Origin of the sequence: Veillonella sp. ICM51a, from assembly GCF_000524355.1 — a bacterium.
GTDB lineage: Bacteria > Bacillota > Negativicutes > Veillonellales > Veillonellaceae > Veillonella > Veillonella atypica.
In genome coordinates this window covers 115,343-207,911 of record NZ_JAPX01000023.1, presented here as the reverse complement: position 1 = coordinate 207,911, position 92,569 = coordinate 115,343, and the positions used below count along the sequence as shown (strand labels likewise).

Annotated in this window: 92 protein-coding genes, 5 tRNA genes, 1 pseudogene and 1 riboswitch (1 of these 99 only partly in view); of the genes and pseudogenes, 95 read left to right on the top strand and 3 right to left on the bottom strand. The window is 37.0% G+C overall.

The window, feature by feature from the left end:
• Window positions 1–255: 255 nt before the first annotated feature.
• The 16 genes from polA (at window position 256) to HMPREF1504_RS04055 (ending at window position 16,489) form a co-directional block, all read left to right on the top strand.
• Complete coding sequence (gene polA, locus HMPREF1504_RS04130; RefSeq protein WP_038123631.1) at window positions 256–2,880, top strand: DNA polymerase I; 2,625 nt, start codon at window positions 256–258, stop codon at window positions 2,878–2,880.
• A gap of 47 nt (window positions 2,881–2,927) precedes the next feature.
• Window positions 2,928–3,536 carry a dephospho-CoA kinase gene (coaE, locus tag HMPREF1504_RS04125; protein WP_005378851.1) on the top strand — a complete coding sequence of 203 codons (609 nt, stop codon included), beginning with the start codon at window positions 2,928–2,930 and terminating at the stop codon, window positions 3,534–3,536.
• A gap of 66 nt (window positions 3,537–3,602) precedes the next feature.
• The gene (locus HMPREF1504_RS04120) at window positions 3,603–4,157 is read left to right on the top strand and encodes a lytic transglycosylase domain-containing protein (RefSeq protein WP_005379024.1); all 555 of its coding nucleotides are present in this window, start codon (window positions 3,603–3,605) and stop codon (window positions 4,155–4,157) included.
• Window positions 4,141–4,833: a hypothetical protein gene (locus HMPREF1504_RS04115; RefSeq protein ID WP_005378862.1), complete on the top strand. Its 693-nt coding sequence runs from the start codon at window positions 4,141–4,143 to the stop codon at window positions 4,831–4,833. The genes HMPREF1504_RS04120 and HMPREF1504_RS04115 overlap by 17 nt, the downstream gene beginning before the upstream one ends.
• A gap of 188 nt (window positions 4,834–5,021) precedes the next feature.
• Window positions 5,022–5,480: a ribosome maturation factor RimP gene (rimP, locus tag HMPREF1504_RS04110; RefSeq protein ID WP_038123629.1), complete on the top strand. Its 459-nt coding sequence runs from the start codon at window positions 5,022–5,024 to the stop codon at window positions 5,478–5,480.
• A gap of 17 nt (window positions 5,481–5,497) precedes the next feature.
• Window positions 5,498–6,583 (top strand): transcription termination factor NusA, encoded by a 1,086-nt coding sequence (gene nusA, locus HMPREF1504_RS04105; RefSeq protein WP_005379049.1) that lies wholly within the window; start codon window positions 5,498–5,500, stop codon window positions 6,581–6,583.
• Window positions 6,583–6,852, top strand: coding sequence for an RNase P modulator RnpM (gene rnpM / locus HMPREF1504_RS04100; protein WP_005378858.1), 270 nt, complete (start codon window positions 6,583–6,585; stop codon window positions 6,850–6,852). The genes nusA and rnpM overlap by 1 nt, the downstream gene beginning before the upstream one ends.
• A 9-nt stretch (window positions 6,853–6,861) precedes the next feature.
• Complete coding sequence (locus HMPREF1504_RS04095) at window positions 6,862–7,167, top strand: ribosomal L7Ae/L30e/S12e/Gadd45 family protein (RefSeq protein WP_005378872.1); 306 nt, start codon at window positions 6,862–6,864, stop codon at window positions 7,165–7,167.
• 15 nt (window positions 7,168–7,182) lie between these two features.
• Window positions 7,183–9,642, top strand: a complete 2,460-nt coding sequence (gene infB, locus HMPREF1504_RS04090) for a translation initiation factor IF-2 (protein ID WP_038123626.1) — start codon at window positions 7,183–7,185, stop codon at window positions 9,640–9,642.
• A 9-nt stretch (window positions 9,643–9,651) separates the two neighbouring features.
• Window positions 9,652–10,008 (top strand): 30S ribosome-binding factor RbfA, encoded by a 357-nt coding sequence (gene rbfA / locus HMPREF1504_RS04085; RefSeq protein ID WP_005380901.1) that lies wholly within the window; start codon window positions 9,652–9,654, stop codon window positions 10,006–10,008.
• Window positions 10,009–10,025: 17 nt separating this feature from the next.
• Window positions 10,026–10,970 (top strand): bifunctional oligoribonuclease/PAP phosphatase NrnA, encoded by a 945-nt coding sequence (locus tag HMPREF1504_RS04080; protein WP_038123623.1) that lies wholly within the window; start codon window positions 10,026–10,028, stop codon window positions 10,968–10,970.
• Complete coding sequence (locus HMPREF1504_RS04075) at window positions 10,970–11,905, top strand: tRNA pseudouridine(55) synthase TruB (RefSeq protein WP_038123621.1); 936 nt, start codon at window positions 10,970–10,972, stop codon at window positions 11,903–11,905. Before HMPREF1504_RS04080 ends, HMPREF1504_RS04075 begins: the two co-directional genes overlap by 1 nt.
• A gap of 2 nt (window positions 11,906–11,907) precedes the next feature.
• On the top strand, window positions 11,908–12,837 hold the full coding sequence (locus tag HMPREF1504_RS04070) for a bifunctional riboflavin kinase/FAD synthetase (protein ID WP_038123619.1): 930 nt from the start codon (window positions 11,908–11,910) through the stop codon (window positions 12,835–12,837).
• 9 nt (window positions 12,838–12,846) lie between these two features.
• A complete protein-coding gene (locus HMPREF1504_RS04065) occupies window positions 12,847–13,611 on the top strand; it encodes a shikimate kinase (RefSeq protein WP_005380867.1) in 765 nt (254 codons plus the stop codon).
• Entirely contained in the window at window positions 13,611–15,764 is a 2,154-nt protein-coding gene (locus tag HMPREF1504_RS04060) for an ATP-dependent RecD-like DNA helicase (protein WP_038123617.1), read from the top strand. Before HMPREF1504_RS04065 ends, HMPREF1504_RS04060 begins: the two co-directional genes overlap by 1 nt.
• The gene (locus tag HMPREF1504_RS04055; protein ID WP_038123615.1) at window positions 15,764–16,489 is read left to right on the top strand and encodes a ComF family protein; all 726 of its coding nucleotides are present in this window, start codon (window positions 15,764–15,766) and stop codon (window positions 16,487–16,489) included. Before HMPREF1504_RS04060 ends, HMPREF1504_RS04055 begins: the two co-directional genes overlap by 1 nt.
• Before the next feature lie 51 nt (window positions 16,490–16,540).
• On the opposite strand, the gene HMPREF1504_RS04050 is transcribed toward HMPREF1504_RS04055, so the two are convergent.
• Window positions 16,541–17,143 (bottom strand): HD-GYP domain-containing protein, encoded by a 603-nt coding sequence (locus tag HMPREF1504_RS04050; RefSeq protein WP_005378919.1) that lies wholly within the window; start codon window positions 17,141–17,143, stop codon window positions 16,541–16,543.
• Window positions 17,144–18,002: 859 nt separating this feature from the next.
• On the opposite strand from HMPREF1504_RS04050, the gene HMPREF1504_RS04045 reads away from it, so the two are divergent.
• From HMPREF1504_RS04045 to HMPREF1504_RS03880, 34 genes are all read left to right on the top strand, one after another.
• Window positions 18,003–18,812 carry a basic amino acid ABC transporter substrate-binding protein gene (locus tag HMPREF1504_RS04045; RefSeq protein ID WP_005378814.1) on the top strand — a complete coding sequence of 270 codons (810 nt, stop codon included), beginning with the start codon at window positions 18,003–18,005 and terminating at the stop codon, window positions 18,810–18,812.
• A gap of 14 nt (window positions 18,813–18,826) precedes the next feature.
• Window positions 18,827–19,477, top strand: a complete 651-nt coding sequence (locus HMPREF1504_RS04040; protein WP_038123612.1) for an amino acid ABC transporter permease — start codon at window positions 18,827–18,829, stop codon at window positions 19,475–19,477.
• The gene (locus tag HMPREF1504_RS04035; protein ID WP_038123610.1) at window positions 19,474–20,193 is read left to right on the top strand and encodes an amino acid ABC transporter ATP-binding protein; all 720 of its coding nucleotides are present in this window, start codon (window positions 19,474–19,476) and stop codon (window positions 20,191–20,193) included. Before HMPREF1504_RS04040 ends, HMPREF1504_RS04035 begins: the two co-directional genes overlap by 4 nt.
• A 465-nt stretch (window positions 20,194–20,658) precedes the next feature.
• Window positions 20,659–20,856: a cold shock domain-containing protein gene (locus tag HMPREF1504_RS04030; protein ID WP_005379075.1), complete on the top strand. Its 198-nt coding sequence runs from the start codon at window positions 20,659–20,661 to the stop codon at window positions 20,854–20,856.
• 235 nt (window positions 20,857–21,091) lie between these two features.
• Entirely contained in the window at window positions 21,092–21,625 is a 534-nt protein-coding gene (gene hpf, locus HMPREF1504_RS04025) for a ribosome hibernation-promoting factor, HPF/YfiA family (RefSeq protein WP_005378989.1), read from the top strand.
• Between the two features lie 201 nt (window positions 21,626–21,826).
• Window positions 21,827–24,262 carry a preprotein translocase subunit SecA gene (secA, locus tag HMPREF1504_RS04020; RefSeq protein ID WP_005378795.1) on the top strand — a complete coding sequence of 812 codons (2,436 nt, stop codon included), beginning with the start codon at window positions 21,827–21,829 and terminating at the stop codon, window positions 24,260–24,262.
• Between the two features lie 125 nt (window positions 24,263–24,387).
• Window positions 24,388–25,495 (top strand): peptide chain release factor 2 gene (gene prfB / locus HMPREF1504_RS04015; RefSeq protein ID WP_227041155.1). Its coding sequence is split into 2 segments (ribosomal slippage): window positions 24,388–24,444 and window positions 24,446–25,495, totalling 1,107 coding nucleotides; the frame shifts between segments, so codons are not numbered across the junction.
• An 8-nt stretch (window positions 25,496–25,503) separates the two neighbouring features.
• A complete protein-coding gene (locus tag HMPREF1504_RS04010; protein WP_038123607.1) occupies window positions 25,504–26,196 on the top strand; it encodes an LmeA family phospholipid-binding protein in 693 nt (230 codons plus the stop codon).
• A gap of 12 nt (window positions 26,197–26,208) precedes the next feature.
• Entirely contained in the window at window positions 26,209–28,245 is a 2,037-nt protein-coding gene (locus HMPREF1504_RS04005; protein ID WP_038123605.1) for a DUF5693 family protein, read from the top strand.
• Window positions 28,238–29,332: a polysaccharide pyruvyl transferase CsaB gene (csaB, locus tag HMPREF1504_RS04000; RefSeq protein WP_038123604.1), complete on the top strand. Its 1,095-nt coding sequence runs from the start codon at window positions 28,238–28,240 to the stop codon at window positions 29,330–29,332. Before HMPREF1504_RS04005 ends, csaB begins: the two co-directional genes overlap by 8 nt.
• 36 nt (window positions 29,333–29,368) lie before the next feature.
• The gene (locus tag HMPREF1504_RS03995; protein WP_038123601.1) at window positions 29,369–30,205 is read left to right on the top strand and encodes a transketolase; all 837 of its coding nucleotides are present in this window, start codon (window positions 29,369–29,371) and stop codon (window positions 30,203–30,205) included.
• Window positions 30,205–31,137, top strand: coding sequence for a transketolase family protein (locus tag HMPREF1504_RS03990; RefSeq protein WP_038123597.1), 933 nt, complete (start codon window positions 30,205–30,207; stop codon window positions 31,135–31,137). The genes HMPREF1504_RS03995 and HMPREF1504_RS03990 overlap by 1 nt, the downstream gene beginning before the upstream one ends.
• Before the next feature lie 11 nt (window positions 31,138–31,148).
• On the top strand, window positions 31,149–31,835 hold the full coding sequence (gene ftsE, locus HMPREF1504_RS03985; protein WP_009661118.1) for a cell division ATP-binding protein FtsE: 687 nt from the start codon (window positions 31,149–31,151) through the stop codon (window positions 31,833–31,835).
• Complete coding sequence (ftsX, locus tag HMPREF1504_RS03980; protein WP_016475509.1) at window positions 31,825–32,712, top strand: permease-like cell division protein FtsX; 888 nt, start codon at window positions 31,825–31,827, stop codon at window positions 32,710–32,712. The genes ftsE and ftsX overlap by 11 nt, the downstream gene beginning before the upstream one ends.
• Window positions 32,713–32,722: 10 nt before the next feature.
• Entirely contained in the window at window positions 32,723–33,922 is a 1,200-nt protein-coding gene (locus tag HMPREF1504_RS03975) for a murein hydrolase activator EnvC (protein WP_038123595.1), read from the top strand.
• A 1-nt stretch (window position 33,923) separates the two neighbouring features.
• Complete coding sequence (locus HMPREF1504_RS03970; RefSeq protein WP_009661282.1) at window positions 33,924–35,060, top strand: S41 family peptidase; 1,137 nt, start codon at window positions 33,924–33,926, stop codon at window positions 35,058–35,060.
• 22 nt (window positions 35,061–35,082) lie between these two features.
• Entirely contained in the window at window positions 35,083–36,354 is a 1,272-nt protein-coding gene (obgE, locus tag HMPREF1504_RS03965) for a GTPase ObgE (protein WP_005381352.1), read from the top strand.
• 8 nt (window positions 36,355–36,362) lie between these two features.
• Window positions 36,363–36,647 (top strand): ribosome assembly RNA-binding protein YhbY, encoded by a 285-nt coding sequence (yhbY, locus tag HMPREF1504_RS03960; RefSeq protein ID WP_005381303.1) that lies wholly within the window; start codon window positions 36,363–36,365, stop codon window positions 36,645–36,647.
• Window positions 36,648–36,683: 36 nt separating this feature from the next.
• Complete coding sequence (proB, locus tag HMPREF1504_RS03955) at window positions 36,684–37,805, top strand: glutamate 5-kinase (RefSeq protein WP_038123592.1); 1,122 nt, start codon at window positions 36,684–36,686, stop codon at window positions 37,803–37,805.
• An 11-nt stretch (window positions 37,806–37,816) separates the two neighbouring features.
• Window positions 37,817–39,070, top strand: a complete 1,254-nt coding sequence (locus tag HMPREF1504_RS03950; RefSeq protein ID WP_038123590.1) for a glutamate-5-semialdehyde dehydrogenase — start codon at window positions 37,817–37,819, stop codon at window positions 39,068–39,070.
• A 139-nt stretch (window positions 39,071–39,209) separates the two neighbouring features.
• A complete protein-coding gene (gene nadD / locus HMPREF1504_RS03945) occupies window positions 39,210–39,824 on the top strand; it encodes a nicotinate-nucleotide adenylyltransferase (RefSeq protein WP_038123637.1) in 615 nt (204 codons plus the stop codon).
• Window positions 39,825–39,830: 6 nt separating this feature from the next.
• Complete coding sequence (yqeK, locus tag HMPREF1504_RS03940) at window positions 39,831–40,403, top strand: bis(5'-nucleosyl)-tetraphosphatase (symmetrical) YqeK (protein WP_038123587.1); 573 nt, start codon at window positions 39,831–39,833, stop codon at window positions 40,401–40,403.
• 1 nt (window position 40,404) lies between these two features.
• Complete coding sequence (locus HMPREF1504_RS03935) at window positions 40,405–41,529, top strand: LCP family protein (RefSeq protein ID WP_038123585.1); 1,125 nt, start codon at window positions 40,405–40,407, stop codon at window positions 41,527–41,529.
• Between the two features lie 11 nt (window positions 41,530–41,540).
• On the top strand, window positions 41,541–41,903 hold the full coding sequence (gene rsfS, locus HMPREF1504_RS03930) for a ribosome silencing factor (protein WP_005378863.1): 363 nt from the start codon (window positions 41,541–41,543) through the stop codon (window positions 41,901–41,903).
• A gap of 3 nt (window positions 41,904–41,906) precedes the next feature.
• Window positions 41,907–42,800, top strand: a complete 894-nt coding sequence (locus tag HMPREF1504_RS03925; RefSeq protein WP_038123583.1) for a S1 RNA-binding domain-containing protein — start codon at window positions 41,907–41,909, stop codon at window positions 42,798–42,800.
• Between the two features lie 3 nt (window positions 42,801–42,803).
• The gene (trkA, locus tag HMPREF1504_RS03920; RefSeq protein ID WP_005378830.1) at window positions 42,804–44,144 is read left to right on the top strand and encodes a Trk system potassium transporter TrkA; all 1,341 of its coding nucleotides are present in this window, start codon (window positions 42,804–42,806) and stop codon (window positions 44,142–44,144) included.
• A 7-nt stretch (window positions 44,145–44,151) separates the two neighbouring features.
• The gene (locus HMPREF1504_RS03915; protein ID WP_038123580.1) at window positions 44,152–45,639 is read left to right on the top strand and encodes a TrkH family potassium uptake protein; all 1,488 of its coding nucleotides are present in this window, start codon (window positions 44,152–44,154) and stop codon (window positions 45,637–45,639) included.
• Between the two features lie 46 nt (window positions 45,640–45,685).
• Window positions 45,686–46,282, top strand: coding sequence for an MBL fold metallo-hydrolase (locus tag HMPREF1504_RS03910; RefSeq protein ID WP_038123578.1), 597 nt, complete (start codon window positions 45,686–45,688; stop codon window positions 46,280–46,282).
• A gap of 50 nt (window positions 46,283–46,332) precedes the next feature.
• Window positions 46,333–46,408, top strand: a tRNA-Asp gene (locus HMPREF1504_RS03905).
• 5 nt (window positions 46,409–46,413) lie between these two features.
• Window positions 46,414–46,489: transfer RNA gene (locus HMPREF1504_RS03900), tRNA-Phe, on the top strand.
• Between the two features lie 7 nt (window positions 46,490–46,496).
• Window positions 46,497–46,571 (top strand) — tRNA-Gly (locus HMPREF1504_RS03895).
• A gap of 12 nt (window positions 46,572–46,583) precedes the next feature.
• Window positions 46,584–46,658 (top strand) — tRNA-Cys (locus HMPREF1504_RS03890).
• A gap of 16 nt (window positions 46,659–46,674) precedes the next feature.
• Window positions 46,675–46,763: transfer RNA gene (locus tag HMPREF1504_RS03885), tRNA-Leu, on the top strand.
• A 67-nt stretch (window positions 46,764–46,830) separates the two neighbouring features.
• Window positions 46,831–47,286, top strand: a complete 456-nt coding sequence (locus HMPREF1504_RS03880; RefSeq protein ID WP_038123575.1) for a DUF523 domain-containing protein — start codon at window positions 46,831–46,833, stop codon at window positions 47,284–47,286.
• Window positions 47,287–47,323: 37 nt separating this feature from the next.
• On the opposite strand, the gene HMPREF1504_RS03875 is transcribed toward HMPREF1504_RS03880, so the two are convergent.
• A complete protein-coding gene (locus HMPREF1504_RS03875) occupies window positions 47,324–49,156 on the bottom strand; it encodes a phosphoethanolamine transferase (protein ID WP_038123574.1) in 1,833 nt (610 codons plus the stop codon).
• Window positions 49,157–49,324: 168 nt separating this feature from the next.
• Here HMPREF1504_RS03875 and HMPREF1504_RS03870 point away from each other — a divergent pair, with 168 nt between their 5' ends.
• The 13 genes from HMPREF1504_RS03870 to HMPREF1504_RS03810 all read left to right on the top strand — a co-directional run bounded on the left by HMPREF1504_RS03870 (window position 49,325) and on the right by HMPREF1504_RS03810 (window position 60,576).
• Complete coding sequence (locus tag HMPREF1504_RS03870) at window positions 49,325–50,071, top strand: ScpA family protein (protein WP_005383193.1); 747 nt, start codon at window positions 49,325–49,327, stop codon at window positions 50,069–50,071.
• A 1-nt stretch (window position 50,072) separates the two neighbouring features.
• Entirely contained in the window at window positions 50,073–50,657 is a 585-nt protein-coding gene (gene scpB, locus HMPREF1504_RS03865) for an SMC-Scp complex subunit ScpB (protein ID WP_038123572.1), read from the top strand.
• Between the two features lie 13 nt (window positions 50,658–50,670).
• Window positions 50,671–51,396 (top strand): pseudouridine synthase, encoded by a 726-nt coding sequence (locus HMPREF1504_RS03860; RefSeq protein ID WP_005378808.1) that lies wholly within the window; start codon window positions 50,671–50,673, stop codon window positions 51,394–51,396.
• Window positions 51,393–52,643: an NAD(P)/FAD-dependent oxidoreductase gene (locus HMPREF1504_RS03855; protein ID WP_038123568.1), complete on the top strand. Its 1,251-nt coding sequence runs from the start codon at window positions 51,393–51,395 to the stop codon at window positions 52,641–52,643. Before HMPREF1504_RS03860 ends, HMPREF1504_RS03855 begins: the two co-directional genes overlap by 4 nt.
• 69 nt (window positions 52,644–52,712) lie before the next feature.
• Window positions 52,713–53,387 (top strand): (d)CMP kinase, encoded by a 675-nt coding sequence (gene cmk / locus HMPREF1504_RS03850; RefSeq protein ID WP_005378996.1) that lies wholly within the window; start codon window positions 52,713–52,715, stop codon window positions 53,385–53,387.
• Window positions 53,388–54,008 (top strand): 1-acyl-sn-glycerol-3-phosphate acyltransferase, encoded by a 621-nt coding sequence (locus HMPREF1504_RS03845; protein WP_038123566.1) that lies wholly within the window; start codon window positions 53,388–53,390, stop codon window positions 54,006–54,008.
• Window positions 53,999–55,897, top strand: a complete 1,899-nt coding sequence (locus tag HMPREF1504_RS03840) for a bifunctional 4-hydroxy-3-methylbut-2-enyl diphosphate reductase/30S ribosomal protein S1 (protein ID WP_005378840.1) — start codon at window positions 53,999–54,001, stop codon at window positions 55,895–55,897. Before HMPREF1504_RS03845 ends, HMPREF1504_RS03840 begins: the two co-directional genes overlap by 10 nt.
• 115 nt (window positions 55,898–56,012) lie before the next feature.
• On the top strand, window positions 56,013–57,347 hold the full coding sequence (der, locus tag HMPREF1504_RS03835; protein ID WP_005381310.1) for a ribosome biogenesis GTPase Der: 1,335 nt from the start codon (window positions 56,013–56,015) through the stop codon (window positions 57,345–57,347).
• 39 nt (window positions 57,348–57,386) lie between these two features.
• Complete coding sequence (gene plsY, locus HMPREF1504_RS03830; protein WP_005383216.1) at window positions 57,387–57,980, top strand: glycerol-3-phosphate 1-O-acyltransferase PlsY; 594 nt, start codon at window positions 57,387–57,389, stop codon at window positions 57,978–57,980.
• A gap of 1 nt (window position 57,981) precedes the next feature.
• A complete protein-coding gene (locus tag HMPREF1504_RS03825; protein WP_005378850.1) occupies window positions 57,982–58,980 on the top strand; it encodes an NAD(P)H-dependent glycerol-3-phosphate dehydrogenase in 999 nt (332 codons plus the stop codon).
• Window positions 58,981–59,049: 69 nt separating this feature from the next.
• Window positions 59,050–59,601, top strand: coding sequence for a 16S rRNA (guanine(966)-N(2))-methyltransferase RsmD (rsmD, locus tag HMPREF1504_RS03820; protein WP_038123563.1), 552 nt, complete (start codon window positions 59,050–59,052; stop codon window positions 59,599–59,601).
• Between the two features lie 4 nt (window positions 59,602–59,605).
• Window positions 59,606–60,097 (top strand): pantetheine-phosphate adenylyltransferase, encoded by a 492-nt coding sequence (gene coaD / locus HMPREF1504_RS03815; RefSeq protein ID WP_005378904.1) that lies wholly within the window; start codon window positions 59,606–59,608, stop codon window positions 60,095–60,097.
• 14 nt (window positions 60,098–60,111) lie between these two features.
• Entirely contained in the window at window positions 60,112–60,576 is a 465-nt protein-coding gene (locus HMPREF1504_RS03810; protein ID WP_005381306.1) for a hypothetical protein, read from the top strand.
• 73 nt (window positions 60,577–60,649) lie between these two features.
• On the opposite strand, the gene HMPREF1504_RS03805 is transcribed toward HMPREF1504_RS03810, so the two are convergent.
• Window positions 60,650–62,368, bottom strand: coding sequence for an NFACT family protein (locus HMPREF1504_RS03805; RefSeq protein ID WP_038123560.1), 1,719 nt, complete (start codon window positions 62,366–62,368; stop codon window positions 60,650–60,652).
• A gap of 107 nt (window positions 62,369–62,475) precedes the next feature.
• Between HMPREF1504_RS03805 and HMPREF1504_RS03800 the strand changes: the two genes are divergently transcribed.
• The 32 genes and pseudogenes from HMPREF1504_RS03800 to mutS all read left to right on the top strand — a co-directional run.
• On the top strand, window positions 62,476–63,357 hold the full coding sequence (locus HMPREF1504_RS03800; RefSeq protein ID WP_038123559.1) for a YicC/YloC family endoribonuclease: 882 nt from the start codon (window positions 62,476–62,478) through the stop codon (window positions 63,355–63,357).
• Between the two features lie 12 nt (window positions 63,358–63,369).
• On the top strand, window positions 63,370–63,639 hold the full coding sequence (remA, locus tag HMPREF1504_RS10360) for an extracellular matrix/biofilm regulator RemA (RefSeq protein WP_005379012.1): 270 nt from the start codon (window positions 63,370–63,372) through the stop codon (window positions 63,637–63,639).
• A gap of 8 nt (window positions 63,640–63,647) precedes the next feature.
• On the top strand, window positions 63,648–64,277 hold the full coding sequence (gene gmk / locus HMPREF1504_RS03790; protein ID WP_005378959.1) for a guanylate kinase: 630 nt from the start codon (window positions 63,648–63,650) through the stop codon (window positions 64,275–64,277).
• Window positions 64,278–64,281: 4 nt separating this feature from the next.
• Window positions 64,282–64,497: a DNA-directed RNA polymerase subunit omega gene (gene rpoZ, locus HMPREF1504_RS03785; protein WP_005378818.1), complete on the top strand. Its 216-nt coding sequence runs from the start codon at window positions 64,282–64,284 to the stop codon at window positions 64,495–64,497.
• 54 nt (window positions 64,498–64,551) lie between these two features.
• The gene (coaBC, locus tag HMPREF1504_RS03780; protein ID WP_038123555.1) at window positions 64,552–65,754 is read left to right on the top strand and encodes a bifunctional phosphopantothenoylcysteine decarboxylase/phosphopantothenate--cysteine ligase CoaBC; all 1,203 of its coding nucleotides are present in this window, start codon (window positions 64,552–64,554) and stop codon (window positions 65,752–65,754) included.
• A gap of 16 nt (window positions 65,755–65,770) precedes the next feature.
• Window positions 65,771–65,875 (top strand): annotated as a pseudogene (locus HMPREF1504_RS10605) (SulP family inorganic anion transporter); the annotation flags it as partial.
• Between the two features lie 98 nt (window positions 65,876–65,973).
• A riboswitch (SAM riboswitch) is annotated at window positions 65,974–66,073 on the top strand.
• A gap of 47 nt (window positions 66,074–66,120) precedes the next feature.
• A complete protein-coding gene (metK, locus tag HMPREF1504_RS03775; protein WP_005379087.1) occupies window positions 66,121–67,311 on the top strand; it encodes a methionine adenosyltransferase in 1,191 nt (396 codons plus the stop codon).
• A gap of 88 nt (window positions 67,312–67,399) precedes the next feature.
• The gene (priA, locus tag HMPREF1504_RS03770) at window positions 67,400–69,583 is read left to right on the top strand and encodes a primosomal protein N' (RefSeq protein ID WP_038123553.1); all 2,184 of its coding nucleotides are present in this window, start codon (window positions 67,400–67,402) and stop codon (window positions 69,581–69,583) included.
• A gap of 12 nt (window positions 69,584–69,595) precedes the next feature.
• Entirely contained in the window at window positions 69,596–70,084 is a 489-nt protein-coding gene (gene def / locus HMPREF1504_RS03765; RefSeq protein ID WP_005378942.1) for a peptide deformylase, read from the top strand.
• On the top strand, window positions 70,077–71,084 hold the full coding sequence (gene fmt / locus HMPREF1504_RS03760) for a methionyl-tRNA formyltransferase (protein WP_051411670.1): 1,008 nt from the start codon (window positions 70,077–70,079) through the stop codon (window positions 71,082–71,084). Before def ends, fmt begins: the two co-directional genes overlap by 8 nt.
• Window positions 71,041–71,865: a DUF116 domain-containing protein gene (locus tag HMPREF1504_RS10600; RefSeq protein WP_005378869.1), complete on the top strand. Its 825-nt coding sequence runs from the start codon at window positions 71,041–71,043 to the stop codon at window positions 71,863–71,865. The genes fmt and HMPREF1504_RS10600 overlap by 44 nt, the downstream gene beginning before the upstream one ends.
• Window positions 71,849–73,207: a 16S rRNA (cytosine(967)-C(5))-methyltransferase RsmB gene (gene rsmB / locus HMPREF1504_RS03750; RefSeq protein ID WP_038123549.1), complete on the top strand. Its 1,359-nt coding sequence runs from the start codon at window positions 71,849–71,851 to the stop codon at window positions 73,205–73,207. The genes HMPREF1504_RS10600 and rsmB overlap by 17 nt, the downstream gene beginning before the upstream one ends.
• 30 nt (window positions 73,208–73,237) lie before the next feature.
• Complete coding sequence (rlmN, locus tag HMPREF1504_RS03745; protein WP_038123546.1) at window positions 73,238–74,284, top strand: 23S rRNA (adenine(2503)-C(2))-methyltransferase RlmN; 1,047 nt, start codon at window positions 73,238–73,240, stop codon at window positions 74,282–74,284.
• Window positions 74,277–74,978, top strand: coding sequence for a Stp1/IreP family PP2C-type Ser/Thr phosphatase (locus HMPREF1504_RS03740; RefSeq protein WP_005378761.1), 702 nt, complete (start codon window positions 74,277–74,279; stop codon window positions 74,976–74,978). The genes rlmN and HMPREF1504_RS03740 overlap by 8 nt, the downstream gene beginning before the upstream one ends.
• A 26-nt stretch (window positions 74,979–75,004) precedes the next feature.
• Window positions 75,005–76,930 (top strand): Stk1 family PASTA domain-containing Ser/Thr kinase, encoded by a 1,926-nt coding sequence (gene pknB / locus HMPREF1504_RS03735; RefSeq protein ID WP_038123543.1) that lies wholly within the window; start codon window positions 75,005–75,007, stop codon window positions 76,928–76,930.
• 7 nt (window positions 76,931–76,937) lie between these two features.
• Window positions 76,938–77,801 (top strand): ribosome small subunit-dependent GTPase A, encoded by an 864-nt coding sequence (gene rsgA / locus HMPREF1504_RS03730; RefSeq protein ID WP_038123542.1) that lies wholly within the window; start codon window positions 76,938–76,940, stop codon window positions 77,799–77,801.
• A gap of 1 nt (window position 77,802) precedes the next feature.
• Window positions 77,803–78,453, top strand: a complete 651-nt coding sequence (gene rpe / locus HMPREF1504_RS03725) for a ribulose-phosphate 3-epimerase (RefSeq protein ID WP_038123541.1) — start codon at window positions 77,803–77,805, stop codon at window positions 78,451–78,453.
• Between the two features lie 238 nt (window positions 78,454–78,691).
• Window positions 78,692–79,411 (top strand): 30S ribosomal protein S2, encoded by a 720-nt coding sequence (gene rpsB, locus HMPREF1504_RS03720; protein WP_005379396.1) that lies wholly within the window; start codon window positions 78,692–78,694, stop codon window positions 79,409–79,411.
• Window positions 79,412–79,523: 112 nt separating this feature from the next.
• A complete protein-coding gene (tsf, locus tag HMPREF1504_RS03715) occupies window positions 79,524–80,204 on the top strand; it encodes a translation elongation factor Ts (protein WP_005379419.1) in 681 nt (226 codons plus the stop codon).
• 62 nt (window positions 80,205–80,266) lie between these two features.
• A complete protein-coding gene (pyrH, locus tag HMPREF1504_RS03710) occupies window positions 80,267–80,992 on the top strand; it encodes a UMP kinase (RefSeq protein ID WP_005378934.1) in 726 nt (241 codons plus the stop codon).
• A gap of 6 nt (window positions 80,993–80,998) precedes the next feature.
• A complete protein-coding gene (gene frr, locus HMPREF1504_RS03705; RefSeq protein ID WP_005378949.1) occupies window positions 80,999–81,559 on the top strand; it encodes a ribosome recycling factor in 561 nt (186 codons plus the stop codon).
• Entirely contained in the window at window positions 81,559–81,810 is a 252-nt protein-coding gene (locus HMPREF1504_RS03700) for a hypothetical protein (RefSeq protein ID WP_038123539.1), read from the top strand. Before frr ends, HMPREF1504_RS03700 begins: the two co-directional genes overlap by 1 nt.
• Window positions 81,791–82,552 (top strand): isoprenyl transferase, encoded by a 762-nt coding sequence (locus HMPREF1504_RS03695; RefSeq protein ID WP_038123535.1) that lies wholly within the window; start codon window positions 81,791–81,793, stop codon window positions 82,550–82,552. Before HMPREF1504_RS03700 ends, HMPREF1504_RS03695 begins: the two co-directional genes overlap by 20 nt.
• A gap of 3 nt (window positions 82,553–82,555) precedes the next feature.
• A complete protein-coding gene (locus HMPREF1504_RS03690) occupies window positions 82,556–83,377 on the top strand; it encodes a phosphatidate cytidylyltransferase (protein ID WP_005378915.1) in 822 nt (273 codons plus the stop codon).
• Between the two features lie 27 nt (window positions 83,378–83,404).
• Window positions 83,405–84,556 carry a 1-deoxy-D-xylulose-5-phosphate reductoisomerase gene (locus HMPREF1504_RS03685; protein ID WP_038123533.1) on the top strand — a complete coding sequence of 384 codons (1,152 nt, stop codon included), beginning with the start codon at window positions 83,405–83,407 and terminating at the stop codon, window positions 84,554–84,556.
• 1 nt (window position 84,557) lies between these two features.
• Window positions 84,558–85,574 (top strand): RIP metalloprotease RseP, encoded by a 1,017-nt coding sequence (gene rseP / locus HMPREF1504_RS03680; RefSeq protein ID WP_005379402.1) that lies wholly within the window; start codon window positions 84,558–84,560, stop codon window positions 85,572–85,574.
• 24 nt (window positions 85,575–85,598) lie between these two features.
• Window positions 85,599–86,675, top strand: a complete 1,077-nt coding sequence (gene ispG, locus HMPREF1504_RS03675) for a flavodoxin-dependent (E)-4-hydroxy-3-methylbut-2-enyl-diphosphate synthase (protein WP_005379002.1) — start codon at window positions 85,599–85,601, stop codon at window positions 86,673–86,675.
• A gap of 4 nt (window positions 86,676–86,679) precedes the next feature.
• Entirely contained in the window at window positions 86,680–88,398 is a 1,719-nt protein-coding gene (locus HMPREF1504_RS03670) for a proline--tRNA ligase (RefSeq protein ID WP_038123529.1), read from the top strand.
• A 176-nt stretch (window positions 88,399–88,574) separates the two neighbouring features.
• Entirely contained in the window at window positions 88,575–89,399 is an 825-nt protein-coding gene (locus HMPREF1504_RS03665; RefSeq protein WP_038123527.1) for a PHP domain-containing protein, read from the top strand.
• A gap of 20 nt (window positions 89,400–89,419) precedes the next feature.
• Entirely contained in the window at window positions 89,420–90,298 is an 879-nt protein-coding gene (locus HMPREF1504_RS03660; RefSeq protein WP_038123526.1) for an Asp23/Gls24 family envelope stress response protein, read from the top strand.
• Window positions 90,299–90,306: 8 nt separating this feature from the next.
• Window positions 90,307–91,623 (top strand): tRNA (N6-isopentenyl adenosine(37)-C2)-methylthiotransferase MiaB, encoded by a 1,317-nt coding sequence (miaB, locus tag HMPREF1504_RS03655; RefSeq protein WP_038123522.1) that lies wholly within the window; start codon window positions 90,307–90,309, stop codon window positions 91,621–91,623.
• A gap of 2 nt (window positions 91,624–91,625) precedes the next feature.
• Window positions 91,626–92,569, top strand: partial view of a DNA mismatch repair protein MutS gene (gene mutS / locus HMPREF1504_RS03650; protein WP_038123519.1) — the start only. It continues 1,678 nt past the right edge of the window; 944 of the gene's 2,622 nt are visible here — the first part of the coding sequence; its start codon is at window positions 91,626–91,628; the stop codon falls past the right edge of the window.

The following is a 92,569-nucleotide window of genomic DNA, read 5'->3' as shown; positions in this document are numbered from 1 at the left end:
AAGCAGAATGTAAAAATATATGTATATATGTTTTAAATGCTTGATATGGGGGAACATAAAGCGACTTTGGCCCTGCGAAGGCCGTAGGCCGTAGTCAGACCCGGCCGGTGGAAGCTTTAGGCCACCCGTGTTCCCATTCTTCTTAAGCAAGAATGCTTATTACATATATTTTTACATGGCTCTAAACGATGAAAAATCAATTTTATTACGTCTCAATATGCTATAATGAAACATATGATTAAGCGAGGTGTACTTATGAAAAAATTAATGATTATAGATGGCAGCAGCCTGTTATTTCGTGCCTTTTTTGCGCTTCCTCCGTTGAAGTCTGCTCTTGGCACACCAACCAATGCAGTATATGGTTTTTTGACAATGCTCATTAAATTATATGAAGAGATTAAACCTGATTATATTGCTGTAGCCTTTGATAAAGGTCGTCAAACGTTCCGTACGGAAATGTATAGTGAATATAAAGGTAATCGCCCTGATGCACCAGAGGATTTACGTCCTCAGTTTAGCTTGATTCAAGATGTGTTGAAGGCTCTTGGCATTTGTGTTATTGAAGAGGAAGGTTATGAGGGGGACGATATTCTTGGTTCCTTGTCTAAGAAATTTGGATCTTCTGATTTAGCAGTGCAAATTATTACTGGTGACCGCGATAATTTACAGCTTGTTACCGATTACAGTCATGTATTCTTAACGAAAAAAGGTATCTCAGATATGCTGGAGGTTACCTTGGATAATATGACTGAATTATATGGTTATGGCCCAGATAAAGTTATCGAAATGAAGGCGCTTATGGGTGATTCTTCCGATAATATTCCAGGCGTTCCAGGGGTTGGTGAAAAAACAGCTCTTAAATTGATTAATGAATACGGTGATTTAGAGTCTGTATATGAGAATATCGATAACATTTCTGGCAAGAAATTAAAAGAACGTCTTGTTGAAAATAAAGAGTTAGCCTTCTTATCTCGTCAATTGGCTACCATTAAGACTGACATGGACTTGTCTTATACGCTCGATCAATTTGTACAGAATTTCCATCTTGGCGAAGTGAAACCGATGTTTGAAACATTAGGTTTTACAAAATTGACACCTCGCTTGGCTAGTGTGATGGGTTCAGAAGGTGGCGACGCAGAGGATTTTGGTGGCCTATTTAGTATGGCCGAAGAGATTAAAATCGAAGATCTCTTAGATGCATCTGCTCTTACTGAGGACTTTTACAAAAATAAAACCATTGGTGTTCATATTATTACGGATGGCAAAGCGCCGTTCCGTACGATTACATCTGCTTTCATTAACAATGGTGAAAGCATTATCAAGCTAGATGGTTCTCATAATGACAAATTATTGAATGCATTGAATGGTGCAAAGACGGTTGTAACGACGCAAAGCAAGGAATTGATGGAGGCTCTTTGCCACGATGAACCGGCTCAAATCCGTTTGTATGAAAATGGTGTGGCCCGTATTCACGATGTATCATTGATGGCCTATTTGTTGGACCCAACGCGTACCAATTATGGTTATCTCTATTTAACAGAGCGTTTTAGTGTGCCATCCATTGCTACAGGTAGTGTAGATGTAGAGTGCGTCTCTATGGTGAAAGCATTGCTTGATATGGACGATGCCGCTGTTAAGGCATTGCAAGACGAATCCTTATGGGATTTATACAACAATATTGAATTGCCATTGATTCATACATTATTAGTTATGGAGAAAAATGGTATTTATATTGACCCTGTAAAATTAGAAGAAACAACTATTAAATTCAAGGCGGAACTCGAAGCTGTTCAGCAAGAAATTTATGAATTGGCAGGGGAAACGTTTAATATTAATTCTCCCAAACAATTGGGAATCATCTTGTTTGAAAAGATGAATTTACCTGTTATTAAAAAGACGAAAACAGGTTACTCTACAGATGCAGAAGTATTGGATATGCTTCGTCATGAAAGCCCTATTGTAGAGAAGATTTTAGCCTATCGTTCCGTAGCTAAATTAGTTTCTACCTATTGTGAAGGCTTAGCGGTCCTCATCAACCCTGAAACGCATCGCATTCATACCACATTTAACCAAATGGTAACAGCTACTGGACGCTTGAGCTCTTCAGATCCGAACTTACAAAATATTCCTGTTCGTACAGAAAAGGGTCGTGAAATTAGAGCGTTATTCTATCCTGGAGAAGGCTTTGATACATTGGTGAGTGCCGATTATTCACAAATCGAGCTCCGCATCTTGGCGCATTTGTCTGGTGATGAAGCATTAATTAAGGCTTTCAACGATGGTAAAGATATTCATAGATTTACCGCTGCCGAAGTGCTTGGTAAGTCTCAAGATGAGGTAACCAGCGAAGAACGGTCTCACGCAAAGGCTGTCAATTTTGGCATTATCTATGGTATTTCAGATTTTGGTTTGTCTCGTGATTTAGGCATTACACGTCAAGAAGCAAAAAACTATATTGAGCTTTATTTTAGCCGCTATCCAAAGGTTAAAGAATATATGGATAACATGGTAACAGAAGCCCATGAAACGGGTAAGGTGCGTACGATGTTTGGTCGCATGCGCGAGTTACCAGATATTAATAGTCGTAATTTTAACCGTCGTTCCTTTGCAGAGCGTACGGCTATGAATACACCGATACAAGGTACTGCAGCGGATATTATTAAGCTCGCTATGAACAAGGTAGAATCCATTTTAGAAGAGAAGACATTTAAATCTCGTTTATTATTACAGGTGCATGATGAACTTGTATTAGAAGTGGTAAATGAAGAATTGGATGCTATTCAAACGTTGCTTAAGGAAACCATGGAATCCATTGTAGAATTACATGTTCCACTTATCGTTGATGTACATAATGCGGAAAACTGGGCACTTGTAAAATAAATTTTACATATAACGTTCGAGTAGAAGGATAGCTGCAGGAGGCACATATGTTAAAAATAGGTTTAACAGGTGGAATTGCATCTGGCAAGAGTACAGTACTAGATTTTTTTAAAAAGAAGAATGTACCTTATATTGATGCCGATGTAGTAGCACGTGAAGTGGTTGATCTTGGCACGCCTGGACTCGCTGCTATTCGTGAATTATTTGGTGATACAGTGATTCTCGATGATGGTAGATTAAATCGTGAAGCACTTGGTAGTATTGTCTTTCACAATGAAGAAAAACGCCTACAGTTAAATAGCTGCTTACATGGTTTCATTCGTCAGCGTATTAATGAATTGAGTACTATGTATGAAGAGGAAGAGGAACCAGCCGTAATTTATGATATTCCTCTTCTCATTGAGGGTAAGTGGTATGAGCGACTCGATACGGTTTGGCTTGTCTATGTATCGCCAGAGGTGCAGGTTCGCCGATTAATGGAGCGCAATGGATATTCAAGAGAAGACGCATTAGCGCGTATTCAAAGTCAAATGTTATTAGATGATAAACGCGCCTTTGCAGATGTCATCATTAATAATGATGGTACACCTGAGGAATTATATATTCAGTTGGAAAAATTGTGGCATGAGAAACTACTACCGTTGTATAATAAATAATTATTAATATATATATAAGCTTGAATCGATTCAAAATATATACGGTTAGGATTAAGGGGAGGATGTATGAAACGAAATACAGCAACGGCATTGGCTGTTGTCGTGTTGGGATGGTTTTATTTTAACCATATGCAAGATCCTGTAGCACGCTATACGGCATACCCCTTTGATTATAGAGATGTAGTTGTATCGGCTGCGGAAAAAGAAGAGGTGTCACCATCGTTGGTGGCTAGTGTTATTTTAGCTGAAAGTAAATATAAGAATACAGCGGAATCTGAGACGGGGGCGCTTGGGCTAATGCAACTCATGCCTGATACAGCTCGTTGGGTGGCCCAGCAAATGGGGCATGGAAATTATACTGATCGTCAACTAAAAGAGCCAGAAACAAATATTCAGCTAGGCACGTGGTATTTAGGGTATTTATTAAAAGAATTTAACGGTGATGAAGTGCAAGCGTTAGCTGCTTATAATGCAGGTCGTGGACATGTAGAATCATGGATTAAGGAAAAAAATTGGAATGGCATGGTTGATACGATTCCATTTCCAGAAACGCGTATGTATGTTAAAACCGTTTTAACCTATCAAGAAAGGTATGAGTCATTATATGGAGAACATCATTGAAACCTGTAAGTCTTTAGACTATTCTTGGTTGCCACCGGAGATTGGTAATTTTAAACTCAAGGTGACAGGGCCCGATGAAATTGTGAAAGCGCAAGAAACATTAGCTGCAGGTGAAGCTGTGTTGACATTACCTTTATTTCACTATGAAAATGATTTAGGTTGGAAGTGGTGTGCTCTCTATGATAAAGAGGTAGAGGATTATACCGTGCACGTAGTGATGCCTTTGTTCACATTTGTAGATATATCTTTTGTGCGCCAAGAGTTCGAACCGTATTGGCAGGGCCTACAAGAACGTTGTGTTCAGGGGCTTTCAAAATTACTAATCAATAGTGCAGAAAATTTTACCTATACCTATATGCGTAAGGGGCTACAAAATTGGGATTATGAATCTGTTATGCCCGCTGAGTTAGAAGGATTTGTACGAGATATAACACCTAAAAATGCGGTGCGCATGATTAATGGTTCCTATATCATAGGTGAATATCGAAAGATGGATGAATGTACAGGATTACTGTTGTACTATAATGAATATCGCGATGAATTCTTTGCAGAATTACGGTATCAAAATTATCCAGAAATTGACCATCATCTTGATGCTAAGTCATTAGATGATTTGGAACATGTACTATCTGAACATTTAAAAAATATACTGTGTGAACTAAATTCACGCGGTTAAATTGTACATTTTAGCGGAATTATGCTATACTATACATGACTTTTATATAAACTTTTTTAAGAGTGGGCTATTTTTTGCTCACTCTTTCGTTTATGATTGGGTGAAATTAGTCATATAATTGTATCAAATTGTATGATGAAAACAGCGTATATAATCGATATGTAGTATGTTATAAGGAGGCGATGGCTATGAAAAGAGAGGCCGTAGAGGAATTTGTATCCTCTGTAGTTGAAGGCGTTATAGCTGGCACGAATCTGGAATTAGTCGATGTCGACTATGTTCGAGAACGGGATTGGTATTTGCGCGTGTACCTAGATAAAACAGGTGGTGTCGATTTGGATGACTGTCAAATGGTCAGTGAAAAATTGAGCGCAGCTCTCGATGAGAAAGACCCTATTGCGGAAAATTATTTGCTTGAAGTGTCTTCTCCTGGTCTTGATCGAGTTCTAAAAAAGGATAAAGATTTCATTCGCTATAATGGCCGTGATGTAGATATCCAATTGTTTAAACCCATTAATGGCAGTAAACAATATACGGGTGTACTACAAGGCTTTACAGATACAACGATAGAATTTTCAATCAATGGTGAAAGCGTAACATTTGAACGTTCTGCCATTGCACAAATTCGATTACATCTTGATTTTTAATATATGGAGGCATACGAGTGAGTCAAGAATTAATTCAAGCAGTTATGGTGCTGACAAAACAAAAAGGTTTTGCACCTGAGGTTATTTTTGAATCCCTAGAAGCTGCATTATTACAAGCATATCGTAAGGAACCACATTCTAATCCAGATGCGTATGTGGAATTGAATCGTGAAACTGGTGCTTATAAGGTAATGGCGAAGAAACAAGTTGTAGAAACTGTAGAATTCCCAGAAACTGAAATCAGCCTATTAGATGCTCGTAAAATCGATAAACGCTATGAAATTGGCGATATTGTTGAAGCAGATGTAACACCTGCTAACTTTGGTCGCAGTGCAGCTCATACAGCTAAACAAATGTTGATTCAACGTTTGAAAGAAGCTGAACGCAGTGTTGTATACGAAGAATATTATAGCCGTGAAGGCGATATCATTACGGGTGTTATAACACGCGTTGAAGGTAAAAATGTATATATCAATCTTGGTAAAACAGAAGCTATCTTACCTCCAACTGAGCAAATCGGTACAGAAACATATCATGAAGGGGACCGTATTAAATGCTATATCGTAGAGGTTAAGAAAACTACGAAAGGCCCTCAAATTATGATTTCCCGTACTCATCCAGGCCTATTAAAACGCTTGTTTGAATTAGAAGTGCCAGAAATCTATGAAGGCGTAGTAGAGCTTAAATCTGTAGCTCGTGAACCTGGTATGCGTTCTAAAATCGCCGTATATAGCCGCGATGAATCCATCGATCCAGTTGGTGCTTGCGTAGGTCCTAAAGGTCAACGCGTTCAACACATTGTAGATGAATTGCACGATGAAAAAATCGACATTGTAAAATGGGATGAAGATCCTGCCATTTATATTGCGAACTCTTTAAGTCCTGCAAAGGTAATCTCTGTAGATGTTAGTGAAGAAGAAAAATCTTCTTATGTTGTAGTACCTGATTACCAATTGTCCTTGGCTATCGGTAAAGCTGGTCAAAATGCTCGCTTAGCAGCTAAATTGACAAACTGGAAAATCGACATTAAGAGTGAAACACAAGCTGCAGAAAATCCTTTCACAGGTTTTACAAGTACTGAAGCAGCGGAAAGCGAAGACTAATGAAAACCAAATCTCAACCTATGCGCACCTGTGTAGGCTGTGGTGAACCAAAGAGTAAGCGCGAGTTAATGCGTGTTGCTCTAAGCCCAGAAGGGACAATCAGTATCGACAGAACTGGTAAAGCCCCTGGTCGTGGTGCTTATATCTGTGCATCCATGGACTGTTTTGAGGCTGCGTATAAGGGTAAAAAACTAGAACGCTCTTTGAAGCATGCTGTATCAAAAGAGGTATATGAAGCATTGAAGCACGATTTGGAAGGTCATGAATAATTTCAGCATATGAATGAAGATAAAGTTTTAAATCTCTTAGGCTTGGCACAACGGGCCGGAAAATTGAGTTCCGGAGATTTCATCGTAGAGAAAGCGATGAAAAAGAAAACCCCTAAGCTTGTTCTATTAGCAGGTGATTGTGCGGCCAATAATGAAAAGAAATACATACAATTAGCAGAATTACATCATATCCCATTGCGTAAAGTCGGCAGTAAAGAAACATTAGGTACGGCTATAGGCAAAGAAGTACGTGTAGTGGTAGCCGTAGAGGATGATGGATTTGCAAAAGCATTACTAAAAGAGATTGATCAGTAAGAAGGGGGTATGTAGATGTCCAAAAAGCGCGTACATGAAATCGCTAAGGAATTTGGCGTTGAAAGTAAACAGGTTATTTCTATTTTGCAACAACATAATTTTAATGTTACAAAAGCCGTTAATACAGTAGATGATGCAGGTTATACTGTGGTGAAAAACCAATTAGGTGGTAAATCTAATGGGGCCGATACAAAGGCAGCAGCTGCTCCTGCTAATCCAAGCAAACATGAAAAAGCTGCAACACCTAATAAAGCTGTAAAAACAGATAAACCAGCAAAAGAACAGAGCCATAAAAAAGTGGCTAAACATGATGATAAGAAACATGACGATAAGAAATCTAATGTTCGTCATGTACAAATTAATGAGCCTACTAAAAAACAAAATAATGGCCAAAAACAAGATGGTCGTAACCATCAAAAACAAGATCGTCCAAATGGTAATCAACAAGGCCAAAAAAATGATGGTCAACAAGGTCAAAAAAATGACAACCGTCACAATGGTAATGCAGATAACCGCAACCGCAATGGCCGTGTAGATAATCGCAACAATAATGGCGGTAACCAACAAAATGGCAATGATCGTCGCAATAAGAAAAATAAAAAAGGTAACAATCGCCCACAATCCTTATTGTCCACTTCCATGCAAAAGAAGAAAAATAAGGTAAAACATCGTAACGAGCAATACTTGCAACATAAAGCGGAAGAAGAACGTAAAGCACAAGAAGCAATCGCTACGGAAATCGAATTAAGCGGTCCTTTAACAGTAAAAGAATTGGCTGAAAAAATGGGCCGTGAAGTATCTGAAATCATCAAAAAATTGATGCTTTTAGGTGTTATGGCTAGCATTAACCAAGAGGTAGATGTTGATACAGCTACTATCGTAGCAGAAGATTTTGGTGTAACCGTAACAGAAGTAGAACCAGAAGAAGATCCTACAGATATCATCGAAATTGAAGATGCACCAGAAACATTGAAACCTCGTCCTCCTGTTGTAACTATCATGGGTCACGTTGACCATGGTAAAACATCCTTGTTGGACGTAATTCGTCAAACCAATGTAACAGCTGGCGAAGCGGGCGGTATTACACAACATATCGGTGCGTACCAAGTTCGTTATAATGACAATAAGATTACATTCCTTGATACACCAGGCCATGAAGCTTTCACAGCGATGCGTTTACGTGGTGCAAAATCTACAGATATCGCAGTTCTTGTAGTAGCTGCCGATGATGGTGTAATGCCTCAAACAATTGAAGCTATTAACCATGCTAAATCTGCCGATGTGCCTATCATCGTAGCCATCAACAAAATGGATAAACCAGGCGCTAACCCAGATCATGTTAAACAACAACTATCTGAACATGGTTTATTGCCAGAAGAGTGGGGCGGCGATGTTATCATGGTTCCTGTATCTGCTAAACAAAAACAAGGTATCGATGATTTGCTCGAAAATATCTTGCTCGTAGCAGAGGTTATGGAATTAAAAGCGAACCCTAATCGTAAAGCATATGGCGTAGTTATCGAAGCTCAACTTGATAAGGGCCGTGGTGCTGTATGTACAGTGCTCGTTCAAAAAGGTTCTCTTCGCGTAGGCGATACAGTTCTTGCTGGTACCGCATATGGTAAAGTCCGTGCCATGTCAAATGAACGTGGAGAAAAGGTTAAGGTTGCTCGTCCATCTATGCCAGTCGAAATCTTGGGCTTCTCCGAGGTTCCACAAGCTGGTGAAATCATTTATGGTATGGATGATAATGAAGCACGTACAATCGCTGAAAAACGTATTGCTAAACAACGTGTACAAGAATTACAAGCTACTCACAAGGTTACATTGGATGATATCTTCAACCAAATTCAACAAGGTGAGTTGAAAGACCTTAACATTATCATCAAAGCGGACGTTCAAGGTTCCGTAGAAGCATTGCGTCAATCCTTGGAAGGTATTAAAAACCCTGAAGTTCGTATCGTTATCGTTCATGCTGCCGTAGGTGCTATTAACGAATCTGATATCATGTTGGCATCTGCATCTAATGCAATCGTAATGGGCTTTAATGTACGTCCAGATGCAAATGTTCGCCGTGCTGCGGAACAAGAAAAGGTAGATTTACGTACATATCGTGTCATCTATGATGCTATTAATGACGTTGAGTCTGCTATGCGCGGTATGTTGGCACCTCAATTTAAAGAGGTTGTCGTTGGTCGTGCAGAGGTGCGTCAAGTTATTTCCACACCTAAGGCCATCGTTGCTGGTTCCTATGTAACGGAAGGTCGTATTACGAATGATTCCGAAGTACGTTTGATCCGTGATGGTATTGTCGTATTTGAAGGTAAGGTTGATTCCTTACGTCGTTTCAAAGACGAAGTGAAAGAAGTTAAAACATCCTTCGAATGCGGTATCTCCTTGGAAGGTTACCGCGACATCAAGGAAGGCGACGTAATCGAAGCGTACTTGATGGAAGAAGTTGCACCTCAAATTTAGGAGGTTACTATGAGTGATGTTCGTGTAAGAAAATTACAAGAATTCATCAAACAAGAAGTAAGTCAAATGTTGATGCGTGGGTTGAAAGACCCTCGCATCGGCTTTACTACAGTTACCGATGTCCACGTGACAGGTGATTTGCGTGAAGCTACGATTTATGTTTCCTTGTTTGGTTCTGATAAAGAGAAAGAAGATACTCTTATCGCTTTAAAACATGCATCTGGCCATGTGCGTACCGAACTTGGCAAGGTATTAAAATTGCGCCATATTCCAACGATTACCTTTGATAAGGATACATCTTTGGATTACAGCATGCATATTGAATCCCTTTTGAATGAAATCAAAAAGGATGAAGAAACAAATTAACACAAAGGATACAGAACATGAGTAAGATCACAATTAATCAATTACACATGGCTCTGTGTGAAGCTAATTCTATAATGCTCACTGTCCACGTACGACCAGATGGCGATGCTATTGGTTCTATGGTTGCCTTTTATGAGGCTCTCGTAGCGCAAGGCAAGACTGTGTATATGGTCGTGGATGATGTAATACCTGAAAAATATTCCTTTTTATCGTATATTGATCAAATTAAGGATGTTGCCTATTTTGAAACACATCCTGTACAGGTTGATATGCTAATGGTATTAGATGCTAGCACGTATGAACGGATTGGCCGCGTAGGTGCACTCTTTAGTGCACCTATTTTTAATATAGATCATCATATTTCTAATTCAGAATTTGCAGATCATCTATATTTAAAACCTGATTTTGCGGCTACTGGTGAAATTATTACGGACTTGTGCGAACAATGGAATTGGCCTATTACAGAGTCTATGGGCAATGCTCTTTATATGGCGATTGCCACCGACTGTGGATTCTTTAAATTTAGTAATACTACAGCTAATACACTTAAAATGGCTAGCCGTTGTGTCGCTGCTGGGGCTCGCCCTAATGTTATTTCCGAAACGATTGAGGCCGTAAGTGCAGCACGTCTTGAATTAACGAAACAGGTAATGCAAACTATTGCTTTTTATAAGGATAATCGCGTTGCTACTATCGAGCTATCTCCAGAGGTTATGTCTATATTAGGCGACGACACAGATGGATTCGTCGACATTATTCGTAATGTAGATACTGTTGATGTGGCCATTTTATTGAAAGGTGAAAGCACAAATCGCACGCGTATCAGCCTTCGATCTAAGGGGACAGATGTGAATGCTATTGCTAATCATTTTGGCGGTGGTGGTCATATACGTGCTGCTGGTTGTACTATAGAAGGTTCTATCGATGAGGCTAAGTCTCGTCTGTTGGAGGTTATCAAATAATGGATGGAGTGCTGCCATTTTTGAAACCTCCTGGTATTACCAGTCATGATGCTGTAGGTATATGTCGTCGCATTTTAAAAGAAAAACGAATTGGTCATAGTGGCACATTGGACCCTATGGCCTATGGTGTATTGCCTATCTTTTTGGGTAAGGCCACACGTCTCATTGAATACACAGATGGATTTAATAAGACCTATGTAGCAGAATGTAAATTTGGTACCTTTACTGACACTGAAGATAGTACGGGACAGCCGGTATTACCTGACGATGATATGAATCTCACTAGTGGCGTTACATTACTGGCGGATCACTCTGCAATTAATGAACGATTGATACCGCCAACGTGGGATGAATTATCATCAGTGCTATCTAGATTTGTTGGCACACAAGAGCAACGCCCATCCAAGTACTCGGCTATAAAAATTAATGGTATACGGGCTTATGAATATGCACGTAAGGGGATACCTGTAGAGTTACCAATGCGAACCATTACGATTTCTAATATTGAGTTGGTAGCTTATGGTTTTCCTTATTTTACAATTCGTGTCACCTGTTCTGGTGGTACCTATATTCGTTCGTTGTTACGTGATATATGTATTCAATTAGGCATTCCTGGAACTATGACTTCCTTGGCAAGAACTTGTGTGGGGCCTTTTGATATTCAATCTGCCTATATAGCGGAGGAATTAACGATTCACGGTGAAAAATTGTTGTTGCCTACGGATATTGCGGTATCTCATCTTTCAAAAGTGGACGTAGATAGTGTACAATTAAAGATGATGGTACAAGGTAAGGAATTACCAATCGTAGAGGCCTTTTCTCATACGATTCCATCTAACAAGTATAGAGCTTATGGACCTCATGGGTTTGTAGGCATTCTAAAACGAACGAAACATTCACTTAAAGTGGACAAAAATATTTTTATTGAAGGATAAGTATGAAACAGTTACACTCGTTTGATGAATTACGTCAAATTAATCGTAAAATCGTATACGCATTAGGCACATTTGATGGTGTACACCGTGGTCATCAACGGGTCATTGGTAATGCAATAGCAGAGGCTAAGGCGCATGATGCCGTTACGGTTCTCGTCACATTTAGTGCGCATCCTATGACTATATTGCAACCTGGAGATGTTCCTAAACGGGTATTATCTGCCGATATTATGGATGAAATCTTAGAATCTCTAAAGGTAGATTATATCTTACGATTGCCTATGAATTTGGACATATTCAATATGTCACCTGATAAATTCTTAGACGCCCTTTGTGGTGATATAGATGTTGTAGGTATCGCAATTGGTACTAACTTTACATTTGGTGCCAAAGGGGCTGGCAATCCTCAGTTAATGCGGGAACGTTTGTCTGCAAAAGGGATTCATATCATTGTTGAACCTTTGCTATCTACAGAAGAAGGTCCTATTTGTAGCACGAATATACGTAAGGCTATAGAAGAAGGGCATATGGAACAAGCGGCGGCTTGGCTCGGACGTCCATACCAGTTTAGAGGTATCGTCATAAAAGGTGATCAACGAGGCCGTACATTAGGATTTCCAACAATTAACTTTTTATTGCCAAATGAGATGGCAATCCCACCTGATGGGGTATATGCTAATCGGGTTTGTATAGATGGCATTTGGTATGATGGTGTTGGAAATATAGGGGATAATCCAACTTTCAAAAATCAATATCATCGATGTGAAGTACATGTATTTGATTTTGACCAAGACGTATATGGTAAAGAAGTAACTGTTCAATTTATATCATATATACGCGGTGAGGTTAAATTTAATAATTTGCAAGAATTGATCGACCAAATGAAGGTCGATGAGGAAACAGCAATTCGGATTTTACGTAATAACCCATAAGGGGGAACTATGGATATTAAAGACGCACGCAAACAAATAGATACTATTGATGCACAGTTAGTAAACTTATTTGAACAACGTTTATCTATCATTAAATCAATTGGTAAATATAAGGATGAACATCATTTACCACTGATTGATGAAGAACGGGATCATGAGATCATTTCTAGTCTTAAAACTGAATGTGACGATTCACGTATGTTGACATATATTGAATCTTATATGAAGGATGTTATTTCGATTAGCAATGAGTTCTTAAAAGAACACATGCATAAGCATATTTTCCTAATTGGTATGCCTGGTGCCGGTAAAACTACGGTCGGTAAAATGTTAGCTAAAGAATTAGGACGAGATTTCTATGATTTGGATCAAACGATTCAAGATAAAGTGGGGAAAACCGTACAAAATATCTTTATCTATGATGGAAAAGATGCATTTAGTAAGTATGAATACGAAACAATTAAAGAATTGATTCATAATAAACCATCTGTTATTGCTACTGGTGGTGGCACAGTGACATCTGAAAAAATTGTAAATCTCATGAGAAATAATGGTTTAGTTGTCTTTGTTAATCGCGACGTTAACCATATTCTCGATGACTTAGATTTAGAAATTCGTCCACTTGTGAAAGAAAGTATTGAATATATTTTCAATGTTTACGAGGAACGTTATCCTTTATATGAAAGTGTAGCTCATATTAAGATTGGCAATGAAGGCAGCATTACTGACGCTGTTCAAGAAATTATCGAAGCATTACCTAATACGGAGAAATAATGGAAGTATTACGAGGATTTGTATACCGAATTATATATCAGAACACACAGAACACGTATTGTGTATTTCTTGTGAAAGATTATAATGAGGAATACATTACTTGTACTGGTCGCTTTGAAGCCCCAAAAGAAGGGGAAGATATTGAGATTAAAGGCCGTTATGTAGAACATCAAAAATATGGCATTCAGTTTGATGCATCTAGTATAGAAAAATTAAAACCCGATAATATGGGTGCTGCTAGAATGTATTTGATGAACTTAGGCATAAAGGGATTAGGCGAAAAATCTGTAGAGAAAATCTGTGATTATTTCGGCCTCCGGTTATTAGATGTACTGCGTGAAGAGCGGCCAGAAGAAATTAAAGATGTGCCAGGTTTACGCAAAGGCGTTAAAGAGGAATTATATAATACATTACTCGGTGAAGGTATATTATCCGATTTAAACCATTTCTTTGAGTCTCATCAAATTTCTTCTAAATGGTCTCGCACTGTGTACACATATTATGGTGCATCCTCTATAGATGTCATACAGGATAATCCCTATAATTTATTGCGTATCGCCCCAGATATGTTGTTCAATACGGCTGATACATTAGCTATGAATTTAGGGCTTGATGCTGATGACGAGCGACGATTAGAGGCTGGTGTAAACTGGATTTTAGGGAATTTAGATAATCAAGGTCATACGTGTTTACCTGTCGATGAATTGATAGGGCGTACCTACGATTTATTGCAAGTAGATGCAGATTTAATAGCTAACCATATTGACTCATTAATTTCTCAAGCCATCATGTATAGTACCTATTATGATGATATACTCTATGTATATCCACCTGAAATGTATGTATCTGAAGTAGAAGGTGTACACTATACGCGTGATTTCTTAATTGAAGCTGATCCTATATCTCTAGATATTCCAGATTTTATTGAGCGATTTGAAGCAGATAATCATATTACCTTTGGCCCTGAACAGAAGGAAGCTATAGAATTATCATTTTTTGAAAAATTTTCGCTTATTACCGGTGGACCTGGCACTGGTAAAACTACGATTATTAAAGCCTTAGTTAAGGGTTTTCAATTAGGTGGATTAGGACGTATTATTCTTTGTGCCCCAACGGGACGTGCAGCAAAGCGTTTAACAGAGGCCACTGAGTTTGAAGCCACAACTATACATCGCTTGCTCATGCCTGTAGCTGGCAGTGATTCCTATGATTTTACAAAAAATGAAGATGATCCTCTTGATATAGATGTTATTATCATCGATGAAGCATCCATGCTCAATGTGCGATTGTTTTATTCTCTAATGTCAGCGATTCCTCGTGAGGCCCATGTTATTATCGTAGGCGATGTGGATCAGCTGCCTCCTATAGGTGCTGGATTCGTATTGAAAGATTTACTTGATAGTGATATGGTTCCGTATACGCGTTTACAACATATTTATCGTCAAAGTTCTGGTAATAGTATCGTCGATAGTGCGTATGCTATTAACCGTGGTGAAATGCCAAATCTTGATACGACTAGTGATGAATTCACTTTCATTTCCGTTAACTCTCTTGGTGATATGATGAAAGCCATCGTTGATGTGTATAAACGGGAAAAAGAATTTGTCGATGATGAACTTGATATTCAAATCATTTCGCCTATGCGTAGAGGTAAGGCTGGCAGTACAAGTATATCTCAATATGTGCAGCAATCCGTAAATCCTCCAGATAGTTATAAAGGAGAGGTGCGTGTTAATGGAATTACATTCCGCGTTGGTGATAAGGTAATTCAAGTTCTTAACAATTATGAATTAGAAGTTTTTAATGGTGAAATTGGCATTATTTATGCCATTACTAAATCTGATATCTGCATTCGCTTTATTCATAAAGAGGTTCGCCTATCTATTGATGAAGCGCATATGATTATGCCTGCTTATGCTATAACAGTTCATAAAAGTCAAGGCAGTGAATATGGTGTTGTTATCATTCCATTTGTTCCTATGTACGGTGGTATGTTACAACGGAACTTACTCTATACTGCCGTGACAAGAGCCAAGCGAAAGGTTATCATGATCGGTACAAAGAGTTCTGTAGAGCGTGCTGTTAAAACGGTTAATGGTGAAGAACGATATACATTATTTAAAGAACGTTTACAAGGAAGATGTGATGGATAATGAATCTATTTGATTTTTTATTTCCTCCTGTTTGTCCTCATTGTGGTACCCATGTACAACAACAAGGGGATTGGTGTGATGCTTGTATTGAAGAAGTTCTACATGTAAGACAAGTGCCATCTAAATTACTGTCCTCGCTAAATTCTGCTTGGATTCTAGCTGACTATCGAGGTGGTATTAAATCCATGATATATGACGTTAAATTTAACGAAAAAAAGGAGCAGTCCAAAGGGGCTGCTCCTTTTTTAGCATCGTACAACTTGAGGATGCACGATTATAGGCCTCATTATGTGATTCCTATACCATCAAGTGCAGAAAAAAAGAAGGTTAGAGGATATAATCAGGTAGATCTATTTTTTTATGATTGGGTGTTCTCATTTTCAAATTCTAACCGTATTGATGGTAGAAGCAGCGATGACAGTGTAAATGGAGTTATGGAATATAATACTGAAAAAGAGGTCTGTTATAAATGGTTTGATTGTTTATATAAAATGGATACCCATAAAGAAATGTGGAGCTTATCTGGTAGTGAACGTCATAGCACAATCGATAAGGCATTTATGTGGAAGGAAACTTGCGATTCCTCGTTGTTATATGATAAGCGGATTTTATTAGTTGATGATATATTTACGACAGGAGCTACCTTAGAGTCAGCTGCACGAATACTAAGAGCATATCATCCTCAATATATTGAAGCATTGACATTAGCTAGTGGTAGTTTTTAAAAATAAAAGGCTGTAATAGATTTTGTTCTATTACAGCCTTAATTATGTTGTTTAACCTAGTACATCGATAAATGCTTTTACAACATCTGGATCAAAGAGGGAACCTGATGCGCTAAACAATTCTTCTTTTGCTTTAGCTTTTGTTTTTGCCCAAAATTCAGTGGATGGATTCACAGTGGAATCATAGTAATCCGCAACAGCAATGATACGTGCCCCAAGTGGAATGTTGGCGCCACGTAAATGTTTTGGATATCCGGAACCGTCCCATTTTTCATGATGGTAACGAATATATGATAGGATTTGTTGACAACATGGATAGTTTTCAATCATATTAGCACCACTAGCAGCATGTTGTTTATATTTTGACATTTCTTGCTTGTTCAAGTATGGTGCTTTTTGAATCATCGCATTAGGAATCATCAAAAGACCTACATCATGTAATAGTGCAGCATGACGGATTTGTTCAATTTCATTTAATGGTAATCCCATTTTTGCAGCAATACTAACTGCATAATTGGAGACTTGTACAGAGTGCGTATACAAGTGATAGCTTTTCATTTGTATCATTTGTAATAGTTGAGCACTAATGGCCTCTAAACTATCTTTCTCCAGTTCATACAGCCCGGACGGCTGCATCAATGATAACATAAACATAATAAACCCCTCTACTATACAAATATGTAAAGTCCCAACCCCAAGGACTTTACATCGTACAACTTATAGTCCGTTCTTCTTTAACAGTATTCGTATTATACAACAATTTTTATGCTTTGTGTATCGGTATAATGTTTGGTTTTTGAATAGGTATTCATATTTAGCATAATAGAAAGTGTTGACAAAAAAGGAATGCATTAAGAATGGGATGTAAAAATCGTGTTTTAAGAATTATAATAGAAAAATGAAGAATTATTTTATATTCCTATTCCTATTTTCTATACATTGAAATTAAGACTTGCATTTTTTATTCTCACAACAGTGATATTGATAAATACATATGTTTGCGTTAACTGCAAATAATAAAGATATAGACATAGATATAATTTATAATCTATAATATTAAAATACGGGTCTGTGGTTGTAAGTCGAGGCCAGTCGCAGGCAAAACGATCCACATAAGCAGTCCAAAGGGCTGTGAGCATGGTGCGGCTTAGATGTAAGTCCTGCCGGGAAACCGAGAGGAGTAGTAGTGGGGGGCCATGGGCTTATGAGCGAACCTTCCAGCAGGCGAGTGTGGGGGCAAAGACCAGGTCAGCCGTATAACGGGCACATGAGGCTTTTCTCATGTGCTTTTTTCATTTATACAGATGTATAAATGAAAATTGTAGATATTGCGTTTGTTAAGCTATATTTTGTATACAAAGAGCGTATATTAATACATATTATGTATAAAAATTAATAGAGAAATCATTAAAATATGGAATTTTTAAAATATTATATACATTATTATTGACATAATTATTCCGTGTATATATACTATATAAATAAACTTAGTTATATATGAGGTTATAAGAAGATGTTTAATAAAAAAGTAAAAAAATTAGTTCTCGGTAGTTTGATGGTTGTTATGGCTGCATCTTTAGTTGGTGGTTGTGGATCTTCTTCTACAACAACGTCTAATAAAAAGTTAATTGTTGGCACAAATGCTACATTTGTACCATTCGAATTTAAGGACGATAAGACTCAAGATTATGCAGGTTTCGATATCGATTTGATTCGTGCAATTGGCAAACGTATTAACAAAGATGTAGAACTTAAAAACGTTGCCTTTGATGCGTTGATTCCAGCATTAAATACACATGATATTGATGTGGCAGCTTCTGGTATGACAATCACCAAAGCACGTAGTGAAAAGGTATTATTCTCATCTCCATACTATGAAAATGCATTAGCTATTGTATATAAAGATTCTAATAGCATTCATTCCTTAGACGATTTGAAGAATAAAAAAATTGCTGCTCAAATGGGGACAACTGGTTCCGATTTAGCGCATAAGATCGAAGGTACTTCTGTAAAAGAATTCGATCATAGTAATGAAGCGTTGTTAGAGTTGCAAAATGGTGGTGTTGATGCTACTGTTATTGATTTACCAGTTGCTCAATATTACAGCACAAAACATCCTGATGAACATATCCAAATCTTGCCATATCCAAATACAAAAGAGTACTTAGGTTTGGCTTTGAATAAAGATAATAAAGCTTTACAAGAGGAAATTAATAAGGCTATTGCTGATATGAAAGCAGATGGTGAATTTAATACATTATATAAAAAATGGTTTAATGTAGATGCACCTGCAGATATGCCTGTTGTGTTGGATTTTAAATAATTAGGGAGTTGTAAATGGACTGGAATGTCATAACGAATAATTTACCATTATTATTATATGGGGCTTTAATGACCATAAAAATTACAGCTGTTGCTGTAAGTTTTGGTTTCATTATCGGTTTAATTGTTTCCTTAGCTAGAATGTCGAATTTCGTAATTGTTCGATTGATTGCTAAATGCTATGTAGATGTGATTCGTGGTACTCCTATGTTGGTACAAATCTTTATGATCTATTTTGCATTACCTCAAATCATTGGCACTCGAATCGATCCTTATATAGCAGCCTGTGCAGCATGTAGTATCAACTCTGGTGCTTATGTATCCGAAATATTCCGTGCGGGTATTCAATCTGTAAATAAAGGGCAAATGGAAGCCGGTCGTTCACTAGGTTTGTCTTGGTGGCAAACTATGCGCTTTATTATTATTCCGCAAGCGTTTAAAGCATCAATCCCTCCTTTGGGTAATGAATTTATTGCCATGCTAAAAGATTCTTCTTTAGTTTCTGTTATTGGTTTTGAAGAATTGATGCGTCGTGGTCAATTAATTATCGCTAAAACCTATGCGGCTACTGAAATTTTGGGAACGGTTGCCATTATCTATCTATGTATGACAATACCGATTTCTCGATTGGTTGCTTACCTTGAAAGGAAATATAACGTAAAATGATAGAATTAAAAGATGTGCGAAAATCATTTGGTAAAAATGAAGTATTAAAGGGCATCAATCTACAAATTGATAAAGGTGAAGTTGTTGTAATCATCGGTCCTTCAGGATCTGGTAAAAGTACAGTTTTGCGGACGATGAATTATCTAGAGGAACCTACCAGTGGTCATGTAATTGTGGATGGCATGGATTTATCTGATAAGAATAAATTGAATGCTGTACGCACAGAAGTGGGCATGGTATTCCAAAACTTTAATCTATTCCCACATATGACCGTATTGGATAATTTGATATTGGCTCCCGTAAATGTAAGAAAAACGGATAAGAAAGAAGCACAAAACATTGCTATGAAACTATTAGAACGTGTTGGATTATCTGATAAAGCTCAAATGTATCCGGATTCACTATCCGGTGGTCAAAAGCAACGTGTTGCTATTGCACGTGCATTAGCTATGAAACCGAAGGTAATGTTATTTGATGAACCTACATCGGCACTTGATCCAGAAATGGTACGCGAAGTATTGGATGTAATGAAATCTTTGGCTGATGAAGGTATGACGATGGTTATCGTTACACATGAAATGGGCTTCGCTAAAGAGGTTGCGGATAGAGTGTTATTTGTCGATGGTGGTCAAATCCTAGAAGATGGCACACCAACACAAGTATTTGATGCACCTTCTAGTGATAGAACAAAATTGTTCTTGTCTAAAATTTTATAGATTCTTAGGAACAGCACTCATAATTACGTAGTTTATAATTATGAGTGTTTTTTGTTACCCGTTATCTTATAATAAATTTTGATAAATTATATATATTTACTTTAGAAACTACTGTAATTAAGTGATTTTTTAAATCTGTTAATTCATATAAATAGATATTAGATATAAATATTTGTGATAAATATACAGTTTATGCATTTGTTAAGAGCAAAAAATATTTATAATACTTATATATTTTAGTTATAATGAAATAAATATGAGTCTTTATACTATAGAATATATAGAGTAAAACCAATAATTAAAAGGAATTAAGAATAAAATTTATTTATTTCTTAGAATTGAATCTGCATAATAATTTAAATGAAATACGAGCGTTCTAATTTGATATTTTATACACGCTATGTTATTATACAGATATAGAGCAAGACAGTAAGACAATATATATTTTATAGGAGGATATTACCCATGTTAGGTAAAGTAAAATGGTTTAGTGCAGAAAAAGGTTATGGATTTATTGAAAGAGAAGATGGTAGCGATGTATTCGTTCATTTCTCTGCTATTCAAGACGAAGGTTTTAAATCCTTATCTGAAGGTCAAAATGTAACATTTGACATTGTTGATGGCAATCGTGGTCCACAAGCAGCAAATGTTGTAAAAGCGTAAACATATACCAAATATTACATAAAAACTAAATTAAAAAAATCCCAACATCTTATTTGTTGGGATTTTTTGCACATTTAATAGTGTGCAATACATATTTCTACAAAAAATATAAAAATTTTTATCAAAAAAGAGGAGTTTTATATGTAGATGTAGAAATACTAATTAAGACACCAGAAATAGAGTAATAAGAACATTCTAACAACTGGTCGTTGATTTTTAGAAAGGGTGTTGACATATGAAAGTAGCAATCAGAGGTAAAAACATTGAAGTAACTGCGGCTCTTCGTGAGTATGTAGAAAAAAGATTGGGTAAGTTAACCCGTTACTTTGATGATGAGTTAGATGCACAAGCAGTATTATCTGTAGTGCGTGATAAAGCAACCATTGAAATTACATGTTTCGTTGATAAAATTGTACTTCGTGGCGTAGAAACAAATGATGATATGTATGCAGCAATCGATTTAGTAGTAGATAAAATCGTTCGCCAAATTCATAAACATAAAACTCGTTTGGCAAAACGTTTTAAACGTCAAGAAGCTTTCCATCCAGATGTAGCACCTCTTGATACACCTGTAGAAGAAGAAAAAATTGAAGTAGTAAAACGTAAACATTTTGCTGTTCGTCCTATGGATGTAGAAGAAGCTATCTTGCAAATGAACTTGATTGGACATGATTTCTTCATGTTCTTCAATGCGGAAACAGAAACAATGAATGTAGTATATCGCAGACATGATGGTTTCTATGGTTTGATTGAACCAGAATTAAAATAATATGATCGATTATTCAATTAATTATCTTTCTACGTTGATTTAATCGAGTGAAATATAGAATGGATACCAGAAATGGTATCCATTTTATATTTCTAGTTGTATATCTATAGAAAAGCCTTGAATTCTTTGACTATTCAAGGCTTTTTCGTTATAATGAATTAGATATAATAATGTAAGATATCCCGAAGAGGAGTGATTTGTTTGTTCGGCTTTTTACAAAGTCTTATAGGAAATAATAGCGCAAAAGAAGTTAAAAAAATGCGCAAAATTGTAGATCATATTAATGAACTAGAACCTAATTATGTAAAATTAAGTGATGCTAATCTCGTTGCTAAAACTGATGAGTTTAAACGTCGCTTACAAAAGGGAGAAACGTTAGACGATATTTTACCAGAAGCTTTTGCCGTATGTCGTGAAGCATCTAAACGTGTACTTGGTATGCGTCATTTTGATGTGCAAATGCTAGGTGGTATTTGCTTGCATAGAGGTAATATTGCAGAAATGCGTACTGGTGAAGGTAAGACCTTAGTTGCTACCTTAGCTGTATATCTTAATGCTTTATCCGGTAAAGGCGTTCATGTTGTTACTGTCAACGATTACTTGGCTACACGTGATAGTGAGCAAATGGGTCGTTTGTATAATTTTTTAGGCCTTTCTACTGGTTTAATCGTTGCAAATCTCGATTATAATCAACGTAAAGAAGCATATGCTGCAGATGTAACATATGGTACTAATAATGAATTTGGTTTCGATTATCTTCGTGATAACATGGTGTCCGATGTATCTCAAATGGTACAACGTCCGTTGAACTATGCCATCGTCGATGAAGTTGACTCCATTTTGATCGATGAAGCGAGAACTCCGCTCATCATTTCTGGCCCTGGTAGTCGCTCTACTGACAACTATTATAAATTGGCGCAAGTTGTACCACATCTTGTAAAAGATGAAGACTATACAATCGATGAAAAACAAAAGACGATTGCACCGACAGATTCTGGTATTACAAAAGTTGAAAAAATGTTAGGCATCGAAAATTTATATGATGCTGATAATATTGAACTCAACCATTTACTAGGTGCCTCTTTACGCGCTTATGCTATGATGCATCGCGATACAGACTATGTAGTAAAAGATGGTGAAGTTGTTATTGTCGATGAGTTTACAGGTCGTTTGATGTTTGGCCGTCGTTATTCTGATGGTTTGCACCAAGCTATTGAAGCAAAAGAAGGTCTTAAAGTTGAACGTGAAAGCCAAACATTAGCATCTATTACGTTCCAAAACTATTTCCGTATGTATGAAAAATTGTCTGGTATGACTGGTACTGCTAAGACGGAAGAAAAGGAATTTAATGATATTTATGGCTTGGAAGTAATTCCTATTCCTCCAAATCGTCCTTTGATTCGTGTGGATTTACCTGACCTTATCTTTAAATCTAAAGCAGCAAAATATCGTGCTGTTGTACGAAATGCTGTAGAACGTCACCAAACGGGTCAACCTATTTTGATTGGTACTACATCTATCACTCAATCCGAAGAACTTTCAGATATGTTATTGCGCGCTGGTGTACCACATAAGGTATTGAACGCTAAACATCATGAACAAGAAGCGGAAATTGTTGCCAATGCTGGTCAAATGGGTATGGTTACAATCGCCACAAACATGGCTGGTCGTGGTACTGATATTACATTAGGTGAAGGTGTGCCTGAACTTGGTGGTTTAGCTATCTTAGGTACTGAACGTCATGAAAGCCGTCGTATTGATAACCAATTACGCGGTCGTGCCGGCCGTCAAGGTGATCCAGGTTCTTCACAATTCTTCCTATCTTTGGAAGACGACTTGATGCGTATCTTTGGTGCTGATAATATTTCTGGCATCATGGATAAACTAGGAATGGAAGAAGATGAACCAATTGAACATTCCTTAATCACAAAATCTATCGAACGTGCTCAAAAGAAAGTTGAAGATCATAACTACAATATTCGTAAATATATCTTGGAATATGACGATGTTATGAATCAACAACGTGAAGTGTTATATGAGCAACGCCGTCGTATATTAGGAAATGAATCTTTAAGAGATACCATTAATGAAATGATTGACAAGCTTGTAACTGAAGCTGTTGATACATATGCTGATGAAAAATTGTATCCTGAAGAGTGGGATTACGAAGGTTTACATAAACACTTGAGTCAATACTTCTTGACTTCTGAACTTATGTCTACAGAAGAAATGGAAGAATATACACGTCAAGAATTGGATGAACGTTTACACGAAATCGCACATAGCGAATATCAAGATCGTGTTGATCTTTTAGGTGAAGCGATGTTTGGCCAACTTGAAAAAGCGATTATGCTACGTGTTGTCGATAGTAAATGGATGGAACATTTGGATAATATGGATATGCTTCGTGAAGGTATTGGCCTTCGTGCATATGGTCAAAAAAATCCTTTGGTTGAATATAAATTTGAGGCCTATGATATGTTCCAGCACATGATTGAATCTATTCAAGATGAAACAATCATGGCATTGTACAAAATTCGTGCACAATTGATTCAAGAAATTGAAGAACCAGTTGATCACTTAGAAGGTGCACAACCCCATCATGAAGATGTGTTGGAGCCACAAAACATAGATTAACATTTGTGAATGGCACGTTGCTCAATGGGAAAACACCTTCTGGGCAACGGCCATTTTTCATTTTAAAAATACAGTAAATCGTTACTATGTACATGTAGTAATTCTATAAAGGTGGTGAACATAAATTGTTAGAGGATTTAAAACCAATTATCTCTGGTTTAGAAGAGCGAATTTATGGAATGAGGGATTCACTTTAACATAGCTCAGAAAGAAGAACGAATCTTCACACTTGATGTACAGATGAGTGATCCTACATTTTGGGATAATCCTGATAAGGCTCGTGAGATTTCTCAAGAGGCAACACAATTAAAAAACTCTGTAGAGGGGTATAAGCAGTTAGTGTCTGATATCGAAGATGCTAGTGTCATGTTGGATATGGCAATTGAAGAAGAAGATACCTCTATGGAGGGGGAAATCAAACAATTTGTAAATGGCATTCAAGAGGCTGTTGAAAAACAAGAGGTATTGCTTTTGCTCGGCGGAGAATATGATCAGAATAATGCTATTCTTACATTCCATGCTGGTGCAGGTGGTACAGAAGCACAAGATTGGTGTTCTATGCTGATTCGAATGTATTTGCGTTGGGCAGAAAAGACAGGGTTTTCCGTGGAACTTATGGATGAACAACCTGGCGATGAAGCGGGAATCAAAAGTGCAACATTTCTTATTAAAGGCGAAAATGCCTTTGGCTATTTAAAATCTGAAAAAGGTGTTCACCGTCTCGTTCGTATATCGCCATTTGATGCTGCAGCACGTCGTCATACTTCATTTGCAGCTGTTGACGTAATGCCAGAAATTGATGATACTGTGGAAATCAATATCGATATGAAAGATGTCCAAGTTGATACATATCGTGCAAGTGGTGCCGGTGGGCAGCATATTAATAAAACGGATTCTGCTGTTCGTATGACGCATAAACCAACAGGCATTGTAGTTCAATGTCAATCTCAGCGTTCTCAAATGCAAAATAGAGAACAAGCTCTTCGTTTATTACGTGCAAAATTATTTGAATTAGAACTTGAAAAGCAGGCTGAATTAAAAGAACAAATTGGTGGGACATACCAAGCTATTGAATGGGGAAGCCAAATTAGATCCTATGTATTCCATCCTTATAATATGGTAAAGGATCATCGTACATCGGTTGAAACTGGTAATGTACAGGCTGTTATGGATGGCAATATCGACCAATTCATAGAAGGCTATTTAAAGAAAGAAGCTAATTTAACAGTATAGGTGCTATAATGAAAAAATTTTTAATATTCATCGTCTTGCTTATCATTGTATGTGTGGTGGGTGCTCAATTTGTAGTTCCAAAATATATGGAATCTATTGTAGAAGATGAGTTAAATCAATCACTTAAACCTTCCAGCCAAACTGTAGTTATTGAATCTACACCCGCCTTTAAACTGGTTTACGGACAAGCAGATCACGCGGCAGGAACATTGGAAAATGTTCAATTAGGAAAGTTGAATTTTTCTAGTCTTCATTATGAGGCAAATAATATTGTTATTAATCCTATTTCTCTCATTGCATCTCATGAGGTTGAGGTCCTAAGTCTTGGTCCATCCTATGTAGAAGGTATTGTATTAGAGGATGATTTAAAGAAATTCCTGATTCAGAATACAGAAGGTCTACAGGATGCTAATGTAGTAATTAATAATGACCGTATAGCATTAACTGGGACTGTTAACATTATGGGATCTTTGAAAGGAACAGCTAGTTTGGAAGGCGCCTTGCAGTTGAAAGATAATGTTTTATCATTTGCTCCTAGTCGATTTACAGTTAGTGGATTGACTATTGCAGGTATTACATCACAACAATTGCATCCTATTGCTATCTATGATTTTAATAATTTCCCAGTTCCGGTTAAAGCTGAGTCTGTTAACGTTGAACATGGAGAAATTCATATTAAGATTAAACCTGTACTCAATTAGAAAGGAAATATCGTGCATACTGTTAAGAAAACTAAGCACTCATTAGTTCTTATACTATGTATCATAGTAGGACTTATTTCAGCACTCTATTTAGTAATGGAGCGCAATACAATTGAAAAGGCACAAAATCATATTGAGAATATAGTAGATTATGATGCTGTACTTCGAGCTAATGCTTTTGAAAAACGTAGTCAAAAAGATGCTTTTGATGCACTGAAAGAGGCGGGAATAACGGCATTTGCCATTTATGATAGAACATTAGAAAAGGCAAATGACGCTGGTGAAATTAAATTACTTTCATCACAAGATATGTCCGATGTTCGAATTAATGGTGGTTCTATTAAACCAGGCGCTACTTATGTTGCACTTATTCCTGGTAAAGAAGGCTATTATAAGGAAATTCGCGAAGACCTATATCATCGTATTAGTAAAGAAAAGGTTAAAGAACTTAATACTAGTATAGGACCCGTTTTAGAATTACAAGGTGCTACTTCAGATAGCTATGCGAAGATGAACTTAGGCATCTCTAAGATTCAAGCCATGGAAGTGGCCAATCGCGGATTTAATGTAATTGTTCGACCTACTAATTATCGCAATGTTACATCTGATGATATTAAATATGTATTTAATCGTCTAGATGGGGTTCCTCATGTAACAGGTATTATATTTGCTGGTAAAGAGGCATTAGGTGCACCAGATCATATTGATGAAACCTTAGAGGCTATGAATAATCTTCATATTCCATTGGTTGGTATTGAAGCTGTTAATCAGTTGCAATATGAGCCTCAGTTAGGATTCTTAGATATGGCGGCTAAGAAGAATTACAGTGTAGGTCGTGTTTACACAATTTCTAAAGATGAGTTAAAGAAGATTACTCCGGAAGAAGCGGCTCAACGATTCTATATTAGCGATATTGAACGCAATATTCGATTTAATTTATTCCCTATGTATGAAGTAGGGCAAAATAATGAAACTGTGTTACAAACAACGATTAACTATGTACATAGTGCAACAGATAAATTGAGTGCTAAGGGCTATGAATTTGGGCCAGCAGATATTTATCCTGCCTATACACCTAATCCTTTATTAGTTGTTCTAACAATGATTGGTAGTATTGCCTTATTTGTGTATGTAGGACAAATGTTTATAGCTATGTCACAACACAAACAATTAGTTCTATTTTTTGCACTATCACTACTATCCATTGTTGGATTTATTGTAACTAGCGGTACATTATTAGTTCAAATTTGGGCTTTATCTGCAGCTATTATGGCACCTGTTGGAGCCTTGGTGATTCTTATGGAAGAATGGCGCAGATCAGATGGTACACGTCCTATAGGTGCGTGGAAATCTACGCTACTCGCATTACTCTATCTCGTAATAGCAACATTATTTGCTGCTATTGGTGGCATGTATATTGCGGTATTATTAGGTAATACAAAATTCTTTATGGAATTTGAAATCTTTAGAGGTGTAAAACTTACCTTCGTATTACCAATCATCCTTGTTATGATTGCATATCTACAACGCTTTCCATTATGGAAAGGTCGCATGATCAACTCTGGAACAGAAGCTAAGCAATTCATTAAAGAATTTCTAACTACAGATGTAAAAATGTATGTGTTCTTTGTGTTTGCTGCTATAGGTGCTGCGGCTTGGGTATTTGTAGGCCGTAGTGGTCATACGGCAGGTGTGCCTGTTCCAACATTTGAACTCGTATTGCGTAGATTCCTAGAGAATACACTATATGCTAGACCAAGAGAAAAGGAATTTATGATTGGTCATCCATTGTTGATGCTCGCAACATTTGCATTCCTACGTAAATGGCCTATGGTTATTCACTTTGTATTAACTATAGCTGGCGTTATCGGCGTAGCTTCTATGGTTGAAACTTTCTGTCATATTAGAACACCTGTCTTCATGTCTATTATGCGTGGGTATGATGGCTTGTTGCTCGGTTGTGCTATAGGTATTGTTCTTATTCTTGCAGTTCGTTTCTTCATTTACATCTCGCAATGGGCTATGCATCGGGAGGACAGTCATGAGTAATATCGTTATTTCCGGTTACTATGGCTTTGGTAATGCTGGTGATGAAGCTATGCTTTGCGCCATTATCGACGCTATTCGTGATGTAGAAGACGATGCACATATTACGGTTATCTCCGGCAATCCTCAAGAGACTAGTAGAAAACATAATATTAAGGCTGTTGGAACATTTGCTGCCTTTGGTATTTTGAATGCCATACGTAATGCTGATTTAGTGATTAGCGGTGGAGGTAGTTTATTACAGGATGCTACAAGTATTCGGAATACCTATTATTATCTAAGTATTATGGGGCTTGCAAAATTACTCGGAAAACCTGTTATGCTGTACTCTCAAGGTATTGGTCCTTTATATCGTAAATCTACAAAACGAGCTGTTAAATTTATGTTGAAATATGTAGATGGAATTACAGTTCGTGATTCCATTTCGAAAGATGAGTTGAATGGTCTAGGAATTTACGATGTTGAGGTTACAGCGGATGCTGTATTAGCTATGCATAAGGCCAATCCTAGTATTGGTGCTAATATTTTAACCAAATATAATTGTGCTCCTATTGAAAGTGGTAGGAAACGCATCGGCATTGCTGTGCGTAGTTGGAAGGATGATACAGCGTATAGACAGAGTTTAGCAGATGTATTGAGCCGGTTAAGTTTAGAGCAAGATGCTGAAATAGTATTCATACCTATGTCTCATCCTGATGATACGAAGGAAGCAAAGATTATAGCTTCATTAATGAAGGTAAAACCAATCGTATTAGAAGGACCTTTTACTACAGAAGAGCAACTATCCTTATCTGGCAATGTAGATCTAATGATTGGCATACGCCTACATGCACTTGTATTTAGTTCCTTAATGGGAAAACCAGTTATTGGTATTTCCTATGACCCTAAAATTACAAGTTTTTTACATATGATTGAACAAGAACCAATTGGTACTATGACAGAATTAGATTCTAATGTTCTATATGATCGATGTGTAGAACTTTTACAATCTACAGAATCCTATCAACATTCATTCAATCGCATTCAAACATTGCGTAAGGTATCAAAACGCAATGCGGAATTTGCTATTTCACTTTTAGAAGAGTATTAAATATAAATTGGAGATTATCCAGAAAGTGAGGTCTTTATGGCTACATTGAGTCAAGATCAAAAACAATTAGTACAAGAGAAAGCAAAAGCGATTCGCGTAAGCATCGTACAGTCTGTTACAGCAGCTAAATCTGGACATCCAGGTGGCTCTTTATCCATTGCTGATGTAATGTCTCTGTTATATTTTGTAGAAATGAATGTAGACCCAAGTAATCCTAAAAAGCAAGATCGTGACCGTTTTGTGTTATCAAAAGGTCATGCAGCGCCAGCATTGTATGCGACACTTGCTGAAAAGGGATATTTTCCTAAATCTGAATTAATCAATTTGCGTAAAATCAATCATTTCCTTCAAGGTCATCCTGACATGAAGCATACACCTGGTGTAGATATGTCTACAGGTTCTTTGGGCCAAGGGATTTCTGCAGCTTGTGGTATGGCATTAGCAGGTAAAATCGATAATGCTGATTATCGTGTGTATTCTATTCTCGGTGATGGAGAACTTGAAGAAGGTCAAGTATGGGAAGCTGCTATGTTTGCAGGCCACTATAAATTAAATAATTTGACTGCCTTTGTAGATTATAATGGCCTACAAATTGATGGTGATATTGAAAAAGTTATGTCCCCATTGCCAATTCCAGATAAATTTAAAGCTTTCAAATGGAATGTTATTGAAGTAAATGGTCACGATATTGACGAATTACATCAAGCCATTGAAGAGGCGAAAGCTTTCACAGATGGTCCTACATGTATCGTAATGCATACTGTAAAAGGTAAAGGTGTTGCAGAAATGGAAGGTCAAGCTGGTTGGCATGGTAAGGCACCTAGTGAAGAACAAGGTGTGGTATTCGTAAATGAAATCATGGGGGTACAATAATGGGTAAAGCAACACGTGAAGCGTACGGTAATGCGCTAGCAAAAATTGGTAAAGAAAATTCTAATATTATTGTTCTTGATGCTGATTTATCAAAATCTACTAAGACTGATACATTTAAGAAGGAGTGTCCAGAACGTTTCTTTAATGTAGGTATTGCTGAACAAAATCTAATCTCTGTAGGTGCCGGTTTAGCTGCAGCAGGTAAGATTCCATTTGTATCTTCCTTCGCTATGTTTGCAACTGGTCGTGCATTTGAACAAATCCGTAATGCTGTATGCTATCCAAAACTTAATGTGAAAGTATGTGCTACACATGCAGGTATTACTGTAGGTGAAGATGGTGCAACTCATCAAAGTTTAGAAGATATCGCATGTATGCGTGTTTTACCAAACATGACTGTTATTGTGCCAGCAGATGAAAAAGAAACAGAATCTGTCATTCAATGGGCAGCTGATTATAATGGTCCAGTTTATGTACGTCTTGGTCGTGCTGGTGTTGATGATGTAACAGCAGAAGGATATACTTTCACACCTGGTAAATCCAATCAATTAAAAGATGGTTCTGATGTGACAATTATCGCTTGTGGTGCTTTAGTAGGCCCTGCAGTTGAGGCAGCTAAACAACTAGAAGGTGAACAAATTTCTGCTCGCGTTATTAATATGGCATCCATTAAACCTATCGATGCTAATGCCATCATTAAAGCCGCTGAAGAAACAGGTGCTATTGTGACTGCTGAAGAACATAATATTTTAGGCGGTTTAGGTTCTGCTGTATCTGAAGTTGTTGTTGCACATAAACCTGTTCCTATGGAATTCGTTGGTGTTCAAGATACATTTGGGGAGAGTGGTACACCAAAAGAATTGATGGCGAAATATGGGTTAACAGCTGAAGATATTGTAAAAGCAGTTAAAAAAGTGGTGACACGTAAATAAAAGGGGAACCAATGATAGAATTTAAGAATGTTAGTAAAGTATATGAAAACGGATCTACTGCACTTGATAATGTGTGCATCACCATTAATGATGGTGAGTTTGTATTGATTTGTGGTCATAGTGGGGCTGGTAAATCTACGTTGTTTAAATTATTAACTCATGAAGTTACACCAGATTCTGGATTAGTTATAGTTGATGAATTTGATGTTACAAAATTGAAACGTAGTAAAATACCAAAATTACGTCGTAAATTAGGCGTAGTATTTCAAGATTTCCGACTATTACCTAACAAAAGCGTAGCTGAAAATATCGCTTTTGCTTTAGAGGTTATCGAGGAGAAACCTAAGGTAATTAAAGAGAAGGTAGCTCACGTTCTTGAATTAGTTGGCTTATCTGATAAGGCGAATGATTTACCAGAGGATTTATCTGGTGGTGAACAGCAACGTGTAGCGATTGCACGGGCTATCGTCAATCGTCCATCTGTATTAATTGCAGATGAACCAACTGGCAATCTTGATCCGAATACGAGTAAAGACATTGTAGATTTGTTCAAGCATATCAATAATTTTGGCACTACTGTAATTATGGTTACCCATAATATGGATATTGTTACCTATTTAAATAAGCGAGTTATCGAATTAAAAGATGGTCGTGTTCTTAGTGATAATATGAGGGGTGCAGAATTTAATGAAGCCTAGAACAATGAAATATTTCTTTAAGGAAGCCTTAAAGTCCATGAAACGCAATGGCCTTATGACATTAGCGTCTATTTCCACTGTAGCATTATCTTTATTTATGCTTGGTGTATTTCTCTGTGGCGTTATCAATCTTAATAACATGGCATCGAGCTTAGAGAATCAAGTGCAGTTAAGTGTGTATTTGAAAGATGGTCTTACTACAGAGCAAATTATGGCTGTTGGTAAGCAAGTGAAAGCAATTCCAAATCTAAAACACTTAGAATTTGTTAATAAAGAACAAGCTATGAAAGAATTTAAGGAGCGCTTGGGGGATCAACAACAATTGGTGAATGCCTTAGGTGGTGTAAATCCATTGCCAAACTCTTATGTTCTTACCTTTGAAAATCCTGAAGATGTTAAATCTACAGCTAAATTAGTAACTACATTCCAAGGCGTAGAAAGTACACATTATGGTCAAGACATCATTGAGGAATTGTTCCGAATTACACAAATTATCCGTATTGGTGGTATCGTACTCATCGGTTTCTTAGCAGCAGCTACATTGTTTATTATTTCTAACACTATTCGTTTAACTGTATTTGCTCGTCGCAAAGAGATTGCGATTATGAAATATGTAGGTGCTACTAATGGCTTTATTCGTTGGCCATTTGTTATCGAAGGCATGTTGTTAGGCTTTATTGGGTCCATTATTGCCGTATTATGCGTGGGTGAGTTCTATCATTTTATTACCATAGAAGTATCCGATTCACTTGCATTCTTCCCATTAGTTCCTATGTTCCCATTCTTCTATCAATTAGTAGCATGCTTAATTGGCGGTGGGATTATCGTAGGCATTATTGGCAGTACCATTTCATTGAAACAATATATGAAAGTATAGTAGAGGGATTATGAGACAGTATACATTTAAAACTCGTCTCGTAGCAGCCCTTCTTTCGGGAGTGGTATTATGCGGGACACCAGCCTATATTATGGCTGAAGATGAAGATTTAACAAATCAATTAGATTCGATTCAACAACAAGTTAACCAGCAAAATGCTGCAAAAGCAGATGCGGAAACTGTGATTGGAAGCGTTTCTGAACAGTTGCGACAAATTGAAGAACAACTTCGTCAAGCGACTGCTGAGTTAGGTACGATTAAAGAGCAGCGTGTAGCTGTAGAAAATGATATTACACTTAATGAACGTCAATTGGCGGAAGCTCAAAAACGATTAGAAGGTCGAGAATCCGTATTTTATAAACGAGTTCGTGATATTTATATCAATGGACGACTTAGTTATCTTGATGTAGTTATTGGATCTAAAGATTTTAGTGATTTCGCTAATCGATTAGAGGTTTTAAAACGAATTATCGATTCTGATATCACCTTGATTAACGAAATTAAAAAAGAGCGTGCTGACATTGAAGCTCATAAACAAAAACTCGAAGCAGATCGTGCTAAGTTGGTTGAATTAGAAAAAGCGGCACTTGCTAAACAGGCTGAAATTGAACAGAAAAAAGCAGAACGCAATGTAGTTCTTCAAAAAGCGCAAAATGATAGAGCAACTGCAATGCAAGCAATTGAAGAACTTAATGCTTCCTCAGCGCAAGTAAGTGCTATGTTGAAAGAACGACAAGCTGCACGTGCTGCCGCAGCTGCGGCAGCGGCGGCGGCAGCGGCTCAATCCTCTGGTGGGCAAGGTGCATCAGATAATTGGGTACAAGGTACAGGACAACTTGGCTGGCCTGTTAGTGGTGAAATCACTTCTCCTTATGGCTATCGTGTTCATCCAATTTGGGGAACTACAATTTATCACTCCGGTATTGATATTGGCGTTGATGAAGGTACACCTGTTCATGCTGCTGATGGTGGCGTCGTAGTTTGGTCTGGATGGATGGGCGGCTATGGTTATGCTGTTGTTATCGATCATGGTAATGGACTTTCTACACTATATGGTCATAACTCTGAGCTCGCTGTAGATGAAGGTCAATCTGTTGCGAAGGGCCAAGTTATTTCTTATGCCGGCAGTACTGGCAATAGTACAGGACCTCATGTTCACTTTGAAGTTCGTGTAAACGGGGATCCAGTAGATCCTATGGGTTATTTATAGAATGAATAATAATTTTAAAAGAATTGGTTTAGCATTAATTAAATATATATTTGCGTCCATCATTATGTTGTGGCTCGTATTTTGGTATATTTCTGGATCGGCTATGGGTTTACCACGATTTGTCGTAACCTATTACATAGCGACTCAGAAATTTATGACACCTGTAAGTAAAGCCACATTGTTTGATGGTATGTTGAAAGGTTTAGTGGCTTCCTTAGGAGAACCTCATAGTGTCTATTTAGACAAGGATGACTTTGAATCTATGAAAGAGCATACCTCTGGCACCTATGCAGGTGTGGGCATGGTTCTTGGACATGGTTCAAAGGGGTTAGAAGCAGTATCCGTGATTGATGATATGCCGGCTTATAAAGCTGGCATCAAAAGCGGTGATCACATCGTATCCATTGATGGCGTAGATACTAATTCTATGACGATTGAAGATGCAGCTTCAAAAATACGTGGTGAAGCTGGTAGCGATGTAACGATTGTGGTTGAACGGGATAATCAATTATTAACGTTTAACGTTACAAGAGAAGAAATCGTATTACCTACAGTAAAAAGTAAGATGTTATCAGACCACATTGGATATATTCGCATCAGTCAATTCGCTGAGCATACAGCAGGTGATTTTAAAACACAATATGAGCAGCTTCTATCCGAAGGTATGACTTCATTAGTTCTAGACTTACGCGATAATCCTGGTGGATTACTTAATAGTGCGCAAGATATTGCTAGTATTATTATGCCAGAAGGTACATTAGTATCTTTCACAACACGAGATGGAAAAACCAAAAATTATGTATCTGATGGAAAAAATCCTGCATTACCTATGGTAGTTCTCATTAATAAAGGTTCTGCTAGTGCATCTGAAATCATTGCTGGCGCTATTCAAGATAGAAAATTAGGTACCATTGTTGGCACTAATAGTTATGGTAAAGGCACTGTTCAAAGTGTATATCCAAATCTAGAGGATGAAGGTATTAAAGTGACTATAGCTAAATACCATACTCCTAATGATCGTGTTATTGATGGAACTGGTATTCAACCAGATGTAGTTCTAGAATTACCAAAGGGAACTACCCCATCTAGTGATATGTCAGATATTCAAATTCAAAAGGCAATAGAACTATTAAAATAGTTTTGCAGAAAAGGATGTAATTATGTTTATAGATCGCGCTCGTGTATTTGTAAAAGCGGGTGATGGCGGAGACGGTATGTCTAGTTTCCGTCGAGAGAAATATGTTCCTAATGGCGGACCAAGCGGTGGCGATGGTGGCCAAGGGGCAGATGTTATTTTAAAAGCAGATAAGAATATTAATACTCTTGTAGATTTTCGTTATAAACGCCAATTTAAAGCGCCAAAGGGTGGTAATGGTGAAAGCGCCAATAAACATGGTCGCGGTGCAGAAGATTTAATTATTCCTGTTCCATTAGGCACCGTTGTTAAGGACGAAGAATCAGGTAAGGTGTTCTGTGACTTAGTTCACGATGGTGATACCTTTATCATCGCTAAAGGCGGTCGTGGTGGACGCGGTAATGCGAGATTTTTATCTAGCTCTAATCGTGCACCTACCTTTGCTGAAAAGGGGGAACCAGGGGAAGAACGCTGGTTACAACTAGAGCTAAAGGTATTGGCTGATGTTGGCTTGCTTGGCTATCCAAGCGTTGGTAAATCAAGTATTCTACGCAAAGTATCTAAAGCACAACCAGAAGTGGCGGCTTATCATTTTACAACATTAACTCCTGTATTGGGTGTTGTAACGCTCCCTGGTGATCGTAGCTTTGTATTGGCTGATATTCCTGGTCTTATTGAAGGGGCTAGTGAAGGTGTAGGCCTTGGTCATAATTTCTTGCGCCATGTAGAACGCACGAATATTCTGATTCACGTTCTAGATGTATCTGGCATGGAAGGTCGTGACCCTAAAGTAGATTTTGATGCTATTAATGATGAGTTGCGTAAATACTCAGAGAAATTAGCTAATAAGAAACAAATCGTGGCACTTAATAAAATAGATCTTGTCTTTGATGATGAAACAATTCCAAATACAAAATCTTATTTTGAAGACAAGGGTTATGAAGTTTTCTTAATCAATGCATTGAGTGGTGAAGGTTTACCTGAGCTAATGGAACGAGCGTATTATTATGTAGAAAATTATGAGCCAGAGGTTGAAGCCACTGATGATACCGTTATGTATGAAGCAAAACCAGATACGGAGTTTGTTATTACACGTGGTGATGATGCTGCTTTCTATATTACGGGTAAACGTATCGAACGACTTGTGGCAATGACCAATCTTGACGATGATCAATCCTTACGTCGATTCCAACGTATTTGGCGTTTTATGGAATTGGATAATAAATTACGTGAAAAAGGATGTCAAGAAGGCGATGAAGTTGTTATTGGTGAACAACGATTCACATTCAGAGACTAGGAGTTATAATGACAGGAAAACAGAAACGGTATTTACGCTCATTAGCTGCAACTATGCCAGCTGTTGTGCAAATTGGTAAAAATGGTCTTGAGGATAGCGTGATTGATAGTGCACGAGCAGCACTGATGGCACGTGAATTAATCAAGGTTAAATTGCTTAATAACAGTCCAGAAGATAAAGCGATTTTTCAAGAATTAGCAGATATGCTTGGTGCTGAGTTAGTACAAGTTATTGGATTCAATGGTGTTCTTTATAAAGCTAAAAAAGAACCAAAAATTATATTACCGAAATAATAGTTATAACCTTTTTCCCTTATAGGAGATGATTGTATGAGAGATGCCATTAAGAATGCTAAACGCATTGTTGTAAAAGTGGGGAGCAGTACATTATGTTACTCAAATGGTCATTTAAATTTAGAACGGATAGAACATTTAGTCCGTCAATTATCAGATCTTGCCAACCAAGGGAAAGAGGTTATTCTTGTTTCATCGGGGGCTACGGGTGCAGGCCTTGCGCCGTTAGGATTTAAAGAAAAACCAAGAGATCTTGTGTTACGTCAAGCATCAGCAGCGGTAGGACAAGGTGTACTCATTCATATGTATGAACGCATGTTTCGAGAGTACGGTAGAACGGTTGCTCAAATATTATTGACGAAGGAGGATAGCACTTCTCGTCATAGCTATTTGAACCTACGAAATACATTACATGCGTTATTACAATTACATGTCATTCCAATCATTAATGAAAATGATGTAGTAGCTATTGAAGAATACAAAATAGGCGATAATGATACATTATCGGCTACTGTAGCAGGGATTGTAGAAGCCGATGTGCTTATTATTTTATCTGATATTGATGGTTTATATACGGCTAATCCAGCTACGGATTCTACAGCTACTTTAATCCACGAAGTTTCTGTAATTACAGATGAAACTTATGAGATCGCTGGTGGTGCAGGTTCAAGTATGGGTACTGGTGGTATGTATACAAAAATTAAGGCTGCCCATATGGCGACTAATTCAGGTATACATATGATTATTGCCAGTGGTGAATCGGATAATTCTTTACGTAAAGTATGTAAAGGTGAGAATATAGGTACATTATTTGTCGCTAATGATCAAGGTGTTTCTCAAAAACATCATTGGGTAGCTTATGGGAAACGCTTAAGTGGAAGCATTACTATAGATGAAGGATGTACGAAAGCCGTATTAAATCACGGAGCTAGTATTTTACCAGCTGGTATTATTGAAGTAGATGGGTCTTTTGAACCTGGTGATACAGTATCAATTATTGCTAAGGGAAAAGAAATCGCTAGAGGATTAGTGAATTATAGTTCTACAGATTTACTTAAGATTAGAGGTCACAATACGCAAGATATAGCTCGTGTATTAGAAATTGATACAACATATGATGAGGTTGTTCACAGAAATAATCTAGTAATTATTCATTGATGAGGTACAGTATGAATTCATATGAAAGTATATTTAAAGAAATGGGTGAATCTGCACGAGCAGCATCTATTGTTTTACAGCAATTACCAGAGAAACGCATCAATGAGGTATTATGTGCTATAGCCGATGCGTTAGTTCAACACAGTGAACAAATTTTAACAGCCAATCACATGGATATGGATTCGGCTCGAGGCGTGGTACCTGATACGATGTTGGATAGATTACTACTATCTAAAGAGCGCATTAATCAAATGGCAGAAGGTGTTCGTCAAGTTAGTCTATTACCATCACCGGTAGGAACCATACTTGAAACTATTAATAGGCCTAACGGACTTCACATTGAAAAGCGTGTCGTACCATTTGGTGTTATAGGTATCATTTTTGAAGCGCGCCCAAATGTTACTGTTGATGCTGGCGCCTTATGCTTTAAAACCGCTAATGCCACTATTCTACGCGGTGGTAAGGAAGCATACCGTACAAATCGCGTCATCGTATCCATTATGCAAGATGTATTAGAAGCCAATGATATACCAAGAGCAGCTATCCAGTTAGTAGAAGTATTAGATCGTGAAGCTGTAAGTGTATTGCTACAACAACGCCGTTATATAGATGTAGTGATTCCACGTGGCGGTGCAGGATTAATACAACGGGTTGTACGTGATAGTATGATACCCGTTATAGAGACGGGAAGCGGTGTCTGTCATACCTATGTTGATGCTGAAGCTAATATTGACATGGCTGTTGATATTGCTGTGAATGCAAAGGTACAACGTCCATCTGTATGTAATTCTATGGAGACTCTATTGGTTCATAAATCTATTGCTCCCAAATTTCTGTTGGCATTAGACTCTAAATTAGAGCCCCATCATGTAACGATTCACGGTACACCAGATGTATTACAGATTGTTAAGGGGATTGCTGTTGATGAGCACTCATTTAGTACAGAATATAATGATTTTGATTTAAATGTAGCTATTGTATCATCTGTGGATGAGGCTATTTCACATATTAATCAATATACGACACATCATTCTGAAGCGATTGTAACAGATAATATGAAAACCGCTCAGCATTTTATGAATCTTATCGATTGTTCTACTGTATATCATAACGCGTCTACACGTTTCACAGATGGTTTTGAATTTGGATTTGGTGCTGAAATTGGCATTAGTACACAAAAACTCCATGCTCGTGGACCAATGGGATTACAAGCATTAACATCCTATAAATATTTTGTATTTGGTACAGGACAAATTCGTTCGTGATGCGTTTATATTATTTGGTACGAGCCTATTATCGTTATATTAAGACCCCAAAAGGTCGTTATGAATGGGTATCGTATGTAAAAGCATTAGCATTATTTATCTTGATTTGTATTATAGTCATAAAGGGTGTGACTTATATATGGTAGAGAAACGGCGGATTGGTATTATAGGCGGAACTTTTAACCCTATCCACTTAGGACATCTAATGATTGCAGAGGTTGCAAGGGAAAGCTTTCATTTAGAAAAGGTTATATTTGTTCCTGCAAGAATACCTCCTCATAAACATAATGATGTTATTGATGCTAAGCATCGTTATGCCATGACGGCTGCGGCGGTAGCAGATAACCCGTATTTTGAAATATCCGATGTGGAAATGCGTCGTGAAGGGCCTTCCTATACAATTGATACTATTCATCATTTCAAAAAAATATATGGAGATTCTGTTTCTTTTTACTTTATTGCTGGTACAGATACAATACGAGATTTACCTAATTGGAAATTTATTGATGAATTATTAGAGCATTGTCATTTTATTGGTGCTATGAGGCCTGATGGATCTCAAGTTGTTGATACAACATTAGAGTTATTAGGTCCCAAAGCTAAGAATAGAATCCATTTAATGAATGTACCAGAAATGAAATTATCTGCTACTTATTTACGAGACCGACTGCGTCATGGCTTGACGGTCAGATATATGTTACCTAAATGTGTAGTTCAATATATTGAAAAATATGATATTTATCGGAAGGAATAATTAAAGGTGGATATACAACAAATTGAAACCGACTTATCTAATAAATTAAGTAAAAAGCGTTTTATACACACCTTAGGTGTTGTAGAGTCAGCGATTTATTTAGCTAAAAAATATGGGGCTAATGTAGAAGACGCTCGGTTAGCAGCGATGTTACATGACTGTGCTAAAGAATTACCATTATTGGAAATGCAAGATTTAGTTGCAGATTTGGCCTGTGATGTTGATATGTTACATAGCGGTGCTTTATTACATGGTTTAGCAGGTATGGTGTTAGCGAATACTCATTATGGTATTACTAATCGACAAGTATTAGAAGCAATACGTGTTCATACAACTGGAAAAGTGGGCATGTCAAAATTGGATAAAGTTATATTTTTAGCTGATTATATTGAGCCTAATCGTAATTTTCCTGGCGTAAACGATATTCGTGCAGCTGCAGAACAGTCTCTTGATGCCGGAGTATTGTGTGGATTTGATATGACCATTCGACATTTAATAGATAGTAATGATACTATTTATCCTCTTACTATTATTAGCCGTAATGATCTTATACAGCATATGAAAAAAGGAGGTGCCTAGAATGGATGAACGTGAAAAAGCGCGGGCTCGTCGCCGTAGAAGACGTCGAGAACGTCAGATGAAAAAAAATAAGCTCCAATGGGGCCGTCTAATCATCGCATTCGTGTTAGCACTTACTGTTATTTGTGGCATCGGTTGGGGTATGTATAGTGGAATCAGCTATGTATATCATCGAGTAACACAAACTGATACTGCAAGTGAGATTGAAGAATCCAGTGAACTTAAGCATACTGATACGGTTAATGTAGAACAGAAAGCATTGGACAAGCCTGTATATGTATTAATTGTAGGGCGAGATAAAAATAATCCGAGTCAAGCTGACTCATTATTCCTCATGTCTATTAATATGAATACTAATACGATGGATATAATTGGTATTCCTAGCAATAGTAAAATTGAAAGTAGAGACCAAAAATCTGCATCTATGTTAAATCAAATGTATGCAGAAGGTAACATTGAACTAACGAAAGCCGTTGTAGAGGATATATTCCATATCAGCATACCTTACTATGTTGTCGTTGATGAGGCAGCTTTCAAAAAAACAAGTGATGTTTTAGGTAGTCAACAGTTTTACGTAGAAAAGAATATGGAACATGTTGATGCTGAAACTGGTAGTAAAGATATAGATTTACGAAGAGGCTATCAAAATTTAGATAGTGATAATGCATTAGCATATTTACGCTACACAGACGAAAATAATGATAATTTTGGACGTGTTCAACGACAAGAACGGTTCTTGAAATTATGGGTTGATCGGGAACAAGATACTTGGTTTATTACAAAAGCTTGGCATATATGGCGCTTATGGAGTCATTATGAAAGTAATATATCTACATGGGATGCTATTAAATTAATGCGTTCTATCGGTCAAATGGATAAAGACCATATTCATTTTTATATTTTGCCTGGTGAAAAAGAAAAAATTAATGACGTCGTGTATTGGCATGTAAATCCAACTGAAGCTCAGCGCTTAGTGGGAATTACAATGGGGACATTGGCACCAGAAGATTTAAGTCAATTTGTTTCTACACCTGAAACTAAAAAAGCACCTGTTGCTGTAGAATCAGAACAAAGCACACGTGTAAAACCATCAGAACCAGGTTCAGAACCAGAGAAGAAAGAATAATAGGAGATACAATGAAACAAAAAGAAGAAATTAAACAACATGTTTTAGCGCTTGCACAAGCGGCTTATGATAAGAAAGGTCATGATATTGAAATACTTGATTTGGAAGGTGTTTCTATGTTAGGCGATTATTTTATGATTGTAAGCGCCAATAATATTAAACAATCTCAAAGTATTGCAGATGAAATTGAGGATATAGCAGCAGAACAAGGTATGACGGTCCTCCATCGTGAAGGATATCGCGAAGGTGAATGGGTATTATTGGACTTTGGCGATATTATTTGTCACGTGTTTGGTAACGATGAAATTCGTGAATTTTATGGACTAGAAGCCTTATGGAACGATGCTGGACGTGTTCCTTTTGAAGGAGAATAATCTATGGCTAGCGAATTATTGGAAAATACCATTGCTACACTGCGTGTTCTACGCACTAGTGATCATGGCGCTTTCCTTGACGGTCAAACGGGAAATACAAATGATGATATTTTGCTCCATAAGGATCAACAAACCTCACCAGTTGCTATCGGTGATGATGTAGAGGTATTTCTATATCGTGACCCTAAGGGACGTTTGACTGCCTCCATGCGATTGCCTGCTATGAAGGTCGGTCAAATTGGTTATGTTGAGGTTATTAATGTAACCAATTTTGGTTGTTTCGTTGAGGTTGGTACTGAGCGGGGGATTTTTATGCCTCACGCTGAAATGCGTGGCAGACCTCAAGTAGGGGAAAAGGTATGGGTAAAACTATACACTGATAAATCTGGTCGTATGGCCGTTTCTATGGACGTTGATGATGAGATGAGACGCGCCTCTAAAGCTGCTACCGATGCTGTTGTAGGACAACAAGTAAATGGTGCTATTTACAATTTGACTAGTGATGGAGCCTTTTTTATTACTCCTGAGCGATGGATTGCTTTTTTGCATCGTTCAGAAATGACACGCAAATTAAATGTTGGAGAAATGGTAGAGGCTCGTGTTACGTTCAAACGTGAAGATGGTCGTATTAATGTGTCTATGCGTCCTATCAAAGAAAAAGCATTAATTTCTGATGGTCAGATTATAATGGAATACCTATTACAACGAGGCGGTAAAATGCCTTATAGTGATGAATCATCAGCCATGTTGATTAAGGATAAATTTAACATCAGCAAGGCTGCATTCAAACGAGCGTTAGGTCATTTAATGAAATCCCGCCTTGTAGTACAAGAAGATGGTTGGACATTGTTGACAGAAACTGGTAAACAATGGACCCCAAATTCACAAGAGGTCTAAACTATGAAGATTATTGTAGTAGGTGCTGGTAAGGTTGGGTATTCCTTGTGTGAAAGACTGGTGCAAGATGATCATGACGTATATCTTATAGACCGTTCACAGGAGCGTATCCATAATCTTGAAAATACATTGGATGTTAGTTTAGTATGCGGCAATGGTAGCGATATTCAGTTATTGAATGAAATTGACTTATCTGATGTGGGGATGTTTATCTCAGTTACCGATTCTGATGAAGTTAATATGTTATCTTGTGCGGTAGCTAAAATAGCAGGTGTTCCATCTACTGTAGCACGTGTGAGGGATACCAATATCGTTGATCATATGGACGATCATATGAAAGAACGATTAGGTGTTGATTTATTCATTAATCCAGAGATGGTTACGGCGCAAGAATTACTTCATATTATTGAAACACCATCCGCTTTGGACGTAGAAGAATTTGGTCAAGGCGCTGTACGTTTAATGGAATTTAAAATTAATAGTACATTCCCGCTCGTAAATAAACCTTTAAAAGAGTTGACTTTTCCAGAAGGTGTGTTATTGGTTGGCATTTTACGATTAGGTGAAATGATTATACCTCATGGTGAAAGCATACTATTACCTAATGACAGTGTTTTCTTTTTAGGTTTAAAAGATGGTATTAATGAAGTAGAACAAGAATGGTTTTCTAATCATGCAACCTTCCATAAACGGGCTGTTATTGTAGGCGCTGGTTTATTAGGTCGTAATCTAGCTATCTTATTGGAAAAAGCAGGATTTACTGTTAAGGTTATTGAGAAGGATATTGAGCGTTGTGAAGCCTTGGCTGCACAAGTGGATAAAACCATTGTCATCAATGGGGATGGTACGGATTTTGATTTATTAGAAGCCGAAGAAGTAGCCGATAATGATGTTATTATCGTTTTAACAGATGATGATAAATTAAATCTTTTAGTTGCTTTAGTAGGTAAACATATGGGCATACCTAAAACCGTTGTTCGTGTGGGACGTCCTGAATATATTATGCTCATGGAACAAGTCGGTATAGATATTGTATTTTCACCACGTCTAATGACTGCAGGACAAATATTACGATTTGTTCGAAGTGGAGAAGGCGTTGTCTCCATATCTACTTTTGAAGGTGGCAAGGCTGAATCTATAGAGATTCTTATTACAGAACAATCTCCCGTAGCTGGTAAACAACTAAAAGATATTCGGCTACCTGGTAAAGCCTTAGTTGGTGTTATACTCCGCGGTGATGACGCGATTGTTCCACGGGGGAATACAGAGCTGTTAGTGGGGGATCACATTGTACTATTCTCATTGCCTGAATCTGTTACTAAATTATTGAATTATTTAACGTAGGGGTTATATGCGCATACAGATTGTCATGTCCTTGGTAGGCAAATTACTCTATATTTTTGGAGCTTTTCTTGTTATACCATTTATATATAGTATTCTATTTGAAACTGCATATTGGTCCTTTTGTATTACGGCTATATTATCCATACTGCTCGGTGGTCTACTAGTACTTGGTGGAAATAAGAGTAAAACCTTTAGCTTGAGAGATGGTTTCTTAGTGGTTAGCTCAACATGGATTTTAACAATGTTATTGGGGGCGTTTCCCTTTATAATATCTGGTGTATTAGTCAACCCGATGGACGCGCTGTTTGAATCTATGTCAGGTATTACCGCTACTGGTGCTACAGTTATTTCTGATGTTGATAGCATACCTAAGTCTTTCATACTTTGGCGTGGTTTAATGCATTGGATTGGCGGTATGGGAATCATTGTGTTGATTCTATCATTCTTACGTAATCTTGGTGCTGATGCTGCGCATTTTTTCAATGCTGAGGCATCTGTGCCAAAACCAGGTGTAGTGTTACCACGGATTCAATCTATAGCATCGAAATTATGGACATTGTACGTAATATTTACAATCATCTGTTTTATCATGCTCTGCTTAGGTGGTATTGATCCTTTTGATGCATTGAATTATGCATTTTCTATTATTGCTACTGGTGGATTAACGCCAACTACTGCAGGTACTTTTTTATATAGTCAAAATACATATATATGTGTTGTATTTATACTATTTATGATCATTGCAGGTGGCAACTTTGCCGTATATTATAATGTAATTCAAAAGGGATTCTCAGCGTTATTCTCTGATTTTGAAACGCGTATGTATTGGCTTGTATTAGTTATTGGTATTCTTATCACCTTTATATCCTTATATTTTCAATCTAATTCTATGGATATAGGACAAGTTTTTCAAGATGCAGCCTTTACCTTAGTATCAATACAAACGGGCAGTGGTTTTGCCGTATCTGATTACGATCTATGGCCTGCTGCGGCTCAAATGATGTTATTTATAGCCAGTTTTTTTGGAGGGTGTAGTGGATCTACGACCGGTGGCGTTAAGATTATTCGTCTCATTATATTAATTAAGAGTAGTATCATTTATTTGAGAAAAGCCATACATCCAGATATGGTTCAAGTTGTACGAATCAATGGAAAGCCATTACCAGATAAATGGGTGCATATGACGCAACAATTTATATTTCTATATTTAATGATTTATGTTATATCCGTATTTCTTATGACATGTTTTGGTTTATCTACAGGTGATGCACTCCAAATAGTCACCGCATTCCAAAGTAATGTAGGTTTAGCCTTTGGTGGTTATGGACCAACTGATTCTTTTGCATTATTGCCATTAGGTGCAAAAGGTGTGGCTATTGTAGATATGCTATTAGGTCGTTTGGAATTATTTACGATTCTAGTCATGCTTCATCCACAATTCTGGGAAGGGTATTTTATTAAAAAAGATACTACAAAACGATATAGAATTTTATAGAAGTTTATATTGTATACTGCATTAGTTATGGGGGAGGGATTGTGTAATGGAAATAATAAAACGCCCATTAGGCTTGTATAAGGCAAATTGTTATGTATTAAAAAAAGACAATCAATCTCTCATAATTGACCCTGGATTTCATAGTAAACATATAATTGAGATGGTAGGAGATTCTAAACCAATTGCGGTTTTATTAACACATGGTCATTGTGACCATGTGTCGGCTCTTGATGATATTTGTGGACATTATAATATACCTGCATATCTACATGATGGAGATCATGAATTATTGCAATTGATTCGTCGTCGACCAAGTGTATACAAGAAAAAAATGTTCACTCAATGTATTCCTTTGCAAGAAGGTATACTAAATATCGGACCATTTCATATACGGGTGTATCATACACCGGGTCATAGTGCGGGTTCAGTATGTTTTGAAATAGAAGGTCATCTATTTACAGGTGACACTATTTTTAAACAAAATGTGGGGAATAGTGATAACTATAATGGCAATGCTAAAGCTTTACGTAAAAGCTTATGTAAAATAATGGAGTTAGATGATGCATTATTAGTAGAACCTGGACATAGGGAGAGCACTATTTTGGGAGATGAAAAAAACTTCATCAAGAATTTACACATATAGTGTTGACAAAAACTCTGATAACAGATATACTAAGCAAGTACTTTGGATACGGCCCCGTGGTGTAGCGGTTAACATGTCGCCCTGTCACGGCGAAGATCGTCAGTTCAAATCTGATCGGGGTCGCCATTCATGCCTCGGTAGCTCAGTCGGTAGAGCAACGGACTGAAAATCCGTGTGTCGACAGTTCGATTCTGTCCTGAGGCACCATGTACATGCGGGAATAGCTCAGCGGTAGAGCACCGCCTTGCCAAGGCGGGGGTCGCGAGTTCGAATCTCGTTTCCCGCTCCACTAATTTTATATGGCGGCATAGCCAAGCGGTAAGGCAGAGGTCTGCAAAACCTTTATTCCCCAGTTCGATTCTGGGTGCCGCCTCCACAAAATCGTTACCCATGCCGGGGTGGCGGAACAGGCAGACGCAACGGACTTAAAATCCGTCGGTTAGAAATAACCGTACCGGTTCGATTCCGGTCCTCGGCACCATTAGACTAACTTCGGTTAGTCTTTTTTTGTATATAATTTTAACTGTATTTACGCGTAGGTATATAACGTGAGTAAACCGAATCTGTTGATTAGTGAATGTCTTTGCGGTGTTTGTTGCCGTTATGATGGTGTCCATAACAAAATAGACTGTTTGGAAGAGCTTAAGAGTCTCTATAATCTTATACCAGTATGTCCTGAGGTACTGGGTGGGCTTTTAACACCAAGACCCCCAGCGGAGCGGATAGGTAATCGAGTCCAAACGAGAAATGGTATAGATGTTACAGAACAATTTAAACGTGGTGCAGAATTAGCTTTAGCAATTGCTATAGATAAAAATTGTTTGTGTGCTTTACTAAAGGCTAAGAGTCCAAGCTGTGGATATGGTGAAATATATGACGGTACATTTACTAGAACCCTCGTAAATGGGGTTGGTGTCACGTCTGAGTTTTTATTACAACATAATATACAAATATATACGGAAAAGAATGTACAGGATCTTATAAAGCACAATAGCGACGATTGATATGTATCAATCGTCGCTATTGTTGCATTAGTGTATGTTATTGACCTGCATTAACTGGGTCATTTGTTAATGGCTGTTCACCTAATAGTGTTGTTAAATTGTGTAAATTAAATCGATAAGCACTATTACTAAAGTCTCTTGTTTTATCGTAACGACTGTTTGGTGCATGCATGAGACCAACTAATGTATCGTACAATAAATCATTTGTGAAATATTGATGTTCATGACTATCGAGTGCTGATACCGTTTGAGGATATGCTGCACGATATTGAGGCGATAAGTACATCCAGAATGGAATGTGAGTCATCACAAAATCAAAGGTGTCTGGATTGTGGGACTTGTCAACGCTTTCACCATGATCAGAGAAGTAAACCATAGCTTGAAGATTTAAATTATCTTTACCATAGGTGTAGATTTGTTGTAACAACCAATCTGTATAGAGCTGACTATTAGCATAAGCCTCGATACCTTCAGGATTGGGACCTTTTTTCCATTTACTGAATTCATGCGGATAGCGGTCATTATAATAAATATGACTGCCCATAATATGAATTACGATAAAATTATTTTTACTTGGATCAGCTGTTTTTAACAATGGCAATAATGCTTCATCATATAAATCAGAGAAGCCATAGGATTCGTGAGCCCACTTTGTAGTATCCGCCGTTTTAGCCATCAAAGAAATAGCTGTATCGTATTCGCCAAATACGCCTTGGTTACTGAACCACGATGTGGTGTAACCTGCTTTTTTAGCTACATCCAAAATATTAGCAGAATCTAAGAATGGTCGGTCGTTATATTGATTGCGCTCTGAAAGGGCACGTTCTAAGGTTGGTACTGTTTGTACGTAGGAAGAGTATGCATGATTAAAGAAGATAAAATCTTTATTGTGATCGCGCATATCCTCTTGCCAAGGCGTGTCATCGTATTGGAATTTTGGATTGTAGACCTTCATATAGTCACGGGAACTGGATTCGCCGATAACGAGAATGATAGTTCCAGGCGCTTTAGTAGGTGTCGTATCCTTTGTATCCAAATTGAATGAATCAAATACAAGATGGTGATTATCGTTGTATTGTTGCATTTCTTTAACATAATTACCAGCAGCCGTCCAATTGGCTACGATGCATGTTTGAGGAAATAAGAAGAATGGTACATATACGATAAATGCTACCATGGATGCGATGAGTACACCTAATCGCAAAGGCCGTGTTGTATTAAAATCGACAACTCGTTTCATACCTAGGTTGCACCAATATAGGAAGAGTGTCCATAAAATGAGGCCTATGACGATAGCAATAAGGCCGGGAATACCAGCAGCATTTTTTAAGAATCCAAAGGCTTCTTCAGGATTTGTCATGTATACGGCCAATAGGCTTGCTGGTGTTAAACAGTGCCAGGTGGTTATATAATAACCAATTTGTAATAATGGAATAAGACTAAGGAACGAAGAGAATAAAGCTAGTATAGCTGATGTTAATTTCTGTAGACGTCCCGTTTGGGATACCAAATATTGGATACCTGAAAGCCCCATAAATAGAAGTAAGCCGAATAGAAAATCATTGGCAAATTCATAGAAATATAGAGGTTTTACATAAGACCAATGAAATAATAATGGAAATGTGAGTCCCCATAGTAAGCCTACTAAACCATATCCTAAGAACGCACGATGAAATACGGTACAACTCATAAAGTATTGGAATAAAAACATACCAACCATGGTCGGTACCGCAAGGATTGTAATATCCTCTACATCGAGTCCTAATGTGATAGGTTCATAAATAAAAAATAGTGCAATGTAGAGCACTATGCCTATAATGCCAAAGCGCAAAATAGGATTTTGAATCAATGATTTCATTGATGACAACATAATGTATCCTTTCTAAAGGAGATTACAACAAATATATAATTTTCTTCACATTATAAGATAACAAAGAATACTAAAAAATACAATTATATATGGTGAACGTAGAAGAAATTTTCGATTTACGATATAATTATATAGTTATGAAATAGTATCGTTAAGGAATGGGGATTCATGGGGGACTATAATTATAAATTGGATGTATTCGAGGGACCTCTCGATTTACTTTTACATTTAATTGAAAAACATAAAATTGAAATCACGGATATCCCAATCGTTGAAATTACAAGCCAATATTTAGAATACTTAGATAATTGGAATCATTTTGATATCCATTATAGTAGTGAATTCCTTGTAATGGCATCTACATTATTACAAATTAAGTCCCGTATGCTATTACCTAAGGTTGAACCGGAACCAGATGAAAGCGAAGATCCACGAGATGAATTAGTGGCTAAGTTAGTAGAGTTTAAAAAGATAAAAGATTTTACTCAGCTATTAATGGAAAAAGCATCGGTTGAGTCGAATGTGTTTAGTCGCCCTGAGGAAACGAGTGTATTAGGTTTAGATAGTTATTATAATTTAGAACTATCTAAATTATATGATATATTCTATTCTGTATTACATAAGACCGTTGAATCTGAAGATGAACAACAGGTTCGTCAAGTAACTGTTGAGAAAGATGCATATAGCTTAGAGGATATGATCGTATCCTTAGCGAGTCGTGCAAGGCGTGGTGAACGATTGGCGTTTCGTGAGCTACTTGTTGCTATAGAATCTAAAAGTGGTATGGTAACTATATTCATGGCTGTACTAGAACTTTTAAAACAACAAGAATTAGTCATGTTTTACGAAAATGATGATATTATTTTTACCGCACCTATCATTGGTGAACGGGATGTACAAGTAGAGGAGGAGTAGCATGGGCATATCAGATTTAGAAGCGGTATTGTTTTCTGCGGCTAAACCTATTTCTATTGATGTCATTCAAGATATATTTAAGCTTTCAAAACAAGATAGCTTGACATTGATAGATTACTTAGCATCTGATTTAGAATCCCATAAACGCGGTATTCGCGTGCGAATCTCTGCTGCTGGTGTGGAACTGGTAAGTGCACCAGAATCGGCTATGTATATTGGTCATATACGTAAAAAAGAGGATAAATTATCTAATGCAGCTATGGAAACACTAGCGGTTATTGCATATAAACAACCAATTACAAAAGCTGAAATTGAAGAGGTACGCGGTGTTAATAGCGACAAGGTAATTAAACAATTATTGTCTCGCTCATTAATTGCTGAGTTGGGTCATAAGGATACGGTAGGTCGCCCTATTCTGTATGGCACAACTGATGAATTTCTGCGAAGTACAGGTGTTACTTCAATTGATGATTTGCACAAAGAGCTAGATACTGCAGAGTCTGATATGTCAGGTGTATCAATAGACAGTGTGAAAGATGAAAGCTTAATAGAATCTCCTAATGAGGATGGAACAGAGAACATATAGAAAAGGATATAATATGGAACGATTACAAAAATTTATCGCCAGCTGTGGTGTAGCTTCTCGTCGTAAGGCAGAAGAATTAATTGCGTCTGGTAAGGTACGTGTCAATGGCCGTAAAGTGACGGAACTGGGGGTTAAGGTTGATCCTATGAAAGATAAGGTCATGGTTGATGGACAATTATTAGCCGTGGAAAAACCTGTGTATTATTTAATGAATAAACCGAAAGGTGTTATTACATCTGTTACAGACCCACAAGGACGAGAAACTGTAATGGATTATATTAAAAATGAAAAACGCCGTATCTATCCAATTGGACGACTTGATTTACATACGGAAGGTTTATTGCTTTTAACAAATGATGGAGAACTAGCTCAGAACCTTACACATCCATCTAAAGGCGTTGAAAAGACATATGAAGTTCGTATTAAGGGGCGTGTAAATGATACAGATTTACAGGTTATCGCCGATGGTGTGCCTCTTGAAGATGGTGTGACAGCACCTGCTACACTTGTAGATTTAGGATTTGATGACCACAATGGGGTTCACGAAGTAGAAATTACTATTCATGAAGGTCGTAATAGACAAGTACGTCGTATGTTTGAACATTTTGGTTACCGAATTCATAATTTAAAACGTATTGCTTATGGTGGATTAACATTAAGTGGTGTTAAGCGCGGTGGTGTTCGTCAATTGACACAACGTGAAGTAAGTGCACTTAAAGCGCTAGGAGCTTCTAAATGAAGCGCGTCGTTGTAATCGGAGGTGGTGCAGCAGGGCTAATGGCTGCTGTCATTGCTGGTCGAGAAGGGGCAAAGGTAACGCTTCTCGAAAAAATGAACTATGTTGGTAAAAAGATGGGCATTACCGGCAAAGGACGCTGCAATATTACGAATGCTTGTGATATGTCTGATTTTATTAAAAATACACCGGGCAATGGTAAGTTTTTATATGGTGCTTACGAGCGCTTTACCAATGAAGATTTGTTGCAGTTATTACACGACGCTGGTTTAGAAACTAAGGTAGAGCGAGGTGGCCGCGTATTTCCAGCTTCAGATTCTGCACTGGATGTACGAAATACCTTTATGAAGCTTATGAAACACTATGGTGTAGATGTTCATCTTGAGGAACCAGTTAAGAAACTTTTGGTTGATGATGGTGTTGTCACCGGTGTTGTGACAGACAAAGAAACCTATCACGCTGATGCCGTGGTTATTGCTACGGGAGGTAAATCATATCCTGCTACCGGTTCTACTGGTGATGGATATATGTTGGCGGCTCAAGTAGGCCATAAGATTACCGATATCCGTCCATCTTTAGTACCGATTGTAACGGAAGAGTCCTGGGTAAAAGATTTAATGGGGCTTAGCCTACGGAATGTTGAATTGTCTGTAGTTGCTAAGAATAAGGTACAAGCCAAGATGTTTGGGGAAATGATGTTTACCCATTTTGGCATTACCGGTCCTATCGTTTTATCCCTTAGTCATACGGTGGGAAAATTGATGCGCAAAAAAAATATCGGCACTATAGGTTTAGATATCAATTTAAAACCTGCATTATCTCCAGAGATATTAGATAAACGATTACAAAAAGATTTTGATCTCTATTCTAAGAAACAATTAATTAATGGGATGAAAGATTTGTTACCAAGTCGATTAATACCATTAATTATTGAATTGGCCGGTATTGATCCACAAAAACCGATTAATCAGATTTCAAAGGAAGAACGACAACAAATCGGTTATATGTTGCAACATATGCCTCTTACCGTGAAAGGATTACGTCCTGTAGAAGAGGCAATTGTTACTGCTGGTGGTATTTCTCTTAAAGAATTTAATCCTAAAACTATGGAATCTAAGTTGGTTAAAGGTTTATATGGTGCAGGTGAAGTATTGGATATTGATGCTTTTACAGGTGGATATAATCTACAGGCTGCCTTTTCTACAGGATATGTAGCAGCTATGCATATAACTCACCCTGAGGCGTTTTAATAGAGACATTTTACGCTGTATGATTAAATAGTATATTTTATATAATTTGTGAAAGTGATACAGGGACTTATGAATACACATAAAATTGCCGTTGCTGTTGACGGCCCAGCAGGCGCTGGAAAATCATCTATTTCTAAAATAGTGGCAAAAAAACTGGGGTATCTTTATATCGATACAGGTGCTATGTACCGTTCTGTTACATGGGCTGTATTGCATAATCATATTGATGTAAATAATCAAAAGGCAGTGGAAGCATTATTACCAGAATTAGATCTTACTATGGAGGCCAGTGATGATTCATGTAAGGTTTTTATTGCTGGTCAAGATGTGACTGATTTTATTAGAACGCCACAAGTGAACAATGCTGTATCTATAGTGGCTTCATATAAAGGGGTGCGTCAATATTTGGTTGAACGACAACGACTTATGGCAGAAGCTGGTGGCGTTATATTGGATGGACGTGATATTGGTTCCGTTGTATTACCTAATGCGGAATTAAAAATATATCTAACCGCTTCTGTAGAGGCTCGTGCTATGCGCCGGTACTTAGAAGTGAAGGGTACAGTTAACGAACAAACTTTAGAGGATATTAAAGACAGTGTTATGCAACGTGATGATATGGATAAGAATCGAAAGGAATCTCCATTGATTCAGGTAGAGGATGCTGTATTGGTCGATTCTAGCGAAATGACATTTGATGAAACTGTAGAACATATATTACATCTAGTACAGGAGCGAATCTAAATGAACAAATTTTCTACATGGCTTTGGCGAACTGCCTTTTGGTTGCGCTATAAAGTCGGCTATGGATTAAAGGTTTATGGTCGCGATAATTTCCCTATGGAAGGTCCGGTTATTGTGGTGCCAAATCATTTAAGTAATAACGATCCACCTATTTGTGGCTATGCATTGCCTAGGCACGTACACTTTATGGCAAAACAGGAATTATTTGTAAATCCAATTTCAAGATTTTTTTGTACCTGGCTTGGTGCATTCCCTTTAAATCGTGGAGCTATAGATAAAATAGCAATTCGTCATGCTTTAGGACTATTAAAGAATAATAAAGTATTAGGAATTTTTGCAGAAGGTAATCGTCAAAAGAATGGAAAATTAGGACGCTTTCACGATGGGGCCGCATCCATTGCGTTGCGTACAGGAATTGGTATTACCCCAGTTGCCATTATCGGTTCTCATAATATGAAGAGAAACCAAGTTGCTTGCATCATTGGTAAACAGGTACCTGTTAGTAAAGCTAAACCGACACCTGAGGCTATTAAAGAGGTTAATGATTGCGTAAAGGGTGAAATTCAACGCATGATTGATTCCTATCATAAAAATCGCATAGAGGAGACGTTATGGAAATAATTTTAGCTGAAAATCATGGCTTTTGTTATGGCGTAAAACGAGCTGTTGAAATGGCTAATGAAGCTGCTGATAGCGATGGTAAAAGCTATACATTGGGTCCTATCATTCATAACCCACAAGTAGTTGGTCGTTTAGAGAGTAAAGGTGTTAGCCCGATTCAAGAGGTGTCGGATATTGATGAGGGAACTATGATTATTCGGTCTCATGGTGTGGGCCCTGCAATATACGAAGAAGCAGAAGAGAAAGGCTTAAACATTTTGGATGCCACTTGTCCACATGTGAAAAAAGCTCAACAAGATGCAAAATCTGTTATCGAAGATGGTATGACACTGGTTATATTGGGCGAAAAAAACCATCCTGAGGTTAAAAGTATTAATTTATGGGCGAATAACAAAGGAATAATCATCGAAGATGAAGAATCCGCCAAAAATCTACAAGTTGTTGAAAAAATGGGTGTAGTTGTTCAAACGACCTTTTCACAATTCAAATTTAACAGTATAATAGAGATATTAGAGAAAAAATCTAAGAATCTTAAGATTTTCAAAACGATATGCAATGCAACTCAGGAGCGTCAGAATTCTGCCGTTGAATTAGCTCGTAACGTAGATCTTATGATTGTGATAGGTGGTAAGAACAGCGGCAATACGAATCGATTGGCAGAGGTTTGTCGAGACGTTGGATGTACAACATATCACATTGAAACTTCTACTGAATTACAACTGGAATGGTTTAACCGAGTACAGACGGTAGGAGTAACAGCAGGAGCATCGACTCCCGACTGGATTATTAAGGAGGTCATTGAGACAATGAAAGATTTTGCAGAATTATTAGCAGCAGAAGGTCAAGAAGAATTTAAGAAAGGAAACGTTGTAGAAGGTCAAGTAGTACAAGTTGAAGATGAACGCGCATGGGTATCTTTTGGCTACAAAACTGAAGCAATTTTGAATAGAACTGAAATTTCTTATCCAGCACCAAACTCTGCCAAAGATGTGTTGAAAAATGGTGATGAAATTAAAGCAGTTATCATGAACCACATCAAAGAAGATAATCCTATTTATCTTTCCATGACTCGTTTGGCTAAAGATGAAGATTGGCAATATGTTATCGAAGCTCAAGAAAAAGACGAACCTATCGTATGTAAAGGTATCGATGCTATCCCAGCTGGCTTGGTGGTAACAGTAAAATCCCTTCGTGGTTTCATTCCATTGTCCCAAGGTGATGTGCATTTCGTAAAATCTTTGGACAACTTGGTTGGTACTGAATTTGAAGCAAAAGTTCTTGAAATCGACGAAAAGAAAAACCGTTTGGTTCTTTCTCGCCGTGCAGTACTTGAAGTGGAACGTCAAGCAAAATTAGCTGAAGCATTGAAAAATATCAACGTTGGTGAAAACTATAAAGGTATCGTTCGTAAAATCATGCCTTATGGTGCATTCGTAGATATCGGTGGTATTGAAGGTTTACTTCATATTTCCGACATTTCTTGGCAAAAAATTAAAAAAGTGGAAGATGTTCTTTCCGTTGGCCAAGAAATCGAAGTTAAATTACAATCCTTCGACCCTGAAAGCAACAAATTATCCTTGTCCTTAAAAGCTTTAACTAAGAGCCCATGGGATGTTGCTGAAGAAACTTTACACGTTGGTGATGTAATCACTGGTAAAGTTGTTCGTTTGGTAGCTTACGGTGCATTTGTAGCTGTTAACGATGATATTCAAGGTTTACTTCACATTTCTCAAATTACAAAACAACGTAATGCTAAAGTTGAAGATTACTTGAACCGTGGTCAAGAAGTTGAAGTTAAAATCATTTCTCTTAACAAAGATGAAAAGAAATTGGGCTTGGCTTTGACTGAGTTGATGGAAGCAAAAGAAACAGAAGAAGACGCTGAATAATTCAGAATCTTTTAATGAGGCTAATCAAGGTTTTCCTTGATTAGCCTTTTTGCGTACATTCCCTTTAATATGATAAAATGAAGTGATGTATATAGATAATAAAAGAGGTGAAAGTATGGCAAAACCATTAGTGGCCGTAGTTGGTCGTCCAAATGTAGGTAAATCTACATTATTTAATGCCATTGTTAATAAACGAATTTCTATCGTCGAGGATATACCTGGCGTTACACGAGATAGAATTTACTTCGATGCAGAATGGCTTAATCGTGAGTTTACAATGATTGATACAGGTGGTATCGAGTTTGTAACAGAGAACAGCCATGTTATTCCTAAAATGATGCGTTTACAAGCTGAACTCGCTATTGAAGAAGCTGATGTAATCCTCTTTGTGGTTGATGGCAAGCAAGGTATTGTACCGGCTGATGAAGAAGTGGCCAATATTTTACGTACTAGTGGAAAACCAGTAGTCCTTGTAGTGAATAAAATTGACAGTGTAAATCAAGAACCTAATATTTATGAGTTTTATAATTTGGGACTTGGTGATCCAATTGGCATTTCTGCAAAGAATTTAATGAATCTAGGTGATTTATTAGATGATACGGTTAAACATTTCCCACCTGTAGGAACTAATGTAGATGAGGAAGATACCATTCATGTGGCCATCATTGGTCGTCCTAATGTAGGTAAATCATCTTTGACTAATGCACTGTTAGGTCAAGATCGCGTTATCGTTTCCGATGTAGCTGGCACTACTCGGGACTCTATTGATACGCACTGGACACATGGGGATCAAAAATTCGTACTCATCGATACGGCAGGGATGAGACGTAAATCCAAGATTGATGAAGCTGTTGAACGTTACAGCATTGTTCGCTCTCTTCGTTCCGTTGATCGCTCTGATATTGTTGTACTTGTATTAGATGGCGTTGATGGCGTTACAGAACAAGATAAAAAAATTGCCGGTTATGCGTATGAAGCCGGTAAGGGCGTTATTATTGTAGTTAATAAGTGGGATCTTGTAGAAAAAGATGATAAAACTACATTGAGATATACTGAAGACATTTATGATGAATTAGGATTCTTGCAATTTGCACCAATTCTATTTGCTTCTGCATTGACAAAACAACGTATTCATCGTTTAGCTGATATGCTTAAATTCGTATCAGAACAACAATATCGTCGTGTTTCTACTGGTACATTAAATCAATTACTACAAGATGCTCAAACTGTAAATCCAGTTCCATCCCGTAATGGTAGAATTCCAAAAATTTACTATATGACACAAGCCAGTGTTAAACCGCCTACCTTTATTCTTTTTGTAAATGAACCCGAATTAATTCATTTCTCGTATATGCGTTTCTTGGAAAATCGTTTACGTGAAAGTTTTGGTTTTGAAGGGACTCCAATTCGATTAATTCTTCGCGGTAAAAAACGTGAAGATGAAGAGTAATAAGTACAAAGGGTAAGGGTGAGAGTTGTGAATGATTTTATGCCTATTATAGGGTATGCGTTATTAGCCTATGTAATCGGTTCAATTCCTAGCGGACTCATTATTGGTAAATTATTTTTCAATACAGATGTCCGTCTATATGGATCCAAAAATATAGGTGCTACAAATACATATCGTGTTATTGGTTTAAAGGCAGCGCTTCCTGTATTTTTCTGTGATGCGTTAAAGGGCGCCATTGGGGTATTTTTGTTTTCCCATTTAAATCCCATGTACATGATTCTAGGTGGTATTTTGGCCATGGTTGGACACAATTGGTCAGTATTTCTTGGCTTTAAAGGTGGCCGTGGTGTTGCAACTGGTTTGGGGGTACTCATTGCATTATCTCCAATAGTTGCAGTTATTTGTTTTGCTATTTGGGGCATCATTGTATATTTCACTAAATTAGTCTCTCTAGGTTCTATAGTAGCGGCTGCGCTTGTTCCTGTATTGATGTATGTAATGGGTGAATCCTGGTGGTTTGTAGGATTTGGTGCGCTAGCTGCATTGTTTGTTATCATACGTCATCGAGAAAATATTTCTCGTTTACTAGCTGGTAAAGAATTAAAGGTAGAACGCGTTAAAAAAGGAGAGTAATATGAAAGTTTGCATCGTCGGATCTGGTAGTTGGGGGACAGCTCTTGCTATTAAATCTGTAGTGGCCGGAAATGATACAACCTTATATTGCAGACGTTCAGAGTTTAAGGATGAACTTATTAAGTACAGGGAAAATAAGTCATATTTAGCTGGTGTTATATTGCCTGATGAACTCATCATTAGTTCTGATTTACAAACATCTATTGAGCAGGCTGATATTGTATTGATTGTTACACCATCTATTCATGTGCGCACAGCTTTACAGAATTTAAAAAGATATGCTCACAAAGATCAAATATACGTGTTATGCTCTAAAGGTGTAGAACGGGAAAGTGGTAAGTTATTGACTACAGTCATGAAGGAGGAATTATCCTCTGTCGGATGCCATTTAACTGTTTTATCCGGTCCTAATCACGCTGAGGAAATTGGTAGAAACTTACCTGCTGCAGCCGTAGTAGGTACGACATCTATGGACATAGGTAAAAAGGTACAACAGGCATTACACAGTAAAGAATTTCGTATATATACGAGTGACGATTATATTGGTGTTGAATTAGCAGGAGCTACTAAAAATGTAATAGCCTTGGCTGCTGGTATAGTTGATGGATTGTCTCTTGGAGATAATTGTAAGGCTTTATTACTAACTCGTGGTCTACATGAAATGACTCGATTTGGTTTAGCTCTCGGTGCAAGAAAAGAAACTTATGCAGGCTTAGCTGGTATGGGGGATTTAATCGCTACTTGTATGAGCCAGCATAGTCGTAACCGTGCTGCAGGACAACAGCTAGCAGATGGTAAAACAATGGACTACATTATGAATCATACGAATATGGTGGTAGAAGGCTTTTTTGCAACATCTATTATTCGTGATATGGCTATAAAACACCATGTAGAAATGCCTATCACACAATCACTATATGAGGTATTATATGAAGAGAAGTCCCCTCAATTAGCATTGCAAGAATTGATGGGCCGAGATAGTAAAATCGAAGTATCATAATTGTAAAAGATACTTTTATTTTAGGTATTTATATACTATAATTAATGAGTATAATCTAGTGAGGATTGTATGCGAATTATCGGAGGCACTGCAAAGGGCCATACTATAAAAGCTCCGAAGGGGATGGATACACGTCCCACCTTGGATCGTGTTCGTGAAAGTATCTTCAACGTATTAGCGCATCGCGGTATATTTGGTACTCGTGTATTAGATTTATTTTCTGGTACTGGTGCAGTTGCCATTGAAGCGCTCAGTCGTGGAGCTGAATCAGCGATTGCTGTTGATTATCGAACTGGTAAATTAATTCGAGAGAATGCGGAACATTGTCGTGTGTTGGATCGAATTCAAATCATACCTAAGAAACTTTCACAATTGAAACATTTTATAGGTGACCAGCAGTTCGATTATATTTTTTCTGATCCACCATATGAAAATGGCTTTATACAGGAGACTATTGATTTTGTTGTGGCTAATGATGCATTAGCTGATGATGGTGTTTTAGTCTTGGAACATCATAAAGATGAGGCTTTCACCATGCCACCAGAATGGGAATGTATAAAGGAACAAAAATTTGGTTACACCCTTGTTTCATATTTTGTGAAACATAGTGAAAGGAGTTAGACCCTTGCGGATAGGAGTTTGCCCAGGAAGTTTTGACCCCGTTACAAATGGTCACGTTGACATTTTTGAGCGCGGTAGTCGTCTCGTAGACAAGTTGATTATCGCTGTAAGTTCAAATCCTAATAAGAATTCATTGTTTACTATGGAAGAACGCGTTGAGATGATTCGCAATGCGGTTAAGCATATTCCTAATGTAGAAATCGACTGTACAGGTGGATTGCTCATCGATTATGTTAAATCCAAAAATGCAAGTATTATTATTCGTGGGCTTAGAGCTCTTAGTGATTTTGAATATGAATTTCAACGTGCTCTATTTGCAAAATACTTGGATGATGATATTGAAACCGTGTTTATTATGACCAATAATAAATATTCTTTTGTAAGCTCAACAGGGATTCGTGAGTTAGCTAAATTTGGTGGTAAGTTAGATGGACTTGTTCCTGACGATGTAAAGATAAAATTAGAAAAACGTTTTAACATCGATGGTAATAAATAATAGGAGTGAATTGTATGAAAACAGAAAAATTACTTGAAGATTTAGAGGTTCTTATTGAATCTAGCAGCCGTATTCCTATGACTACAAAACGCATGGTTGAAGAAGATGAAATTATGCGTATTATCGATGCAATTCAAGAATCTTTACCACTTGAGCTCGATGAATCTCGTCGTATTGTGGCCGAAAAAGATAAAGTATTGGCTGATGCTCAACGTCAAGCTGAAACATTAATCGATCAAGCTAAAGATTACATTGCTAAATTGACTGCTGAAAGTGAACTTGTTAAGCAAGCACAAGAACAAGCTAATCAAATTATCAATGCTGCAAACCAATCTTCTGAAGAGTTAAAATCTAGCTCTATTCAATATGCTGGTGATGTATTGAAATATGTAGAAAACAATTTAGAAAAAACGTTGGAAAGCCTTCGTCAAAACCGCGAAAGCTTGCAACAAAGTGAACAAAAAACTGATAATCAATAATATATTGTAATCAGTACAGATAATGCTAATGATTGCAGAGAAAACCCCCGATAGGTATCTATCGGGGGTTTTGTTATTCCTCATACATAGGTGGTTTTTCTGGTTCAACAATCATTGTTTGATGAGTGTTAAAAATCACAAATCCTAAAGGTGATTTAGGTGGTTTTTTGATATTTTTTATATATGTATAGTCTACAGGAACCTTTGATGAATGACGGGCCTTGCTAAAATAGGCAGCATATTTTGCTACTTGTGAAATGAGCATATCATCAGGTTCATGATTCGTACGTAAAATAAGATGGGAACCTTGAATATCCTGTGTATGAAACCACAGATCATTTGGTTTTGCAAAACGATGAGTTAAGTATTCATTTTGCTGGTTATTTCGTCCGATATAAAGCTCGCCTTCTGGGATTTCAAGATGAATGTAATTCGATTTTCCCAATTTATAGGAGAGAGGTTTTTTAGATTTCTTAATAATGCCTGCATCCATACATTCATGGCGTATTTCTTCTAGTGATTCTCTAGTTGTGGCTAAAGATAAACTGTATAAGATTGTTCTATAATATTCTAATTTTATCGTACTTTGGTCTAGTTGGTATTGGCCACTAATAATCCGATTCTTTAATTTTGTATATAGTTTGTAATACCATTGTCCATTTTCCACAATGGTCAATTCAGGTTTTAAGGGAATTGTTATAGTTTCTGCTGATTCTGAAAGTAAATTTTGTACGTCAATAGAAGATTGATAGTGAGCTTGTATATGACTATTAATCATCAAAAGATCACCATATAATTTATAGGTTTCCATCTTTTTAGTATCATCTAGTTCATCTTTAATCTTTTTGTGACGTAACTCTTCTTTTTTTATAGCATTAGCTATAATACGCTCCAATTCCTTGTCAGCCGTATGAATTGAACCAGTGTCAGCGATAGACTGTTCTATTGCTTTTGAGATGGTTGGATACGTTTCTATTAATGTACAATCCGTTTCCATTGGAAATGGCATATATATTTTTTTACCATTTTCATTTTTATAGACATATAATTGATTAGCGTTTAATAATTTTTCTTTTAAAGTTTCTAGAGCCCCTGATAATTTTTGAATTGCATCATCTGATAAGGCTTTTAGTTCTTCGGTGCCATCAAAATTAGATAATGTTAGAACATAATCTAATAGTGATTTACCAAATCCATTAAAGACAGAGCGTATAGTATTAGTGACTGTACCAGAGCCAAAGGATGTAAGAATATTTAATATTTCTTCCTCATTAAAATCTAGTAAAGATACACGATTAGAATTAGGTGGTAATTCATATGCCATCTTAGGACCTACTGAACGTTCTCTGTTCATTATTGGTGATACATGAATAATAGATTCTAAAATGATATCATTTTGCACAAAGATACAGTTAGAATATTTCCCCATAAGTTCAATATATATCGATGTTGAGGTGATGGAACCATCCATTTCAAGCTTATCAATATGGATACAGAGGATACGATCTCCGTTAATTTGTTCTACAGATGTAATACGACTGCCCTCTATATGTTTGCGTAGAAACATACATAATGAACTAGGTTCTTTGGGTAAATCTTGGATAGGTTTACATATATATATTGCGGGATTGGCACCTACAGTTATCATCAGATTTACGTCTTGATTAGCATTACGTACTTTAAAAAGTAATGAGTGTTTATCTACTTGATAAAGTTTTTGTATTTGTCCACTCTGTAGGCTTTCATTTAATTCTCTTGCCAATACAGACATGGTTAATCCGTCTAAATTCATGGTGATCCTTTCATTTGGTAACTCACAATGTATAGTTTAGTATAACATAGATAATTAATAGATATCTTTAAAATTCGTGATACAATATATAAAAAGGAGGTTCTTCCATGAATAGCATGACGGGATTTGGGCGAGCAACTCAAATTGTAGATGGTTTACAATGTATCATAGAAATTAAATCTGTTAATTCTAGATTTTTAGATCTCAACATACGAAGTCCTAAACAAGTTAATTCTGTAGAGCATAGTATCCGTAAATGTATACAAAAAACAATACATCGAGGTAAAGTTGATGTGTTTGTAACATTGCAGGATGTAGCGGATAGAGAAAAACAGTTCATAATAAATAGTTCTTTAAAACATCAAATTCAAGACTTACTGGTATCAGAAGGATTTTATAGGGAGCCTCAAGAGGTACCTTTATCGGCAGTGATGGCCATATCCAATGATTGGGTACAAATTCAAGATTCTGAAGTTACAGAAGATGTACTTCAGTCTTTAGTTACTGATACTACAACTAATGCACTTAATGCATTAGTCAGTATGCGACAATCTGAGGGGATTCATATTCAACAAGATTTGTTACACCGGCTTTCACAAATGACAAATATTATAGAAGACATTAACAGTCATAAAGCCGATGCTGTTATTGCTTATAAAGAAAATTTGCGAACTAAAATGATGGACTATGTGGAAGGTCTTGACATTACTGCCAATGAAGATCGTTTACTACAAGAAGTTGCTATTATGGCTGACAAAACTGATATTACGGAAGAGATTGTCCGATTTAGGTCTCATGTGGTACAATTAACAAATACACTTAAGATGGATGAACCGATTGGTCGTAAGTTAGATTTTATCATTCAAGAGATGAATCGTGAGGTTAATACGATTGGCTCAAAAGCGATGGATATAACACTGACAGACTATGTGGTACAATTAAAATGTGAATTAGAAAAAGTTAGAGAACAAGTACAGAATATTGAGTAAGGAGGTCTATTTATGAGTATCCAATTACTAAACATTGGTTTTGGTAATATGGTTTCTGCTAATCGCGTTATCGCTATTATTAGTCCTGAATCTGCACCTATTAAACGCATGGTTCAAGATGCAAGAGATAAAAGTCTCCTCATAGATGCAACCTATGGACGTAAAACTCGGGCTGTGCTCGTTATGGATAGTGGGCAAATCGTTTTGTCAGCTATTCAACCTGAAACGGTGGCACATCGTATTGTGCAACACGAAGTCGATGAAGATACTGTAGAAGCTTAGGAGTTAATATGGCAGATCGAGGTTTATTAATTGTTATCTCCGGCCCATCTGGTGCAGGCAAGGGAACGATTTGTTCTAATATACGAGGTGAAATGCCTAATCTTGTATATTCTGTATCTATGACCACACGTGAACCGCGGGTTGGAGAAAAGGAAGGAATTAATTATTTCTTCCGCACAAAAGAAGAATTTGAATCATTATTGTCAGAAGATGCATTTTTAGAGTATGCTAAGGTATATGATAATTATTATGGTACTCCAAAACAACATGTGATGAATTTGTTGGATGAAGGGAAGAGTGTACTTCTTGAAATCGATATTCAAGGTGCTATGCAAGTTAAAGAGCGATTTAGTGATGCCGTATTTATTTATATTGTGCCACCGTCTTTAACCGAATTATCTGAACGTCTTCATAATCGAGGAACTGATGCAAAAGAGGTTATCGATAAGCGTTTATCATTGGCATGTTCTGAGTTAGCATTAGCTCATCGTTATGATTATATTGTGGTCAATGATGATTTAGAGGATGCGTCTTTAAAGGTTGCTTCTATATTGCGTGCTGAAGCTTGTAAAATCAGTCGTAATAAAGAGCAAATTCAATATATTTATAAGCAATATCAAGAGTCTAAGGAGAAGTGATAGTATGATGGTAAAACCTCCATTGAAAGCATTGGAAAAACGTGTAGATAGTAAATATACATTGGTAACGCTAGCAGCTAAACGCGCTCGCGAGTTGACCGATGGTGAAGAATGTCTTGCTACAGATATTCATAATACAGATAAACCTGTATCTTTAGCATTCTATGAGATTGCTGAAGGTGAAGTAACATATAAACGCACTAAAGAAGGTATTAAATAATTTTACTCAAAATTCCTTGTACATTTTGTACAAGGAATTTTTAAAAGGAGAATTATGAAAGGGAAACATATTATCGTAGGTGTTTCAGCAGGTATTGCTGCATATAAAGCAATTGAAGTGGTAAGTCGTTTGCGAAAAGCTGGGGCAGAGGTCAAAGTAGTAATGACGAAAAATGCTACTCATATTGCGACACCTATGACATTTGGTGAAATTAGTGGTCATCCTGTAGCTGTTGATATGTGGGAAGAAATCCACGATTGGAATGTAGAACATATTGCTCTTGCAACCTGGGCTGATGCCTATATTGTGGTACCAGCTACAGCTAATGTAATTGGTAAAATACGAGCTGGTATTGCCGATGATATGCTCACTACAACAATTATGGCAACGCCAGCACCTAAATTTTTATGTCCTGCCATGAATACAGAGATGTTCAATAATCCTATTGTACAGAGAAATTTAAAGGATTTATCATCTTTGGGATACCATATTATGCAACCCGATGCTGGTTGGCTAGCTTGTGGCGTAACAGGTGTGGGTAGACTACCAGCACCAGAAGAGATTGTTAATTGGTTGACAGAAGAATTACATTCTCTAGATGGGACTGGTAAATTAGCTGGTAAGACTATTCTTGTTACAGCTGGTGGGACACAAGAAAATATTGACCCTGTTAGATATATAGGTAACAGATCTAGTGGGAAGATGGGATATGCCATTGCGGCTGCTGCTGTTAAGGAAAAGGCTCGCGTAATTCTAGTGAGTGCCCCTACATCATTAGAAATTCCTAAAGGTGTTGAATATGTGCCTGTAGATTCTGCGGAATCTATGCAGGAGGCTGTTAATTCCTATTACGAATCAACAGATGTGGTTATAATGGCTGCTGCTGTTTCAGATTTTAGGGTGGCTAATAAAGCGCCTCAAAAAATCAAAAAAATGGAATCTATGACTTTAGAGCTCGTAAAGAATCCAGATATACTTAAAGAACTGGGAGAGCATAAAACCCATCAATTACTGGTTGGTTTTGCTGCAGAAACAGAACATGTTGTAGATTACGGCATGGATAAAGTACGTCGCAAAAACCTTGATATGTTAGTAGCTAATGATGTAAGCAAATCAAATGCTGGGTTTAATGTAGATACGAATGAAGGCTATTTTTTATATCCTAATAAAGAGCCTAAAATAATGCCAAATATGCAAAAATCAGAATTAGCTAGATACATTATTGGAGAAGTTATTGAATTGTTAGCTGTAAAATAGCTTATGTAATGTTGTCGTTGTGGGTGTAGTCGCATTACCATTGGCTATGGCGTTTGCTATAGCTAGTGGAGTTACACCGCAAGCTGGTATATATACTGCTATTATTGATGAGCATAGCTAAACTAGGCAATGTGATTAGATATATATCAGCGCCTGTTATCATAAAGTGAATTAACTTGATTTTTCTACAAAAATGGTATACAATTTATATCGTAATTTAACTCATCAAGAGTAGTGGAGGGAAAGGCCCGTTGAAGCTACAGCAACCCTTTTTAAAAGAAGGTGCTAATTCCAACAGTCATGGACTGATAGATGGGTCTCCCTCATGAGAGACCATGAGGGATTTTTTTATTATAGGAGGCAAAAATGGCAGAAAAACATATGTTTTTTACTTCTGAATCCGTTACGGAAGGCCATCCAGATAAAATAGCTGACCAAATTTCTGATGCTGTTTTGGATGCGATTATTGAAAAAGATCCAAAGGCTCGTGTAGCTTGTGAAACACTTGTGACTACAGGTTTAGTCCATGTCGTAGGGGAAATCTCTACAAGCACATATGTTGATATTCCTCGTGTAGTACGTGATACAATTCGAGAAATTGGTTATACTCGTGCAAAATATGGTTTCGATTGTGACACTTGTGGTGTGTTAGTATCTATTGATGAACAATCTGCAGATATCGCTATGGGTGTAGACGAAGCATTAGAATCTAAAGATGGTAATAGCGAAATCAATGATAAAATTGGCGCTGGTGACCAAGGCATGATGTTTGGTTACGCAACAAACGAAACACCTGAATATATGCCTATGCCAATTTCTTTAGCACATCGTTTATCCCGTCGTTTAGCAGAAGTTCGTAAGAACGGCACATTAACATATCTTCGTCCAGATGGTAAAACACAAGTTACTGTAGAATATGTTGACAATCAACCTAAACGTATTGATACAATCGTTATTTCTACGCAACATAGCCCAGAAGTAACACAAGAGCAAATTAAAAATGATTTGAAACGCTATGTTATCGATGCAGCACTTCCTGCAGAATTCATCGATGAAAACACTAAATTCTTCATTAATCCTACAGGTCGTTTCGTTATCGGCGGTCCTCATGGTGATGCTGGTTTAACAGGTCGTAAAATCATCGTTGATACGTATGGTGGTATGGCTCGTCATGGTGGCGGTGCTTTCTCTGGTAAGGATCCTTCCAAGGTTGACCGTTCCGCAGCATATGCAGCTCGTTACGTAGCTAAAAATGTTGTAGCTGCAGGTCTCGCAGATAAATGCGAAGTACAAGTAGCGTATGCGATTGGTGTTGCAAAACCTGTATCCATTTTAGTTGATACATTTGGTACTGCTAAGATTGCAGAAGAAAAAATTCAAGAATTAGTAAGCAAACATTTCGACTTGCGCCCAGCAGGTATCATTGAAATGCTTGATTTATTAAAGCCTCATTATCGTAAGACGGCTGCGTATGGTCACTTTGGTAGAACTGATGTTGATCTTCCATGGGAACGCACTGATAAAGCTGATATTTTACGTCACGAAGCTGGCTTATAATAGTAAAGACTTAGTAGACTTGTCTACTAAGTCTTTTTTTATCTCCTTTAGGATATGTTATAATAATTAGATTAGAGGAGGTGAACTAATGCGCGTAGCAAGTATTATTATTAATAGACCTGCCAAACAATTACATAAACCGTTAAGCTATTTGTTACCAGAGAAATTTGGTGATGTGAAAGCAGGGACTCGTGTATTAGTTCCCTTAGGTGGTAGTCGTGAAGAGGGCATCGTTATTGGGTATGAAGAACTATTAGAGAAACCAACATTTACTTTGCGTTCTATAATAGATATTCTTGATAGTGATCCTTGGTTTACTCGGGAAATGATGGATACGGCACAGAAAATAAGTCGTTATTTTTTGTGTTCCTTTGGAGATGCTTTACGTCTTTTTACTGTGCATAAAACATTAAAATCTTACGATGCACCAAAAGAAGAATGGCTCGTTGTAACGCCAGAGTTTAAGATTGATCAATTAAGTTCTAAGAAGCGCAAGCAGCGTGAATTGGCTAACTATCTCATCGAGGTAGGTGGGGCTCCTAAATCTTTATTAAGAGCCAAAGGCTATTCTTATATGGTTATTAAACAGGTCGGTGAAGAGCATGGCATTCATATTGAAGAACGCTTTAAAGATACAAAAACTTCTTTTACCGAATTGCTTAGTGGTGAAGAAACAATTCCGTTAACTGAAGCACAACAAATTGTATATGAACCGATTAAGCAGATGATGGATCTTGAATCGTATAATACATTCCTTTTGCATGGTGTAACTGGTAGTGGTAAAACACAAATTTATTTAAAAGCTGCTGCTCGTTGTATAGGAAAAGGTAAAACCGCCATTATTCTGGTTCCTGAAATTATATTAACCGATCAGATTGTTCGTCGTTTTGTTTCTACCTTTGGTGATGAAGTTGTTGTTTTCCATAGTAAACTAACCATTAGTGAGCGAAATAATAACTGGGAACGTATACGAAGGAAGGATAGCCATATCATTATTGGCGCTCGTTCTGCCGTTTTCGCGCCTGCTGAAGATATTGGGCTTATTGTATTAGATGAAGAACATGATACATCTTATAAACAGGAAGATATGATTCGTTATAATGCAAAAAATGTTGCATTATGGAGAGGTATGGCTCATGATTGTCCTGTTATTTTAGGCTCTGCTACACCTGCTATCACATCGTATTACAAGGCTTTACAAGGACAATATAAGCTGTTAGAGTTGCCAACCCGTATCTTTGATCAACCGATGCCACATGTTCAAATTGTAGATATGAAAGAAGAAATGATTCGTGGCAACTACTCGGTGTTCTCCGATGCTATGACACATCTTATTGAGCGTACATTAGCGGATGGAAATCAGATGATTATTCTTTTAAATCGTCGTGGCTACAGCACATTTGTCATGTGTCGTGATTGTGGTGAAACGATTATGTGTCCTCATTGTGAGGTTGCTATGGTGTACCATCAAGCTGGTGAAGAGTTGCGGTGTCACTATTGTGAGCACCATGAACCAATTCCTTCAGTATGCCCTAAATGTCATAGTAAAAGAATTAAATTCTTTGGTTCTGGCACACAAAAAGTTGAAGAAGAATTACGCCGACATTTTAAAGGCGCTCGTATTGCGCGTTTAGATCAAGATGTAACTAAGCATAAGGAGATGGGCGAAGAAATTCTTCAAGATTTTGGTAACCATAAATATGATATTTTATTAGGGACCCAAATGGTTTCAAAAGGGCATGATTTTAAGGATGTAACAGCTGTAGGTATATTGACGGCTGATTCTGTCTTAAATATACCTGTTTATTCAGCATCTGAACGTGCATTTGATCTACTAACGCAAACATCAGGACGAGCGGGTCGTGGTGATAAGGTTGGCAGTGTTGTTATACAAACATATAATCCTTTAAATTATGCTATAATAAAGAGTAAGGCTCATGATTATTTGGGCTTTTACAATGAAGAAATAGTAAATCGTAAGGACTTAGGGTATCCACCATTTCGCGAAATGATTTATATGGTTATAAGACATGGGAAGGAAGAAATGGCTGAATCGATTGCTCAAAAAATTGTAGATGATTTGGAAACAAATTTTAAGTCACAATCGATTGATGTTAATGGTCCTTATGAAGCAGGCATTAAAAAGATTCGCGATATGTATCGTTTATCGATTATGATTCGCGGAGAAAATTTAGATGCCGTAAAAGATTATATATATAATTCTTGGATTTTTACACAAGAAGGTCTACTTATCGATGTAGACCCTATTTGATAAGAGGAGTATATGGCAGTACTTGAAGTAGTAAAAGCGGGACATCCCATATTAAAAGAGGTTGCAGAACCTGTAGAACATGTAAATAAAAAAATGCGTGCTTTAATAGAAGATATGGCCGACACAATGTATAAAACGGAAGGTGTTGGATTGGCAGCACCGCAGGTTAATGTATCCAAACGTATTATAGTTGTTGATGATCATGCTGGTAGTGGATTAATAGCGCTTATCAACCCTGAAATTATTCATGGTGAAGGAAGTCAAATTGGGCTAGAAGGCTGTTTAAGTGTACCAGGTTATTTCGGAGATGTGGAACGTTTTGAAAAGGTTACCGTAAAAGGTATTGATCCACATAATAAAAAAGTTATGATTAAAGCTGAAGGTTTTTTGGCTAGAATTTTTCAACATGAAATAGATCATTTAGAAGGTCATTTGTTTATTGAAAAAGCTACAAACTTACGCCGTATTGCAGATCATCCGGAGGAAAAGGAAATTGTCTAACAATAATCCATTACGCATAGTATTTATGGGCACGCCAGATTTTTCTGTTCCTACGTTACGCGCATTAGTTAAGGCTGGTCACTCTATAGTAGGTGTATATTGCCAACCTGATAAACAAAAGGGACGTGGCAAGCAGATTCAAATGCCACCAGTTAAAGAAGCTGCGTTATCTTTGGATTTGCCCGTGTATCAACCTATAACATTACGTGATGATGCTGTTCAAAAGGAATTGATTGATCTTGCACCAGACGTTATCGTCGTAATTGCTTACGGTAAGATTTTGCCACCATGGCTTATTCGTTTGCCTAAATATGGATGTATTAATATCCATGCATCTATATTGCCAAAATATAGGGGGGCAGCACCTATCCATTATGCTATTTTAAATGGTGATACTAAAACAGGGGTTACCATTATGCATATGGATGATGGTTTAGATACAGGGGATATTATCGATATTGCAGAAATTGATATACTTCCAAACGAAACAACAGGCGCTTTATTTGAGCGCATTGCTGAATTAGGGGCTCGCACTATTTCTCCTGTATTAGATAAATGGGTGAAAGGTGAAATTACAGCTACCCCTCAAGATGACGCTTTAGCAAGCCATACTTCTAAGATTACAAAAGAAATGGGGCTTATTGATTGGCATCAACCGGCACATAAGATTGTCAACTTGATTCGTGGTTTAAATCCAGCACCTGGATGTTATTCTTTCTTACAGGGGAAACGGTTAAAGATTTGGTCTGCTCAAATAGTTGAGATTACATCTGTAAACAATAAGATGGCCACAATTTTTGTAAATAACAATGAGATTTCTGTAGAATTTGCACCTCCTGGAACTATAGTGCATTCAGCAAAGGGACTTGTTGTGTCGACTGGTGATCAAGGTTTTATTCTCCTTACAGAGGTACAACCAGAAAATAAAAAGCGTATTAGTGCTCAAGATTTTATTAATGGTCACCAAATTAAAGGTGGTATTGCATTTGACGAAGTGTAATATATATTACAAAAGATACCCATTATATTTAAAATTATCGGCTCTATCTTGTTTATTCATTTCAATAATCATCGGCTTTTCAATGTATATAGTTTGGCCAGGATTAGAAAGAATATCATACAACTTAGCTTTTATTAGTGAAAGTATAGGTGGACTCTTAATATTAGGTATTTGGGGACTTTGGTTTGTTCTAGCTATTGCTTCTCTAGGTTTTAGATATATTCATCCTATAGTTTTACGAATAGCTAATCGATTTATTTATTTACTTTTCCCATTATCATTAGGGCTAGGAAAGGCTTTCATAGGCATACAAAAAGATGAATTACGTCAAGCTATGATTGATTTAATTAATCATCTAGTGGTTATGAATTTATATAAAGTACCTCCTGAACGCATTCTTCTATTAACACCTCATTGTCTTCAAGAGAACACCTGTATTCATAAGGTGACACATGATGTATACAACTGTAAGCAATGTGGTCGCTGTCAGGTAGGAGGGTTATTGAAAATCGCAAAGGAATATGGTTGTCAATTTATAGTTGTCACTGGTGGTACATTGGCACGTATGAAGGTTAAAGAAGCAAAACCTAAAGCGATTATTGCTATAGCTTGTGAACGAGATCTTGCAAGTGGTATGGCTGATGTATTTCCTATTCCTGTTATCGGAGTATTAAATGAACGCCCTAATGGACCTTGTTGTAATACGACTGTTGATATTAACAAGGTACGAGATGCTGTAGAGTTACTGATTGATAAGGATAACTATGAACGAAATTGCTAAAAACGGACAAAAACAGAATATACGATTATTGGCTGTAAAGGCATTATCTGATATCAATCGTAAGGGTGCCTATGCTAATATTGTTTTACAGGACTATATCTCAAAATATAATCTAACTGACTTAGACAGACGCTTCTTTACAGAACTTGTATACGGTGTGGTACGTAGACGCAATTATTTAGATGCTATTATCGTACATTTTGCCAAACGTCCTATAAAAAAATTGTCCTCTATGGTGGTAGAAATTTTACGACTAGGTATATATCAGATTATCTATATGGATAAGGTACCGGAAAGTGCAGCAGTTAATGAATCAGTTAAATTAGCGAAGAAATTAACACGAGGTCTATCTGGCTTCGTAAATGCCATATTGAGATCCGTTATACGAGAACAAGATAGTATTGGTATTGAAGATTTAGCAGCTAATGATATAGAAGCTATTTCTTTTATTTACAATATTCCTCTTTGGCTTATCAATTTATGGATACGTGAGTTTGGTCGTGACAAAACAGAAGATTTATGTGCATGGTTTAATGAACAGCCTAAATTGACGGCACGTATTAACACGATTCTTATTGATATTCCACAATGTTTAACTATGTTAAATGAACAAGGCTGGGCTGTTACACAGGATTCTGATTACGAGGATATTATTTATATTAATAGACATCGTGGTAGCCTTGAAAAATCTGAGGCATTTATAAAAGGTTATATTACATTTATGGATAAGGCATCTATGCTAGTAGCACATCTCGTAAATCCGCAACCTGGTGAGCGTATATTAGATTGCTGTGCTGCTCCAGGTGGTAAATCCATGTACATGGCAACTTTAATGGATAATGTAGGTTCATTAATGTGTTGTGATATACATGAACATAAGATTGAACTCATGAATTCAAATGCTGAACGATTGGGTGCTTCTATTGTGCATACAAAAGTACAGGATGCCACAAAGCTACCAGATTCATGGAACTCGTATTTTGATCGTGTGCTGGTAGATGCACCTTGCTCTGGGTTAGGTATTCTTCAAAAGAAACTAGATATGCGTTGGCGAAAACAGGAATCGATACTTTCAGAATTACCATCTTTACAGTTAGCCATTTTAGAACGCGCTGCTATGACTGTTAAAGAAAAAGGCTATTTAATATATTCCACTTGTACATTAAACTACAAGGAAAACGAAGAGGTAGTTGAATCATTTTTACAGAAACATAAGGAGTTTTCTATTATTCCTGTGGTGGAGGATTTCCCACTTAAGTCAAATAGTGGTATGATTACAACATATCCACCAACAGATGATATGGATGGTTTCTTTATGGTTAAAATGCAACGTATTTCTTAACTAAGTTGTTAGCTTTGAATGGGAGCACTCATGATTGAATTGTTGGGTAAATCGTTAGTTGAATTGCAAGCGTTATTTGAGGAACATAAAATTCAAAAATTTCGTGCGAAACAATTGATTGATTACATATATCATCGTCATATTTTTGTATTTCAAGATATGACACAATTCCCTAAGACCTTGAGAGATTGGTTGGATTCTAATTGCATAGTATCGATTCCTAAAGTGATTACTCAATCTGTATCACCCGACGGAAAAACACAGAAATTATTATTGGAACTTGATGATCACAGCAGAATTGAAGCCGTTCTAATGGAGCAACATTATGGTAACTCTGTATGTGTTTCCTCCCAAGTAGGATGTGCTATGGGCTGTGTTTTTTGCGCATCTACACAGGGGGGATTATTTAGAGATTTATCGGTTCCTGAAATTGTAGGTCAAGTTGTTCTCTTTAGTGCTTTAAAACAAGAAGATATTCACTCTTTAGTTGTCATGGGTGCTGGTGAACCATTACAAAATTATGACAATGTATTGCAGGCGTTAAAACTTATTCACGACCCTATGACATTTGATATTAGTTATAGAAAAATGACTATTTCTACCTGTGGTTGGGTTCCTAATATTTATAAATTGGCAGATGAGGATCTTCCTATTACATTAGCGTTATCTTTACATGCTACAACAGATGAAACACGTCGTAAGATTATGCCTGTTGGATCTCGATACAAATTAGGCGAGGTTTTAGATGCTGTAAAATATTATTATGAAAAAACACAGCGACGTATAACATTTGAATATATTTTAATAGATTCAATTAATGTATCGTTAGAGGAAGCTCATGAGTTAGGAAACATTGGCAAGGCATTTCCTAATTGTCATGTCAATCTTATTCCTGTAAATGGGAATGAACATATTAATTTGTATAAACCTTCTAGTAAACATATGAACATATTTAAGGATATTGTCGCTTCTTATGGTGTTTCTGTTACAATTCGTAAAGAAATGGGCGATGCTATTCAAGCCGCATGTGGACAATTAAAAGTAGCCCACGGTCGGAAAGAGGAGATTCATGAATAATATCGTAGGTTTAAGTAAAATTGGATTAGTCAGAAAACAGAATGAAGATCGCTTTTTTATTAGTGATAATATTTGTGCTGTTACTGACGGCATGGGAGGCTATAGAGGTGGAGAAATCGCCAGCACCTATGCTGTTGATGAAATAAAAGAATATTTACAATCTACTCCTACCATTAATGAAACGTCCTTAGTTGATGCTATATTACATGCGAATACACGCATAGTTAATCGTGTGGCACGAGAGGAACGGCTTAGTGGAATGGGAACTACTGCTGTTGTGGTTGCTAAGGTAGATGATAATCTACTTTGGGCTAGTGTCGGCGACAGTAGACTCTATATTTATAGAAATGATGAATTGACGCAAATTACCACGGATCACTCTATGGTTCAACAGTTATTAGATGCTGGTGAAATTACAAAAGAAGAGATGATTGTACACCCGCAACGTAATTTATTAACTAGAGCCGTCGGTGTTGAAGAAGATTTACATGTCGATAGTGGTACACTACCTGTAAAATCCGGTGATCGAATTCTATTATGTACAGATGGATTATCTGGGTATATTAGCGATGAAAGAATACGAGAAGTATTACATCATATTGATGATAATACAGAGGTATTAAATACATTGATTGCTGATGTATATGATGCTGGTGCCGGTGATAATGTTACCATTATAGTAGGAACTATCTAATCTAGATATGGAGAGTTATAAATATTATGAAGATTAAAGATACATTGCTGGATAATCGCTATCGTATCCTGACCAAGATTGGTGTTGGCGGAATGGCCGACGTATATAAAGGTGAAGATACTTTATTAGGCCGTCCAGTAGCCATAAAAATTTTACATTCAAACTTTGCTAGTGACGATGAATTTGTAAGTCGATTTAAACGAGAAGCGCAGGCTGCAGGCAAGTTAAATCATCCTAATATCGTGAATATGTATGATGTGGGCTATGATCAAGGCATGCATTATATCATTATGGAATATGTAGACGGAGAAACACTTAAAGAATATATTACCCGTCATCATCGATTATCCATTGACGAAGCAGTTAAGATTACTATTGCTATCGGTGAGGGCTTAGAACATGCCCATGCAATGGGAATTGTTCATTGCGATATCAAACCACATAATGTAATTATTACAAATACAGGTCGTGTAAAGGTGACTGATTTTGGTATTGCACGTGCTATGAATACCACTAACACTGTTATGTACACAAATTCTATAATGGGGTCTGCTCATTATCTTTCACCAGAACAAGCTAGTGGAAAACCTGTCGATGGAAATACAGATATTTATTCCTTAGGTGTCGTTTTATATGAAATGTTAACTGGCAAGGTCCCTTTTGAAGGGGAAACACCAATTGCAGTAGCATTAAAACATGTACGAGAAAAGGTCATTCCACCTACAAGATATAATCCTTCGATACCACCATTGTTAGAAGCGGTTGTGATGAAAGCATTAGCTAAAAATCCTGCTGATCGATTTGATTCCATATCTGAAATGATGGGGGACTTACGTTTATCTCAAGGCTTTACGATGGGAAAAACACAACGTCATGAACCATACGATTTTGCGACACAAATGATTCCGGCTGTAGATCCAGATACATTAGATGATTTCAGTGATATCGATGATCCTACGCCTAATGAGGAAAAAAAGAAATCTATGCTTAGTAAGATTGCATCTATACCACAAAAATATATAGTTCTTGGTGCTGCCGTTATTTTCTTGATTGCATTTTTAGGTGCATTCTTGAGTTATGGTAATTTTTGGAGTAATACCACTGTTGATGTACCAAATGTAGTAGGTAAACAAGTCTCTGTGGCCAAAAATATTTTGGAAGATAAACACTTACGAGTATCGACAAGTGAGGTAACTAATACAGATGTTCCAGCAGGACAAGTTATTTCTCAAAGCCCTGGTGCTGGGGAAAAAGTTAAGGAACAGCGTACTATACATTTAGTCGTATCTAAAGGTGTTGGTGATATTACAGTTCCTGATCTTTCTGGTTTGACTGTAGATCAAGCGCGTCAACGTCTTAAAGATTTAGGCTTAGTTGTAGGTAAAATCTCACAAGGATCTGTTGAAGGAAAACCTGATAATGTTATAGTTGCACAAAGTCCTTCTGGTGATTCTAAGGTATCCAAAGGCACTACTGTTGATTTAGTTGTAAATAAAGCACAAGCTAAGAAGGTTAAAATGCCAGATCTCGTTGGTATGACCTTGAAAGATGCTCGCCAAGTATTGAGTTCTAACAATATTGGTGTTAATCAGATTGCTGGTTCAGTAGATGATAAATCAATTGTTACAGAACAAAGTATAAAAGCTGGTGAAGAGGTTTCTGAAGGTAGTAGCTTGAACTTAGCTACTGAATTAAAGGGAGATTCTTCCAAAAAAGACGACTCTAAGCAAAGCTCTTCTAATAGAACGAAAGGGACTGTAGATATAACTGTACCGTCTGGTTCTAAAAATCAAGAAGTCAAAATTGTCGTAAAGGATGATGATGGATCTTCCGTTATATACGATGATACAAATAAACCTGGTGACCGTATCGTAAAAAATGTATCTGGTGTGGGCAATGTTCGAATACAGGTGTACCTAAATGGTGCATTAGTTCAAGATACTGCGTTGTAGAGGCCGTATGAGTACAGGTATTGTAATTAAAAATATGAATGGTTACTTTTATATTCAAGATGAATTTGGAACCATTCATGAATGTAAGGTGCGGGGACGTATTAAAAAGTCGAAATATAGTTTGCTTGTAGGTGATCGTGTAGAGTTTTCAGAAGACGGATTCGTTGAGACTATCTTGCCACGTCACAATTCAATGATACGTCCTGCTGTCGCTAATATCGACCAAGTTATCCTTGTTGTTGCTTCTCATAATCCTGACATTAATGAGTTATTACTCGATAAAATGTTAGTAATGATTGAACATGCTGATATACCGGTCATTTTATGCATAAATAAGTACGATGTCGGTGATGCATCGACAGATATATTAATCGATAAGTACAAATCGATTGGATATCATGTTATCACTACATCTGCCATAAATCATATTGGTATTGATGAATTACGCAATCATTTGCAACACAAGATTACTGCTTTTGCAGGACCTTCCGGTGTTGGTAAAAGTAGCCTCTTAAATGCAGTGGATGAAAAATTTGCATTCCAGACGGGTGAGATAAGCGATAAGATTAAACGTGGGAAGCATACAACACGTCATGCCTCATTGTTTAGTTTAAATGCTGATTCATTTATCATGGATACACCTGGCTTTAGTTCTATTGAATTTACTGATATTACATTAGAACGATTACCTACACTATTCCCTGAATTTTCTGATTATGTAGAAGCTTGTAAATTTAATCCTTGTTATCATGAGCATGAACCGATTTGTGGTATCAAGGCGGCTTTGGCAAATCATAAAATTTTTGAAAGTCGCTATGATGCGTACACGAATATTCGAAAAGATATACAAAACCAAAGAAAGAGGTTTTAAAATGATTAAAATAGCTCCATCTATGTTATCCGCAGATTTTTCAATATTGCGTGATGAAATTAAAAGTGTTGAACTTGCTGGTGCTGATTATCTTCATATCGATGTTATGGATGGACATTTCGTGCCTAACCTTACATTTGGTGCACCCATTGTAAAAGCTATCCGCCCACATACTGCATTGCCTTTTGATGTACATTTGATGGTCACTAATCCGGCTGATTATGTTGAAGAATATGCAAAAATTGGTGTTGAGTACTTTACCTTTCATCAAGAAACAGTTCCTCATATGCACCGATTGATACAGCAGATTAAATCCGCTGGTATGAAAGCAGGGGTTGCGCTCAACCCAGGGACACCAGTTTCGATGTTAGAAGATGTGGCCAGAGACTTGGATATGATTTTAATCATGTCCGTCAATCCAGGATTTGGAGGACAATCCTTTATTCCACGGGCTGTAGAAAAAGTAAAACAAGCGAAACTTTTATTGGATTCAGCTGGTAATAATGATGCTGTTATAGAGGTTGATGGTGGTATTAACGACATTACTTGCATTCCAATTAAGGATGCAGGTGCCACTATGTTAGTTGCTGGATCTGCTGTATTTGGGGCTCCTGATAGAGCGAAGATGATCGAAGCAATACGTAATAACTAATATAAAATATATCTAGATTCGAGTAAAAATCATAAGTCTTTTGTTGTAGATATATACTATGATATAAAGAGTCAGTAATTCTTTTATAATTACTGACTCTTTACTTGCTTTTAGAATATTTTTTTGTTAAAATTACTAGGTATGAAAAATATGCACGTCAGTGGACTTCGGTACTGTGCCTAATTTTGGGTGACCCGAAGGATGAAGCGGCGGAGGTTAATTAACAGGAGGTGCCACAATGGCAGTTGTATCAATGAAACAATTATTAGAGGCTGGTGTACACTTTGGTCATCAGACTAGAAGATGGAACCCTAAAATGGCGAAATTCATCTTCACTGAACGCAATGGTATTTATATCATTGACTTGTCTAAAACAGTTAAAAAAGTAGAAGAAGCTTACAATTTCTTACGTGAAGTTGCTTCCCAAGGCGAAGTAATCTTGTTCGTAGGTACTAAAAAACAAGCTCAAGAAGCTATTAAAGAAGAAGCTATCCGTGCTAACATGTTCTTCGTTAACGAACGTTGGTTGGGCGGTATGTTGACTAACTTCAAAACAATTGAAACTCGTATTAAACGTTTAAAACAATTGGAAGCTATGGCAGAAGATGGTACTTTCGAAGTATTGCCTAAAAAAGAAGTTATCGGTCTTCGTCATGAAATGGAAAAATTGGAAAAATATCTTGGCGGTATCAAAGATATGCCTAAAATGCCAGGTGCTCTTTTCGTAGTTGATCCTAAAAAAGAAAAAATCGCTATTGCAGAAGCTAAAAAATTGGGTATTCCAGTTGTTGCAACAGTTGACACTAACTGTGACCCAGATGAAGTAGAATTCCCAATCCCAGCAAATGATGACGCTATCCGCGCTGTAAAATTATTGGCTGGTAAAATGGCTGACGCTGTTCTTGAAGGTCGTCAAGGCGAATCCTTCGAAGAAGGCAATGCTGAAGCTGCAGAATAATTCTGTTAGCACTTAATCATAATTGATTAGCATTTGAAAGATAAATCTATAACATATATAATTAGGGTAAGGACTATATCCTTACCTTAATTAGTACTAGGAGGAACAAATAATGGCAATTACTGCTGCTATGGTAAAAGAATTGCGCGACATGACTGGCGCAGGTATGATGGATGCAAAAAAAGCATTAGTTGAAACTGACGGTAATATCGATAAAGCGGTTGACCTTCTTCGTGAAAAAGGTTTGGCTGCTGCAGCTAAAAAAGCTGGTCGTATTGCAGCTGAAGGTGTAGTACAATCTTACATTCATGCTGGTGGTCGTATCGGCGTTTTGGTTGAAGTTAACTGCGAAACTGACTTCGTTGCTAAAACTGATGATTTCCAAAGCTTGGCACGCGACATCGCAATGCAAATCGCAGCTGTTAACCCTACATACTTAAACCGTGAAGAGGTTCCTGCTGAAGTAATCGAACATGAAAAACAAGTATTGTTGGAACAAGCTAAAGCAGAAGCTGAAGAAGATGTTAAAGCAGGCCGTAAACCAAAACCTGAAGCTGTTTTGGAAAAAATGGTTAATGGCCGTATTGAAAAATTCTATAAAGAAAATTGCCTATTAGAACAAGCGTTCATTAAAGATGGTGACAAAACAGTTACTGATATCATTAATGAAAATATTGCAAAAATCGGTGAAAACATCAACGTACGTCGTTTTGTTCGCTACGGTTTGGGCGAAGGCATTGAAAAACGCCAAGATGACTTCGTAGCAGAAGTAATGGCATCTGTTGGTAAATAATTAATACATAATAAGAGAACACCGTACCGTGTTCTCTTATTTTGCAATAGAGGAGTATACAAATGGCAAAGAGACACTTTAAACGTATTGTTTTGAAGTTAAGTGGTGAAGCATTAGCGGGTGATCAAGGTTTTGGTATTAACCCTGATGTAGTTGAAAAGTTTGCACAAGAAATCGCAGCTTTGGCAAAATCCACTGATTTAGAAATCGCTATTGTTGTTGGTGGCGGTAACCTATGGAGAGGGTTAGCTGGTAGTAATCAAGGTATGGATCGTGCTACAGCTGACTATATGGGCATGTTGGCAACAGTGATGAACTCCTTAGCATTGCAAGATGCATTAGAACAAGCTGGCGTGGATACTCGCGTACAAACAGCTATTGAAATGCAGGAAATTGCAGAGCCTTATATTCGTCGTCGTGCAATTCGTCATTTGGAGAAAAAACGTATCGTTATCTTTGGAGCAGGCCTTGGGAAACCTTATTTCTCCACTGATACAACAGCTGCATTGCGCGCTGCAGAAATTGAAGCTGATGCAATTTTGATGGCTAAAAAGTTTGCTGATGGTGTATATGATTCTGATCCAAAAACAAATCCTAATGCCGTTAAATTTGATGAATTAACATATAATGACATTATTACAAAAGAATTAAAAGTAATGGATTCTACATCTACTACATTATGTAAAGACAATAATATCCCTATTATCGTTTTCAGCATGGATATTCCTGGTAATATTACCAAAGCTGCAAAAGGTGAAGAAGTAGGGACTATCGTTCGCGGAGAATAAACCACTATGGAATTAAAAGAATTAATGCAACAACAAGAAGAACGTATGAATAAGTCCATCGAGTCTTTAAAGCATGAATTTGCTTCTATTCGTACCGGTCGTGCTAGTACTGCATTACTTGATAAGGTGATGGTTGATTACTACGGATCTCCTACGCCAATTAATCAAGTAGCTAATATTTCTGTACCAGAACCTCGTATGATTTTAATTGCACCATGGGATAAATCCATGATTGGTGCTATTGAAAAAGCCATTTTACAATCAGATTTGGGATTAAACCCAGGTAATGATGGTACGGCTATTCGTTTGACAATTCCTCAATTAACAGAAGAACGTCGTAAAGAAATTGTTAAAGTAGTTCATAAGAAAGCTGAAGATGCAAAGGTAGCAGTTCGTAACATTCGTCGTGATGCTAATGATGCATTGAAAAAAGAAGAAAAAGCTAAAACGATTACTGAAGATGATGCTAAAGATGGTTTAGATCAAATTCAGAAATTAACGGATAAAAAGATTAAACAAATCGATGAATTGAAAGCCGTTAAAGAAAAGGACGTATTAGAAGTATAATGACTAATTCTAGTAGTCTTATTGGAATGCCTTGGCAGCTTGCAAAGTCTCAATTGCAGGCTGCCCATATTCCTTTTAAGGTAATAATAGGCGATAATTTTAATCGCTTTTTTGAGATAGCCTCTGAAGGCTATTATGTCGCAAGAATCACTGAATCTGAGGATATGCTTCATATCATTCTATATAGACCTATGGTTGTAAGTGATTTTGGACATACTCTGGAGGTAATGTATGCTGAGGAAACTATTTAAACGCCATACCTCATCTACAGTTAATATAGATGAACACAATGTGCCTCGTCACGTAGCCATTATTATGGATGGCAATGGACGTTGGGCAAAGCGTCGTGGCATGCCTCGGTCAATGGGACATCGAGCAGGTGCTGATGTATTAAAAGAAATTGTTATTGCTGCTGATGAAATCGGTGTAAAAGCATTAACAGTATATGGATTCTCAACGGAGAACTGGAAACGGCCTGAGCAAGAGGTTTCTCTTTTGATGGCCTTGATTAAAGAATATTTACAAAAAAACGTACAATATATGCATGAACATAATGTTCGTATACGTTTCATTGGATATATTCAAGGACTTTCAGAAGAATTACAAACGATTATTTCTGATTCCGAAGCATTAACTAAGAATAATACAGGCCTAACCTTACAATTAGCTATTAATTATGGTGGGCGTGATGAGATAGTACGGACTGTTCAAGGAATAGCACACTCTGTGTTAGAGGGACAACTTGCAGTTCAAGATATTACTGAACAATATGTTAGCAGTCATTTGTATACGCAAGAGTTTAGTGATGTCGACTTACTAATACGTCCTAGCAAAGATTATCGTATTAGTAACTTTTTATTATGGCAGTTAGCATATGCCGAATTTTGGTTTACTGATTTACATTGGCCAGATTTTACAAAAGAAACATTATTAGAAGCTATAGCAGCCTATCAAAAACGAGAACGTCGTTTTGGTGGCTTGCAAGAGGAATAATCGATGCTTAAAACACGTGTTATCACTGCAGTTATCGGGTTTATCATTGCGTTAGGTGCCATTACACTAGGTGGCTTAACATATGATATACTCATTACATTATTAGCACTTATTGGATGGCGAGAATTTATACTGCTAAGTAAGGCTAAACATGTTCGTGTACCGGTATTGTGGGGATACCTTTCAATTATCGCTATCATGATATCCTTGTGGTTTGGTAGTTATACAGTAAGTATGGCTTGCTTTGTATTTGCCATTATTTCCAATTATCTAATGTGTACATTTGGTGAAAATACATATTCTATGAGTAGCGTTTCTTATAGCTTATTTGGCTTGCTATATATAGTAATGGGACTAGGCTCATTATTATTGATACGTCATGACTGGCTCTATAGTTCATTAACAATGCCTATTGTTGGTGAAAGTTGGGGCGTAGTTATGCTATGGTTATTATTGTTTTCAACATGGGCTAGCGATACCTTTGCGTACTTTGCCGGTCGTGCATTTGGTAAACGTAAAATTGTACCGTCTATAAGTCCTAATAAAACATTAGAAGGTTTTATTGGCGGTTTTATCGGCTGTGTTGTAACTGGTATTGTGTATGCTGTAATCAGTCATATACCAGTTTATATAGGTGCCTATGTTGGCATCATTTGTGGTGTATTAGCACCTTTAGGTGATTTATTTGAATCTAAATTAAAACGATTATGTAATGTAAAAGACTCAGGTACACTATTACCTGGTCATGGTGGGGTTTTAGATCGTTTTGATAGTTTAATGTTTACCGCACCGGTTACATTATTATTAATTTTATGTTTTGCATAATAAACATAAACAGAAAAGAAGGCTTTTATGAAGTATGTAAGTATATTGGGAAGCACTGGCTCAATTGGTACACAAACATTAGATGTTATTAAGCAACATCCTGACCAATTTAAAGCCGTTGCATTAGTTGCTCACCGTAATATTGATTTATTAGAACAACAAATTAATGAATTTAATCCATTAATAGCTGGTGTAGTTGATGAACAAGCATATATGCTTCTTAAAGAACGTTATCATGGTTCCACTAAAATTATAGGTGGTAAAGAAGCTTTGATTAGTGCAGCCACAATTCAAGAAGCTACTATGGTGGTTACGGCAATTGTTGGTGCTGTTGGTATTGAGCCAACTGTAGAGGCCATTAAGGCCCGCAAGACTATCGGCCTTGCCAATAAAGAAACATTAGTGGCAGGTGGACCTTTAATTACGGCACTTGCTAAGGAGTATAATGTTGCTATTTTACCTATAGACAGTGAACATAGTGCTATTTTCCAATGTTTGGAAGGACAAGCTAAATCGAATGTAGATTCATTGATATTAACTGCTTCAGGTGGGCCACTTCGAACCTGGCCTAGTGAACGTATTGCTTCTGCTACGGCAGAGGATTGTTTAAAACATCCTACATGGAATATGGGTAGCAAAATTACTATTGATTCTGCTTCTTTATTTAATAAAGGGCTAGAGGTAATTGAGGCCCATTGGTTATTCGACTTTGATTTTGATCATATCGATGTGGTGGTTCACCCTCAAAGTATTATTCATTCCATGATTCGTTTAAATGATGGTGCTATCCTTGCACAAATGGGTAATCCTGATATGCGTGAACCAATTCAATATGCTTTAACATATCCTAAACGGATGCACCTTGATATGAAACATTTGGACTTTAAAGAATTACTCACTCTTGAGTTTATGCCTCCTAGAGTGGATGATTTTCCTGCTTTAAATTTAGCATATGAAGTTGGTAAAATTGGTGGTTTTAAGCCAGCCGTATTTAATGCAGCTAATGAGACTGCCGTATATGCATTTTTAGATGGAAAAATCATTTTTAGCGATATCTATAAAATCGTTACCGCTGTTTTGGAATCCATGGGAAGAGATGATGATTTTACTCTCGATAACTTACTAGCTATCGATCAATGGGCTCGCATAAAAGCTTCAGAATTTATAAATAGGAGATAGTATGATTACGGCTTTAGCCACAATATTTGTATTTGGTCTAATCGTGTTTATTCATGAATTAGGTCATTTTATAACTGCAAAATTATCAGGCATGCGTGTTGATGAATTTGCTATTGGTTTTGGCCCTGTTTTGCTAAAAAAACAGTATGGCGAGACCTTATACTCTGTTCGTTGTATTCCGTTAGGTGGTTTCAATCGCATCGCTGGAATGACACCTGATGAGCCATTAGATGATGGTTCATTCTATACAAAACCAGCTTATAAAAAACTTATTGTTATTTCTGCTGGTGCTATTTTTAATTTTTTATTGGCTATAGTCATTTATTTCGGCCTAAATGCTACAGTGGGGACAATGGTTTCTACTGATAAGCCTATAATTGGCAGTGTTATTACAGGTGGTGCTGCAGATTTAGGAAAATTACAGGGCGGAGACATTATACTTTCCATTGATAACCAACCTATTTCCAAGTGGTCAGAGATTTCTGAACGTTTGAAAGGCACAGCTAATCATGGTGTTACCGTTGTAGTAAATCGTAATGGTGAAACAGTTGAAACTACTGTAATTCCAAAGATGGAAAAGGATACACCAAAGTTAGGTATATATCAAGCATATGAAACAATACCTCATAGTATAGGGGATTCTTTCATACTAGCTGTTCAGAAAACAGGATATATTATTGTAGCTATGGTAGATGGACTACGTGAAATGGTTGTAGGTACAGAGCAGGCTGAAGTATCTGGACCAGTTGGCATTTCACATATGGCAGGTTCTATAGCTCAACAAGGCTTTGCACCTCTATTGAGTTTTGCCGCATTGCTAAGTATTAATTTAGGTGTTATCAATCTTTTGCCGTTACCAGTTCTTGATGGTGGGCATCTCATCATCATTTTAATAGAGGCCATTACAAGACGTAAATTACCGGCTAAAGCTTTGATGTATATTCAAATGATTGGTATTGCGTTATTAGTTACCATATTTGTATATGCTACTGCAAAAGATATACTACAATTACTATAAATAAGTCATAGTTAGGAGTTATATATGATTACTAGAAAACCAACAAATGGTATCTATGTAGGCAATGTAAAAATTGGCGACTATGCACCTGTTAGTATTCAGTCAATGATTACTACTGATCCTGTACATACGGAAAAGGCGATTGCTGAAATCAATCGATTAGCTGATGCTGGTTGTGAATTAGTTCGAGTTGCAGTTCCTACAATGGAATCTGCAAAAGCATTAAAAGCGGTACGTGCAGGAATAACCATTCCTCTTATAGCAGATATCCATTTTGATTATAAATTAGCATTAGAAGCCATTGATAATAATGTAGATGGCCTTCGAATTAATCCAGGCAATATCGGTGGAGAGGATAAGGTGTTGGCCGTTATTGAAAAGGCTAAACCTAAGCAAATTCCAATTCGTATTGGTGTCAATGCAGGTTCTTTACCACAACATATATTAGACGCTTATGGAGGTCATCCAACAGCTGATGGTATGGTTGAGACCGCATTGGAACACGTACGTATTTTAGAGAAATTGGACTATAAACAAATGAAGATTTCTATTAAAGCTACCGAAGTACCACTTATGGTAGAAGCTTATAGAAAGCTTTCAGATAAAATACCATATCCATTGCATTTAGGTGTAACTGAGGCCGGTACCATTAAACAAGGTACGATTAAATCGGCTATGGGTATTGGTGCATTGTTATTAGATGGTATCGGTGATACCTTGCGCGTATCCTTAACAGGTGACCCTATTCATGAAATTGAGGTGGGTAAAAGTATTCTAAGCAATTTAGGTCTTAGAAACTTTGGAGCTACCATGATTTCATGCCCAACATGCGGTCGTTGCCAAGTTAATTTATTTGATATGGCAAGCATTGTAGAAGAACGTCTAGCATCCATTTCTGCACCTATTAAGGTTGCCGTGATGGGATGTGTCGTTAATGGACCTGGTGAAGCTAGGGAAGCCGATTTTGGTATTGCCGGTGGCAAAGGTCAAGGTATCGTATTCAGAAAAGGGGAAGTTTTAAAAACCGTACCCGAATCTGAACTAGTAGATACTTTATTTAGAGAAATAGATCAATATTTAGAAACAATTGATAAGGAGTAATTGTATGTTAGCCAGTAAATTATATGCCCCAACATTGCGGGAAGTTCCATCTGATGCAGATGTGGTAAGTCAACAGCTTATGTTGCGCGCAGGTTTTATGCGTAAGGTTGCTAATGGTTTATATAGTTTTTTACCTTTGGGCTGGCGAAGCATCAAAAAAATTGAAGCTATCATTCGCGAAGAAATGGACCGTTCTGGTGCACAAGAGATTATGATGCCTATTTTGCAACCAGCAGAGATTTGGAAAGAATCTGGTCGATGGAATGCGTATGGTGCTGAAATGATGCGTATCAATGACCGCCATGATGTGGAGTACTGCTTAGGACCAACTCATGAAGAAATGATTACGACATTGGTAAAAAATGAAATTAATTCATATCGTCAATTACCAGTTAATCTTTATCAAATCCAAAGTAAATTCCGCGATGAACGTCGTCCACGATATGGTTTAATGCGTAGCCGCGAATTTATCATGAAGGATGGGTACTCCTTTGACATTGATGATACAGCTGCAGATGTTTCTTACAAAAATATGTATGATGCATATAGTCGTATTTTTACTCGTTGCGGTCTTACTTTTAGACCTGTAGAAGCAGATAGCGGTGCTATTGGTGGTAGCAATACTCATGAATTTATGGCTATTGCTGAAGCCGGTGAAGCAGATATTATTCACTGTTCTGCTTGTGACTATGCAGCGAATATTGAAATCGGCAAACCTGGCATTATGAAGCAAGCAGAAGAAGCTTTAAAAGAATTAGAAGTAGTAGATACACCTCATGCATCTACTATTGAAGCTGTTGCAGAAATGCTCAATTTACCTTTGGAAAAAACTATTAAAGCAGTAGTATATGCTATTGAAGATAAAGTAATTCTAGCTATGGTTCGCGGTGATCATGATGTGAATGAAGTGGCTGTTCAACATGCTGTTAATGGTTCTGTAGAACCTGAAATGGCAACACCTGAACAATTGGAGAAGGTTGGATTGACAGCTGGTTTTATCAGCCCAGTAGGTCTTAAACATACTGATGATTTTGCTATTGTTGTAGATGAATCTGTTATGGAAACTTACAATGTTTGTGGTGGTGCCAATAAAGCTGATGCTCATTACATCAATATCAATCCTAAACGCGATTTTAATACAGAAGATATTATCGTAGCACCTATTCGTTTGATTACTAAAGACGATGTGTGCCCTGAATGCCATAGTCCTTTAGAATACAGTAAAGGTATCGAAGTAGGCCAAGTATTTAAGTTAGGTACTAAATATTCTGAAAGTTTACAAGCTACATACCTTGATCAAAATGGTCGTCCTAATGCAATGGTTATGGGCTGTTATGGTATTGGCGTTAGCCGTACATTAGCTGCAGCTATTGAACAATATCATGATGAAAATGGTATTATTTGGCCTCGTGCTATAGCTCCATTTGAAGTAGTTATTGTTCCTATTAACGCAAAAGATGAAGCTCTAATGTCCACAAGTACATCTATTTACGATACATTGTTAAACAATAAAGTAGATGTATTATTAGATGACCGTAAAGATCGGGCTGGTGTTAAGTTTAAAGATGCTGATCTTATTGGCTATCCATTGCGTATTACAGTAAGTAAAAATACGTTGGAAAGCAATGAGGTTGAAATCCGCGTTCGTAAAACAGGTGAAGCTATTAATTGTCCAATCGATGAAGTATCTAACAAGGTACAAGAATTATTGAGCCAATTATAATTAAATTGCGATTCTAGTGAAAGCTCATTGGAATCGCAATTTTTATATTTATATATATGTGAATTTATTCAATTTCATATTGAAAACTTTTAGTTAATACCTTGTAAAAACTTGAATAAACAAGCGGAATAAGTCATAATAAAATGATAGGGTAATGTAATAATTTGGAGGTAATTATGCGTGTAGATTTTCATATGCATTCTACATTTTCTGATGGTGTAGAAACACCAGAACAGCTATTACAACATGCTATTGAAGCTGATTTGAAAATGATTGCATTAACTGATCACGATGAAATTGCTGGTATAGATGTAATGTTACAAAATAATAGTTCTATTCAAATTATTACAGGTTGTGAGTTCAGTGGTCACTATAAAGGCAAGGATATTCATATCTTAGGTTATGGATTTAATCATCATGATGAAGGATTACAGAAATTCATTGAATTTTTTAAAGAAAAACGTGAATCAAGAATAAAAGAAATTATTAGTCGATGTATTGCTCATGGCTATGACATTTCTTTTTCTGAATTACAAAATTTATATCCAAATACTAAGTCCTATGGTAGACCACATGTTGCTAGATTATTAATAGATCATGGCTATGCCAAAGATGTACAAGATGTATTTGACGGTATATTAAATTCAAAAAGCCCTTGTTATATACCTAAAGTAAAATTAGAAGTACCAGAAATATTAGATATTATTCATAATGCAAATGGGCTAGCCGTATTAGCGCATCCCAAATTAGTCCGTAATGATGAGTATGTCGGGGAACTATTAAACTATAGTTTTGATGGTGTAGAAGTATATCATTCTAAACATGATTATGATGATGAAGTAAAATATTTAACCATGGCAAAAGAACGAAATTTATTTATTACAGGTGGATCTGATTATCATGGAATACCTAATCGATACCCTTATCATTTAGGTGAATATGTTGTAGATAGTAATCTAATAAATCAATTTATTGAACGCATACGTTGTATATCAGCGTAATTATAGATGTGAGGTGTACTATGGAAGTTATTGCTTTTGTAGGTGGTAGTGGGACCGGTAAAAGTCATCGGGCTCTCGTACTAGCTCATGAAAATAGTGTAGAATGCATTATTGATGATGGTATTTTAATTCATGATAATAAAATTGTAGCTGGATTTTCTGCCAAAAAAGAATCTAGCCGGTTAAAGGCCGTTCGTCGTGCTATATTTCAAGATCCTGTTCAGGTTAAAGAGGTTCGTAGTCAATTAGATGCGATAAATCCTAATCGATTGATGATTATTGGTACATCCGATAATATGGTCAAAAAAATTACAAAGGCATTGGGGCTTCAAGAACCAGATCGATATATTCGTATTGAAGATGTGGCAACCCCTAAAGAAATTGAAAAAGCACAGTATGCTCGTTTAAAAGAAGGTAAGCATATCATTCCTGTGCCAACCATGGAGTTAAAGCCTCACTTTAAAGGATATCTTATCGATCCAATTAAGACGATTTGGAGACGACGTACATTGCGTAAACAAGATCCTGATAAAATTGGTCAAATTGGATCTGAAGGCTTTGAACGTTCCGTTGTTAGACCAGCCTTTAGTTATTATGGTCGTCTAACATTTGATGATGATGTCATCATTAAATTAATTAGAAATGGCCTAAAAAAGGTTCCTGGTGTTGATGCCTCATCAGACATCGCTTTCAAAAAGAGCTCTAAAGGGCAGAATGGTTTAATATTAGATATGTCAGTTGTTATTGAACAAGGTCATCCAGTTAAAACACTGATGCAACAGGTACAAAAATCTGTACGCAACGAATTAGAATATATTACGGGCATGTCTGTAGAGCGGATGTCTATAAAAGTAAAAAATATTGTAGAAACAAAACGTAAGATTATAAAACATATTTAGGAGATAGAATGAAGTCATATTATATATATACCTATGGTTGTCAAATGAATACCGCTGATTCTGAGCGTCTTTCACATCAACTTGAAACAGTAGGTTATATACCGACCGATGATGTAGAATCGGCAGATTTAATATTATTGAATACCTGTGCAGTACGTGAAACGGCAGAAACGAAAGTATTTGGTCGTATCGGTGAATTAAAACGTTTAAAACAAAAAAATAAAAATTTGATCATTGCTATTACAGGTTGTATGGCACAAAAAAATCAAGCTGAAATGTTTAAACGCGCACCTCATATCGATATTGTCCTAGGTACTCATAATATTCAACATATTAATGAAATGATTGCTGAGGTTCAACGTACCCATAAGCATCAAATCAATGTTGACATGGATAATACAGTACTTCCAGAATTACAGGCAAAACCTAATGGTACATTTTTTGCTTGGGTACCGATTATGAATGGTTGTAATAAATTTTGTACTTATTGTATCGTTCCTCATGTGCGCGGTCGCGAAATTAGCCGTCCCGTAGAAGCAATTGTAAAAGAAGTAACAGAGTTGGGTGCAAAAGGGTTTAAGGAAATTACGTTGTTAGGACAAAATGTAAATTCCTATGGCTTAGATTTTAAAGATGGTACCAATTTTGGCACATTAGTAGATGCCCTTGATCATATCCCAGGCATCGAACGTATTCGTTATATGACGAGTCATCCTCAAGATATGACCAAATCAATGATTGATGCATTGGGGCGCTCTAGTAATATCGTTACGCATTTACATTTACCAATTCAATCCGGTTCTGATAGAATTTTAAAGAAGATGAATCGTCATTATACGGTGGAACATTATAAAGAATTATTATCCTACTGTAGAGAAAAAATTAAAAATGTGGTTGTAACAACCGATATAATCGTAGGTTTTCCTGGGGAGACTGAGGAAGATTTTGAACAGACGCTTCAATTATTAAAAGATGTTCGCTACGATATGGCTTATACTTTTATTTACTCTAAACGGTCTGGTACGCCTGCTGCTACCATGGATGAGCAAGTTCCAGAAGAAGTAAAACGCGTTCGTCTACAACAATTGATGGATATTCAAAATGAAATTTCTTTAGAACTCAATAAAACTATGGAAGGCAAAGTATTTGATATTATTGTAGAAGGTCCAAGTGCTAAAGATGAAACCATGTGGTTCGGTCGTACGTCCGGGAATAAGATGGTACTATTCCCAAAAGATGATGAGTTAACTATCGGTGATACTGTACCAGCCTATATTGATAAAGCACAAACATGGGTCTGCTACGGTACCATTCAAAAGGGGTAAGAATGGCAAAAAAAGTAACACCAATGATGGAACAATATTTAGATATTAAATCGCGACATAGCGATGAGCTTCTATTTTTCCGACTTGGTGATTTTTATGAATTATTTAATGAAGATGCATTAATTGCATCTCGAGAATTGAATATTACCTTAACAGGTAGACCGACAGGCAATGAGGAACGAACACCTATGTGTGGCGTTCCTTTTCATGCTGCTGAAAGTTACATAGAAACTTTGGTTAAAAAGGGGTATAAGGTTGCTATTTGTGAACAATTAGAGGACCCTAAGGCCGTAAAAGGCATCGTTAAACGGGATGTTATCCAAGTCATTACACCGGGAACTGTAATGACAGAAAATGGTAATGATGCACGGAGTAATAACTTTTTAGCTCTATTCTATTTAGTTAAAGAGGCCTGGATTCTTGTATTCTCCGATGTATCTACGGGTGAGGTCATTTGGGATCGTGTACCTCAAAACAATATAAGTCAAATATATGATTCTCTTAGCATGTATAGACCTGCTGAAATCATTGTTCCTGAAGGAACTATTTTGCCACAATCTATTGTTGATTTTATTCATAATCAATTTAATAATGTAGTATTATCCCCTTTTGCCTCCTTTGAAAATGTAGAACATGCATGTAAATTAGCAAATAATCACTTTCAAGATATGGGCCTTATGGAGGAAGATGTATTAGCTGCATTAGGTTTTATGCTCTTATATTTACAAGATGTAATAAAAACAGAAATAGCCCATATTAATTATGTTCATCAGATGGATGTAGGCAATCGTTTGATTCTAGATACATCCTCATTGCGTCATCTTGAGATTACACACAACTTGCGGGATGGCGGTGTAAAGGGGACTTTATTAGATGTGCTCGACAGAACATTAACACCTATGGGGGCCCGTTTATTAAAACAATGGTTGGAAAGCCCTCTTACGGA

What these genes read in the sequence shown, in the direction of transcription:
- HMPREF1504_RS03975 (WP_038123595.1), top strand. Translation starts at nt 32,723, where the DNA reads ATGAGACAGTATACATTTAAAACTCGTCTCGTAGCAGCCCTTCTTTCG.
- pknB (WP_038123543.1), top strand. Translation starts at nt 75,005, where the DNA reads ATGAAGATTAAAGATACATTGCTGGATAATCGCTATCGTATCCTGACC.
- HMPREF1504_RS03665 (WP_038123527.1), top strand. Translation starts at nt 88,575, where the DNA reads ATGCGTGTAGATTTTCATATGCATTCTACATTTTCTGATGGTGTAGAA.
- HMPREF1504_RS03935 (WP_038123585.1), top strand. Translation starts at nt 40,405, where the DNA reads ATGGATGAACGTGAAAAAGCGCGGGCTCGTCGCCGTAGAAGACGTCGA.
- rsgA (WP_038123542.1), top strand. Translation starts at nt 76,938, where the DNA reads ATGAGTACAGGTATTGTAATTAAAAATATGAATGGTTACTTTTATATT.
- scpB (WP_038123572.1), top strand. Translation starts at nt 50,073, where the DNA reads ATGGGCATATCAGATTTAGAAGCGGTATTGTTTTCTGCGGCTAAACCT.
- HMPREF1504_RS03990 (WP_038123597.1), top strand. Translation starts at nt 30,205, where the DNA reads ATGGGTAAAGCAACACGTGAAGCGTACGGTAATGCGCTAGCAAAAATT.
- rsmD (WP_038123563.1), top strand. Translation starts at nt 59,050, where the DNA reads ATGCGAATTATCGGAGGCACTGCAAAGGGCCATACTATAAAAGCTCCG.
- polA (WP_038123631.1), top strand. Translation starts at nt 256, where the DNA reads ATGAAAAAATTAATGATTATAGATGGCAGCAGCCTGTTATTTCGTGCC.
- rpsB (WP_005379396.1), top strand. Translation starts at nt 78,692, where the DNA reads ATGGCAGTTGTATCAATGAAACAATTATTAGAGGCTGGTGTACACTTT.
- der (WP_005381310.1), top strand. Translation starts at nt 56,013, where the DNA reads ATGGCAAAACCATTAGTGGCCGTAGTTGGTCGTCCAAATGTAGGTAAA.
- HMPREF1504_RS03660 (WP_038123526.1), top strand. Translation starts at nt 89,420, where the DNA reads ATGGAAGTTATTGCTTTTGTAGGTGGTAGTGGGACCGGTAAAAGTCAT.
- remA (WP_005379012.1), top strand. Translation starts at nt 63,370, where the DNA reads ATGAGTATCCAATTACTAAACATTGGTTTTGGTAATATGGTTTCTGCT.
- HMPREF1504_RS04030 (WP_005379075.1), top strand. Translation starts at nt 20,659, where the DNA reads ATGTTAGGTAAAGTAAAATGGTTTAGTGCAGAAAAAGGTTATGGATTT.
- HMPREF1504_RS04045 (WP_005378814.1), top strand. Translation starts at nt 18,003, where the DNA reads ATGTTTAATAAAAAAGTAAAAAAATTAGTTCTCGGTAGTTTGATGGTT.
- HMPREF1504_RS03685 (WP_038123533.1), top strand. Translation starts at nt 83,405, where the DNA reads ATGAAGTATGTAAGTATATTGGGAAGCACTGGCTCAATTGGTACACAA.
- tsf (WP_005379419.1), top strand. Translation starts at nt 79,524, where the DNA reads ATGGCAATTACTGCTGCTATGGTAAAAGAATTGCGCGACATGACTGGC.
- HMPREF1504_RS04060 (WP_038123617.1), top strand. Translation starts at nt 13,611, where the DNA reads ATGGAAGTATTACGAGGATTTGTATACCGAATTATATATCAGAACACA.
- HMPREF1504_RS04080 (WP_038123623.1), top strand. Translation starts at nt 10,026, where the DNA reads ATGAGTAAGATCACAATTAATCAATTACACATGGCTCTGTGTGAAGCT.
- HMPREF1504_RS03810 (WP_005381306.1), top strand. Translation starts at nt 60,112, where the DNA reads ATGAAAACAGAAAAATTACTTGAAGATTTAGAGGTTCTTATTGAATCT.
- rpe (WP_038123541.1), top strand. Translation starts at nt 77,803, where the DNA reads ATGATTAAAATAGCTCCATCTATGTTATCCGCAGATTTTTCAATATTG.
- miaB (WP_038123522.1), top strand. Translation starts at nt 90,307, where the DNA reads ATGAAGTCATATTATATATATACCTATGGTTGTCAAATGAATACCGCT.
- HMPREF1504_RS03670 (WP_038123529.1), top strand. Translation starts at nt 86,680, where the DNA reads ATGTTAGCCAGTAAATTATATGCCCCAACATTGCGGGAAGTTCCATCT.
- HMPREF1504_RS03855 (WP_038123568.1), top strand. Translation starts at nt 51,393, where the DNA reads ATGAAGCGCGTCGTTGTAATCGGAGGTGGTGCAGCAGGGCTAATGGCT.
- nadD (WP_038123637.1), top strand. Translation starts at nt 39,210, where the DNA reads ATGGTAGAGAAACGGCGGATTGGTATTATAGGCGGAACTTTTAACCCT.
- rseP (WP_005379402.1), top strand. Translation starts at nt 84,558, where the DNA reads ATGATTACGGCTTTAGCCACAATATTTGTATTTGGTCTAATCGTGTTT.
- cmk (WP_005378996.1), top strand. Translation starts at nt 52,713, where the DNA reads ATGAATACACATAAAATTGCCGTTGCTGTTGACGGCCCAGCAGGCGCT.
- coaE (WP_005378851.1), top strand. Translation starts at nt 2,928, where the DNA reads ATGTTAAAAATAGGTTTAACAGGTGGAATTGCATCTGGCAAGAGTACA.
- def (WP_005378942.1), top strand. Translation starts at nt 69,596, where the DNA reads ATGGCAGTACTTGAAGTAGTAAAAGCGGGACATCCCATATTAAAAGAG.
- HMPREF1504_RS04040 (WP_038123612.1), top strand. Translation starts at nt 18,827, where the DNA reads ATGGACTGGAATGTCATAACGAATAATTTACCATTATTATTATATGGG.
- HMPREF1504_RS03870 (WP_005383193.1), top strand. Translation starts at nt 49,325, where the DNA reads ATGGGGGACTATAATTATAAATTGGATGTATTCGAGGGACCTCTCGAT.
- gmk (WP_005378959.1), top strand. Translation starts at nt 63,648, where the DNA reads ATGGCAGATCGAGGTTTATTAATTGTTATCTCCGGCCCATCTGGTGCA.
- frr (WP_005378949.1), top strand. Translation starts at nt 80,999, where the DNA reads ATGGAATTAAAAGAATTAATGCAACAACAAGAAGAACGTATGAATAAG.
- HMPREF1504_RS03915 (WP_038123580.1), top strand. Translation starts at nt 44,152, where the DNA reads ATGCGCATACAGATTGTCATGTCCTTGGTAGGCAAATTACTCTATATT.
- proB (WP_038123592.1), top strand. Translation starts at nt 36,684, where the DNA reads ATGAGAGATGCCATTAAGAATGCTAAACGCATTGTTGTAAAAGTGGGG.
- csaB (WP_038123604.1), top strand. Translation starts at nt 28,238, where the DNA reads ATGAGTAATATCGTTATTTCCGGTTACTATGGCTTTGGTAATGCTGGT.
- HMPREF1504_RS04070 (WP_038123619.1), top strand. Translation starts at nt 11,908, where the DNA reads ATGAAACAGTTACACTCGTTTGATGAATTACGTCAAATTAATCGTAAA.
- HMPREF1504_RS03950 (WP_038123590.1), top strand. Translation starts at nt 37,817, where the DNA reads ATGAATTCATATGAAAGTATATTTAAAGAAATGGGTGAATCTGCACGA.
- pyrH (WP_005378934.1), top strand. Translation starts at nt 80,267, where the DNA reads ATGGCAAAGAGACACTTTAAACGTATTGTTTTGAAGTTAAGTGGTGAA.
- HMPREF1504_RS04055 (WP_038123615.1), top strand. Translation starts at nt 15,764, where the DNA reads ATGAATCTATTTGATTTTTTATTTCCTCCTGTTTGTCCTCATTGTGGT.
- HMPREF1504_RS03995 (WP_038123601.1), top strand. Translation starts at nt 29,369, where the DNA reads ATGGCTACATTGAGTCAAGATCAAAAACAATTAGTACAAGAGAAAGCA.
- HMPREF1504_RS03740 (WP_005378761.1), top strand. Translation starts at nt 74,277, where the DNA reads ATGAATAATATCGTAGGTTTAAGTAAAATTGGATTAGTCAGAAAACAG.
- ispG (WP_005379002.1), top strand. Translation starts at nt 85,599, where the DNA reads ATGATTACTAGAAAACCAACAAATGGTATCTATGTAGGCAATGTAAAA.
- HMPREF1504_RS03860 (WP_005378808.1), top strand. Translation starts at nt 50,671, where the DNA reads ATGGAACGATTACAAAAATTTATCGCCAGCTGTGGTGTAGCTTCTCGT.
- HMPREF1504_RS03970 (WP_009661282.1), top strand. Translation starts at nt 33,924, where the DNA reads ATGAATAATAATTTTAAAAGAATTGGTTTAGCATTAATTAAATATATA.
- infB (WP_038123626.1), top strand. Translation starts at nt 7,183, where the DNA reads ATGTCCAAAAAGCGCGTACATGAAATCGCTAAGGAATTTGGCGTTGAA.
- HMPREF1504_RS03805 (WP_038123560.1), bottom strand. Translation starts at nt 62,368, where the DNA reads ATGAATTTAGACGGATTAACCATGTCTGTATTGGCAAGAGAATTAAAT.
- ftsX (WP_016475509.1), top strand. Translation starts at nt 31,825, where the DNA reads ATGAAGCCTAGAACAATGAAATATTTCTTTAAGGAAGCCTTAAAGTCC.
- HMPREF1504_RS04115 (WP_005378862.1), top strand. Translation starts at nt 4,141, where the DNA reads ATGGAGAACATCATTGAAACCTGTAAGTCTTTAGACTATTCTTGGTTG.
- HMPREF1504_RS03840 (WP_005378840.1), top strand. Translation starts at nt 53,999, where the DNA reads ATGGAAATAATTTTAGCTGAAAATCATGGCTTTTGTTATGGCGTAAAA.
- rsmB (WP_038123549.1), top strand. Translation starts at nt 71,849, where the DNA reads ATGAACGAAATTGCTAAAAACGGACAAAAACAGAATATACGATTATTG.
- hpf (WP_005378989.1), top strand. Translation starts at nt 21,092, where the DNA reads ATGAAAGTAGCAATCAGAGGTAAAAACATTGAAGTAACTGCGGCTCTT.
- HMPREF1504_RS03925 (WP_038123583.1), top strand. Translation starts at nt 41,907, where the DNA reads ATGGCTAGCGAATTATTGGAAAATACCATTGCTACACTGCGTGTTCTA.
- HMPREF1504_RS10600 (WP_005378869.1), top strand. Translation starts at nt 71,041, where the DNA reads ATGGTCACCAAATTAAAGGTGGTATTGCATTTGACGAAGTGTAATATA.
- yhbY (WP_005381303.1), top strand. Translation starts at nt 36,363, where the DNA reads ATGACAGGAAAACAGAAACGGTATTTACGCTCATTAGCTGCAACTATG.
- obgE (WP_005381352.1), top strand. Translation starts at nt 35,083, where the DNA reads ATGTTTATAGATCGCGCTCGTGTATTTGTAAAAGCGGGTGATGGCGGA.
- HMPREF1504_RS03690 (WP_005378915.1), top strand. Translation starts at nt 82,556, where the DNA reads ATGCTTAAAACACGTGTTATCACTGCAGTTATCGGGTTTATCATTGCG.
- rpoZ (WP_005378818.1), top strand. Translation starts at nt 64,282, where the DNA reads ATGATGGTAAAACCTCCATTGAAAGCATTGGAAAAACGTGTAGATAGT.
- rsfS (WP_005378863.1), top strand. Translation starts at nt 41,541, where the DNA reads ATGAAACAAAAAGAAGAAATTAAACAACATGTTTTAGCGCTTGCACAA.
- rlmN (WP_038123546.1), top strand. Translation starts at nt 73,238, where the DNA reads ATGATTGAATTGTTGGGTAAATCGTTAGTTGAATTGCAAGCGTTATTT.
- HMPREF1504_RS03700 (WP_038123539.1), top strand. Translation starts at nt 81,559, where the DNA reads ATGACTAATTCTAGTAGTCTTATTGGAATGCCTTGGCAGCTTGCAAAG.
- HMPREF1504_RS04050 (WP_005378919.1), bottom strand. Translation starts at nt 17,143, where the DNA reads ATGTTTATGTTATCATTGATGCAGCCGTCCGGGCTGTATGAACTGGAG.
- HMPREF1504_RS03800 (WP_038123559.1), top strand. Translation starts at nt 62,476, where the DNA reads ATGAATAGCATGACGGGATTTGGGCGAGCAACTCAAATTGTAGATGGT.
- HMPREF1504_RS03910 (WP_038123578.1), top strand. Translation starts at nt 45,686, where the DNA reads ATGGAAATAATAAAACGCCCATTAGGCTTGTATAAGGCAAATTGTTAT.
- coaBC (WP_038123555.1), top strand. Translation starts at nt 64,552, where the DNA reads ATGAAAGGGAAACATATTATCGTAGGTGTTTCAGCAGGTATTGCTGCA.
- HMPREF1504_RS03875 (WP_038123574.1), bottom strand. Translation starts at nt 49,156, where the DNA reads ATGTTGTCATCAATGAAATCATTGATTCAAAATCCTATTTTGCGCTTT.
- rnpM (WP_005378858.1), top strand. Translation starts at nt 6,583, where the DNA reads ATGAAAACCAAATCTCAACCTATGCGCACCTGTGTAGGCTGTGGTGAA.
- HMPREF1504_RS04095 (WP_005378872.1), top strand. Translation starts at nt 6,862, where the DNA reads ATGAATGAAGATAAAGTTTTAAATCTCTTAGGCTTGGCACAACGGGCC.
- priA (WP_038123553.1), top strand. Translation starts at nt 67,400, where the DNA reads ATGCGCGTAGCAAGTATTATTATTAATAGACCTGCCAAACAATTACAT.
- HMPREF1504_RS04010 (WP_038123607.1), top strand. Translation starts at nt 25,504, where the DNA reads ATGAAAAAATTTTTAATATTCATCGTCTTGCTTATCATTGTATGTGTG.
- metK (WP_005379087.1), top strand. Translation starts at nt 66,121, where the DNA reads ATGGCAGAAAAACATATGTTTTTTACTTCTGAATCCGTTACGGAAGGC.
- HMPREF1504_RS04075 (WP_038123621.1), top strand. Translation starts at nt 10,970, where the DNA reads ATGGATGGAGTGCTGCCATTTTTGAAACCTCCTGGTATTACCAGTCAT.
- plsY (WP_005383216.1), top strand. Translation starts at nt 57,387, where the DNA reads ATGCCTATTATAGGGTATGCGTTATTAGCCTATGTAATCGGTTCAATT.
- HMPREF1504_RS04120 (WP_005379024.1), top strand. Translation starts at nt 3,603, where the DNA reads ATGAAACGAAATACAGCAACGGCATTGGCTGTTGTCGTGTTGGGATGG.
- HMPREF1504_RS04035 (WP_038123610.1), top strand. Translation starts at nt 19,474, where the DNA reads ATGATAGAATTAAAAGATGTGCGAAAATCATTTGGTAAAAATGAAGTA.
- rimP (WP_038123629.1), top strand. Translation starts at nt 5,022, where the DNA reads ATGAAAAGAGAGGCCGTAGAGGAATTTGTATCCTCTGTAGTTGAAGGC.
- rbfA (WP_005380901.1), top strand. Translation starts at nt 9,652, where the DNA reads ATGAGTGATGTTCGTGTAAGAAAATTACAAGAATTCATCAAACAAGAA.
- trkA (WP_005378830.1), top strand. Translation starts at nt 42,804, where the DNA reads ATGAAGATTATTGTAGTAGGTGCTGGTAAGGTTGGGTATTCCTTGTGT.
- HMPREF1504_RS03695 (WP_038123535.1), top strand. Translation starts at nt 81,791, where the DNA reads ATGCTGAGGAAACTATTTAAACGCCATACCTCATCTACAGTTAATATA.
- HMPREF1504_RS03825 (WP_005378850.1), top strand. Translation starts at nt 57,982, where the DNA reads ATGAAAGTTTGCATCGTCGGATCTGGTAGTTGGGGGACAGCTCTTGCT.
- HMPREF1504_RS04065 (WP_005380867.1), top strand. Translation starts at nt 12,847, where the DNA reads ATGGATATTAAAGACGCACGCAAACAAATAGATACTATTGATGCACAG.
- ftsE (WP_009661118.1), top strand. Translation starts at nt 31,149, where the DNA reads ATGATAGAATTTAAGAATGTTAGTAAAGTATATGAAAACGGATCTACT.
- HMPREF1504_RS03845 (WP_038123566.1), top strand. Translation starts at nt 53,388, where the DNA reads ATGAACAAATTTTCTACATGGCTTTGGCGAACTGCCTTTTGGTTGCGC.